General features: G+C 61.6%; 108 protein-coding genes and 1 tRNA gene (1 of these 109 only partly in view). 56 read left to right on the top strand and 53 right to left on the bottom strand.

All coding sequences use genetic code 11. The annotated features are described in order from the left end of the window. Positions 1-99, top strand: partial view of an anti-sigma factor gene (locus EDD52_RS00545; RefSeq protein ID WP_132241078.1) — the final stretch only. 588 nt of this gene lie to the left of the window's left edge; 99 of the gene's 687 nt are visible here — the last part of the coding sequence; the start codon falls outside the window, past its left edge; the stop codon is at positions 97-99. A gap of 19 nt (positions 100-118) precedes the next feature. Here the strand turns inward: EDD52_RS00545 and EDD52_RS00540 are convergent, their stop codons facing one another. The 7 genes from EDD52_RS00540 to EDD52_RS00510 all read right to left on the bottom strand — a co-directional run bounded on the left by EDD52_RS00540 (position 119) and on the right by EDD52_RS00510 (position 9096). After that, positions 119-934 carry a siderophore-interacting protein gene (locus EDD52_RS00540; RefSeq protein WP_243651795.1) on the bottom strand — a complete coding sequence of 272 codons (816 nt, stop codon included), beginning with the start codon at positions 932-934 and terminating at the stop codon, positions 119-121. A 259-nt stretch (positions 935-1193) separates the two neighbouring features. Next, positions 1194-1709: a bactofilin family protein gene (locus EDD52_RS00535; RefSeq protein WP_132241076.1), complete on the bottom strand. Its 516-nt coding sequence runs from the start codon at positions 1707-1709 to the stop codon at positions 1194-1196. Further along, positions 1699-3012 (bottom strand): M23 family metallopeptidase, encoded by a 1314-nt coding sequence (locus EDD52_RS00530; RefSeq protein WP_132241075.1) that lies wholly within the window; start codon positions 3010-3012, stop codon positions 1699-1701. The genes EDD52_RS00535 and EDD52_RS00530 overlap by 11 nt, the downstream gene beginning before the upstream one ends. A gap of 531 nt (positions 3013-3543) precedes the next feature. Next, positions 3544-4545, bottom strand: coding sequence for a LacI family DNA-binding transcriptional regulator (locus EDD52_RS00525; RefSeq protein WP_132241074.1), 1002 nt, complete (start codon positions 4543-4545; stop codon positions 3544-3546). Between the two features lie 145 nt (positions 4546-4690). Then, the gene (locus EDD52_RS00520) at positions 4691-5875 is read right to left on the bottom strand and encodes an acetate/propionate family kinase (protein WP_132241073.1); all 1185 of its coding nucleotides are present in this window, start codon (positions 5873-5875) and stop codon (positions 4691-4693) included. Further along, on the bottom strand, positions 5872-7314 hold the full coding sequence (locus EDD52_RS00515) for a bifunctional enoyl-CoA hydratase/phosphate acetyltransferase (RefSeq protein WP_243651794.1): 1443 nt from the start codon (positions 7312-7314) through the stop codon (positions 5872-5874). The genes EDD52_RS00520 and EDD52_RS00515 overlap by 4 nt, the downstream gene beginning before the upstream one ends. An 81-nt stretch (positions 7315-7395) precedes the next feature. Beyond that, positions 7396-9096 carry a PHA/PHB synthase family protein gene (locus EDD52_RS00510; RefSeq protein ID WP_481374235.1) on the bottom strand — a complete coding sequence of 567 codons (1701 nt, stop codon included), beginning with the start codon at positions 9094-9096 and terminating at the stop codon, positions 7396-7398. A gap of 460 nt (positions 9097-9556) precedes the next feature. On the opposite strand from EDD52_RS00510, the gene EDD52_RS00505 reads away from it, so the two are divergent. Then, complete coding sequence (locus EDD52_RS00505) at positions 9557-10180, top strand: LysE family translocator (RefSeq protein ID WP_132241071.1); 624 nt, start codon at positions 9557-9559, stop codon at positions 10178-10180. Between the two features lie 22 nt (positions 10181-10202). Here EDD52_RS00505 and EDD52_RS00500 read toward each other — a convergent pair whose 3' ends face one another. After that, on the bottom strand, positions 10203-10952 hold the full coding sequence (locus EDD52_RS00500; RefSeq protein ID WP_132241966.1) for a hypothetical protein: 750 nt from the start codon (positions 10950-10952) through the stop codon (positions 10203-10205). A 149-nt stretch (positions 10953-11101) separates the two neighbouring features. Between EDD52_RS00500 and EDD52_RS00495 the strand changes: the two genes are divergently transcribed. Continuing rightward, entirely contained in the window at positions 11102-11977 is an 876-nt protein-coding gene (locus tag EDD52_RS00495) for a glycosyltransferase family 2 protein (protein ID WP_132241070.1), read from the top strand. A gap of 54 nt (positions 11978-12031) precedes the next feature. Here EDD52_RS00495 and EDD52_RS00490 read toward each other — a convergent pair whose 3' ends face one another. Next, positions 12032-13411, bottom strand: coding sequence for a M20/M25/M40 family metallo-hydrolase (locus EDD52_RS00490; protein ID WP_132241069.1), 1380 nt, complete (start codon positions 13409-13411; stop codon positions 12032-12034). A gap of 66 nt (positions 13412-13477) precedes the next feature. Beyond that, entirely contained in the window at positions 13478-13810 is a 333-nt protein-coding gene (locus EDD52_RS00485) for a 5-aminolevulinate synthase (protein WP_132241068.1), read from the bottom strand. Between the two features lie 289 nt (positions 13811-14099). Here EDD52_RS00485 and hemA point away from each other — a divergent pair, with 289 nt between their 5' ends. The 3 genes from hemA to ispG all read left to right on the top strand — a co-directional run bounded on the left by hemA (position 14100) and on the right by ispG (position 17905). Continuing rightward, positions 14100-15323, top strand: a complete 1224-nt coding sequence (gene hemA, locus EDD52_RS00480) for a 5-aminolevulinate synthase (RefSeq protein ID WP_132241067.1) — start codon at positions 14100-14102, stop codon at positions 15321-15323. Between the two features lie 128 nt (positions 15324-15451). Beyond that, positions 15452-16690 (top strand): helix-turn-helix domain-containing protein, encoded by a 1239-nt coding sequence (locus EDD52_RS00475; protein WP_132241066.1) that lies wholly within the window; start codon positions 15452-15454, stop codon positions 16688-16690. 84 nt (positions 16691-16774) lie between these two features. Continuing rightward, positions 16775-17905 (top strand): flavodoxin-dependent (E)-4-hydroxy-3-methylbut-2-enyl-diphosphate synthase, encoded by a 1131-nt coding sequence (gene ispG / locus EDD52_RS00470; protein ID WP_132241065.1) that lies wholly within the window; start codon positions 16775-16777, stop codon positions 17903-17905. 124 nt (positions 17906-18029) lie between these two features. On the opposite strand, the gene EDD52_RS00465 is transcribed toward ispG, so the two are convergent. Genes EDD52_RS00465 through EDD52_RS00455 form a run of 3 tightly spaced genes read right to left on the bottom strand, consistent with a single transcriptional unit; the run spans position 18030 to position 20793 of the window. Continuing rightward, positions 18030-18692, bottom strand: a complete 663-nt coding sequence (locus EDD52_RS00465) for a thioredoxin domain-containing protein (RefSeq protein ID WP_132241064.1) — start codon at positions 18690-18692, stop codon at positions 18030-18032. Then, the gene (locus tag EDD52_RS00460) at positions 18685-19440 is read right to left on the bottom strand and encodes a DsbA family protein (RefSeq protein ID WP_132241063.1); all 756 of its coding nucleotides are present in this window, start codon (positions 19438-19440) and stop codon (positions 18685-18687) included. The genes EDD52_RS00465 and EDD52_RS00460 overlap by 8 nt, the downstream gene beginning before the upstream one ends. A gap of 33 nt (positions 19441-19473) precedes the next feature. Continuing rightward, positions 19474-20793, bottom strand: coding sequence for a M48 family metalloprotease (locus EDD52_RS00455; protein ID WP_132241062.1), 1320 nt, complete (start codon positions 20791-20793; stop codon positions 19474-19476). A 59-nt stretch (positions 20794-20852) separates the two neighbouring features. Here EDD52_RS00455 and EDD52_RS00450 point away from each other — a divergent pair, with 59 nt between their 5' ends. The 5 genes from EDD52_RS00450 to EDD52_RS00430 all read left to right on the top strand — a co-directional run bounded on the left by EDD52_RS00450 (position 20853) and on the right by EDD52_RS00430 (position 28213). Next, positions 20853-22004: a pyridoxal phosphate-dependent aminotransferase gene (locus EDD52_RS00450; RefSeq protein ID WP_132241061.1), complete on the top strand. Its 1152-nt coding sequence runs from the start codon at positions 20853-20855 to the stop codon at positions 22002-22004. A 105-nt stretch (positions 22005-22109) separates the two neighbouring features. Beyond that, on the top strand, positions 22110-23336 hold the full coding sequence (locus EDD52_RS00445; RefSeq protein ID WP_132241060.1) for an N-acetylmuramoyl-L-alanine amidase: 1227 nt from the start codon (positions 22110-22112) through the stop codon (positions 23334-23336). Between the two features lie 106 nt (positions 23337-23442). Next, the gene (locus EDD52_RS00440; protein WP_132241059.1) at positions 23443-25965 is read left to right on the top strand and encodes a penicillin-binding protein 1A; all 2523 of its coding nucleotides are present in this window, start codon (positions 23443-23445) and stop codon (positions 25963-25965) included. Positions 25966-26099: 134 nt separating this feature from the next. Continuing rightward, positions 26100-27224: a peptide chain release factor 2 gene (prfB, locus tag EDD52_RS00435; protein WP_132241058.1), complete on the top strand. Its 1125-nt coding sequence runs from the start codon at positions 26100-26102 to the stop codon at positions 27222-27224. Between the two features lie 176 nt (positions 27225-27400). Further along, entirely contained in the window at positions 27401-28213 is an 813-nt protein-coding gene (locus EDD52_RS00430) for a DUF2189 domain-containing protein (protein ID WP_132241057.1), read from the top strand. A gap of 38 nt (positions 28214-28251) precedes the next feature. Here EDD52_RS00430 and EDD52_RS00425 read toward each other — a convergent pair whose 3' ends face one another. After that, on the bottom strand, positions 28252-29013 hold the full coding sequence (locus EDD52_RS00425; protein ID WP_132241056.1) for a helix-turn-helix domain-containing protein: 762 nt from the start codon (positions 29011-29013) through the stop codon (positions 28252-28254). A gap of 160 nt (positions 29014-29173) precedes the next feature. Between EDD52_RS00425 and EDD52_RS00420 the strand changes: the two genes are divergently transcribed. Beyond that, positions 29174-29656 (top strand): hypothetical protein, encoded by a 483-nt coding sequence (locus EDD52_RS00420; protein ID WP_165907427.1) that lies wholly within the window; start codon positions 29174-29176, stop codon positions 29654-29656. A gap of 1 nt (position 29657) precedes the next feature. Here EDD52_RS00420 and ilvN read toward each other — a convergent pair whose 3' ends face one another. Together ilvN and EDD52_RS00410 are read right to left on the bottom strand one after the other, a co-directional pair. Further along, positions 29658-30218, bottom strand: coding sequence for an acetolactate synthase small subunit (ilvN, locus tag EDD52_RS00415; RefSeq protein ID WP_132241054.1), 561 nt, complete (start codon positions 30216-30218; stop codon positions 29658-29660). 87 nt (positions 30219-30305) lie between these two features. Next, the gene (locus tag EDD52_RS00410; protein ID WP_132241053.1) at positions 30306-32060 is read right to left on the bottom strand and encodes an acetolactate synthase 3 large subunit; all 1755 of its coding nucleotides are present in this window, start codon (positions 32058-32060) and stop codon (positions 30306-30308) included. Between the two features lie 335 nt (positions 32061-32395). On the opposite strand from EDD52_RS00410, the gene EDD52_RS00405 reads away from it, so the two are divergent. Then, the gene (locus tag EDD52_RS00405) at positions 32396-33397 is read left to right on the top strand and encodes a YihY/virulence factor BrkB family protein (protein ID WP_132241052.1); all 1002 of its coding nucleotides are present in this window, start codon (positions 32396-32398) and stop codon (positions 33395-33397) included. A 26-nt stretch (positions 33398-33423) separates the two neighbouring features. Here the strand turns inward: EDD52_RS00405 and EDD52_RS00400 are convergent, their stop codons facing one another. Next, entirely contained in the window at positions 33424-34065 is a 642-nt protein-coding gene (locus EDD52_RS00400) for a response regulator transcription factor (RefSeq protein WP_132241051.1), read from the bottom strand. Next, entirely contained in the window at positions 34062-35492 is a 1431-nt protein-coding gene (locus EDD52_RS00395; protein WP_132241050.1) for a cache domain-containing protein, read from the bottom strand. The genes EDD52_RS00400 and EDD52_RS00395 overlap by 4 nt, the downstream gene beginning before the upstream one ends. A gap of 250 nt (positions 35493-35742) precedes the next feature. Between EDD52_RS00395 and EDD52_RS00390 the strand changes: the two genes are divergently transcribed. The 3 genes from EDD52_RS00390 to EDD52_RS00380 all read left to right on the top strand — a co-directional run bounded on the left by EDD52_RS00390 (position 35743) and on the right by EDD52_RS00380 (position 40177). After that, the gene (locus EDD52_RS00390) at positions 35743-36825 is read left to right on the top strand and encodes a TRAP transporter substrate-binding protein (RefSeq protein ID WP_132241049.1); all 1083 of its coding nucleotides are present in this window, start codon (positions 35743-35745) and stop codon (positions 36823-36825) included. A gap of 84 nt (positions 36826-36909) precedes the next feature. Then, positions 36910-37809, top strand: a complete 900-nt coding sequence (locus EDD52_RS00385; protein ID WP_132241048.1) for a TRAP transporter small permease subunit — start codon at positions 36910-36912, stop codon at positions 37807-37809. Positions 37810-37822: 13 nt separating this feature from the next. Next, on the top strand, positions 37823-40177 hold the full coding sequence (locus EDD52_RS00380; protein ID WP_132241047.1) for a TRAP transporter large permease: 2355 nt from the start codon (positions 37823-37825) through the stop codon (positions 40175-40177). Between the two features lie 81 nt (positions 40178-40258). Here the strand turns inward: EDD52_RS00380 and EDD52_RS00375 are convergent, their stop codons facing one another. From EDD52_RS00375 to EDD52_RS00355, 5 genes are all read right to left on the bottom strand, one after another. Further along, positions 40259-40648: a VOC family protein gene (locus EDD52_RS00375; protein WP_132241046.1), complete on the bottom strand. Its 390-nt coding sequence runs from the start codon at positions 40646-40648 to the stop codon at positions 40259-40261. 8 nt (positions 40649-40656) lie between these two features. Beyond that, on the bottom strand, positions 40657-41475 hold the full coding sequence (locus tag EDD52_RS00370; RefSeq protein WP_132241045.1) for an arginyltransferase: 819 nt from the start codon (positions 41473-41475) through the stop codon (positions 40657-40659). A gap of 86 nt (positions 41476-41561) precedes the next feature. Continuing rightward, complete coding sequence (locus tag EDD52_RS00365; RefSeq protein WP_424449504.1) at positions 41562-42014, bottom strand: RDD family protein; 453 nt, start codon at positions 42012-42014, stop codon at positions 41562-41564. A 96-nt stretch (positions 42015-42110) separates the two neighbouring features. Continuing rightward, positions 42111-42548: a DUF2852 domain-containing protein gene (locus tag EDD52_RS00360; RefSeq protein ID WP_132241044.1), complete on the bottom strand. Its 438-nt coding sequence runs from the start codon at positions 42546-42548 to the stop codon at positions 42111-42113. Positions 42549-42740: 192 nt separating this feature from the next. After that, the gene (locus EDD52_RS00355; protein WP_132241962.1) at positions 42741-43211 is read right to left on the bottom strand and encodes a YbaK/EbsC family protein; all 471 of its coding nucleotides are present in this window, start codon (positions 43209-43211) and stop codon (positions 42741-42743) included. Between the two features lie 111 nt (positions 43212-43322). Between EDD52_RS00355 and EDD52_RS00350 the strand changes: the two genes are divergently transcribed. Together EDD52_RS00350 and EDD52_RS00345 are read left to right on the top strand one after the other, a co-directional pair. Next, complete coding sequence (locus EDD52_RS00350) at positions 43323-46130, top strand: [protein-PII] uridylyltransferase family protein (RefSeq protein WP_132241043.1); 2808 nt, start codon at positions 43323-43325, stop codon at positions 46128-46130. Next, the gene (locus tag EDD52_RS00345) at positions 46120-46389 is read left to right on the top strand and encodes a hypothetical protein (protein WP_132241042.1); all 270 of its coding nucleotides are present in this window, start codon (positions 46120-46122) and stop codon (positions 46387-46389) included. The genes EDD52_RS00350 and EDD52_RS00345 overlap by 11 nt, the downstream gene beginning before the upstream one ends. An 11-nt stretch (positions 46390-46400) precedes the next feature. Here the strand turns inward: EDD52_RS00345 and EDD52_RS00340 are convergent, their stop codons facing one another. The 3 genes from EDD52_RS00340 to edd form a co-directional block, all read right to left on the bottom strand. Continuing rightward, positions 46401-46829: a hypothetical protein gene (locus EDD52_RS00340; protein WP_132241041.1), complete on the bottom strand. Its 429-nt coding sequence runs from the start codon at positions 46827-46829 to the stop codon at positions 46401-46403. Between the two features lie 209 nt (positions 46830-47038). Then, positions 47039-47680 (bottom strand): bifunctional 4-hydroxy-2-oxoglutarate aldolase/2-dehydro-3-deoxy-phosphogluconate aldolase, encoded by a 642-nt coding sequence (gene eda, locus EDD52_RS00335; protein WP_132241960.1) that lies wholly within the window; start codon positions 47678-47680, stop codon positions 47039-47041. 159 nt (positions 47681-47839) lie between these two features. Further along, positions 47840-49645, bottom strand: coding sequence for a phosphogluconate dehydratase (gene edd / locus EDD52_RS00330; protein ID WP_132241040.1), 1806 nt, complete (start codon positions 49643-49645; stop codon positions 47840-47842). 510 nt (positions 49646-50155) lie between these two features. Here edd and EDD52_RS00325 point away from each other — a divergent pair. From EDD52_RS00325 to EDD52_RS00315, 3 genes are all read left to right on the top strand, one after another. Next, positions 50156-50401 (top strand): hypothetical protein, encoded by a 246-nt coding sequence (locus EDD52_RS00325; RefSeq protein ID WP_132241039.1) that lies wholly within the window; start codon positions 50156-50158, stop codon positions 50399-50401. Between the two features lie 272 nt (positions 50402-50673). Continuing rightward, positions 50674-51870 (top strand): RSP_2647 family RNA methyltransferase, encoded by a 1197-nt coding sequence (locus EDD52_RS00320; RefSeq protein ID WP_132241038.1) that lies wholly within the window; start codon positions 50674-50676, stop codon positions 51868-51870. Beyond that, positions 51867-52409 carry an RSP_2648 family PIN domain-containing protein gene (locus EDD52_RS00315; protein ID WP_132241037.1) on the top strand — a complete coding sequence of 181 codons (543 nt, stop codon included), beginning with the start codon at positions 51867-51869 and terminating at the stop codon, positions 52407-52409. The genes EDD52_RS00320 and EDD52_RS00315 overlap by 4 nt, the downstream gene beginning before the upstream one ends. A gap of 84 nt (positions 52410-52493) precedes the next feature. On the opposite strand, the gene EDD52_RS00310 is transcribed toward EDD52_RS00315, so the two are convergent. The 8 genes from EDD52_RS00310 to EDD52_RS00275 form a co-directional block, all read right to left on the bottom strand. Further along, positions 52494-53177 carry a M48 family metalloprotease gene (locus EDD52_RS00310; protein WP_132241036.1) on the bottom strand — a complete coding sequence of 228 codons (684 nt, stop codon included), beginning with the start codon at positions 53175-53177 and terminating at the stop codon, positions 52494-52496. Positions 53178-53239: 62 nt separating this feature from the next. Further along, entirely contained in the window at positions 53240-53668 is a 429-nt protein-coding gene (locus EDD52_RS00305) for an OsmC family protein (protein ID WP_132241035.1), read from the bottom strand. 82 nt (positions 53669-53750) lie between these two features. Next, complete coding sequence (locus tag EDD52_RS00300) at positions 53751-54935, bottom strand: vWA domain-containing protein (RefSeq protein ID WP_132241034.1); 1185 nt, start codon at positions 54933-54935, stop codon at positions 53751-53753. A 6-nt stretch (positions 54936-54941) separates the two neighbouring features. After that, positions 54942-55109, bottom strand: coding sequence for an apolipoprotein acyltransferase (locus EDD52_RS00295; RefSeq protein ID WP_132241033.1), 168 nt, complete (start codon positions 55107-55109; stop codon positions 54942-54944). Further along, positions 55106-56476, bottom strand: a complete 1371-nt coding sequence (locus EDD52_RS00290; RefSeq protein ID WP_243651793.1) for a DUF2927 domain-containing protein — start codon at positions 56474-56476, stop codon at positions 55106-55108. Before EDD52_RS00290 ends, EDD52_RS00295 begins: the two co-directional genes overlap by 4 nt. Continuing rightward, positions 56473-56928: a GNAT family N-acetyltransferase gene (locus EDD52_RS00285; protein ID WP_132241032.1), complete on the bottom strand. Its 456-nt coding sequence runs from the start codon at positions 56926-56928 to the stop codon at positions 56473-56475. Before EDD52_RS00285 ends, EDD52_RS00290 begins: the two co-directional genes overlap by 4 nt. 231 nt (positions 56929-57159) lie before the next feature. Then, the gene (locus EDD52_RS00280) at positions 57160-58053 is read right to left on the bottom strand and encodes an AEC family transporter (protein ID WP_132241031.1); all 894 of its coding nucleotides are present in this window, start codon (positions 58051-58053) and stop codon (positions 57160-57162) included. 109 nt (positions 58054-58162) lie between these two features. Next, positions 58163-59002, bottom strand: a complete 840-nt coding sequence (locus EDD52_RS00275; RefSeq protein ID WP_132241030.1) for an AAA family ATPase — start codon at positions 59000-59002, stop codon at positions 58163-58165. Positions 59003-59183: 181 nt separating this feature from the next. On the opposite strand from EDD52_RS00275, the gene dksA reads away from it, so the two are divergent. Both dksA and EDD52_RS00265 read left to right on the top strand, forming a co-directional pair. Then, positions 59184-59606 (top strand): RNA polymerase-binding protein DksA, encoded by a 423-nt coding sequence (dksA, locus tag EDD52_RS00270; protein ID WP_132241029.1) that lies wholly within the window; start codon positions 59184-59186, stop codon positions 59604-59606. 77 nt (positions 59607-59683) lie between these two features. Beyond that, positions 59684-60859, top strand: coding sequence for an FAD-dependent monooxygenase (locus EDD52_RS00265; RefSeq protein WP_132241028.1), 1176 nt, complete (start codon positions 59684-59686; stop codon positions 60857-60859). Positions 60860-60914: 55 nt separating this feature from the next. Here the strand turns inward: EDD52_RS00265 and xth are convergent, their stop codons facing one another. Then, entirely contained in the window at positions 60915-61694 is a 780-nt protein-coding gene (xth, locus tag EDD52_RS00260; RefSeq protein WP_132241027.1) for an exodeoxyribonuclease III, read from the bottom strand. Positions 61695-62080: 386 nt separating this feature from the next. Here xth and EDD52_RS00255 point away from each other — a divergent pair, with 386 nt between their 5' ends. Genes EDD52_RS00255 through EDD52_RS00245 form a run of 3 tightly spaced genes read left to right on the top strand, consistent with a single transcriptional unit; the run spans position 62081 to position 64914 of the window. Continuing rightward, positions 62081-62857: a DUF6749 family protein gene (locus EDD52_RS00255; protein ID WP_132241026.1), complete on the top strand. Its 777-nt coding sequence runs from the start codon at positions 62081-62083 to the stop codon at positions 62855-62857. 57 nt (positions 62858-62914) lie between these two features. After that, positions 62915-63997, top strand: a complete 1083-nt coding sequence (locus EDD52_RS00250; RefSeq protein ID WP_132241025.1) for a DUF6902 family protein — start codon at positions 62915-62917, stop codon at positions 63995-63997. Next, on the top strand, positions 63994-64914 hold the full coding sequence (locus EDD52_RS00245; RefSeq protein WP_243651792.1) for a DMT family transporter: 921 nt from the start codon (positions 63994-63996) through the stop codon (positions 64912-64914). Before EDD52_RS00250 ends, EDD52_RS00245 begins: the two co-directional genes overlap by 4 nt. On the opposite strand, the gene EDD52_RS00240 is transcribed toward EDD52_RS00245, so the two are convergent. After that, positions 64882-65205, bottom strand: a complete 324-nt coding sequence (locus EDD52_RS00240) for a HesB/IscA family protein (protein WP_132241024.1) — start codon at positions 65203-65205, stop codon at positions 64882-64884. The genes EDD52_RS00245 and EDD52_RS00240 overlap by 33 nt on opposite strands. Positions 65206-65282: 77 nt before the next feature. On the opposite strand from EDD52_RS00240, the gene EDD52_RS00235 reads away from it, so the two are divergent. The 8 genes from EDD52_RS00235 to EDD52_RS00200 all read left to right on the top strand — a co-directional run bounded on the left by EDD52_RS00235 (position 65283) and on the right by EDD52_RS00200 (position 73974). Then, complete coding sequence (locus EDD52_RS00235) at positions 65283-66446, top strand: deoxyguanosinetriphosphate triphosphohydrolase (RefSeq protein WP_132241023.1); 1164 nt, start codon at positions 65283-65285, stop codon at positions 66444-66446. Between the two features lie 108 nt (positions 66447-66554). Then, the gene (locus tag EDD52_RS00230; protein WP_132241022.1) at positions 66555-68405 is read left to right on the top strand and encodes a cation:proton antiporter; all 1851 of its coding nucleotides are present in this window, start codon (positions 66555-66557) and stop codon (positions 68403-68405) included. Positions 68406-68457: 52 nt separating this feature from the next. After that, the gene (gene argS, locus EDD52_RS00225) at positions 68458-70203 is read left to right on the top strand and encodes an arginine--tRNA ligase (protein ID WP_132241021.1); all 1746 of its coding nucleotides are present in this window, start codon (positions 68458-68460) and stop codon (positions 70201-70203) included. A gap of 78 nt (positions 70204-70281) precedes the next feature. Further along, complete coding sequence (locus EDD52_RS00220) at positions 70282-71232, top strand: SPOR domain-containing protein (protein ID WP_243651791.1); 951 nt, start codon at positions 70282-70284, stop codon at positions 71230-71232. After that, on the top strand, positions 71208-72242 hold the full coding sequence (locus EDD52_RS00215) for a glycoside hydrolase family 3 N-terminal domain-containing protein (RefSeq protein ID WP_132241020.1): 1035 nt from the start codon (positions 71208-71210) through the stop codon (positions 72240-72242). The genes EDD52_RS00220 and EDD52_RS00215 overlap by 25 nt, the downstream gene beginning before the upstream one ends. After that, positions 72242-73039: a segregation and condensation protein A gene (locus tag EDD52_RS00210; protein WP_132241019.1), complete on the top strand. Its 798-nt coding sequence runs from the start codon at positions 72242-72244 to the stop codon at positions 73037-73039. The genes EDD52_RS00215 and EDD52_RS00210 overlap by 1 nt, the downstream gene beginning before the upstream one ends. Then, positions 73036-73704 carry an SMC-Scp complex subunit ScpB gene (scpB, locus tag EDD52_RS00205; RefSeq protein ID WP_132241018.1) on the top strand — a complete coding sequence of 223 codons (669 nt, stop codon included), beginning with the start codon at positions 73036-73038 and terminating at the stop codon, positions 73702-73704. Before EDD52_RS00210 ends, scpB begins: the two co-directional genes overlap by 4 nt. A 54-nt stretch (positions 73705-73758) precedes the next feature. Further along, complete coding sequence (locus EDD52_RS00200) at positions 73759-73974, top strand: hypothetical protein (RefSeq protein ID WP_132241017.1); 216 nt, start codon at positions 73759-73761, stop codon at positions 73972-73974. A 170-nt stretch (positions 73975-74144) separates the two neighbouring features. Here the strand turns inward: EDD52_RS00200 and EDD52_RS00195 are convergent, their stop codons facing one another. From EDD52_RS00195 to EDD52_RS00160, 8 genes are all read right to left on the bottom strand, one after another. Continuing rightward, complete coding sequence (locus EDD52_RS00195; RefSeq protein ID WP_132241016.1) at positions 74145-75218, bottom strand: 2'-deoxycytidine 5'-triphosphate deaminase; 1074 nt, start codon at positions 75216-75218, stop codon at positions 74145-74147. 71 nt (positions 75219-75289) lie between these two features. Then, a tRNA-Pro gene (locus EDD52_RS00190) sits at positions 75290-75366 on the bottom strand. Between the two features lie 79 nt (positions 75367-75445). Further along, positions 75446-76411: a MerR family transcriptional regulator gene (locus EDD52_RS00185; protein ID WP_132241015.1), complete on the bottom strand. Its 966-nt coding sequence runs from the start codon at positions 76409-76411 to the stop codon at positions 75446-75448. A 10-nt stretch (positions 76412-76421) separates the two neighbouring features. Then, the gene (ihfA, locus tag EDD52_RS00180) at positions 76422-76724 is read right to left on the bottom strand and encodes an integration host factor subunit alpha (RefSeq protein ID WP_132241014.1); all 303 of its coding nucleotides are present in this window, start codon (positions 76722-76724) and stop codon (positions 76422-76424) included. An 83-nt stretch (positions 76725-76807) separates the two neighbouring features. Further along, positions 76808-77779: a beta-ketoacyl-ACP synthase III gene (locus tag EDD52_RS00175; RefSeq protein ID WP_132241013.1), complete on the bottom strand. Its 972-nt coding sequence runs from the start codon at positions 77777-77779 to the stop codon at positions 76808-76810. 1 nt (position 77780) lies between these two features. Next, complete coding sequence (gene plsX, locus EDD52_RS00170) at positions 77781-78881, bottom strand: phosphate acyltransferase PlsX (protein ID WP_132241012.1); 1101 nt, start codon at positions 78879-78881, stop codon at positions 77781-77783. 21 nt (positions 78882-78902) lie between these two features. Further along, on the bottom strand, positions 78903-79109 hold the full coding sequence (rpmF, locus tag EDD52_RS00165) for a 50S ribosomal protein L32 (RefSeq protein ID WP_084349852.1): 207 nt from the start codon (positions 79107-79109) through the stop codon (positions 78903-78905). Between the two features lie 170 nt (positions 79110-79279). Then, on the bottom strand, positions 79280-79837 hold the full coding sequence (locus tag EDD52_RS00160; protein WP_132241011.1) for a YceD family protein: 558 nt from the start codon (positions 79835-79837) through the stop codon (positions 79280-79282). Between the two features lie 86 nt (positions 79838-79923). Here EDD52_RS00160 and EDD52_RS00155 point away from each other — a divergent pair, with 86 nt between their 5' ends. From EDD52_RS00155 to EDD52_RS00145, 3 genes are all read left to right on the top strand, one after another. Next, positions 79924-80385: an outer membrane protein assembly factor BamE gene (locus EDD52_RS00155; protein WP_132241010.1), complete on the top strand. Its 462-nt coding sequence runs from the start codon at positions 79924-79926 to the stop codon at positions 80383-80385. A gap of 68 nt (positions 80386-80453) precedes the next feature. Next, positions 80454-81194 carry a GNAT family N-acetyltransferase gene (locus tag EDD52_RS00150; RefSeq protein WP_132241009.1) on the top strand — a complete coding sequence of 247 codons (741 nt, stop codon included), beginning with the start codon at positions 80454-80456 and terminating at the stop codon, positions 81192-81194. Positions 81195-81397: 203 nt separating this feature from the next. Next, positions 81398-83212: an ABC-F family ATP-binding cassette domain-containing protein gene (locus EDD52_RS00145; protein WP_132241008.1), complete on the top strand. Its 1815-nt coding sequence runs from the start codon at positions 81398-81400 to the stop codon at positions 83210-83212. Between the two features lie 47 nt (positions 83213-83259). On the opposite strand, the gene EDD52_RS00140 is transcribed toward EDD52_RS00145, so the two are convergent. Beyond that, positions 83260-84342 carry an AbrB family transcriptional regulator gene (locus EDD52_RS00140; RefSeq protein WP_132241007.1) on the bottom strand — a complete coding sequence of 361 codons (1083 nt, stop codon included), beginning with the start codon at positions 84340-84342 and terminating at the stop codon, positions 83260-83262. A 117-nt stretch (positions 84343-84459) separates the two neighbouring features. Between EDD52_RS00140 and EDD52_RS00135 the strand changes: the two genes are divergently transcribed. The 3 genes from EDD52_RS00135 (at position 84460) to EDD52_RS00125 (ending at position 87076) form a co-directional block, all read left to right on the top strand. Then, positions 84460-85578 carry an acetoin utilization protein AcuC gene (locus tag EDD52_RS00135; RefSeq protein WP_132241006.1) on the top strand — a complete coding sequence of 373 codons (1119 nt, stop codon included), beginning with the start codon at positions 84460-84462 and terminating at the stop codon, positions 85576-85578. A 371-nt stretch (positions 85579-85949) separates the two neighbouring features. Continuing rightward, on the top strand, positions 85950-86438 hold the full coding sequence (locus EDD52_RS00130; protein ID WP_132241005.1) for a peptidase associated/transthyretin-like domain-containing protein: 489 nt from the start codon (positions 85950-85952) through the stop codon (positions 86436-86438). A 5-nt stretch (positions 86439-86443) separates the two neighbouring features. Beyond that, positions 86444-87076 carry a ferric reductase-like transmembrane domain-containing protein gene (locus EDD52_RS00125; RefSeq protein ID WP_132241004.1) on the top strand — a complete coding sequence of 211 codons (633 nt, stop codon included), beginning with the start codon at positions 86444-86446 and terminating at the stop codon, positions 87074-87076. Between the two features lie 145 nt (positions 87077-87221). Here the strand turns inward: EDD52_RS00125 and EDD52_RS00120 are convergent, their stop codons facing one another. Then, positions 87222-88307: an FAD-binding oxidoreductase gene (locus tag EDD52_RS00120; RefSeq protein ID WP_132241003.1), complete on the bottom strand. Its 1086-nt coding sequence runs from the start codon at positions 88305-88307 to the stop codon at positions 87222-87224. 4 nt (positions 88308-88311) lie between these two features. Beyond that, positions 88312-89553, bottom strand: a complete 1242-nt coding sequence (locus EDD52_RS00115) for an aromatic ring-hydroxylating oxygenase subunit alpha (RefSeq protein ID WP_132241002.1) — start codon at positions 89551-89553, stop codon at positions 88312-88314. Between the two features lie 260 nt (positions 89554-89813). Here EDD52_RS00115 and EDD52_RS00110 point away from each other — a divergent pair, with 260 nt between their 5' ends. Together EDD52_RS00110 and EDD52_RS00105 are read left to right on the top strand one after the other, a co-directional pair. Continuing rightward, positions 89814-91910 carry a 4Fe-4S binding protein gene (locus EDD52_RS00110; protein ID WP_132241953.1) on the top strand — a complete coding sequence of 699 codons (2097 nt, stop codon included), beginning with the start codon at positions 89814-89816 and terminating at the stop codon, positions 91908-91910. Beyond that, positions 91907-92779: an FAD:protein FMN transferase gene (locus tag EDD52_RS00105; protein WP_132241001.1), complete on the top strand. Its 873-nt coding sequence runs from the start codon at positions 91907-91909 to the stop codon at positions 92777-92779. Before EDD52_RS00110 ends, EDD52_RS00105 begins: the two co-directional genes overlap by 4 nt. Before the next feature lie 14 nt (positions 92780-92793). On the opposite strand, the gene EDD52_RS00100 is transcribed toward EDD52_RS00105, so the two are convergent. Both EDD52_RS00100 and pedF read right to left on the bottom strand, forming a co-directional pair. Next, positions 92794-93696, bottom strand: coding sequence for a substrate-binding periplasmic protein (locus EDD52_RS00100; RefSeq protein WP_132241000.1), 903 nt, complete (start codon positions 93694-93696; stop codon positions 92794-92796). A 3-nt stretch (positions 93697-93699) separates the two neighbouring features. Further along, the gene (gene pedF, locus EDD52_RS00095; protein WP_132240999.1) at positions 93700-94398 is read right to left on the bottom strand and encodes a cytochrome c-550 PedF; all 699 of its coding nucleotides are present in this window, start codon (positions 94396-94398) and stop codon (positions 93700-93702) included. Between the two features lie 147 nt (positions 94399-94545). On the opposite strand from pedF, the gene EDD52_RS00090 reads away from it, so the two are divergent. The 4 genes from EDD52_RS00090 (at position 94546) to EDD52_RS00075 (ending at position 99425) form a co-directional block, all read left to right on the top strand. Beyond that, entirely contained in the window at positions 94546-95721 is a 1176-nt protein-coding gene (locus tag EDD52_RS00090; RefSeq protein WP_132240998.1) for an ABC transporter substrate-binding protein, read from the top strand. After that, positions 95718-96677, top strand: a complete 960-nt coding sequence (locus EDD52_RS00085; protein WP_132240997.1) for a YVTN family beta-propeller repeat protein — start codon at positions 95718-95720, stop codon at positions 96675-96677. Before EDD52_RS00090 ends, EDD52_RS00085 begins: the two co-directional genes overlap by 4 nt. 94 nt (positions 96678-96771) lie before the next feature. After that, the gene (locus EDD52_RS00080) at positions 96772-97308 is read left to right on the top strand and encodes a tetratricopeptide repeat protein (RefSeq protein ID WP_132240996.1); all 537 of its coding nucleotides are present in this window, start codon (positions 96772-96774) and stop codon (positions 97306-97308) included. Positions 97309-97649: 341 nt separating this feature from the next. After that, positions 97650-99425 carry a PQQ-dependent methanol/ethanol family dehydrogenase gene (locus tag EDD52_RS00075; RefSeq protein WP_132240995.1) on the top strand — a complete coding sequence of 592 codons (1776 nt, stop codon included), beginning with the start codon at positions 97650-97652 and terminating at the stop codon, positions 99423-99425. A gap of 342 nt (positions 99426-99767) precedes the next feature. Here the strand turns inward: EDD52_RS00075 and EDD52_RS00070 are convergent, their stop codons facing one another. Together EDD52_RS00070 and EDD52_RS00065 are read right to left on the bottom strand one after the other, a co-directional pair. Further along, positions 99768-101012, bottom strand: coding sequence for a ribulose-bisphosphate carboxylase large subunit family protein (locus EDD52_RS00070; RefSeq protein ID WP_132240994.1), 1245 nt, complete (start codon positions 101010-101012; stop codon positions 99768-99770). Beyond that, positions 101009-102370, bottom strand: a complete 1362-nt coding sequence (locus EDD52_RS00065; RefSeq protein WP_132240993.1) for a four-carbon acid sugar kinase family protein — start codon at positions 102368-102370, stop codon at positions 101009-101011. Before EDD52_RS00065 ends, EDD52_RS00070 begins: the two co-directional genes overlap by 4 nt. A gap of 133 nt (positions 102371-102503) precedes the next feature. Between EDD52_RS00065 and nanR the strand changes: the two genes are divergently transcribed. Next, positions 102504-103241, top strand: a complete 738-nt coding sequence (nanR, locus tag EDD52_RS00060) for a transcriptional regulator NanR (protein ID WP_132240992.1) — start codon at positions 102504-102506, stop codon at positions 103239-103241. 40 nt (positions 103242-103281) lie between these two features. Here the strand turns inward: nanR and EDD52_RS00055 are convergent, their stop codons facing one another. Continuing rightward, positions 103282-104205 carry an aldo/keto reductase gene (locus EDD52_RS00055; RefSeq protein WP_132240991.1) on the bottom strand — a complete coding sequence of 308 codons (924 nt, stop codon included), beginning with the start codon at positions 104203-104205 and terminating at the stop codon, positions 103282-103284. Between the two features lie 538 nt (positions 104206-104743). On the opposite strand from EDD52_RS00055, the gene folD reads away from it, so the two are divergent. Then, entirely contained in the window at positions 104744-105637 is an 894-nt protein-coding gene (gene folD / locus EDD52_RS00050) for a bifunctional methylenetetrahydrofolate dehydrogenase/methenyltetrahydrofolate cyclohydrolase FolD (RefSeq protein WP_132240990.1), read from the top strand. Between the two features lie 58 nt (positions 105638-105695). Continuing rightward, entirely contained in the window at positions 105696-106580 is an 885-nt protein-coding gene (purU, locus tag EDD52_RS00045; RefSeq protein ID WP_132240989.1) for a formyltetrahydrofolate deformylase, read from the top strand. Positions 106581-106646: 66 nt separating this feature from the next. Here the strand turns inward: purU and EDD52_RS00040 are convergent, their stop codons facing one another. Beyond that, on the bottom strand, positions 106647-107579 hold the full coding sequence (locus EDD52_RS00040) for a LysR family transcriptional regulator (RefSeq protein WP_132240988.1): 933 nt from the start codon (positions 107577-107579) through the stop codon (positions 106647-106649). 143 nt (positions 107580-107722) lie between these two features. Between EDD52_RS00040 and EDD52_RS00035 the strand changes: the two genes are divergently transcribed. The 7 genes from EDD52_RS00035 to EDD52_RS00005 form a co-directional block, all read left to right on the top strand. Continuing rightward, positions 107723-108742 (top strand): TRAP transporter substrate-binding protein, encoded by a 1020-nt coding sequence (locus tag EDD52_RS00035; RefSeq protein ID WP_132240987.1) that lies wholly within the window; start codon positions 107723-107725, stop codon positions 108740-108742. Positions 108743-108821: 79 nt separating this feature from the next. Continuing rightward, positions 108822-109367, top strand: coding sequence for a TRAP transporter small permease (locus tag EDD52_RS00030; RefSeq protein ID WP_132240986.1), 546 nt, complete (start codon positions 108822-108824; stop codon positions 109365-109367). Positions 109368-109370: 3 nt separating this feature from the next. Further along, complete coding sequence (locus EDD52_RS00025; protein ID WP_132240985.1) at positions 109371-110711, top strand: TRAP transporter large permease; 1341 nt, start codon at positions 109371-109373, stop codon at positions 110709-110711. Positions 110712-110726: 15 nt separating this feature from the next. Next, positions 110727-111236, top strand: coding sequence for a universal stress protein (locus EDD52_RS00020; RefSeq protein WP_132240984.1), 510 nt, complete (start codon positions 110727-110729; stop codon positions 111234-111236). Between the two features lie 11 nt (positions 111237-111247). Next, positions 111248-111649, top strand: coding sequence for a nuclear transport factor 2 family protein (locus EDD52_RS00015; RefSeq protein ID WP_132240983.1), 402 nt, complete (start codon positions 111248-111250; stop codon positions 111647-111649). 45 nt (positions 111650-111694) lie between these two features. Further along, positions 111695-113092: an NAD(P)/FAD-dependent oxidoreductase gene (locus EDD52_RS00010; RefSeq protein WP_132240982.1), complete on the top strand. Its 1398-nt coding sequence runs from the start codon at positions 111695-111697 to the stop codon at positions 113090-113092. Between the two features lie 27 nt (positions 113093-113119). Next, positions 113120-113478, top strand: a 359-nt coding sequence (locus tag EDD52_RS00005) for a thiamine pyrophosphate-binding protein (RefSeq protein WP_243651790.1), incomplete at its 3' end; no start/stop codon positions are given.

Raw genomic sequence — 113478 nt, 5'->3', positions numbered from 1 at the left:
GCAACACTCGCAATCTCCGCAGAGGCGGAAGACAGTGCGGCATCAGACGTGCCAACCGAGCCTTTCCTTGCGTCAGGGCGGCTCAGTCTCGGCCCATGAGGGGCCGGGCAGCTGCACGTCACGCTTCAATGCGCTTGATCGCCTGATGTTCGTCCTCCACAAGGCCGATTTTCCAATAGCCCGAGATATACGTGACCTGGCGCGGCAAGCCCTTTTCCTGATGCAGAAAACTGCGCAAGGAACGGATCACGCCGGATTCTCCCGCGATACAGGTCTGGACCTTGCCATCGGGCCAGTCGAGCCCACGGATGAAGGCTTCCTGCTGCGTCGAAGGTGAGTTTGGGTCGGGATGGACCAGCCAATGTACCGCGACGCCGTCCGGTGACCTGATATCCTGCTTGTCGTCTTCCGAGGTTACCTCGAAAACGGCGACGCCCCTGGCATCTCGCGGCATCGTCTCCAACGTCACGGCTGCAACCGGGATTGCCGAAGGATCGGCTGCCAGAAGATACCAGTCCGCGTCAAAGCGCTGGATTTTGGCGGGGCTGGGACCGGCGAAACCAAGGAAATCCCCGGGTTGCGCATGCGCCGCCCAGCGTGACGCTGGACCGTTATCGCCATGTGCGACAAAGTCGATGTCGATTTCGCGCATATCTGGGCGATGATGGCGCACTGTATAGGTGCGCCGGGCGGGGCGGGGACCATTGCGCAGACGTTCGGCGAAACTCTTCCGCACCTCCCCCGGATCTGGCAGCATGAGCTTGCAGTTGCCGCCTTCGCGGCCTTCCGGGAAGCCATCCAGTTCCGGCCCGGCGAAGGTGACGCGGATCATGTTGGGTGTCAGCCTCCATGCGCGCTTTACCGTCAGGATGCGCGGTTCCGGTCGTGCAGGCCGTATGCTTTCAACGGAGGGTGTGGGGGCCAGGTTAACCAATTTGCGTCTCCGATATCCAATTCTGATTATTATAGTCAGAAATAGACCAATTCGGCCAAAGCACAAGGCGGCGCAGGGTTTGCCACCTGCACAGCCCCTCTGCCCAAACGCACAGACGCGGCAGGCATAAGGTTTCGCCGGAAGGCGCCCGTGGGCGGACATGCGTATACTAGGGGTGCCAAAACGAAAAAACCCGCGAGAGTGATCTCACGGGTTTCGAAATGTTTGCGGGGCGATCATCTCGCCGGGCGGGGCGGGCTTAGCCCTTTTGCGGCGCCGGTTGTTGTGGGGCGGCCGGACGCGGGGCAGCCGCAGCTCCTTTGGTCGACAGCGGATCGTCCTGACGCTGAACAGAGCCTTCGAAATGCGCACCGCTTTCGATCGCAATGGTCTTGTGGATGATGTCGCCTTCGACACGGGCAGTCGCCGTCAGGCGGACTTTCAAACCACGGACGCGGCCAACGATGCGGCCGTTGATGACCACGTCATCGGCCATGACTTCGCCCTTGACGGTGGCGCTTTCGCCGATGGTCAGCAGATGTGCGCGAATGTCGCCTTCGACAGTGCCCTCGATCTGGATGTCACCGGTGGTCTTCACGTTGCCTGTGATGTGCAGGTCAGGGCTCAGCACCGACGCCGGCGGCTTTGCCTTGGGCGGGGAGGCCTTGAAATCCGATTGCGGACGAGGAGCGGAGGACGAGGCATCGGCAGCCGCCGATTTCGGCGCGTCGTCGGCCTTGGGCCCGGGCTCGTTGATCTTGCTCTTAGAAAACATCGTTTGCAGCCTTGATATAGGTCATGGGATTGACAGCGTTGCCGCCGACTCGGACCTCATAATGTAGATGGGTGCCGGTCGAGCGTCCAGTATTGCCCATATCACCAATGCGGCTTCCGCGCGAGACCCTTTGCCCCTTCTTGACCCGAATCTTGGACATATGCGCGTAACGCGTTTCGATGCCGAATTCGTGTTGGATCTTGACCAGGTTGCCGTAGCCGGATTGCCAGCCCGCATGGATCACGACGCCATCAGCCGTTGCGTAGATGGGCGTGCCGTGCGGCGCGGCGAAATCGGTGCCTGCATGCAGGCGACCCCAGCGATAGCCGAAACCGCTCGTGAAGCGGAAGGAATCCTTCAGCGGGCTGGCGAAGGGGGCCTTTTGTGCCGCGATGCGGTAAAGGTTCAGCCTGTCCATCTGGCTGAGGATGCCATTGGCGCGCATCATGTCGCCAGAGGGGCCTTCGCCGCGAGTCGACAGGCTGAGCGGGGTAAGGGGGCCGCCCCGGCCGGAATAGCCCTTGCGGACCTGTGAAATGATGCGGTCAGGATCCATGCCCGCCGCCGAAAACATCTTGTCGAGAGGTTTGACCGATACGGTCATCGCTTCTTCAAGCTGGCGGAAGATACGGTCATTCGCGTCTTCCATCTGGCGGATTTCGGTGGCCATTTCGTCGGCCCGGATCAGCGCATGCTGCGCGTCGGACAGGATCTGGTCACGCTCTGTCGCCGTGCGTTCCAGCGCCGTGGCGAGGAAATCGACTGTGTCGTCTGCGACGCTCGCTCCATGTGCCAGCTGCGTGCCATCCTCGGCCATTTGGCCTTCGATTGCGGCCAGCTTGGAGGCGATCTCCTTGCGCTGGGTCATGGTGTCGCGCAGCGTCGCCTGAATGACCTCGATGCCGGCCTCAAGCTCGCTGCGGCGCGTTTCGGATTCAAGCAATTGCGACTGCATGACGGAAACCTGCGCCAGCGCGGTATTGAACCGTTCCTGCGCGGCAAGGGCCTCTTCGGCGCGGTTGTCGCGTTCGGAAGAAAGCGCGTTCAGGCGCTGCTGATAGGTGATCTGGTCCCGAAGGGCCTGTTCGCGGAAGTTGCCCGCACCGATGGAATCCATCAGCAAGATCGCAGTGGCGATGATGGCCCAGCCTACGATCACGGCGCTGCCGGTAAAGGCCAGCGCCTGTGTGCCCGGTTTGAGACGGATGAATCGGGTGTCAGTCTCGGACCTTAGAAAGAGCCGACGTTCCGGAAAGAAACGCTCCAAAAGCGCATGTGTTTTGATCGCGAGTCGCGTTCTCACCTGTCCACCCTTATCCAACCCCCAATTCGGCGCTGCGGAAAACGGACCCCGCGCCTTGCATAGGTGCTTATCCAGCGGTTGTTACTTTCGCAACAATTTTGGGCTTTGCGATTCGTCGCAGGGTGCAAATCAGGCAAAAACGGCAGAAAACCGCCGACCCACAACGGTTTGGGTCTACGGATTTGCGCTGAACGTTAACGCATCCGCTGGTTGGAAGGCGGTAGTGGCCCGCCGTTTGTAGGTTTTTTCGTCTAGGCGTGCGGCGTCTTCGGGCCGTGAGAAAGCGTGTCGCATCGGCATATGGCCTGCTCATTCGCATCTCTGTGCAGGGCCGAAACTGCTTGCGCGTGCCATGCGGCGAAGTAGGGAATTTCTATCTTTCGATGATGGCGTGGTTCTCCACTCAGCAGAGCAAAACCGTCGCAGAAAGAGCGTGTTATACCACAGTGTTGAACGACAGGTTCAACTCAGAACCTCATTGGACGAATGGGGCGAAGGCTGATTGCAGGGCGGACGGAGGCGCGCGACCGGTCAGTTTGCGAGGGGTCGCAATGTACCGCGCTCGATGATCTCGCAGGGGAAAATACGGTCCTCGGGCGTAAGGTCCGGATTGCTCAGCATGCCGACGATCAGTTCGATCGAGGCGGAGACGATCTTTTGAATGGGCTGGCGGATCGTGGTCAGGTTGATGTTCTGCCAGCCGGCCATTTCCATATCGTTCAGACCGATGATGCCGATGTCTTTCGGGGTAGACAGCCCGCTCTCTGCAATGGCTGAGAGCGCGCCGATAGACAGCACATCATCGCCACAGAAATAGGCCTCTGCCGGGGAGCCCTGAAGGAGGCGCTGCATCTCTTCGCGGCCCGCACGAAAGGAATAGGCGGCGGCGAAGGAATGGCTGCTGCGGATCTCCGGGTGGCGCGCGAGTTCTGACGCGAACCCGGCCAGACGGTCCTGGGTGGAGGTTGCGCTTTCCGGTCCGCCCATGAAGCCCACATTGTGGTAGCCGCGCTCAATCAGGCTGCGCGCCGCCATGCGCCCGCATGCGCGGTTGTCGATGCCGACGACATGGACCTCTGGCTTACGGGACGGTCGCCCGAACGCATGCACGACCGGTACGCCCACATCCCGGAACGCCCGCGCAAAGCCCGGCGGCAGGGTGGAGGAGGCCACAACGACGCCATCCACGGAATACTGGCGCAGCATCCGCACCGAGGATTCCGGGTCGGTTTCATCGGTAAGGTTGACGAGCAACGGGCGCAGCCCCTGATCCTGTATCTCGCGGGTGAACAGATCGAACACTTCCAGAAAGATGGGGTTGCTGAAGTTGTTGGACACCAGCCCGATCATCTTCGTGCGCCCGGTGGTCAGGCTGGAGGCAAGCGCATTGGGGCTATAACCCAGCTCCTCCGCCGCCTTTTCGACGCGTTCGCGCATCTTGGCCGAGACGGACGCGCCATCCGTGAAGGTGCGCGAAACGGCAGAGCGTGACACGCCCGCGCGTTCTGCGACGTCTTTCAGTGTCGGCGACATGGTCCGCGTCTCTCCCGGTTGGTCTTGTATCACATCTTAAATGGCGCAAGTGACATTGCAACCGGATGCAAGCAAGGTGACGCATGGTCGCCCGGGCGTTTGTGGCGCTTTGGCATCGTTAAGGCCGTTGGCCTGACTGCGCGGATCAGACCGCCAGAAGAGTGCGGCAGGCTGTGGCCACCACGGCCTCTTCGTTGGTGGGAAGAACGAAGACGCCGACCGAAGAGTCCGGCGCGCTGATCCGGATCTCATTGGCGGCGTTCCGGTCCTCAGATATCCGGACGCCCAGCCAGTCCAGCCTTTCGCAGATTGCCTTGCGTACGGGCGGGGCGTTTTCCCCGATCCCGGCCGTGAAAACCAGCGCGTCAAGCCCGCCAATGCCGGGGATCAGCCCCGCCAGAACAGAGGCTGCACGATAGCAGAAAAGATCAACGGCTTCCTTCGCATTGGGGGCGGGGCTGTTCAGAAGGACTTCCATGTTGTTGCTGACCCCCGAAACGCCGTAAAGGCCGGACTCGTTGTAAAGGAGGTGTTCGATCTCGTCTGCTGCCATCCCATTTTCCCGCATCAGATGCAGTACCACGCCCGGATCGAGCGCACCGCACCGGCGCCCCATCACCAAGCCATCGAGTGCGGTGAAGCCCATGCTCGTCGCCACGCTTTTGCCGTTCTTCATGGCGCAAAGGCTGGCACCATTGCCCAGATGTGCGACGATGACGCGGCCCGTGGCTGCTGGTCCTAGGTGTGCGGGCAGGATGCTGGCGATGTAGTCATAGGACAGGCCGTGGAACCCGTAGCGCAGGATTCCTTCCTCTGTCAGGGCGCGGGGCAGGGCAAAGAGCTTTGCCAACCGGTCCTGCGTCTGGTGAAAGCCGGTATCGAAACAGGCCACCTGCGGTAAATCCGCGTGCCATCCCGCCACCGCGCGGATGGCTGCAAGGTTGACCGGTTGGTGAAGCGGGGCGAGCGACACCAGCGTGTCGAGCTCTGCCAGGACCTTTGGCGTGATCCGGGTGGGAGCGGAGTAGCTGCGACCGCCGTGCACGACGCGATGGCCGACCGCAACAAGCTCCCGGTCACCCAACTGCCGGTCAATCCAGGGCAGGAGTTCTGCGATAATCGCCGCATGATCGGCGTCAGACGGCAGGGCCGCCAACGCACCCGCATCCAGCGGAGCACCCGCCGCGTCCTTCGCCTTGAATGCGGGTTGACGGCCGATGCCCGCGATATTTCCCACGAATTCTGGCCCGGCACCGGGATCGGACCACGCAAAAACCGCAAATTTCAGGCTGGAAGAGCCTGCGTTCAGTGTCAGGATCGCACCAGTCATGGCATCGCTCGTTTGGGTTGCTGGTGGACGAACAGCTGCGCAATGGCAGTCGAGGCCAGACGGGACATCACGCCATCCGCGCGGCTGGTCAGCACAATCGGAATACGTGCGCCCAGAACGACGCCTGCCGCATCGGCCCCGGCAAGATAGATCAGTTGTTTGGCGATCATGTTGCCCGCCTCCAGATCCGGCACGATCAGGATGTCGGCCTCTCCGGCGACGTCTGACACGATCCCCTTGGCTTTGGCGGCGCTTGGCGAGATCGCATTGTCAAATGCCAGCGGTCCGTCCAGCAGCCCGCCCGTGATCTGGCCGCGACCGGCCATCTTGCACAAGGCTGCGGCATCAAGGGTCGAGGGGATGCTGGGCGTGACCGTCTCAACCGCCGACAGCAACGCCACCTTGGGCAAGGCGATGCCCAAGGCCTTCGCCAGATCAATGGCGTTCTGCACGATATCGCGCTTGGCCGAGAGGTCTGGAAAGATGTTGATCGCCGCATCGCTGATGAACAGCGGCTTGGGGTAATGGGGCACGTCGAGCGCGAAGATATGGCTCATCCGGCGTTCTGTGCGCAGACCGGTGGCCTTGTCCACGACTGGCGCAAGCAACTCGTCCGTGTGCAGCTTACCCTTCATCAGCATCCCGACCTTGCCCGCGCGCGCCATCGAAACGGCCATCTCGGCTGCGGCGTGGCTGTGCGGGACATCGACGATTTCAACATCCGCCAGATCTCGGTCAATCTCTTTCGCGGCAGCTTCGATCTTTGCGCGCGGGCCAATCAGGATCGGCACGATCATGTCCTTAGCTGCGGCATCCAGCGCCCCTTGCAAGGACACACCATCACAGGGATGCACGACGGCGGTGGGGACGGCGGGCAAGGGCGCTGTTGCAGCCATCAGCTCTTCGAACCTTGCGCCGCGTGTGTGCAGATGGACTTCGGGCAACGCGACACGCGGGCGACGCACTTTCTCGTCCGGGGCCACCACGACTGCCTTGCCGTCGATAACCGTCTCGCCGTGCTGGTTGGTGCATTTGCAATCAAGCGTCACGTGCCGGTCCTCGGCGGATTTGGCCACCACAGTGACGCGCACCGTGACCGTATCCCCAAGCCCAACCGGATTTCGGAAGCTGAGGCTTTGATCCAGATAGATCGTTCCCGGCCCCGGCAGTTCGGTTCCAAGAACGGCCGAGATCAGCGCGCCGCCCCACATGCCATGCGCGATGACACGATGGAACATGTCGGACTGCGCGAAATCGGCATCCATATGGGTGGGGTTCACATCCCCTGACATGACCGCAAAAAGTTCGATATCGCCCGCCTGCAATACGCGCGACAACTCGGCCGTGTCGCCCACGCGGATTTCGTCGAACGTGTGGTTCTCGATGAATTGCATCGGTTCGGGCGGTCGGGTTTGCGCCTTCGCGTTGTGATCTTCCATGCCGTGCTGGGGCTCCGTTCCTGTGTCGATTCTGCGCCGCTCGGGCTTTGTTTCTATCCTGACTGTGCTGGCCGGGACGCGCTACTGTTGAAAGACATATGTGCCCGGCGCGTCGCAAAGCGGTGCGAGCCCTTTGGACTTTGCGCCCATCTTCGGCGGCGCGACAGGCTTTGCCGATTTTTGGGAAAGCCATTCCGCAAGGGCCGGCCACCAGGATCCGTCTTGGGGTGGCGTCTGGTCATACCATGTGTCGGGATCGGTGTAGGTCGCGCTTAGATGCGCGGTGTCCTGACGGAAATGACGATGTGGATGGCCCGGTTCGGAAACGATCCCGGCATTATGCCCGCCGCTTGTCAGCACGAAGGTCACCTCCGTATCGCTGAGCAGGTTGAATTTATAGACCGATTTCCAAGGCGCGACGTGATCATGTACTGTCCCCACCAGGAAGACCGGCGAGCGAATGTCAGAGATCACGATGGGCCGGTCGTCCACGAAATACCGACCCTCTGCCAGATCGTTGTTCAGAAAGAGCCGTCGCAGATATTCCGAATGCATCCGGTATGGCATCCGCGTGGCATCCGCGTTCCACGCCATCAGGTCGATCATCGGGGTCCGTTCGCCAATCAGGTAATCATGCACCATCCGCGACCAGATCAGGTCATTCGACCGCAAGAGCTGAAACGCGCCCGCCATCTGCTTGGCGTCAAGGTAACCCTTGTCCCACATCATGTCCTCCAGATAGGTCAGCTGGCTGTCATTGATGAAGAGCGTCAGTTCTCCCGCTTCGGTGAAATCTGTCTGTGTGGCCAGCAGTGTGAGCGTCTTGATCCGGTCGTCCTCGTCCCGGGCCATCTTGGCCGCGGCAATGGACAGCAGCGTTCCGCCCAGACAATAGCCGATCGCGTGCAACTGGTCCGCGCCGCAGATTGTGCTCGTGGCATCGACCGCTTCCATCACGCCAAGGGTGCGGTACTCCTCCATCCCCAGATCGCGGTCATCGGCGTCGGGGTTCTTCCACGAAATCATGAACACCGTGAACCCCTGTGAGGTCAGGTATTTCACCAGCGAATTCTGCGCGCTGAGGTCCAGAATGTAGTATTTCATGATCCAGGCCGGCACGATCAGGATCGGCTCCGGGCGGACGGTGTTGGTGGTGGGCGCGTATTGGATAAGTTCGATCAGTCGGTTGCGGAAGACGACCTTGCCGGGTGACACGGCAAGATTTACGCCGACCTCGAAGGCTTCCGCCCCGACGGGTTTGTCGCCATTGGCCTGTCTAGAGGCATCCTCGATGAAATTCATCCAGCCGTTGACGAGGTTCATTCCGCCCGTCGCAGCCGTTTTCGCCAGCACTTCGGGGTTCGTTGCGATGAAATTCGTCGGCGAGAAGACGTCCAGGATCTGGCGCGCCGCGAAGGACACAACGTTTTCATGCTGCTGGGTGACGCCTTCGACATCCGTGGTAGCATTGTACCACCATTGCTGATTGAGCAGAAACGCCTGATGGATCAGGTTGAACGGCCATTTCTGCCATGCGGCGTCCCTGAAGCGACGGTCCTGCGGGAGCGGGGTGATGCACCGTTCCGTCACACCATGCGTCGCGCAGGAGGCCGCATATCGCGACAGCCGCGCCGATTTGTCCATCGCCTTTCGCGCAAGTTGAAGCTGCTTGCCGGGAGCCGAGGAGAGATGCAAAGCCCAATCCGACCATGCCGTGCCAAGCGCGATGGGGGACAGCCCGCCTGTATACCGCGATTGTGCCGCCTTCAGGGTCTTGTCCAAGGCCTCTTCAAAGCCCGGGTGACCAGGGACCGAGGAACTTCGCTGTGGTGCAAAGGTCGGCAGGTGGGGCTGTTTCCCGACCGCTTTCGGTTTTGGTTGCTTGTTGCCAAGGGTGGGGGCGTTCGGCATTTCAGGACCCTTTGTAAACGTCACATTCTTTGCGCAGGTATAGGGGCATCGCAGGCCAAGCGATTTGATCCGCATCAATTCATTGGTGACTGGCTTGATATCCGGGCGGGCGGACGGTTCGATCGGGGTCAGACCGGTGCAGAGCGCCCACGTAACGGGGACTGCAGAAGAAAGGTGCCGAAGCCCGGCCACGCGCCTGCATTCCGCCCTTCATTTATCCATACTCCCGGCAGATTTTGCCGCTTTCCCCAGCGTCGCAATCCTGTTAACTCGCGCCATCGTTCCGGCATATTTTGACATGCGGAGCGGCGATCTGGTGATGGGTGCGACTATGGATTTCACGACGGCACTTCTGGGCTTTGCTGCCGCGGCAGCGCTGGTGACGGTGACGCCGGGGCTGGACACTGCGCTGGTCCTGCGTACGGCGACTGTCGAGGGGGCGAAGCGCGCCCTGATGGCGAGTTTTGGGATCGTCACTGGCCTGATGGTCTGGGGATTGGCCGTGGCGCTTGGGCTGGGGGCGCTGATTGCCGTATCGGAACTGGCCTATCGGGTTGTGCAGGTGGCGGGAGCGATCTACCTGATCTGGCTGGGTGGCCAGATGCTATGGGCGGCGCGGAAACCCGCTGCGGTGAAAGCGCGCCGGATCGACCGCGTTCCCAACTGGTTCCTGCGCGGGTTCCTCACGAACCTGCTCAACCCCAAGATCGGGGTGTTTTACGTGAGCTTCCTGCCTCAATTCGTGCCCGCAGGCGCCCCGGTCGCAGGGTTCACCATGTTGCTGGCCGCGATGCATGTCGGGATGAGCCTTCTTTGGTTCGGCGGGCTGACGCTTGCCACGCGCCCTTTCGCACGCGCCCTGCAAGGCCCGGTGGTCCCGCGTATCCTTGATGCCGCAACCGGCACTGTGCTGATCGGTCTGGCGGCGAAATTGCTGCTGGAAAAACGGGCCTGACGCGCCGGGCTTGACCCGTGAGCTAGGCGTAATCGTATCCCAGTGCCGCCTCTGTCCTGAGATCGAGGCTGGCGCGCATGAAGCTGCGATCCTCGGTGCTGATCGTCGCCGGAAGATCCCGCCGACTGGGGACCGAAGGTTTGAAGCGGGAGCCAAGCCGTTTGACGACAGGCCGGAAGGGGCTGTGCGGGGCAGGTATTCGCAGGCCATCGCTCAAATCCTGCAGAAAGCTCTCGGGCGCGGCCTGTGCCGCTTCCAGCCGGACGAAGGTCACGCAGCAATCGCGCATCGCAAAACCAAGTAGGCCCAGGAGTTTATGCTGACGAAGGTCGAAGATGTTGGAAAAGCGCCGCCCGGTCAGCGGGTGCCGGTCAAGCTGTAGCGGGGCACCCGCACCGCCAAGCGTTTCGATTTGGGGGAAATAGCGCGGGCGGTCGGCGATCGTGTCCCATTCGGCGCGGATGAAGTCAGAAAAGGGCATCTCCTGCATCGCCGGGGGGCAATGCCAGGGTTTGGAGAACATCGATTGCACCCAATCTTCGGCGTTCCGCACAACACAGATCACGGCGACGTCGCGCGGAATGGCTGTCATATGCGGAAAGCCGTGTTTCCAGCCCAGCTCTTCCATCGGGGTCAGGCCGGTGTTTCGCCCGATCAGCCGCTTGACGAAATTCGTGCCCGAGGACCGCTCGCCAAACACCTGATAGCGTGTGATGGGCGCGCCTGCGCCGATGGTCTGCCAGCCTATCTGCCGAAAACTGTCGTCGATCACTGCCACTCGCCCCGTTTTACACGCGCCTTGTTCGTTTGCGCCAAGATAGCGGGGCCAAAGGGAATTTGCGATTCTCTTATGCGACACGATCCGTTAGCTTTGGCAAAAAGAACGCCCCTTTCGGGCAGTCAGCGCAGGGCAGAGCGAAAATGCAGACAGTGGCAGCCGCAGTGACAATGGTCCGCGACGACGCGTTCTTCCTGAAGGCGTGGTTGCGCCATTACGGAGAAACGCTTGGGCGGGAAAACTGCTACATCGTCAATCACGGGCGCGGGACCGAGGTGGCAGAGCTCGCAGCGGGATGCAACGTCATCGGCATCCCCGGGAACCCTCACAAGAACTTCGACATGAAGCGGTGGCGGCTGCTCAACAATCTGGTCCACGGGCTGCGCAGCTATTACGATCACGTCATCGTTGGGGATGTCGACGAACTGGTCATTGTCGATCCGGCAGCGGGGCAGGGGCTGCTGGCCTTCCTCGAAGACCAACCAATCCGGCGCGTGCTGACGCCGGTGGGTCTTGAGGTGATCCACCGGATCGATGTCGAGGAAGAGCCTGTGACGGATCGGATCATCGGGCCGCGCCGCCACGTCCGGCTGGCCCCGCATTATTCAAAACCGTGCGTCGTCAGTCTGGGCACCAAGATTGCGCGGGGCGGGCATTTCACGCAGGCCAGCAAGCTCTTCACGCCCGAACCGCTTTACCTTCTGCATTTGAAATTCTGCGATTTCAGCAACTACGTGGCCACGATGAACGCCCGTAACGATGTGACGGCACAGACGGGGGCGAGCGTGCAGGAAGCCTCGATCGGGCGGCATTGGTTCGCCGAAGCCCGCGGCGAGGATCGCGCCGTGTTCGAGGCTTTTGCGAGGCTTCCGATGCAGGAGGGCTTTGATCTGGACTGGGTGCGCAAACGCATGCACCGGACGTGGAAACAGCGGGGCGAGACGGGCTACTGGCAATTCGACCGGCCTGAATACGATACGCAGTACCAGCTACCGGAACGGTTCAACGGCGTGATCTGAGGGCGCGTCGCCAATGGACAGAGGGGGCGCCGTGGCGCCCCCAGCAACTGCCGGTTACCCCTTGCGGGCAATCGCATCAAGAATCCGCGCCCAGCTGCGCGTGCCCTTGTGAAAGCTCTCCATGTCGTATTTCTCGTTCGGCGAGTGGATCTGGTCATTGTCCTTGGCAAACCCGATCAGCATCGCGTCCATCCCAAGGATCTGTTTGAAATAGCCCGCGATGGGAATTGATCCGCCACAACCGGTATAGGCAGCATCCTCGGGCCATTCATCGGACAATGCGCCGCGCGCAGCCTCGAACGCCGGATGGTCAGTGGACATCTGCGAGGCGGGCGAGGCACCGTGTTCGTGGAAATCAGCCGTGCAATCTGCGGGCAACTGCGACTGAACATAGGCGCGGAAATTCTTGCGGATGGCATGCGGGTCCTGCGTGCCGACCAGACGGAAACTGATCTTGGCAGAGGCCTGCGACGGCAGCACCGTCTTGAACCCGTCCCCGGTATAGCCGCCGATGATGCCGTTGACTTCGCAGGTCGGGCGCGACCAGATCATCTCCAGCGCGCTGCGATCCTGCTCGCCTGCCGGGTGTGACAGGCCAACATCCCCAAGAAAACCCGCATGGTCGAAGTTGAGCCCACGCCACTGTTCCATGATCTCGTCCGGAAGGTCCGGAACACCGTCATAGAAGTCCGGCACGGTGACACGGCCATTCTCGTCGTGCAGCCCCGAGATGATACGCGCCAACACCCGGACAGGGTTGATCGCGGCACCGCCATACATGCCGGAATGCAGGTCCTTGTCGGGGCCGGTGATGGTGACCTCTTCGCCCAGAAGCCCGCGCAGCATGGTCACGATAGAGGGTGTTTTGGACTGAAAGAGACCGGTATCGCAGATGAGGGCCACGTCAGCTTTCAGCTCGTCCGCATTCTCTTTCATGAAGGGCACGAGGCTGGGAGAGCCGGATTCCTCTTCGCCTTCAAAAAAGAAGGTGATGCGGCAGGGCATCTTTCCGTTCACGTCGCGGTAGGCGCGGCAGGCCTCGACGAAGGTCATCAACTGGCCCTTGTCATCCGACGCGCCGCGGCCCCGGATCACCTTGCCAGCGGGCGTTTCCTCGATGGCAGGATCGAACGGGTCGCGGTCCCATAGGTTCAGCGGATCTACCGGCTGCACATCGTAATGGCCGTAGAACAGCACATGCGGCCCGTCGCCCTCGACATGCCCCACAACCATCGGGTGGCCCGGTGTGGCGCGCTTTTCAGCCTTCACCCCGATAGAGGCAAGATCGGCCACAAGCCAGTCTGCTGCGCGGTCGCAGTCGGCCTTGTAGGCCGGATCGGTCGAGATCGACGGGATTCGCAGCAAATCTAGCAGGCGGCCCGTGGCGGCATCGAGATCGGCGTCAATGCGGGCCAGGACATCATCAAGGGACATGGGCTTCGCTCCGTTCTGGTGTAATTTTGCCGCAACGTATCAGCGGCATGCCCACTGTCCAGAGCGTCAGAGCGAAATAGCGACCAACCCGCTGAGAACGAGTGCTGCGCCAAAGCCTTGCCGAAGGTTCAGCCCTTCGCCGATCCAGCCAGCATAAGCGAGCACCATCAATGTCTCGGCCGCGACGATGATGATGTAGATCACCGACAGATCCGCGCGGCGCAGCAGCACGATTTCGGACAGGAAAGCGGCAGAAAAACCGATAACTCCCAGCAGGATACCGGCTATCATGAAACCGTCGGAAGACGCTTTCATACCGGCAGTGGCAACCGCATATCCAAGTGCGGCGCCTATCACCAGAATGGTCGCGGTCAACGGGTGAGCAAGAATTTGGGACATATGAAAAGTCCTTGTGGAATAACCGGAAAGTCCCGGTTCTAAAATGAAATGGATGTCGTCAAAATGCCCGAGGATCATACCACGATTGGAGAACGTTCGACAGTATAGGAAACCTTGCCTTCGCCCTGATCCACAAAATGCTTGATTTAGATCAAGGCTGCGACACCGGGTCATGGGCGAAAAGGTTGTCAGATGGGCGCGCGATCTATATCCATTCGTTAAATTGAATGCGGAGCCTCTCTGCAAGCCATGACGCTGACTGCGCCAGCGATGAATGAAGGAGGAGCCGGTGGACTACACCGCGAAGCTAGACGAAGCCCTTACCCGCCTGCACGATGAGGGCCGTTACCGAACCTTCATCGACATCGAACGAAAGAACGGCCAGTTCCCCCACGCCACATGGCGCAAGCCTGATGGATCGGAAACTCCGGTAACGGTTTGGTGCGGAAACGACTATCTGGGCATGGGTCAGCATCCGGCTGTTCTGTCGGCGATGCACGAGGCACTGGATGCGACCGGTGCAGGGTCTGGCGGGACGCGGAACATTTCCGGCACGACGGTTTACCACAAGGCGTTGGAAGCAGAGCTTGCGGACCTGCATGGCAAAGAATCAGCGCTGCTGTTCACCTCTGCCTACATCGCAAATGACGCAACGTTATCAACGCTGCCGAAGCTGTTTCCGGGGCTTATCATCTATTCCGACGCCCTGAACCACGCCTCCATGATCGAAGGCGTGCGTCGCAATGGTGGGGCGAAACGCATCTTCCGGCACAACGATGTCGAACATCTGCGCGAGCTTATGGCCGCCGATGATCCCGATGTGCCAAAGCTGATCGCATTCGAATCGATTTACTCCATGGATGGCGATTTTGGTCCGATCGAAGAGATCTGCGACCTTGCCGACGAATTCGGCGCCTTGACCTATATCGACGAGGTCCATGCGGTGGGTATGTACGGGCCGCGCGGGGCCGGGGTGGCCGAGCGCGACCGGCTGATGCACCGGCTTGATATCATCAACGGCACGCTGGCCAAGGCCTATGGCGTGATGGGTGGCTATATTGCCGCGTCTCATAAAATGTGTGACGCCATAAGGTCTTATGCGCCGGGCTTCATCTTCACGACCTCTCTGCCGCCCGCCGTGGCCGCGGGGGCTGCCGCCTCTGTTGCGCATCTCAAGCGGAACCCGGAGCTGCGTGAAAAGCACCAGACACAGGCAAAGATCCTCAAGACCCGGCTGAAGGCGATGGGGCTGCCAATCATCGATCACGGAAGCCACATCGTGCCGGTGATCGTTGGCGACCCTGTCCATACGAAAAAGCTGTCGGACATGCTGCTGGAAGGGTACGGGATCTACGTCCAGCCAATCAATTTCCCGACCGTTCCGCGCGGGACAGAGCGTTTGCGCTTCACCCCGTCGCCGGTGCACGGGCCGCGCGAGATGGACGCGCTTGTGTCCGCGATGGATGCGCTTTGGTCGCATTGTGCGCTGAATCGTGCCGAGCTGAGTGCCTGAAGGCTTCTTCGATGCAAATTAACTTGCGGTATGTTACGCTGCCCTGAATAAAGCGCGCGAGTCGAATCGAGCAGAGACGCGCTATTTCTTTGAGACAGCCACGTAAGGTGGAGTTTGGGGCAGCTGGCATGATCGGACGGAAAGCACCGCCGCAACCACAGCCGGTAGAGACGGGTCCGCGCGGTTTCGATGACTTCGAGCTGCGTCTGGGTGATATCATGCGCGGTGAACGCGCGACGCTCGGCAAATCTCTTCTGGACGTTCAGCGCGAGCTTCGGATCAAGGCAAGCTATATCGCCGCGATCGAGAATTGCGATCCTTCTGCCTTTGACACCCCCGGATTTATTGCAGGATATGTGCGCTCTTATGCGCGTTACCTGAACATGGACCCCGACGAGACGTTTGCGGCATTCTGTGCCGAAAGCGGTTTCGTGACTGCGCATGGCATGTCCGATCGTGCCTCCAGCATCAAGAAAGTGGAGAAAGAGCCGCGCATCGGGAAGGACCCCTTCACAGAGCCCGCGATGCCTTTCGCCCCCGTCGGCGATTCTGTCCTGTCGCAGATTGAACCTCGTGCTATCGGGTCGACCTTTGTGCTTTTGGCCTTGGTGAGTGGCATCGGCTACGGCGCCTGGAGCGTTCTTCAAGAGGTGCAGCGCGTTCAGCTTGCTCCTGTCGAACAAACCCCCGTTGTGCTGTCGGATCTTGATCCGATCACTGCCGCAAACCCGCCGCGTGAAAGCGAGGTGCCGGATGGGATCGTCGTTGCAGGCGTGTTCGACCCGCCGCGCAATGAAGCGCTGGATCGGCTCTACCGTCCGGAAGCGCTGGACGTTCCGGTGCTGGTTGCACGCGATGCCCCGATCTCGACGCTTGATCCGTCCACGGTCGGCTCCTATGCGCATCAGCTTCACAAGGACGAAATCGCGCTGCGCGAGCAGGTGCAGATCGCAACTGCAGAGCCCGACCCGGTCGTCGGCCCAACTGTGCCCAAAGTGCTTGAGGATGCCGCGCCCGGCGTTGTCATGGTCGCGGTCCGGCCCGCTTGGGTCCGGGTGCGCGCGGCTGACGGCTCAGTCATATTCGAAGGCATCATGAACGGCGGCGACACTTACGAAGTGCCCATGACCCAGGACCCTGCGACCTTGCGTGTGGGTGAATCCGGGGCCGTCTACTTTGCGGTCAACGGCCAGACCTATGGTCCGGCGGGTCCGCGTGGATCAGTGACCTCGAAACTGGCGCTGTCAGTCGATCACCTGACCCAGACCTACGCCCTGGCGGAACCCACCGCGGATGAAGACCTTGCCCGCGTCGTGGCAGAGCTCAATTCCGCCGAGGTTGCCGCCCCATCACCTACGTCCGAGTGACGCAGCCGCCCGCAAGGGTGGCAAATCCGTCGGCGGGGGATTAAGTAGGCGCGAGGACCGTCCACAATCCGGAAAAGAAGTGACATGAGCCTCAACCATATCCGCCCGTGGCGCAATATCTACCGTCGCAAGTCCCGTCAGATCATGGTTGGTGATGTCGCCATTGGGGGCGATGCGCCGATCTCTGTCCAGACCATGACGAATACGGACACTTCGGATGTCGCCGCCACGGTGGCCCAGGTGCAGGCGGCAGCAGAGGCCGGGGCGGACATCGTGCGCATCTCTGTCCCTGACGAGGCATCGTCAAAGGCCCTGCACGAGATCATTCCCGAAGTTTCCGTGCCGATCGTTGCGGATATCCATTTCCACTATAAACGCGGGATTGAATCCGCCATCGCAGGCGCGGCCTGTCTGCGCATCAATCCCGGAAATATCGGTAGCGCCGACCGCGTAAGAGAGGTCATCGCCGCTGCGCGCGACAATGGCTGCTCGATCCGCATTGGCGTGAACGCAGGCAGCCTTGAGAAACACCTGCTTGAGAAATACGGGGAACCTTGCCCCGATGCGATGGTGGAATCGGCTCTCGAACATATCCGCATCCTTGAGGACAACGATTTTCAGAACTACAAGATCAGCGCGAAGGCGAGCGATGTGTTCATGGCCGCCGCCGCCTATCAGGGCATTGCCGAAGCGACCGACGCGCCGATCCATCTTGGCATCACCGAGGCAGGGGGCCTCGTCTCCGGTACGATCAAATCCGCAATCGGTCTGGGCAATCTGCTGTGGATGGGCATCGGCGATACGATCCGCGTGTCGCTCTCTGCCGATCCGGTCGAAGAGGTGAAAGTCGGCTATGAGATCCTGAAATCTCTGGGCCTTCGCCATCGCGGCGTGAATATCATCTCTTGCCCCAGCTGCGCGCGTCAGGGCTTTGACGTCATTGCCACGGTTGCCGAGCTCGAGAAGCGACTTGAGCACATCAAGACACCGATGAGCCTGTCGATCATCGGGTGCGTGGTGAACGGTCCGGGGGAAGCGCTCATGACCGATGTGGGGTTCACCGGTGGCGGGAACGGAGCAGGGATGGTCTATCTTGCAGGCAAGCAGAGCCACAAGCTTTCGAATGCCGAAATGATCGATCATATCGTTGAACAGGTCGAAGCCCGTGCAAAAGTGCTGGAGGCTGTGGAGGCCGGGCCGCAAGCGGCGGAATAACCTTCGGCAGGAATGCACCGGTAACATGCGAGGTCGGCCGTCCTTCCTGGCATCCACCGTGAAAGGCGCGTGAGCGTCCGGCCAGATCAGCCACGCGCGATGCCCGGCTGTGTGCTCGCGCGTTTCATCTGTCGATATAGCGCTCCAGCACGAAGCCGGGCATCTCTCCCCGGATCAGCATGTCGGGCAGCACGTAGCTAGGGGTCGTGTCCAGCCCCAGACGGTCGAACATTGCCTGATTGGTCGCGCCGGTCGTGGTGTCGGAGCCGCGCGGGGCTGCACCCTCGGCCCCGCCGTGCAGCACACCGTCCAGCACTTTCAGAACCGCAGCATCGCCCTGCGTTGCGGCAGCTTTCAGCAAGCCCGGACGTGTGTCGGCGGGATCGGTGGGCAGCAGAAAGACCGACACGCGCAGATCATGTACCCGCACGAGCGATTGCAGCCCCCTGACGGCATCTGCGCATTCACCACAGTCAGGTCGCACGAAAATGGCCCAGATGGCAGCAGCGTCGGGGTTCCCAAAACCGGGGGCGTCCGGCGCAAACAGCCGTGCGGCCTCCGACGTGATCGCAGCAAGGTCCGCCGCTTTCTCATCGGCATAGGGGTCTTCTGTCGGCTGCGGGATCAACGCGTTTTCGATGATCCCGGGCTCTGCTGCGAACAGCGCGCGCAACTCCGCGCCAAGCGCGTCTTGTTTCGCGTGCGTGTCAAACAAACGCTCCCCTGCGCCAGCCGGACCCGTCAGGCCCAGCAGAACCGCAAATGCCGCGAGTTGCTTTTCAGCCATTCTCGCGGACAGCGCCCACGACCTGTCGCATGCTGTCCAGCGGGACGTAGCCGCGCAGCATCTCGTCCTCCATCACGAAAGTGGGCGTGCCGTTGATCTGCAACCGCTGTGCCAATTCGCGCGTCTGCTGAATCACCTGGTTGACCTCGTCAGTGTCCATGCGTTCAAGGATTGGATCGACCTCCAGCCCCAGCGTGTCACCAATGCGGCGCAGGGCGGTTTCTGTCACTTCTCCGTTGAAATTCATCAGCGTGTCATAGACCGAGGCATAGGCCTCGTCGCCCGCGATCTGCTTCGTGGCGATGGCAAAGCGGGAAGATGTCAGCGAATCCTGCCCCAGAATCGGGAATTCTTTGACGATGTAGCGAATATTGCCGTCGCTCTCGACCAGTTCCTTGACCTCTTCATGCGCTTTGCGGCAGTAGCCACAGCGATAGTCGAGGAATTCCACCAGCGTCACGTCGCCGTCAGGATTGCCGCCCACCCAGGAAAAACCGTCATCGAACAGGGCCTTGGCGTTCACCTCGACCATGGAGCGGTCATCCAGTGCAGCTTGTTCGGCCTGGCGGGCCTCCAGCGTGTTGACGGCCTCGATGATGATTTCGGGGTTTTCCATGAGATAATCGCGCACTTCCTTGCGGAAGGCGTCACGTTCTGCGCCCGTCATCGATGTCAGGTCAAAGGCCTGCGCCGGGGCGGCGAGCCCGATCGCGAGGGCGATGGCGGATGCAGCAAGGGGTCGTTTCATTTCGTTCTCCGATCGGTGTCTCTGGGGCCGGGCCTAGCGTCTGGCGGCGCGTTCAGCGGTCAATAGCACATCCTGCGCGCGTTGCCACGGGCCGGAACCGCTCGGCAACAGCGCCATCGCGCGATCTGCATGCAATGCGGCATCTTTCATCCGCCCCTGAAGCGCATAGCGTTCGGCCGTGACGACAGAGGCCATCCCGTTGCTGCCGGTCTTGGCATAGGCCACGGCAAGATCGCGCAGCACGCGGGCATCGCGAAAGTCCCGGTCGCGGGCCTTTTCCAGCACGGACAGCGCGTCGCGCGGCCGGTCGGCGGCAAGCAGGGCGCGGCCCAACCCGCCAAGGATCAATGCGTTGCGCGGCGCCAGGTTGGAAGCCTGTGAATAGGCGCTGACAGCAGCCCCCGCCTGACGGCTTTCCAGCAGGATCTGCGCCTTGAGATCCATGTAGAACGGATCTTTCGGCCGCAGTTTCAGCGCGTCATCAATGGCGGCAAGCGCGCGCTTGAGGTCGGACTGGCGGTGATAGGCCGCAGCCTGCCGCATCAGGGCGATGTCCTGTGTCGCGCTGTCCTTGGCGCGGCGCAGTGTCCAGCCGGGCGCGCGGGTGAAGGCAGACAGCTTCCCCTGCGCCCGCGCGAACCAGTAGTTCGCGGCGTTGTTGTCGGGCAGATCCTTGCCATAGGCGGCGACAAACCCTTGCATGGCGCGCATCCGGTCGCGATTGAGCGGGTGCGACAGCATATAGGGATCCTGCCTGCTGACGCTCAGCGCCTCCTGACCTTTGAACATCTCATGCACCTCGACGGCGCCTTGCGGGTTCACCCCGGCCCGGACCATGTAGCGGACAGAGCTTTGATCGGCGGATGCTTCCTCGGCCCTCGTGTGGCCCAGAAACACGCGCAGAGCCGAGGATTGCGCCCCGATGGCAATGCCGGGCGCTGCCTTGCCGCCGCCAGCCGCCGCCGCTGCCGCTGCCAGCACAAGCCCCAGCCCCGCCGCTGTGCGCGCGGAGGCGATGTTTCCCGCCCGGCTGGTGAGGTGCCCGTTGATAATGTGTGCGGCCTCATGCGCGATTACCGCCTGCAACGACCGCGCGTTCTGGAGTTTCAGCAGCAAGCCGCTGTGAATGAAGATATGCTGCGTATCCGTCACAAAAGCATTGAGCGAGGAGTCGTTGACCAACAGCACGCGAACCTGTGCCGGGCTCAGCCCCGCGGCGCGCAGGATCGGGTCAGCCAGTTCCGCCAAGGCATATTCAATATCGGCGTCCCGGATCAGGGATGCTGCCCGCGCTGGCACAGTGGCAAGGGCCATCAGGCCGATCGCAAGACATAGAGTTTTCAGCAGATGCATTGACGCCCCGGTGTTTCGCTCGAATAAAGCCATCTGACCGAGAGTTTAGGAATGATGCAATGCACAACTCAAGGCGTGGAGAGGTCGATCCCTTCATTGTGATGGACGTGATGGAGGCCGCGCGGGCGGCCGAGGCGTCCGGGCGCAGCATTATTCACATGGAAGTCGGGCAGCCCGGAACGCCTGCACCCGAAGGCGCGCGCAAGGCGCTGGCTGCGGCACTGGAAGAGGATGCGCTGGGGTACACGGTGGCGCTGGGGCTGCCTGCGCTTCGGTCCCGGATCGCGCAGCTTTACGGCGATTGGTACAATGTCGATCTTGATCCTGCGCGGGTCGTGGTCACACCCGGATCGTCCGGCGCCTTCCTTTTGGCCTTCACCGCTTTGTTCGATGCCGGGGACCGGGTGGCGCTTGGTAAGCCGGGATACCCGTCCTACCGGCAGATCCTGCGCGCGCTGGATCTTGAGGCGGTAGAGATCGAAACAGCGCCCGAGAACCGGTTGCAACCCGTCCCGGCAGAGCTGCGCGGCGCGGAATTCGACGGTTTGCTGGTTGCCTCGCCCGCCAATCCGACCGGCACGATGCTGAACCGGGAACAGATGGGCGCGCTGGTGGGGCTTTGTGCCGAGAAGGGCGCGGCCTTCATCTCGGACGAGATCTATCACGGCATCGAATATGAAGCGAAGGCGGTGACGGCGCTGGAACTGTCCGACGATGTGGTCGTGATCAACTCGTTTTCCAAGTATTTCAGCATGACCGGCTGGCGCGCCGGGTGGATGGTGGTGCCGCCCGCGCTGGTGCGGCAGGTCGAACGGCTGGCCCAGAACCTCTTTATCTGTGCGCCGCACGCCTCGCAGGTTGCGGCTTTGGCGGCGATGGATTGCGAGGATGAGCTGGAGGGCAATCTGTCCGTCTATGCCGCCAACCGCCAACTGATGCTGGAGGGCCTGCCGAAAGCCGGGTTCGACCGAATCGCGCCGCCGGACGGGGCGTTCTATATCTATGCGGATGTCGCCCATCTGACATCGGACAGCCGGGCCTTCGCGGCAGAGCTTCTGGAAGGTGCTGGTGTTGCGGTGACGCCGGGGCTCGACTTTGATCCTGATCGCGGCGCGACGACGCTGCGGTTTTCCTATGCACGCTCGACCGCCGACATCGCCGAAGGGCTGTCGCGCCTGCAAAGCTACATGGCCGGGCGCGACCGGGAGTGACCGCAGGCGCAGCGGATGAAGAGTTTGCAGGAAACCTGCGGCCATGCTGGGCAAGGCACGCGCGGCGCGTGTATCATGCCGGTTGAACCGGACGGAAAGTGACGGATGAGCGGATTGAGGATTTTGGGCGTCGCGCTGCTATGTGCAGTGCTTTCAGGCATGGGGCTCGCGCAGGAGCAGGCAGAACCTGCAACGCTCGACCCAGAGGCAAGCGTGATCGAGGACCGCATGTTCGGTGGGGCTGACATTGAGCTGTCGCTGAGCAGGGGTGTTCCGCATCAGGTCTACACCTTGAGCCAGCCGAACCGTCTGGTGTTGGATTTTCGCGATCTTGATACCGCAGGCATCGACCCCGAAGCATTGAGCCGGTCAGCACGGCTGAAATCCCTGCGATTTGGTCCGCTGCGTCCGGGCTGGTCCCGTCTCGTGGCCGAATTGGCCCGGCCGATGGTTGTGGCGCAAGCGGATATGGCAATCGACGAGGGGTCGGGCAGGGCGCGGCTGCGCATCCGGCTGGAAAACGCGTCGCAAGAGGATTTCGATTCGCGCGTCGGGACATTTCGCGATCCGGCCTGGGATCTGCCTGACACGACCGCCAGCACCGCAGATCGCGTGCAGGCAGGCCAGGGGCCGCTGCGCATCGTCCTAGACCCCGGCCACGGCGGGCTTGATCCCGGTGCAGAGGCAGATGGCACGACCGAGGCGCGTCTGATGCTGACGCTTGCGCGCGAAGTGAAGGACATGCTCGAACGGGCAGGGGGGTTCGAGGTCTTCCTGACCCGGGACGCCGATATCTTCGTGTCGCTGGAGGCGCGGGTGGCCAAGGCGCATGAAATCGGGGCGGATGTCTTCATCTCGCTGCACGCGGATGCGCTGGAGGAGGGGGTCGCGCGCGGTGCGTCGGTCTATACCCTGTCCGACAAAGCCTCTGACGCGGCGAGTGCGGCGCTGGCCGAACGTCATGATCGTGACGATCTTCTTTCGGGGCTGGACCTCACCGGGGCGGATGATCGGGTGGCAAACGTCCTGCTGGACCTTGCCCGGCTGGACAATTCACCCCGGTCAAAGGCGCTTTCCGGTCATCTTGTCCAAGGCATCAGGAACGCGGTGGGCGAGGTTTACAAGCACCCGCAGCGACAGGCCGGGTTCTCGGTGCTCAAGGCCGCTGACATCCCTTCCGTTCTGATCGAAGTGGCCTTTCTGTCCACGGCGGGAGAGCTGCGAAAGCTGCGCGACCCGGGCTGGCGCACGCGCATGGCAACGGGCATTCGCGACGGTTTGCAGGCATGGGCCGTCGAGGATGCCGCAACGTCACGGCTGCGCCGCAGGTGAGCGCCGCCAGTTTGGGTGGAAACGTGCGCATGATCAGCTTGATGTGTTTTGACCCTGTGCTGGACTGTGTGTAGACAGAGCGCACAAATACACAGGAATATGTTGCGTGCTCAGGTTCATCCTATCCTTCTTCGGTGCCATATTCAGCGTTCTGACGCTGGGGCTGATGATGCTCGCGCTAAGCTTGGGCGCGATTTTCTGGATTTACGGGCGCGATCTTCCCAGCCACGAATCCCTTGCGCAATACCGCCCGCCCACGATCAGCCGGATCTACTCGACCGAAGGCAGAATCATTGATGAATTCGCCGAAGAGCGTCGTCTCTTTGCGCCCGCCGAAGAGATCCCCGTCCTGATCAAGCAGGCCTTCATCTCTGCCGAGGACAAGCTTTTCTACGAGCATCAGGGCTATGACCCGCGCGGCATCGCTTCGGCGATCTATGACGCTGTGAAGTCGCGCGGTAAGAACGTTCGCGGTGCCTCGACCATTACCCAGCAGGTGATGAAAAACTTCCTTCTGTCCGGCGACCGGCAGCTGGAGCGAAAGATCAAGGAGATCATGCTCGCCACCCGGTTGGAGTCGACGCTGACGAAGGAAGAAATCCTCGAACTCTACCTGAACGAGATCTATCTTGGTGAGAATTCTTATGGCGTGGCCGCGGCGAGCCAGACCTATTTCAACAAGGCGCTCAGTGAGCTTGCACCGCATGAGGCGGCCTTTCTGGCCTCTCTGCCCAAGGCTCCGTCGGATTTCCACCCGGTGCGCCGCAAGGAACGCCTGACCGATCGCCGGAACTTCGTGTTGAAGGAAATGTTTGAAAACGGCTATCTGACGTCTGCCGTGTACGAGCAGGAATTGGCGCAGCCGCTGCGCTCTGTCCAGAATGGTGACTTCGAAAACTTCAGGGCGCAACTGCCACCACGCGACTATTTCACCGACGAAATTCGCAGGCAGTTGTCCGATGATTTCGGCGAAGGCGAATTCTTCTCGGGCGGTCTGACGATTCGCGCCACGCTCGACCCGGAAATGCAGGTTGAAGCGGCGAATGCGCTGCGCAGGCAGCTGGAACAGTATGATCGCGGGATCGGTCGCTGGCGCGGCACGGGCAAGAAGATCCCCGCTGACAAGCTGGGCAGCGAAGAAGCATGGCGTGCCGCCCTGTCCGAGGTCAAGGTCGCCCGTGATATTGATCTGGAGACAGAATGGTATCCGGCCGTCGTTCTTGCTGTCGAGGATCAGCGGCTGCGTATCGGCATCGAAGGCGTGCAGGAATCGGATGCCGAGCCCTTCGTGGTGCCGCGCAAGGATATCTCCTGGCTCAAGGGCAATTTCTTCGACAATTTCGAGGTCGGTGATGTGGTCCATGTCCGACGGATGGTCGAGGACGGATCGGGCAACTTCATCCGCTGGACCTTGCGGCAGGTACCGGAAGTGCAGGGCGGCTTCGTGGCGATGGACGTCAATACCGGGCGCGTTCTGGCGATGCAGGGGGGCTTCAGCTACCAGCATTCGGTGTTCAACCGTGCAACCCAGGCGCAGCGGCAGCCGGGCTCCAGCTTCAAACCTTTTGTCTACGCGGCGGCACTTGATTCCGGCTACACCCCGGCGACGATCGTCGTTGACGCGCCGATCGAGATCAACACCCCACAGGGTGTGTGGCGGCCCAGAAACTCGTCCAACAAGTTTTACGGTCCCACGCCGCTGCGCACAGGGATCGAAAACTCGCGTAACCTGATGACCATCCGCCTTGCACAAGAGGTGGGAATGGGTGTTGTTGCCGATTATGCCGAACGCTTCGGCGTCTATGACAGGCTGAACCACGTGCTTGCGAACGCGCTTGGCAGTCAGGAAACGACCCTGTTCCAGATGGTCGCGGCCTATGCGATGTTTGCCAATGGCGGCGAGCGGGTCGAACCGACCCTGGTGGACCGGGTGCAGGACCGCTATGGTGAGACGCTCTACCGGCATGACCAGCGCATCTGCGAGGATTGCGCCAATCCCGGCATTCCAAACAACCTTGGCCCACGCATCGTGTCCAACCGCGAACGGGTGATGGATCCGGTCACGGCCTATCAGCTGACCTCCATGATGGAGGGTGTGGTCAAGCGCGGTACGGCAAAGGGGCGGGTCAACCTGCCTGTTCCGACTGCGGGCAAGACCGGTACGACAAACGATGCCAAGGACGTATGGTTCGTGGGCTTCACCTCGAACATCGTGGCAGGCTGCTATATCGGCTACGACCAGCCGCGCAGCCTTGGTCGCAGCGCCTCTGGCGGTGGCTTCTGCGGTCCGGTGTTCCAGCGCTTCATGACGAAGGCAGTGGCCAAATATGGCGGCGGTCCATTCAAGGTGCCCCCGGCCTGTCAGTTCATCAAGATCGACCGCTTCACCGGTGCCCGCCTGTCCGACAGCGCAAGCGGCGACAATGTCGTGTCCGAATGTTTCCGCGAGGGGGAAGAGCCCTTCTTCGGTATCCAGCTTGATGGCGGGTTTGCGATGGGGTCTGATTTCGACCTGATCCGCCCGGCGGCCGACAGCAAGCCCCGCGAGGTCACGACATCAACCGGCAAGAAGGCCATCGTCGGCCCGAAGGCGACCTTCGGTTCCATGAGCTCTGGCGGTCTGTACTGATCCCGGTGGGGGCAGGCGAGGCGTCTATTCAGCAACCGCCCCGCGGCTCTGGCGGGCGGCCTGATCGGGCCGTCTTGTCCCGGCCCGCTACGCTTGCTATCACGCAGATCTGACAAGAACAGGCAGGACTCCTCATGCGCGCAGACGTTCAGAATACCGTCGAGAAGATCGAGAAATCGCTCGAACTCCTGCGCCAGAGGATGGATTGGGAAACCGCCCCGCATCGGCTCGAGGAATTCAACGCCCGGGTCGAGGATCCCGATCTGTGGAATGACCCGGATGCCGCGCAAAAGTTGATGCGCGAGCGTCAGATGCTGGTAGATGCGTTCGACACGCATAACGCCATTCAGCAGGAAATGCGCGACAATATCGAGCTGATCGAGCTTGGCGAGATGGAAGACGACGCGGAAGTCGTCAAGGATGCCGAAGAGGCCTTGCGGAGCCTTGAGACCCGCGCCGCGCAGAAAGAGCTGGAGGCGCTGCTGGACGGCGAGGCCGATGGCAACGACACCTTCCTGGAGATCAACGCAGGTGCCGGCGGAACAGAGTCCTGCGACTGGGCGTCGATGCTGGCGCGCATGTATGTCCGCTGGGCAGAAAAACACGGCTACAAGGTGGAGTTGCAGTCGGAATCCTCTGGCGACGAGGCCGGTATCAAATCCGCCGCCTACAAGATTTCCGGCCCCAACGCCTATGGCTGGCTGAAATCGGAATCGGGTGTCCACCGGCTGGTCCGGATCTCGCCCTTCGATTCCGCCGCGAAACGGCATACGTCTTTCAGCTCTGTCTGGGTCTATCCGGTGGTCGATGACAATATCGAGATCGAGGTGAACCCGTCGGATATCCGCATCGATACCTACCGATCTTCGGGTGCCGGCGGCCAGCACGTCAACACCACGGACTCTGCCGTGCGGATCACCCATGTTCCCACCGGGATCGTTGTGACAAGCTCTGAAAAGTCGCAGCACCAGAACCGCGATATCGCGATGAAGGCATTGAAATCGCGGCTTTACCAGATGGAGCTGGACCGGCGGAACGCTGCCATCAACGAGGCGCATGAAGCCAAGGGCGATGCGGGCTGGGGCAACCAGATCCGGTCCTATGTCCTGCAACCCTACCAGATGGTGAAGGATCTGCGGACGCAGGTAGAGACCTCAGACACCAAGGGGGTTCTGGACGGCGACCTTGATCAGTTCATGGCAGCGACACTGGCGCTGAAAGTATCGGGCAAGAGCCGCTCCGAAGCGCAGGGCGAGTGACCCTCGCCGATCTGCCCTTTGGGGCGCGTCGCTGACAGAGCACTCCGGTGAAAGAGAGGTGACGCGCGCCCTTGGCTAACCCGGGCTGCGTGCCGACCTTCATTCGCATCTTGATTGTTGCATGCTTTGGCGTTCCAATAAGCCTAGGAACCGCGCGGGTTCGGAACGGAGGAGATATGTCCGAAACACCACAACGTGGAGTCCCGCCCCTTGGCACGGTTGATTTTGCTCTGTTGAAAGAGGCCCTGCGGCGCGGATTTGCCGATATGAAACGTGCGCCGGGTTTCGCGCTGATCTTCGCCGGGGTCTATGTCCTGGGCGGCTTGGTCATGACATGGGTGACATGGCAGACCGGAACGACCTTCTGGCTCGTCCTCGCCACCATCGCCTTTCCCCTGCTTGGCCCCTTCGCCGCGGTCGGGTTCTATGATGTCAGTCGACGGCTGGAACAGGGCCGCCCGCTGGACTGGATGCAGATTTTCAGCGTCATCCTGCGCCAATCGGCGCGGCAATTGCCGTCAATCTGCGCCATCATCGTCATGGTATTCCTGTTCTGGTTCTTCCTGGCCCACATGATCTTTGCGCTCTTCCTCGGGCTGAGCACAATGACGAATATTTCAAGCTCAGGGGAGGTCTTCCTGACCGGAAACGGGCTTGCCATGCTGGGCGTGGGCACGCTGGTGGGGGCGGGCTTTGCGCTGCTGCTCTACATGATCACGGTTATTGCCTTGCCGCTGCTGCTTGACCGGGAAATAGACTTCGTGACCGCGATGATCACCAGCTTTCAACTCGTTCTTCATAACCCTGTCCCGATGCTGGCCTGGGGTGCGTTCATCGCGGCGCTGACATTCGTGGCGATGGTGCCGGCCTTTCTTGGGCTGCTGCTGGTGCTGCCATTGCTGGGGCATGCCACGTGGCATCTCTACCGGCTGCTGGTTGCGCGTGGCGCGGATGAAAAACAAGGGGCAGGCATCGTCGCATCGGCCTGACGGCTTCTGCGCGGTGGGCAGCCTGCCCCTTGCAGGCCTTAACGGAATGGCTCGTTCACGCGCAGATGGGTCCGGTGGTAGGTCAACAGATCTTCGGAGCGCACGAAGCCAGAGCCGCGCGCGGCCTTCAGCACATCGTCAAGATCATCGCCGAGATGTTCGTAGACCTGCCGGGCGACACGCCGCCCAGACATGGTTTCCCGGACGGTGCGCGTGGCGTAGCCGATCCAGAAATTGTTCTCGAACGAAGGCTCTCGTGCGAGAAAGTTGAACGAGAAGGTCAAAGAATTCCTGCGGCTGATGAGCGAGGCAACCCCGCCTTCCTGCGGGACCATGAAACCGCGGAACTCCCGCGTGCGCGCGTCGGTGCTCAGCCCTTGCTGGCGCATCGCTTCCTTGGCCTCGTAACCGCGGATGAAGGTGTAGTTGTCTTCGCGGTAGACGTAGACCAGCCCTTGCACGAACATCTCGTCATCGGTGAAGCTGCGGCGCGAGAAGCGGTAGAACCCGGATGGGAACATGTCTTCCGCGACCTGGTTGCTGCCGGCCCCCACGAAATCCGAAACCTCTGGGTGATGCAGCAGATCGTGTTTGACGGTACTGATGTTCGAAACAGGTTCCAGCAGGATCCGTGCGTCGACGTCAAAGAAGGTACAAATGCGATGCAGAACATCCGGGCGTGGAAAGCTTTCGCCCGTCAGGTAGCGGTTGAACTGCGTGCGGTTGATCCCGAGATCGCGGCACAGTCCAGAGATCGAGGCAGCGTCCTTCGTCAGTTGACGCAGATTGGCACCCAACATGTTGCGCAAGTCGGACGGACTCGGGGCTGCTTGTGCATTTCTCTTCAGCCTCGCCATTGGCAATTCACCCTCGAGTTGATTTTGTAGTTCTTAGTTTAACTATAAGTTTCGAACTACACACAGATTGATTACGACTTGATGCTATTTGGCGTCACGTCTGGTGCTATATGGCGACAACACTGCGATCAAACGACACAAATTGCAAGCCCGAGACGCTTGGAAAATCATGTGCAGCCGCATTGGAATGTCGGAAACTTATGAAAAGTTCGAAGGTATAGTAAAAATGAGCTGCAAAAGTATGTTTGGCGTAGTGTTGTGGAGTGACGCAAAGGACCGCAAGGCGGTGATCTGGTGCGAGGATCACGGGGACTTGGCGTATTACGTAGGTGCAGATCAAAGCGCCTTGGATGGCGTTTCCCTTGATGCGGGCGACCTGATCCAGTTCGATATGCGGCAAGACGCACATCTGCGTCTGGCGCGGAATCCGCAACTGGTGGTGGAACAGGAATATCCAGATTTGGCGAGCAAGTTGTCTGCGCCTGCAGCCCCCAGAACGCGGGCGCGGTCTTCAGATCATCTTGCAGCGAAGACGCCGAACGTTGTGTCGATCGACGCCTTCCGTGGCAACCTTGCGATTGCCTGAGTCAGATACCGCGTGACAGGGCAGCAACCCCTGTCCTTGCAACTTCCAAAAGACCCAACGGGCGCATGAGATCCGCGAAAGCGTCGATCTTTTCCGGTGCGCCTGTAAGCTGGAAAACAAAGCTTTCCAGTGTGCTGTCGACGACATTGGCCCGGAAGATATCCGCCAGCCTCAGTGCTTCGACGCGTTTCTCCCCATGACCTTCGACCTTGAACAACGCAAGCTCGCGTTCGACGAAAGGCCCCTCGACAGTGAGGTCATGCACCTCGTGCACCGGCACGATCCGCCCCAGCTGGGCCTTGATCTGCTCGATCACCTGGGGTGTTCCCGTCGTCACGATCGTGATGCGGCTTAGATGGCCCGTGTGGTCAACCTCTGCCACTGTCAGGCTTTCGATGTTGTAACCCCGTCCTGCGAATAGCCCGATCACGCGTGCTAGAACCCCGGCCTCGTTATCGACGAGGACAGCCAGGGTGTGCTTTTCGGTGACATCCGAGAAGTTGGGGCGCAGGTTATAGGCCGAATGCTTGTTCGAGCCCTTCTTGATGTGCAGTGCGGACATCTTGATTTCCTTTCCGGCCGGTGCCGCTGCGAAGGCTTTCTCAGAAAGCCCCGCGAAACGATTTTCTGGAAAACTACGCAGTGCCGGTCAAACCAGCACTGCACCTTTGGACCCGATGGCGTCCTTCAGCGAAACCTCGCCCAGAAGCATCTTGTTATGCGGCTCGCCCGAGGGAATCATCGGGAAGCAATTCTCGTGCTTCTCGACCAGGCAATCGAAGATGACCGGGCCATCATGGTCCAGCATCTCCATGATCGCATCGTCAAGATCTGCCGGATCCTTGCACAGGATGCCCTTGGCGCCGAACGCCTCGGCGAGCTTCACGAAATCGGGCAGCGCTTCGGACCAGCTGTGCGAATAGCGCTCGCCATGAAGCAGCTCTTGCCACTGGCGCACCATGCCCAGCCGTTCGTTGTTGAGGATGAACTGCTTGACCGGCAGGCGGTATTGCACCGCCGTGCCCATTTCCTGCATGTTCATCAACCACGAAGCCTCACCGGCAACGTTGATCACCAGCGAGTCCGGATGCGCGACCTGCACCCCGACAGAGGCCGGAAATCCGTAACCCATCGTCCCCAGTCCGCCAGAGGTCATCCAGCGGTTCGGATCTTCAAAGCCAAGATACTGGGCTGCCCACATCTGGTGCTGGCCAACCTCGGTACAGATATACCGATCACGATCCTTAGTCAGCGCCTCCAGCCGGGACAGCGCGTGCTGCGGCTTGATGCTGCCTTCGGACGGCGTGTATTTCAGGCAATCCACCTGTTTCCATTGCTCGATCTGGCGCCACCACTTGGTCAGACCTTCGGAATTCACCTTGCGCCCGCGGGCCTTCCAGACCTTCAGCACGTCTTCGAGAACATGGCCAATATCGCCGACGATGGGCATGTCGACATGGATCACCTTGTTGATCGAGGACGGATCGATGTCGATATGCGCCTTGCGCGATTTCGGGCTGAACGCGTCCAGACGTCCGGTGATCCGGTCGTCGAACCGTGCGCCGACATTGATCATCAGATCGCAACCATGCATGGCAAGATTGGCCTCGTAGAGCCCATGCATGCCCAGCATGCCCATCCAGGCCTTGCCCGAAGCAGGGTAGGCGCCCAGACCCATCAGGGTGGAGGTGATGGGAAAGCCTGTCGCATCGACCAGTTCGCGCAGCAATTGGCTGGCACCGGGGCCCGAATTGATCACCCCGCCGCCGGTATAGAAGATCGGGCGCTGCGCGGATTCAATTGCGGCCACCAGTTCGGTGATCGTTTCCATGTCGCCCTTGACCTGGGGCTGGTAGTGGCCAACAGGCGTCTTGGAGGGCTGTGTATATGTCCCGTTGGCAAACTGCACATCCTTGGGGATGTCGATAAGCACGGGGCCCGGGCGACCGGAGGTCGCGACGTGGAACGCCTCGTGGATGGTTGCCGAAAGACGCTCGGTGTCCTTGACCAGCCAGTTGTGCTTCGTGCAAGGGCGGGTGATGCCGACAGTGTCCGCTTCCTGAAAGGCGTCAGAGCCGATCATGAATGTCGGCACCTGTCCGGTCAGAACCACGATCGGAATGGAATCCATCAATGCATCTGTCAGGCCGGTCACCGCATTGGTGGCACCGGGTCCGGATGTCACCAGCACAACGCCGGGCTTGCCGGTCGAGCGGGCATAGCCTTCGGCAGCATGGACTGCGCCTTGTTCGTGGCGCACCAGAATGTGCCGGATCGCGTTCTGCTGGAACACCTCGTCATAGATCGGTAGCACGGCGCCACCGGGATATCCGAATACCGTATCCACACCCTGATCTATCAGGGCCTGAACCACCATTTTCGCTCCGGTCATCTCACGTGTCATTGCCTTGCTCCGTCTTGCAACGTGATCGTATTCATCTGCGCACAAAAAAGCCCCCGAGGATTATTCGGGGGCGCATGGGGTACCGTCTAGGTTGCCGTTACCGGCCCATGCGCCTTTTCTCTACAATTACGACTAGCGATTCCATAAAGTCGGTCCTTTTATGCGTGGGCGCGACTTATGCATCTGTAGAACCGGTCGTCAACAGTTGGCGTGGATAAAATGTCGCTGCGGACGTAATTTTCGCAACTTTCTTTCCATAATCGTCAAAGAGGGTCACAAGGGTCGGAACTGGCAGCGATGCGAAGCGTTCGTTTGCGAATGGAGAATTTGAGAGTATGACCAAAGGCCATGATGCACGGCACCCGATGCAAATTCCGCTGCGCGGTTGGTGGGAGATCCTCAAGAGGGTCTATAAATGCGTGTTGGAGGACAATCTGGGGCTGATCGCCGCCGGATGCGCCTTTTACGGGCTTCTGGCGATTTTTCCTGCGATCACGGCGATCATGGCGATTGCCGGTCTGGTGACGCAGCCCGAAATCGTGGTCGAGCAGCTGGACGCGATCACAGACGGACTGCCTGAAAATGCCGCGAGCATCGTCATAGATCAGGCGGCCGAAGTGGCGGGGGCCAGTTCGTCCGGCCTGACACTGGCGGTCTGGATCGGTTTCGCACTTGCGGTCTTTTCGGCATCGCTGGCGGTGCAGGCGTTGATGCAGGGGCTGAACGTGGCCTTCGGCGAGGCCGAGAAGAGATCCATCATCTGGATCTACGTGATGCGGGTTGTGCTGACCCTTGGGCTGATCTTCGGATTTCTGGTTGCCGTCGCGGCCGTGGTGGCGCTGCCGGTCGCGCTCAACTTCGTGGCGCTGGGGCCGGTTACCGACTGGCTGGCGCAGGTATTGCGCTGGCCGCTGCTGCTGGTCGCGGCCGCGTTCGGCATCGCGCTGCTGTATCGCTGGGGTCCGAGCCGCAAGCCCGCGCGGTGGCGCTGGATCACGCCGGGTGTGGTGCTCAGCTGTGTCCTGTGGGTCGCGGGCACGCTGGGCTTTTCGTACTACGTGCGCAATTTCGCCGGGTATAACGAGACATTTGGCGCCTTGTCCGGCGTGATCGTGCTGCTGATGTGGATGTGGGTTTCGGCCTTCATCATCCTTTTGGGGGCAGAGCTGGACGCCCAGACAGAGGCGCAGACCGGGCGGGACACAACTGTCGGCCCGCCGCGTCGCCGTGGCCGCAGGGGCGCGCGGGTTGCCAATCAGGTGGGCGGCAAGGACGTGGCTGAGGAGGCGCCGCCAGAACGGATCGGGCAGGTCATATCAGACCCCGTCGACAGCTGAACCGCGAGCATCGCGGGCCAACTGCCTTACAAGTCCACCCCGGTCCCTTGCAGAACACCGTGTTTCAGCGCGTATCGTGTCAGCCCGGCTGTGGAGGAAATGCCCAGCTTGGTCTTGATATTCTTGCGATGCGTCTCGACCGTGCGGACAGAGATATCCAGTGCTTCGGCCACCTCCCTGTTGGATTTGCCCTGAGCGAGTTGCAGCAGGATCGTCTGTTCGCGGGTGGTCAGAGCCTCGCGCTGGTCAGACGGGGAGGGTTCCAGCGACCCTTGCGCCCCGGTGCAGAGGTAACGTTCCCCCGCCATGACCGTATCAATGGCGCGTTTGATCTCTTCGGTCGGTACGTCTTTCAGCACGTAGCCAAGCGCGCCATGGCTGAGCGCCGTAGAGATATAGGCCGGTGTGTCATGCATAGACAGGACAAGGATGCGCGTTTCCGGGCGACGCTCCAGAATGATCTCCGTCGCCGTCAGGCCGCTGAGACCCGGCATATTCAGATCCATCAGGATGACATCGGGGGCCAGTTCGTCCAGCTGGTCAATGATCTGCTGGCCGTCCGACAGCGTCGCCAGGACGGAAATGTCAGGGTATCCGTCAAGAATGGCCTGGATACCCTCGGCCACCATCGGGTGATCGTCCACCACAACCACGGTCGTCTGTTTCATGCATGTGCCTTTCCGCTGGGGCTGGGTGGGGTGTTCTCGGGCGGCAGCATATGGGTCAGGGGGACCTGAGCCTCGATGATCGTTCCACTCCGGGACGACGTGACCCGCAAGGTGCCGCCCAGCTGATCCATCCGTTCCTGCATGTTGCGCAGGCCAAGCCCGCGATCGGCCCCGCTATCAGAGCTGGTGGCATCCATGCCGCGCCCATTGTCGGCAATATGCAAGGTGGCGCCCCGGGTGTGGCCGCGCACATCTATGGTAACGCGCGACGCGCCGGAATGGCGTTCGATATTCGTTAGCGCTTCTTGCGCGATGCGGTAGAGGGCGATCCGGCTGTCCTGATCCAGACGGTTGCGGAAGACGACCGTGCTGAAATTGGTCTGAATCCCGGTGCGAGTGTTGAAATCGTCGGCCAGTGCCTTGAGAGCCGGGCCAAGGCCAAGGTCATCCAGCACGCCGGGACGCAGGTCCCTGCTGATGCGGCGCACCTCGGAAATTGCGCCGGTCAGATGCGCGGACCCTTTGTCGAGCGTCTCTGCGGCCTTCGGGTCGCCCTGAGCCACACGCCGCTTGGCCAGATCGAGCGCGTATTTCACGCCGACAAGGATCTGGCTGATCCCGTCATGCAGCTCTCGGGCGACGCGGCCGCGTTCCTCTTCCTGCGCATCGAACACCCTTTGGGTCAGTTCTTTCAGCTTGGCATCGGCCAGCCGACGTTCGCGGATGTTCAGCACAAGCCCAGAGACAAAGACCATCAGAAGCGCCGACAGCGTGATCGCCCCGATATACAGAAACGTGCGCTGCACGCGCGCTTCCACCTCTGCCCGGGCGGCAGCGACAGAGGCCAGAACGTCATCGATATAGACGCCCGTCCCCACGGCCCAACGCCAGGAGGGGAAGGCGGTGACATAGGTGATCATGCGCGCGTCTTCCCCCGTAGAGGGTTTGGGCCACATATGTTCCAGATATCCAGCCCCGGATCGGGCGACACGGATGAATTCCTGAACCACCAAAGTGCCCTCACTGTCTGTCAGGTCAATCCAGTTGCGGTTGATCATTTCGGTCTGGCGTGGGCTGACAAGGTTTGTGCCGTCGTAATCGTAGACAAAGAAAAACCCTTCTTCGCCATAGATCATCGCGGCAAGGATCTGCATCACCTTGCGTTTAGCGTCTTCATCATCCGGGGGCGCGGCGCCGTAGATATAGAAGAATCCGTTGCGGGCTTGGGTGACGTAATTGCGAAGCTCCTGCTTCTTGGCCTCGATCAACTGCTTCTCAAGGCTGAGGATTTCGCGTTCCGACAGGGCGCGGGACTGATTTGCGACCAGAACAGAGATGGCGGCCGCCGACAGCACCAGCGGCACAGAGGCCAGCAGGAACAGCTTTTGCCGATAGCTGAGTCGGAAGCGGTTGAGCAGTCTGCGCATGGGCATCCTTGTTCGCGCAATATCCGGCGTGGCGCAAGCGTTCCGGGTGCGATGATCGCCGGGACAGCGGCGCGGTGTACGCTACGTCAACTTGTGCCTGCGTCAAAAAACAAGGCGGTCGCGCCGACATCTACGTAGTAATTGGTATTCCATCCCGTGGCCTCTTGTGGCTAGTCTGCCGCCACCGCAACGACCCGCCCCACGCGGGCAGAGGGGGTTGCGTGTCCAACATAGGGTAGGAGAAAACAATATGGATCGTCGTTCTTTTCTGAGAACTTCCGCACTGGGTGGCGGTGCCGCCGCCGCAACCACTCTGGCCGCTCCGGCGATTGCGCAGGGCAACACCACGCTGACCATGGTCACAACCTGGCCGCGCGGACTTGCCGGCGTATGGGATTCCGTCGAGCGCTTTTCGAACAACGTCAATGAAATGTCCGGTGGCACTCTGACCATCGATGCGAAGGCCGCGGGCGAGCTCGTCGGCGCGCTGGAAAGCTTTGACGCCGTGACCGCAGGTCAGGCCGATCTGTATCACGGTGCCGACTATTACTGGGTTGGCCAGCACCCGGCATGGGCGTTCTTCACCGCCGTGCCATTCGGCATGACCGCGCCCGAAATCATGGTTTGGTACTATGCACAGGACGGCATGGCGCTGCACCACGAGCTGGGCGAAGTGTTTGGCGTGAAACCCTTTATCGCTGGCCAGACCGCGGCGCAGGGTGGCGGCTGGTACCGCAAGGAGATCACCTCTGCCGATGATTTCAAGGGTCTGAAATTCCGCATGCCCGGCCTTGGCGGTCAGGCGCTGGCGAAACTGGGCGCTTCCGTCCAGAACATCCCCGGCGGCGAAATCTACCAGGCGCTGTCGACAGGTGCGCTGGACGGGACCGAGTGGATCGGCCCGTGGTCTGACGAACGCCTTGGTCTGCAGGAAGTCTGCGATCACTACTACCCTGCCGGCTTCCACGAGCCCGGTGCGGCCCTGTCGGTTGGCTGCAACCTCGAAGTGTTCAACAACCTGTCGCCCGCGCATCAGGCCATCATCGAGAAGGCCGCCGCTGATGCCCATCAGCACAACTACGCGCTCTTCATCGCCAATAACGGTCCGGCACTGTCGCGCCTGATCCAGGGCGGCTCGCAGATCCACGAATTCTCTGAAGATGTGTGGGATGCGTTCGGTGCGGCCTCCAAGGAAGTCCTTGACGGCTTCATGGATGACGAAATCTTCGCTAAGGTCCGGACGTCGGTCGAGGCTTCGATGGAAAACACCGCAGGCTGGGTGTCGCGTTCGGATGGCGAATATGTGCGCCAGCGGACCCGCGTCAACGGCTAAGGTCGCCCGGACCGAACTTGGGTCCGAACAACAACCGGCTGCGCATCTGTTGATGCGCGGCCTTGCGATATTGGGGGGTGGACGATGCTGGACGCGTTGATCTGGCTGGGAACGAATATCGGCCTCGGCTTCTATAATCTCATCTACGCAATCACCCATCCGGGTCTCTGGCTCGATTGGTCGAACAAGGAAAACCTGCTGCGCTTTGTCTATTACGGCGGCTCGGTGGAGTTCTTCTTTGTCGTCTTCGATCTGTTCCTGGTGGTGACGGTTGCGGGCCTTGTCTGGCGCAAGTTCATGTGGGGCTGCGTGCGCGTATTGGAAGGTTTTGCCAATGGCATCGGGCGTCTGGCCGCATGGGCCGGCCTGATCATGGTGCTTCAGCAAACCATGGTGGTCTTCCTGCAATCCATCTTCCGTCTCGGAGAGATCACGCTCACCCCCATAGGGTTGGGCATCGGGCTGACCTATTCCGTTGGCTGGTGGTCTGAGGGGCTGAAATTTTGGAACGCGGTCGTCATCGCGCTTTGCGTCAGCTACGCCTTTGTTCAGGGCAGCCATGTCCGGGTGGACCTGATCTATGCGCCGCTGAAACATCGCGGCAAGCGACTGGTCGACATGTTCGGGGCGCTTTTTCTGATGGTGCCTGCGGCAGTGCTGACATGGATGTATGCCTGGTTCTTCCTGTGGCGGCACCTGATCACACCCAAGGTTTCGGCCAGCGACAAGTTGGACCTGATGCTGCGCAAATCGAAAATCGTGAAATGGAATGTGGAAACGATCGCCTTCAGCCCGGACGGGTTCAACGCGTATTTCATGTTCAAAATACTGATGCTGTGCTTCGTGGCGCTGGTTCTTCTACAGGCGGTGGCCTTTTTCTACCGCTCCTTCCTCGAATTCGTCGAGGGTGAGGGATCGGCAGACAAATACCTCGACCGGGATACGCTCGGTGAAGGGGAAGAAGCCTATGAAGGCACGCATTGAGGGGTAGGGTCGGATGCTATTCGGACTAGACGGCGTCGAACTTGGGCTGATTATCGTTTTTCTCAGCCTCTTCGCGGGGATCCTTTCGGGATTTCCCGTGGCTTTTGCAATCTCCGGTGCGGGCATCTTCGCCTTTGCCATCATCGCGTTTCTCGACACTCAGGGTGTGCTGATCCACAATGTCGTGGACCCGTCGAGCCAGGCGTTTCGTGATCTTCTGGCGTCCGGGGTCAATCCCGAGACGATCTCGAAGTTTCGATATCCGGATCTGCCGGTAATCTCGACGCCGGTATTCGAACGCGGCTGGGAAGTGGCGATCGACCGGAACCTTTCGTTCATCGTGAACCGTATGAATGAACGCGTCTTTGCGGGGCAGTCTATCGAGACGCTTCTGGCCGTGCTGATGTTCGTCATGATGGGCATCACGCTGGAACGGTCCAAGATCGCCAATGACCTGCTGACCACGATGGCGCGGATCTTTGGCCCGCTGCCCGGTGGTCTTGCCGTCTCTGTCGTGGTGGTGGGAGCGTTTCTTGCGGCCTCCACGGGGATCGTCGGTGCGACTGTCGTGACGATGGGTCTGCTGAGCCTGCCCACGATGCTGCGCAACGGGTATTCGCCGGAACTGTCCACCGGGGTAATTGCGGCCTCGGGGACGCTGGGGCAGATCATTCCGCCCTCGATCGTCATCGTCCTGCTGGGGACGCTTGCGGGGGATCTGTATTCCACAGCGCAGGAATCGCGCGCCTTGGCGGCGGGGTGTAGTGACGCGCTGACGCTGCTGGGTGAACCGGCCGTCGTGTCGGTGGGCACGCTCTTTCAGGCAGCCCTTTTGCCGGGCATCCTTCTGGCCTTCCTCTACGCGGCCTATGCGTTCGGCTATGCGCTGCTGAACCCGTCCAAGGCCCCGCCGGTGGAGTTCGAAAGATCCGATGGCGAGGTCATTACACGCAACGAGGCGCTGACATGGTTCCTGGGTGTCCCGATCGCACTGATCGGCGGGGCGTTGATGCTGGGGCAGGTGGGGCTGATCGGCAGCCAGTCGGTCGTGGTTGGCAGCTTCACCGAAGTGGGCGAATCCGCATCTTTGCGCACAAACGTGTCCGAACAGTGCAAGGCATCGATGATCGAGCTTCACGGCCAAGAGGCCTGGGATGAGGCAGTGGCACAGCAACAGGGCATCGAAGCCGCTGGCGGTGCGCAACAAAGCGAGCGACTGACCGAAGAAGAGATCGCAGCCGCGGTCGAAGCCAAGGCGGCCGCTGCTGCGCCGATTGGCACGGGTGTCGCAATTCTCGCGATCATGCTGGCGCTTATTCTGACCACGGCGCGCGGTGTCGCACCGGGGGCGGATGCACGTCCGCTTGCCATCGGCCTGGGCGGGGTCGGGCTGATGTTGCTGGCCGACATCCTGTTTGTCGGGCCGCAAACCAGTTCCGGCGCGATGGTGCTGTGGCTGGCAATCCCGGCGCTGATCGCGCTTTGGGCCTGCCGTCATGCCGTCGTCCGCCTGGCACAGAACGAGCTGATCCGCGTGGTCTTTCCGCCGCTCGTTCTGATCGTGGCGGTGCTGGGCTCCATCCTTGGTGGCGTCACCAACCCGACCCCTGCCGCAGCACTCGGTGCAGCCGGGGCGATCATGCTAGCGGCCTATCGCAAGCTGCGCGAGGAAGAAAAATCCGGCAAGATCATCATCTACTCCACCTTCTCGGTGATGCTGATGATCCTGATCGGGGCCAATTTCGACCTGCGCATGAATCAGGAAACGGTGGCCTTCGAAAGCTGGGTTGCGTTCATCATCTCTTACGCCGCTTATCTTTATGCCGCGTTCGGGCTGCTTTACGGCTGTTGGGTGTTGTTGCGCACAAAAGTGCTTAGCCCGGTCGTACGCGAAACGGCCAAGGTGACCAGTATGGTCTTTACCATCCTGATCGGCTCGCAGCTGCTGAACCTGGTGGTGATCTCCTTCGGCGGGGAACACTATATCCAGCAATTCCTGCGCAGCTTTGACAGCGAATTCAAGGTCTTCCTGATCGTGATGCTGGTGCTGTTCGTGCTGGGCTTCGTGCTGGATTTTCTGGAGATCATCTACATCGTCATCCCGATCGTGGGCCCCGTCATCTATGGCGGCTCCTTCGATCCGAAATGGGTGACGATCATGATCGCGGTGAACCTTCAGACCTCGTTCCTGACGCCGCCGTTCGGGTTTGCGTTGTTTTACCTGCGCGGGGTGGCGCCGCCCAGTGTCACGACGGGCCATATCTATCGCGGGATCATACCGTTTGTGCTGATCCAGGTGTTGGGTCTGGCGATCCTGTGGTTCTTCCCTGCCATCGTCACTATCGTTCCGGCGCTGATCCCGAACTGACGACAACGTACATAAAAAATCATACGGCCGCCCGGAAAGGCGGCCGTTTTGCATTGGCGGAGCATCCGCGCTGCAGGGCGTTCACGTAAACTGTACAAGATCCCAGCGATTGCCGAATGGATCGCGCCACACGGCCACGGACCCGTAGGGCTCGTGTCTCGGCGCCTCTTCGAACGCGACCCCCTTGTCGCGCAGGGCGAGGTAGTCTCTCTCGAAATCATCGGTTTCAAGGAAAAATCCGACCCGTCCGCCGGTTTGATTGCCAATGGCGGCCCGTTGGGACGCATCCACGGCACGGGCAAGCAGCAACGACCCGCAGGCGGCGCCCGGCGGGGAAACGCGGACCCAGCGCTTTACGCCGCCGAGATCCTCATCCTGATCAAGCGAAAAGCCCAGCGTTCCGACGTAAAATGAAATCGCCTCGTCATAGTCCGGCACGACCAGAGCGACTGCAAAGAGGCGCTGTACCATCCCGAAAGCTAGCCCTTGGCCGGACGGATGCCGGGCAGAGAGATATTGGCCACCTGTTCGGCAATCGGATCGGTCGAAAGCGGGTGAGTGTCAGCCTCGACCTCCTCTGGGTCAGGGACTTGCTGCCAGCGGTTTTTCCGGAACACTTCCAGCCCCGAAAACCGCGATTTGTAACCCATCTTGGCACTGCCTGGCACCCAGTAGCCAAGGTAGACATATGGCAGCCCAGCCTCGCGCGCGATCTCGATATGATCGAGAATCATATAGGTGCCAAAACTCCGCCAGGCCTGATCGGGCTGATAGAAGGAGTAGACCATGCTGACGCCGTCATCAAGAACGTCCGTCAGGCACACGGCCGCCAAGGCATCTTGGTCGTCGGTATATTCCACCACGCGCGAACGGATCGGCGTTTCCTCGATCATGGCGGCGAATTCGAACACATCCATGTCTGCCATGCCGCCATCCGCATGCCGCGCATCCAGATAGGTGCGGAACAGATCATATTGCTGTTCGGTGGCCCAGGGGGATGTCGCGCGCCGTTCAAGATCGGCGTTTCGCTTTGTCGTCCGGCGCTGGCTTTTGGACGGGCGGAAGGACGCAACATCAATCCGGGCGGACAGGCAGGCGGCACAATCGGCGCAGGAGGGGCGGTAAAGCACGTTCTGAGATCGCCGGAACCCCTGTTTGGACAGGGAGTTGTTCAGCGCCTCTGCGGTTTCGCCCTGAAGCGCGGTGAACAGCTTTCTCTCCATCCGCCCTTCGAGGTAAGGGCAGGGTTGCGGAGCCGTCACGTAGAATTGCGGGGCGAGAGGAAGAGAATGGCGCATGGGTGAAACTTCATATGTATGTCACGAAGACTAACAACAGACGTTTCACCCGCCAAGCCCCAGAAATCACAGTTATGCGAACCGTGTCACAGCCCCCGGCGATTGATCGCGACCGACCCCATGAAGATATCCGTCAGTCCCTGTGCGCGCTCGGTCGTCAGCATAAGGACGATGGAGACAAGTTGCGCGGGCATGAAGGCCCAGGACAGCGTGTAGCCAAGCGTGTGCAGGAAAGCCTGCCCAAAATCGAACCGGGCACCATGCTGGTCGCGCAGTTCCATGGACATCATGCGCATCCCCAAAGTGGCAGAGCCACCGGTCAGCGTGGCAACCCGGTAAAGGAAGCCCACGAAGAGGTAGAGCAGAGGCAGGAAGAACAGCCCCGTCAGGAAGGTCATCAGCAGGGCGGGCACCATCAGTGCAATGATAACGATGGTGTCAATCACCCAGGCCAGCAAACGCTTTGTCGGTATGCCGGCATAGAATTCCGGCTGGAATGCCGGGTCGGGTTGGATGTATCGCGGTTGGGTCGTCATCATCGCCTTGCGGGGCCTCCTGTCAGGATGGGGTAGCAGATCCGGCATGGCCGGGAAAGGCCATGCCGGGAGGGGACGTTCAACACCTGAGGGGGGAGATCAGGCGTCTTCGTCCTCGGACTTGTGCGCCAGGTCAACGCGGCGCGACCGATCTTCCATGAACTGGTCGAATTCCGCCTTGTCCTTGGCTTCGCGCAGACGTTGCAGGAAGGCTTCGAACTGTTCCTGTTCCTCTTCCAGACGGCGCAGCGTGTCGCTCTTGTAGGCGTCGAACGCGGCGTTACCGCTGCTGCGGGCGGCTGTGAAGCCGTGGCTCATGCCATTGCTGCGAGAGAGGCGACAGGTTTTAGCGAACATTCGTTTGCTCCAGATCATGTATGCAAGAAGGGCGAGGCCGACGGGCCAGAAGAAGATAAAGCCGAGTACCATGGCGGCGATCCAGGCACCCTTGCCTTTGCTGTCGAGCCACGCCTCGCTTCGGGACAACCAGTTCCGACCGGTGCTGGCATAGGTTTCGTATGAGGCGGCGGTGTTCATGTGTGTCTCCGTTTGCGTGTCGATGTGAATTCCTTTCACATTACCTAGATTGGCATCACGGGCCTATCTTGCAAGGGTTTATGTGAATGGTTTTTACATTTTCTGCGTAAGCATCTGTAAGCATGCATTAATTAGGAGGTTTTTTTACCGGCCTCCGGGGGTGTTTAACGAAGAAAACAGGCAAAAAGGGCGTCAGGATGCGGTGAAATCCGCCGTTTCGGCCCCTGTAAGTCTCGGCAATTCTGCCGGATCGAGCGAAAAAACATGGCGCGGCGTGCCCGCTGCGGCCCAGATCCGGTCGAACTGCAAAAGACGCGGGTCAAGCCAACAGCGGATCGGTTGCAGGTGCCCAACCGGAGAGACGCCGCCAATGGCAAATCCGGTCCGCGCACGAATGAGCGCCGCATCGGCCTTGTCAAGCGGTTCCCCCGCGACGGCACTTGCCTGCGAAGGGTCAACGCGATTGCCGCCTGCGGTCAGGAATAACAGCACGTCGCCGCTGTCATGGCCGCGAAAGATGATCGACTTGGCGATCTGATCGAGCGTGCATCCAACGCCATCTGCCGCTTCCTGCGCGGTCCGGGCGTTTTCCAGTTCCTGAATGTCAGGGGTGATGCCGGCAGCCTCCAGCGCTGCGCGCACACGTTTCAGCGACTTCGACATATCCACCTCCGGCCCGGATTGATCTTCGGCAATCTGACCCAGCCGCGGGTGGTCGGCAAGCCCGCGCAAAGCTGCATTGACGTCTCTTCGCGCCCGGCGCATCGTGCCGCCATGAATTTCGCCGATCGCATCACCCGCTGCCCCATTCCGTTCGAACCTGACCGCGGCGAGGACGCGCTTGCCCTGACCCCTTGGGCCAAGGGCGATGTCGCGCGGCTGATCGAAGGGACAGCGGGGTGTGCGCCCTATCTCGCCGGTCTGATCGCCAAAGAGCCGGACTGGCTGCAAGCCGCGCTGGAGGATGTCGAAAGCGCCGCCGATGAAGAGATTGGTCGGCTCGCAGAGCTTGCACCGGATGTGCTGCAGACGGAACTTCGCCGCGCCAAGAGGCGTATCGCGCTGCTGACGGCGCTGGCCGATTTGGGCGGTGTCTGGCCGTTGGAAAAGGTGACCGGAACGCTGACCGACCTGGCCGATATGGCGTGCACCGCTGCCTTGCGCGCCACCGTGGGCGCAGAAATCCGGCGTGGCAAACTGCCCGGTCAGGGGGAGGATGACATCGCCAGCGCGGGCGGAATGACGGTGCTCGCCATGGGTAAGATGGGCGCCAGAGAGCTGAATTACTCGTCGGATATCGATCTGATCTGTCTGTTCGATGAAACCCGGTTTGATCCGGATGATTTCCACGACGCGCGTGCCAGCTTTGTTCGGGCCACGCGCAAGATGTCAGCGATGCTGAACGATCTGACGGGCGAGGGCTATGTCTTTCGCACGGATTTGCGACTGCGCCCGGACCCTGCCGTCACACCGGTCTGCATGGCGATGGAGGCGGCCGAGAGGTATTACGAGAGCCTGGGGCGCACATGGGAACGTGCGGCCTATATCAAGGCGCGGCCCTGCGCGGGCGATATCGTGGCGGGCAACCGATTTCTCGAAAGCCTGACCCCTTTCGTCTGGCGCAAACATCTTGATTTCGCGGCCATCCAGGACGCGCATGACATGCGGCTGCGCATTCGTGAACACAAAGGGCTGGGCGGGGCCATCACGCTGGAGGGGCATAATATGAAGCTCGGTCGCGGTGGCATCCGCGAGATCGAGTTCTTTACCCAGACCCGCCAGATCATCGCAGGCGGGCGCGATCCGGACCTGCGGGTGCGGGGGACGGTGCCGGGGCTTTCGGTGCTGGCGGACAAGGGCTGGCTGCCGCGGGACGTGGCCGACAGGCTCGCCGCGCATTACCGCAGCCACCGCGAGGTCGAACACCGCGTTCAGATGATTCAGGATGCCCAAACGCATCTTTTGCCCAACTCGGCCGAGGGCATTGCCCGGATCGCCGCGCTGATGGGGATGGACAAGGACGACCTGCGCAGCGGTTTGAAGGCGCGCCTGACCGAGGTGCATGAACTGACCGAGGGCTTCTTCGCGCCAGAAGGTGATACCGCGACGACCTGCGAGGCAAGCTTCAAGAACGAAGAGCAAATCACCTCTGCCTGGCCGCGCTACCCGGCCCTGCGCTCTGGCCGGGCGCTGGCGATTTTCGAACGCCTGCGCCCCGAGATCATGACGCAGCTTGCGCGCACGGGCCGCCCGGAAGAGGCGCTCGCCGCCTTTGACGGTTTCCTCAAGGGATTGCCCGCCGGGGTGCAGCTTTTTTCGCTGTTCGACGCCAATCCGCAGTTGATCGATCTACTGGTGGATATCGTGGGCACGGTCCCGGCGCTGGCGCGTCACCTGTCGCGAAATGCGGGTGTGTTCGACGCGGTGATCGGCGGCGATTTCTTCGCGGCATGGCCGGGCAAGGGGGCGTTGGTGCGGGATCTGCGCGACCTGCTGGCGCGGGAAGAGGATTACGAGCGCAAGCTTGATGCCACGCGCAGGTGGGGCAAGGAATGGCATTTCCGCATTGGTGTGCATCTTCTGCGCGGCATGACCGATCCGGAAGAGGCCGCGCTGCAATATGCCGATCTTGCTGAGGCATCGCTGTCGGGTCTTTACCCGGATGTCGTGGCGCATTTCGCCGCCAAACATGGCGACCCGCCGGGCCGTGGTGCGATGGTGCTGGGTATGGGATCCTTGGGCTCGGCGCGCCTTCACGCGTCTTCGGATCTGGACGTCATCGTCATTTACGACGCGGATGGGGTCGAAAGCTCTGACGGGCGTCGGCCGTTGAATTTCCGGACCTATTACGCGCGGCTTACCCAGGCGCTGATCACCGCGGTGACCGCCTCTACCGCCGAAGGCCGCCTATACGAGATGGACATGCGGCTGCGCCCCTCGGGCAAGCAGGGACCGGTGGCGACCAGCCTTGAAAGCTTCAAGACATACCAGACCCAGAACGCCTGGATCTGGGAACATCTGGCCCTGACCCGCGCGCGCGCGATCGCCGGGCCTAAGGAACTGTCACAGGATGTCGAGGCGTTTCGCCGGGAATTGTTGTCTGCGCCCCCGCCGCGTGACGTGGTGCTGGGTGAGCTGGCAAAGATGCGCGCCCGTATCGCCGCCGCGAAAGGCCCGGACGGTCTTTGGGACGCGAAAATCGGTGCCGGGCGGCTTCAGGATATCGAACTGGTGGCCCAGGCCGGGGCGCTTCTGGCGGGCAAGGCGCAACGCCGGGTGCGCGAGGGGCTAAGCGGCGCCGTGGCCGAGGGCTGGCTGACGGCCGAACAGGCAGAGACGCTGCGCGACGCCTATACGCTGTGCTGGTCGCTGCAACTCGCATCGCGCCTGCTGTCAGAGGCGCCGCTGGATGTGGACGAGCTGGGTGCGGGCGCATGCACGTTCCTGATGCGCCTGACAGAGGCTGACAGTGTTGCAGCATTGCGGGAAAAACTGGAAACGTTGACGGGGGAGGCGGCGCGGATCATAGATGCGGTCCTGCCTGCAATAGAGGCCGAGGAAGGGCAAGGCGATGAAGGGTGACGCAATCGACCCAAAAGGGCTGATACATGAATCCTACCGGATTGATGGCATCACCATCGAGGAATGCCGCTCGATCTTCATGGATTGGGCGCTTGCCGTACCGGTGGACACGGACACGAGCGCGAATATCCGGCTGCTGCTGGACCGGTTCGGGTCCGGCCGTGCGGATCACCCGATGACACGTGTTTTGTTGGAAGGTCTGGAAGGGGGCACAAAAGCCCGGCGACGCGGAGGGTGGCGCGGGCGACGCGGCGGCTGAAGGCAAGCGCGTCAGCCGGGACGCTCGATATGGTGTTTGAGACTGGCCACAAAACTACGCACATCTGTCGGCAGTGGTCCGGAGAGTATGCCTTCTATCCATGAAATGCTCCATTCCTCGGAAGGCGTGCAGGCCGTCAGAAGCTCCAGACGCGCCGCATTTTCTGCCTCGGACAGCGGAAACCGTGCGGCGGCGGTCAGCATCGCACGCAATGACTGCACTTCGCGGGCCTTGCGAAACGCGTCCATCATCGGGGCGAATTGCGCCGGGTTCTCCCGCCAGCCAATGCCGCGATACAGCTCTTGCGTCACGATCTGGCCGGCCCCAAGGCAATCATAGCGGACACAACCCGAAAAGCCTTTCTCGGCCAGACTGTCATGGATGCGGCACTTGTAGTCTTGTCGCAGATTGGGGCAGGGCACATCTACGGGCTTGTCCAAGGCAAAATCCTCGGATTTATCAAACGGAAATGCTACGCAGCACAAGCCTGCACAGCGCGTGCAATCCGCACGAAAATCATCAACAGTCAACACTTCACACACCTTTCGACCGCCTCGAAACCCGAATGGGGCGGTCAACTCTTACCCCTTGGTTCTTGCAATGTTCTTGCAATTGAATCAGAGGCGGTCAAGAGATGTGCGAGAATTAGTTAACGTGTTAATGCGGCGGCTTCGCGCGCCAGAGCTTCGATTCCGGCCCAGTCACGTGCTGCGATCAGGTCTTTCGGCGCAACCCAGCTGCCGCCGACACATAGCGTGTTGGACAGGCCAAGATAGTCGGGAGCATTCTTCAGCGAGACGCCACCGGTCGGGCAGAATTTGACCTGCGGGATCGGCGCGCCAATCGCCTTGAGGGCCGGAACGCCGCCATTGGCCTCTGCGGGAAAGAACTTTTGGACGGTGTAGCCGCGTTCCAGCAGGCGCATCGCTTCGGATGCGGTGGCCGCGCCGGGCAGGGTGGGCAGGTTCGCCGCCTCGACCGCGTCCAGGATCCTGTCTGTCGCGCCGGGCGAAACGCCGAAACGCGCCCCGGCCTCGATGGCGGCAGCAACGTCTTCGGGGGTCAGCAGGGTGCCGACACCGACATGGGCGCCGTCAACCTTGGCCATCTCGCGGATCGCGTCCAGCGCCGCGGGGGTCCGCAGCGTGACCTCCAGCGCGGGCAGGCCGCCGGCGACCAATGCCTCTGCCAGTGGGCGGGCGATGCTGACATCCTCCACCACAAGAACGGGCACGACGGGGGCGAGGTTGCAGACCTCTTCGGTAAGTTTGCTGGCTTCCTGAGGAGTCATCATGAATCTAACCTGTTTGTAATGTGACAGTGACCGAATACCGCGTTTTTCGACGAAGTGCACGGGGCGATCTGGAGACGCCACCATGCATGAGTTTTTACAATGCGCCAGCCGGGATGCCCTTTGCAGGGCAGATCCCTGATCATCTGGCGCGGGGCGTCAGACCACGACGCCTGCGCCGGTTGCGGCGATGCCTGCATTCTTGCGGAACACTTCGAACAATTCGCGTCCGACGCCATGACCATTGCCGGTCAGATCGGCCGTGACGGGCGTCCGGTCATCGAAATCGGGTGCCAGACATTCGATCTTGCCGTTGGTTGCATCGACGCGGATCAGGTCGCCGTCGCGCACTTTGGCGAGCGGCCCGCCCGCTGCGGCTTCGGGGCTGATATGGATGGCTGACGGCACCTTGCCAGAGGCACCCGACATGCGGCCGTCGGTCACCAAGGCGACTTTCAGACCACGATCCTGAAGCACCGCCAGGGTCGGTGTCAGCCCGTGCAGTTCCGGCATGCCATTGGCCTGCGGCCCTTGAAAGCGCACAACGACCACTGTGTCAGAGGAGAATTCCCCAGCCTTGAACGCCGCTTTCACGCTGTCCTGATCGTGGAAGACGCGCGCTGGCGCCTCGATAACATGGCGTTCGGGCGCAACGGCAGAGACTTTCATCATTCCGTGGCCAAGGTTGCCGTACATCTGCGCCAGACCGCCGGATGGCTGGAACGGATCCGTCACCGGGCGCAGGATCCGGTCGTTCTGAGTTTCTCGCGAACCGGGTTCCCAGACTACACGACCGTCCTTCAGCTTTGGTTCCTGTGCGTAAAGCGCCAGACCGTCGCCCGCGACCGTCTTGGTGTCGGGATGTAGAAGCCCGGCATCCAGCAATTCGCCGATCATGTAGCCCAAACCGCCCGCGGCGTGGAAATGGTTCACATCCGCCAGCCCGTTGGGGTAGACCTTGGCCATCAATGGCGTGACCGAGGAAAGCTCGTCGAAATCTTCCAGCGCCAGGTGGATACCTGCGGCACGCGCCATTGCGGGCAAGTGCAGAACAAGGTTCGTCGACCCGCCGGTTGCCATCAAGCCCACGATGCCGTTCACAAAGGCCTTTTCGTCCAGAACATCACAGACCGGGCGATAGTCATTGCCAAGCGCGGTGATTTCCAGCGCGCGTTCGGCGCCGGCAACCGTCAGGGCATCCCGCAGCGGCGTGCCGGGGTTGACGAAGGAGGCACCGGGCAGGTGGAGCCCCATGAACTCCATCAGCATCTGGTTGGAATTGGCCGTGCCGTAGAAGGTGCAGGTGCCGGGAGAGTGGTAACTGGCCATCTCGGCCTTCATCAGCGCGTCCCGTCCAACCTCGCCCGTGGCGAATTTCTGGCGGACCTTGGCCTTTTCATCATTGGGCAGACCCGAAGGCATCGGCCCGGCGGGCAGGAAGATGCCCGGAATGTAGCCAAAGGTTGCGGCGGCGATGACAAGGCCGGGCACGATCTTGTCGCAAACGCCAAGATACACCGCCGAATCGAACACATTGTGAGAGAGCGCTACACCTGCGGCCAGTGCGATCACGTCGCGCGAGAACAGCGACAGCTCCATGCCGACCTGGCCTTGGGTGACACCATCACACATTGCGGGGACGCCACCGGCCACCTGTGCTGTGCCTCCGATGGCGCGGGCGGCATCCTTGATCAGTGCAGGATAGCTTTCGAACGGCTGGTGCGCCGACAGCATGTCATTGTAGGACGTCACAATCCCGAGGTTCGGGGAGCGGCCCGCAGCCAATGCATCCTGATCACCAAGGGCGGCGGCAAAGGCATGGGCCTGGTTGCCGCAGGTCAGGTGCGCCCGGCGCGGGCCTTCCTCGGCCGCACGGCGCATCTTTTCCATATAGGCAGTACGAAGTTCGGCAGATCTTTGTTCGATCCGCTGGGTGACACGGGATACAGTCGCGTTGAGGCTCATGATCCGACTCCATTGGCTGGACGCTTCGCTTCTCCCTTACTCAAGTTAGCGCTAACAGTAAACCCCGGAGCGGCATGTTTATCGGCCTGATGCAGAGGTTCGGACCTTTTATCGCGGGTCGCGGCATTGGCGTTAACGGTTTGCTTGTGCCTTGGTTGTTAGGATGGCTGCACAGAGAGGGCGGCGCGCTTGCCTGCCGGGCGTTGAGGTCCTAGTCTTTGGCAAGCGGCGCCTGTTCGGCAGCATGTCGGGAGGATCTTTGCGAGCGCGAGCAGGCGGCGGTGGAATGAAAGCGCTGGTCAGAACCTGAAAAACCGGCCAGATCTTCGCTATGCTGCCGATCTTGGTGGTGCCTGCGCCACGGCCTGACCACATTGGCCCCCATGCGCCAATCGAAACTTGACAATTGCCCATCGCAAAGCATTTTCCTGACAGGTGACGCAGTGGCGCGAAAATGTAAAATCCAACGGGAAGCCTTAAGCTTCCGGCAGACTAATGAGTGAGAGACGTATGAAAAATCTGACCAAACCGGCACTGATGCTCTTGGGTGCGATTACCTTGGCGGCATGCAGTTCCCCCGAAGCCTTCGAAACAGAGCCCGTTCAGGTGCAGACCTCGCAGGGCATCGTGACCTGCCAGCTTTACACGCCGGGGCTGCTGGATTGGGATCGCTCGATCAGCCGTCCGAATTCCATGTCGGTCGAAGCGGCGGATCAGGTCTGCAAGGCCGAAGGCGCTGCGCGCAAGGACGCATGAGGATCTTTCGACCTCAGGCAGGGTGAACCGGTGGTGCGCGGGCAGCGGCGCATCCCATTTCACTGCCCCGCCCACATGACTTGAGCCTCCGGCACGCCCGGTGGCAGACGGCACTGCATGCAAGTGGTTGGCTCAAATTCGCCCTTGGTCGATCCGTTGCACATAATTTTGGGCGCGGGGCGGGCTGGCACAGTTCAACTCTTTCGCAGACAGTCCCAAGCGGGTTGCGAGTTTGTCTTTCCCCCGTGCAGAGACGCGCGTAAGAGAGCGGCATGACAACGCCCTCATTGCCCATCATCCGCCTTCGTCCCAATGCCAACGCCCGCGCCATCCGTCGCGGCGCGCCTTGGGTGTTTTCCAACGAACTTGTGCTCGACCGCAGAACAAAGGCGCTCGCTCCCGGCAGCATCGCCATACTGGAGGATGCAGAACGCACCCCGCTTGCACTGGTTACCGTCAACCCGGAGTCGAAAATCATCGCACGGGTCCTCGGGCCCGCAGACGGGCCACGGCCGGATGTCGAATGGTTCGCGGCGCGCCTGTCACGGGCGCTTGAACTGCGCGAGCGGTTGTTCACGTCACCATACTATCGCCTTGTTCATGCCGAGGCTGATGGTCTGCCCGGCGTCATTATCGACCGTTTCGGCGATGCCTGCGTGATCCAGCCCAACGCCGCCTGGGCCGATCTTTTGCTGGACGAGCTGGCCGAAGCCTTGGCCCGCGTCACGGGCGTGACCTCTATCCTGAAGAATTCCGGCGGGCGGGGCCGTCAGTTGGAAGGTCTGGACGACGTCGATATGGTTTTGCGGGGAACGGCGCCGGACGCGCCTGTGCCGGTAGAGATGAACGATGCCATCTACATGGCCGACCTGACAGGTGGCCAGAAGACCGGCCTTTTCTATGACCAGCGGCCCAACCATGCGTTTGCAGCGCGGCTATGCCGTGACGCAAAGGTTCTTGACGTATTCAGCCATGTTGGCGGGTTCGCCCTCGCCGGGCTGGCCGGGGGGGCTGCATCTGCGCTGGCGGTGGATGCCTCGGCCCCGGCGCTGGACCTGGCGGCGCAGGGGGCTGAACGGATGGGCGCCTCGGCCCGGTTTGCCACGCGGCAGGGCGACGCCTTTGATACATTGGCTGCGCTGGCGTCAGAAGACGCGCGCTTTGATGTGGTGATTTGCGATCCGCCCGCCTTTGCCCCCAACAAGCCCGCGCTCGAAAAGGGTCTGCGGGCCTATGAACGCATCGCGCGGCTGTCGGCCAGTCTGGTGGAAGAGGGGGGTTACCTTGTTCTGTGCTCCTGTTCGCACGCCGCCGATCTGGAAAAATTCACCGGTGCATGTTTGCGCGGCATCGGGCGCGCGGGCAGGCGGGCTGTTCTGCTGCATACAGGCTTTGCCGGGCCGGACCATCCGCTTATGCCGCAGCTGGCCGAAAGCGGCTATCTCAAGGCGCTGGTTTTCCGGCTGTGAGAGTGCTGATCGACGCTTGCGTGCTCTTCCCGACGGTGATGCGGGAAATGGTCATGGGCGTCGCGGCCACCGGCGCGTTCGAGCCACAATGGTCGGCGCGATTGCTGGAGGAATGGGCGCTGGCGGCACGCAAGCTGGGCCCGGAAGGCGAAGCACAGGCGCGCGGTGAAATCGCGTTGCTGCAGGCCGCCTGGCCACGGTCTGAAATCCGGGTGCATGACGGGGTGTCAAAGCGCCTGTGGCTTCCCGATCCCAATGACATACATGTGCTGGCGGCGGCCATTGCCGGGTCTGCCGACCTGATCCTGACCATGAATGCCAAGGATTTCCCGCGCGGTCTTCTGGCAGAGGAGGGCCTGTCCAGAGCAGACCCTGACGCCTTCCTGCTGGGCTGTTTCGAGGCGGACCCGGACCGCGTGCGGCCCGTGGCCGATGCGGTCCTGGCCGAGGCGCGCAGGCTTTCGGGGGAGGACTGGACCATGCGGGCATTGATGAAGAAGGCCCGGCTGCCGCGTCTGGGCAAGGCACTGACCGTCTGACCTCAGCCGGGTCGGGATGGTCGCAGAGAGGCCGGAGCCCCGCCTGATTGTCGCATATCGCGTTCGCAGATGAAGGTTATGGTTTCAGGCCTGCCAGCGATCGGACAGGGTTTGAATGGCCGCTATACGCTCGTTGGTCTTTGGATGGCTCATCAACCAGGCAGGTGCGGCACCCGAACGCGCCTTGGTTAGCGCATCGAGTTTCTCGAAAAGGGAAATCTGCGGGGCAGTGCCGATTCCCACCTTCGTGAGCAGAGCCGCCGCGTAGGCGTCGGCCTCGTATTCATCGCCGCGGCTGAGCCGGGCTGCGAGAAGGCTGGTCAACGCATTCGCGATCAGGACGCCGATCCCGGGCAGAAACCGGCTAAGAAGCATGGCCAGCGCGGTGCGCAATGCGTTCTGGCCGGAGAAATCGATCATCCGGCGCCGGGTGTGGCCAAGCGCGACATGGCCAAGCTCATGCGCGATGACAGAGGCGATCTCCTCGGCCGTGACCTCGCCCGTCTGGTATTTGCGATAAAACCCGCGGGTTATGAAAATCCGGCCGTCCGGCGCGGCAAGCCCGTTGACCGGGTCGATCTCGTAGATATGCACCCGAATGCGGGGCAGATCGAGCGCAGAGGCCAGGCGATCCGTGACCGCCTTGAGCTGCGGATCGGCCAGTTCGGTGGATTTATCGTCCAGTTCCTTGCGGGTGCGCCACGCGGAAAAATGGTAAAGCGCGAACGCGTATAGCAGGGCGAGGAGGATGGGCGTGAACTTCAGCATCCCTCAGATATGGGGCGCGCGCATGCTCAGGGCAAGCCACAACAGGCGCGCGCCCGATATTGTCAGAGCAGCTTGGCGTCCAGCGTGATCTCAGCACCCTTGAAGAGTTTTGACACCGGGCAGCCCTCTTTCGCGGCATTGGCAGCAGTCTGGAACGCCGCCTCGTCAAGGTCAGGGATGCGGGCCGAGAGGTCCAGATGTACCTTCTTGACCGCGAACCCGTCGCCTTCCTTGTCGAGCGAGACGGTGGCTGTGGTGTTGATCTCATCCGCTGTGGCGCCGTAGTCAGCCAGCACCAGCGACAGCGCCATGGAGAAACAGCTGGCATGCGCGGCGCCCAGCAATTCCTCGGGGTTGGTTCCGGCCTGGCCTTCGAACCGGGTGTTGAAGCCGTAAGGCTGGTCGGCAAGCGCGCCGGATTCGGTGGAGACATGGCCCTTGCCGGACTTCAGGTCACCGGTCCACTTGGCGGACCCTTGCTTGTTGATCATCGGATACTCCTCTTCGCGAGTTCAGGAAGGTCGAGACCAACGCAGGCCGGGGGGCAAACGTTCCGGGGATGACAGGGAAATCTCAGCGCGTGAGGTTGCGCATTCCGCGCTCCAGCCCTTCGAGCGTCATCGGCACCATGTTGTCGTCGAAAATCTCCCGGATCATCGAGATCGAATGGGTGTAGTCCCAATGCGCCTCGGGCACCGGGTTCAGCCACAGGTTCGACGGCCATTGTTCACGCGCACGCGTCAGCCAGGTCTGGCCGGATTCGGCGTTCCAATGTTCGTTCGCGCCGCCGGGATAAGCGATCTCGTAGGGCGACATGGAGGCGTCACCGACAAAGATGCATTTGTAATCGGACCCGTAGGTGCGCAAGACGTCAAGCGTTGGCGTCTGCGCGTTCCAGCGCCGACGGTTGTCGCGCCACACGCCTTCGTAGAGGCAATTGTGGAAGTAGTAATATTCCAGATGTTTGAATTCGGCGCGGGCGGCGCTGAACAGCTCTTCCACGACGCGGATATGCGCATCCATGCTGCCACCCACGTCAAGAAACAGCAGCACTTTGACCGCATTTCGCCGTTCGGGGCGCGTTTGCACGTCCAGATAGCCATGTTCAGCGGTGGAGCGGATCGTGCCGTCCAGGTCCAGCTCGTCAGCAGCGCCGTCACGGGCCCATCGACGCAGCCGTTTCAGCGCAACCTTGATGTTGCGCGTGCCCAGTTCGATGGAATCGTCGAGATTGCGGAATTCGCGCTTATCCCAGACCTTTACGGCGCGTTGATGGCGGGATTTCTCCTGACCGATGCGCACCCCTTCGGGGTTGTAGCCATGTGCGCCGAAGGGCGAGGTGCCGCCGGTGCCGATCCATTTGTTGCCTCCCTGATGCCGGCCCTGCTGTTCCTTCAAGCGCTCGCGGAGCGTTTCCATCAGCTTGTCAAAGCCACCCAAAGCCTCGATCTCGGCACGTTCTTCGGCGGTCAGGTGTTTTTCTGCGCGTTTTTCCAGCCAGTCGGCAGGAAGATCGACAGCCTCCAGCACGTGATCAAGAGAGATGCTTTCCAGCCCTTCAAAGGCTGCGGCAAAGGCGCGGTCGAACTTGTCGATATTGCGCTCGTCCTTCACCATCGCGCTGCGGGCGAGATAGTAGAACCCTTCGACATCATAGGTCGCAAGGTCCGCTTTCATCGCCTCCAGAAACGTGAGGTATTCGCGCAGCGAAACCGGCACACCCGCGTCCCGCAACTTTTCGAAGAAGGGAACGAACATGGCGGATCAGATGAAGAAGCGGTCGAGCAACACCGTGATGACCAGCCCCAGCAGGGCAAAGGCGATGCCATAGGCCGCAGCATATTGCGCGATATCCGCACGCGCGCCTTTGCGCTTTTTCGCTGTAAACCCGCCAACCACCGCGCCGATGATGCCCAGAACGATATAGATCATGATCCGCCCGTATTCTTGTGCTGCGGATTGAGCGCGCTGATTTCGTGCATCTTGGCGAAGACGGCCCAATCCTCTCCGAACCCGTAGCGCGCCCAGCCCAGACTGTCCAGAAGCAGCGCCTCGGCCTCGGTCCTGCGGCCCACAAGCTCCAGCGCCTCGACGCGCAGCAGCATGAGCGTTGCAAGCAATGCCGCGTTCTCATGGCGTGCCGCCGTATCAAGATGCGGACGGAGCAAATTCAGCGCCTCTGCGCCGTTGCCCTGCGCGATGGCATGGGCTGCAAGCTGCGACGCGACATAGGCGCGGTGCAGTTTGGTTTGCGGGCTTTTGGCATAGAACCGGTCTGCGCGCAGGATTTCGAGTTGCGCCGCGTCCGGATCAGTTCCCCGCAACAGGCGCCCCATGGCGAAATGCGAAAAGGCGCGGCGGTGGTCGGTCCAGCCAAGTTCGGTGGCAATCCGGACGGCCTCTTTGCCCGCTTGCATGCGTTCCGTTTCAGATGCGCCGGGGCCAAGCGCGGTTTCGATCGCGTGGATCCACGCACGGGGCGTTTCCTGCAGCGGGCGCGAGGCACGGCCTTCGCCCTCGGGGTTGAGGCTGGCCAGAATGGCGGGAAGGCGCGCGGTAACCTCGTCCCGGGTCATGCCGTTGCGCAGGGACGGGTGGTTATAGGTGCGCAGGAGAAGCATGTCATAGCCGGTGAGGACGGTATGCATGTTATCATCGTTGAACACCGAATCCGGCAGGCGATAAAGGTCATTCAACGGCCCGATCGCCTGTGCCAGTTCTTCATGCAGGCAGTCACGAATTTCCTGTGGGCTGACATCGTTGGGGACAAAGATGGCAAGGTGCTTGCGGCGTTGCAGGCGGCTCCAGGTGATGGAGTTGCTGCGTTGCAGGCGGCGATATTCTGTCAGGGAGGTGACATTGGGCACCACGAAACAGGCTGCTGTGGGCAGGACACGCTGGATGTTGCGGCGCGACACAGCCTGGATGGTGATCTCGGCCGTGCTGCTGCTGGTGGTCGCGATGTCGAGGCCCGCCTCGTCGCGCAGCCGCAGGAGGAGCCTGTCGAGATCCCCGCGAAGCGTGGGCGGCGGCGCACCGGTAACACGCACGCGTATCGGCCCCTCGAACCGGGTGAGGATCGGCAGGTCGCGCCCGGATTCCAGCCGGAAGCTGAGATCAAGGAAGTCGCGCGCGATATCGGTGTTGGACCCGGAAGGCGGGCTTGGACGCGGTGATGCAAAAGTGACCATCGGCGGTAGCGCATCAGGTTCGACGGCTGCGGAGGCGGGGTTTTTGCCGGGCAATGGCGTGCAGCCGGTCAGCGCGACCACGAGGCACAGGATGAGGCTGCGTTTCACGAGCGCTGGTACTTCACGAAAGGTGTCAGTTCGCCCACCCGGTCATAAAGCTTGCGGGCAGTCTGGTTGAAATCCTGTGTCAGCCAGTAGACGGAAGGGGCGTCTGCGGCATCTGCCTTGGTATAGACCGCCTCGATCAGGGCGCGACCTACACCTGCGCCGCGAACCGCGGGGTCGGCATACAGATCCTGAAGGTAGCAGACATTCTGCGTTTTCCAGCCGTGGCGATGAAAGAGGTAATGTGCAAGGCCGACCGGGGCGTCGTCAATTTCGGCAATCAGCCCGTTGAAGTCCTGTGGATCGTCGCCAATCAGGCGGGAAAAGCTGCTTTGATAGATGTCTTCGGGCAGTTTGGTTTCGTAATAATCCAGATAGCCCGTCCAGAGACGGCGCCATTCCGCTTCATCTGAGAGCCGCAACGGGCGCACCGTCACCTTTGCTTTTTCGACCATGCCCGCCTGCCTGCTCGCCCGGATGTTTTTATGTCACCCATGGTTGGATCGTTGCTGTCTGCATTACTATAGGGCAAGTGACACGCTTCTGCACAGGCTTACGGCAGCATTTTGCGGATTTTGCAGGAATTTCGCGGGAATTGGCGGGTTCTGGCCAAAATGTGATGGTTTTTGCGTCATCCCCAAAGCGCCGGGGGCAGGGTGGCGGGCTGCCCTCATCTGCGCCGCGGCCTAGGCCAGCCAGGAAAGCGAGATCAGAGACAGGATGCTTGTCCAGATGACGACCGGGGCGATCGCATCCGTCCGGATGCCGTGCAGCATGGCGAGAGAAAAGGCCATGGCGCCGGACGGGCCGGCTGCGGCCAGCACGAAAAGGGGCTGCCACGTGCCTTCGGGCTGCGTAATGCCCAGCATGAGCCAGACCAGCGCGGGGAATCCCAGAACCTTCAGGGCGGTCATGCCCGCGATGACCGGGGAGGGCATCAAAGCGTGCCGTGACAGGATGACGCCCAAGGCAAACAGCGTCAGCGGTGCTGCACCCGCCCCAGCAAATTTCGCGGCGGTGAGGACAGGCTCTGGCACCGGCAGGGCTGCAAGATTGACGGCGATGCCCAGCAGGATGGCGATCAACACCGGGTTCATCGCGACGCGTCGCATGGCGCCCTGTGACTGGCCAGCCATGACGTCCGTTGTGATTATGAAGAAGGCGAATGAGAAGGCCGTGTCCCATGCGACGATGGCGGTGATGGGAAGGGAGGCGGCCTCTCCGTAGATCAGGAAGGAGATCGGCCATATATAAAGCAGCGTGTTCACGAAGACGACGGACATCGCCAGCAGCCAGGATTCGAGGCGGTCGCGCCGGAAGACCCGCCTTGCCAGAATGTAGGACAGGGTGAATCCGAAAGCCTGGCAGAGGGCGTATGTGGCAAGGGCCAGGACATCGAATTGCGCGATATCGACCTGGGCCACCAGCGGGAAAATCAGTCCGGGCTGGAGGATCAGAAAGGCAACACGGTTGACGGTGCGTGCTTCGTCAAAGCTGATCGTCCCTGCGCGGCCCAAGGAAAAGCCCAGGGCCAGCATGAAGAAGACCGGCAGGATGTTGTGGGTCAGGATGTGGAACACTCTAGGCCTCGCCGTGCTTTCGGTCGCCCCGACTGCCTGCGGCAGCGGCCCGCCCTCCAGCCACGCCGAGCAGCGACGCAGCGAGAGGGCTGGATGAAAGGAAGTGACGTTATCGTTGTCCGCGCGCCATGAAGGCCAGCCGTTCGAAGAGATGCACGTCCTGTTCGTTTTTCAGCAGCGCGCCATGCAGGCGCGGAAGCGCGTTGGTCCCGTCTCGTTTAAGATCGTCAGGGCCCAGATCTTCGGCCAGCAGAAGTTTCAGCCAGTCAAGCACTTCGGAGGTCGAGGGCTTTTTCTTCAGGCCGGGCTGTTCGCGCAACTCGTAAAACTGGGTCAGCGCCGTTGTCAGAAGCGCGTCCTTGATGGAGGGGTGGTGCACCTCGACGATCTTGCGCAGCGTTTCGGGGTCGGGGAAGCGGATGTAATGAAAAAAGCAGCGCCGGAGGAACGCGTCTGGCAATTCTTTTTCGTTGTTCGAGGTGATGATCACGATGGGGCGGTGCCGGGCGCGGATGGTTTCCCCGGTTTCGTAGACGTGGAATTCCATCCGGTCGAGCTCTTGCAGAAGATCGTTGGGGAATTCGATATCCGCCTTGTCGACCTCGTCGATCAGCAGCACCACTTTCTGATCCGCGTCGAAGGCCTGCCAGAGCTTGCCCTTGCGGATGTAATTGGCCACGTCATGCACGCGCTCTTCGCCCAGTTGGCTGTCGCGCAGGCGGCTGACGGCATCGTATTCGTAAAGGCCCTGCTGCGCCTTGGTGGTCGATTTGATGTTCCATTCAATGATCTCAAGACCCAGCGCATCAGCCACCTGCCGGGCCAGTTCGGTCTTGCCGGTGCCGGGTTCGCCCTTGACCAGAAGGGGGCGTTCCAGCGTGACGGCGGCATTCACCGCCATGGTCAGATCATCGGTTGCGACATAGTCGCGTGTGCCTTCGAATTTCATCGGTTTCCGCCTCTCGGGCCTGCGTTTCCCGCGCACCCTAGCGCGGCCATAATTTCACCGCAACGCGATGCTATTGTGTAGTGACAACCCCTTAGGGTTGGGGTAAGTGCTGCGCGCAGAGGGGTGCCAGATGTCTGAAAATGTTGACTACTCAGATCATGGCCAGCATGAGGGGACGAAAATGAAAGTTGAAACCTTTCTTCCCGACGATTATCAGCCGGCCGAAGATGAACCATTCATGAACGAGCGCCAGCTCGAGTATTTTCGACGCAAATTGCTGAGCTGGAAAAATGACCTGCTTGCCGATACCCGCGATACGATCGAGGGATTGCAGGACAGCACGCGAAACATTCCCGACGTGGCCGATCGCGCCAGCGAGGAGACCGACCGTGCGCTTGAACTGCGCACACGGGATCGTCAGCGCAAGCTGGTCGCCAAGATCGACTCGGCGCTTCGCCGTATCGACGAGGGCGAGTACGGGTATTGTGAAGTGACGGGCGAGCCTATCAGCCTGAAACGGCTTGATGCCCGGCCCATCGCGACAATGAGCCTGGAAGCGCAGGAGCGTCACGAGCGGCGCGAGAAAGTTCATCGCGACGACTGATCGCGAAACGCTAAAATTTGTCGGATTGAAGACGCCGGGGCTTTTGCTCCGGCGTTTTTTCATTGAAAGCTTGGCGCATGACGATTCGGGGCAACAAGATCGCCATCGTTGGCGGGGGCATAGGCGGCTTGGCGGCCGCGCTTGCCCTGCGCGCGAGGGGGGCAGAGGTCAGCGTGCTGGAACAGGCCGATGCGCTAAGCGAGGTCGGTGCCGGTCTGCAGGTTTCTCCCAACGGGATGCGCGTGCTCGAAGCTTTGGGCGTCGCCGACAGCCTGACCCGGATTTCGATGCGCGCCCGCGCCATCGCGCTTCGGGATTTTCGTCGTGGGAAAGAGGTGCTGAGAATTGATCTCAAGACACTTCCCCAGGATCAGGGCTACTGGTTCGTGCATCGCGCGGACCTGATCCAAACCTTCGCCCATGCCGCCCAAGCGGCCGGGGTGGAGATCCGCACCGGGCAAAAGGTGACCGGCGTGCGCCATGACAATGGCCCGGTTCTGCAGCTCGGCGATGCGGAAGCACGAGGGTTCGACATCGTGGTTGGGGCGGACGGGATCAGATCCGTGATGCGGCCGCTCCTGAATGGCGTCTCGGCGCCGTTTTTCACGGGGCAGGTGGCCTGGCGGGCGATTGTAGGCAACGCAATGTGCCATCCGCCACATGCGCGCGTGCATATGGGGCCGGGTCGGCACGTTGTCACCTATCCGCTCCGCGACGGCAAAAGCCTTAACGTCGTTGCCGTGCAGGAGCGACGGGAATGGGCCGAGGAAGGCTGGAACCATCCTGACGATCCGGCCAATCTGCGACGCGCCTTTGCCGGGTTCGACGCGGAGGTGCACCAGATCCTTGCGCAGGCCAAGGCGCCGATGCTGTGGGGGCTGTTTCGTCATCCTGTCGCAAAAATCTGGGCCAGGGATGGCGTGGTCCTGCTGGGAGACGCCGCCCATCCGACGCTGCCGTTTCTCGCGCAGGGTGCCAACATGGCGCTGGAAGATGCGTGGGTTCTGGCGGATGCGCTTGATGCGCCCGGCTCTGTCGCGGCGCGGCTGCAGCGTTATCAGGATCGTCGTATGGCGCGCGTGACGCGCGTGGTTGAGGCTGCGAACGCAAATGCGCGCAATTATCATCTCCGGCCGGGGCCGGTGCGCGCTGTCGCTCATCTGGGCCTGCGCACGCTGGGTCAGCTTCAGCCCGATTTCATGTTGCGGCGTTTCGATTGGCTCTATCGCCATGACGTGACGAAATCCGCATAGACCTGTTCGGCTTTGCGGCAGCCGTCCCGTCGATTTTCGGGATTGTGCAGCGGCGTCAGTTGTCCAGTTCGACCCAGACAGGCACATGGTCGGAGGGTTTCTCGCGACCGCGCACCTCTTTTTCGATCCAGCATGCCGTCATCAGGTCGGCACATGCGGGGGACAGCAGGAAGTGGTCGATCCGGATGCCATCATTCCGGTTCCACGCACCGGCCTGATAATCCCAGAAACTGTAATGCCCCGGTCCTTGGGTCGTGGCGCGGAACGCCTCGGTAAACCCAAGGTTTAACACGCGGCGGAACGCCTCGCGGGTTTCGGGCAGGTAGAGCGCATCTTTTTCCCAGGCGGCAGGGCGGGCGGCATCCTCGGCTTGCGGGATCACGTTGTAATCGCCCGCCATCAGGGCCGGCATCTCGTCATCCAGCAGGGCTTGCGCACGCTGCCGCAACCGTTCCATCCAATTGAGTTTGTAGTCATATTTGGGGCCCGGCACCGGGTTGCCATTGGGCAGGTAAAGTCCACAGAGCCGGACGGCAGTCTTGCCAACCACAGTTGCCTCGATCCAGCGCGCCTGTTCGTCGCTATCGTCGCCGGGCAGGCCGCGGCTGATGTCTTCCAAGGGGAGTTTCGACAGGATCGCGACGCCGTTGAATCCCTTCTGCCCATGCGTCTCTACCTGATAGCCACGGTCTTCCAGCGGTTCGCGGGGGAAGGCCTCGTCAACGGATTTGATCTCTTGCAGCAGGGCGACATCGGGTTGCGCCTCGTCCAGCCAGTCAGTCAACGCAGCCATGCGCGCCTTGATGCCGTTGATGTTGAATGTGGCAATTTTCATGGCGCGATCTCCTCGGGAATGCTTCCTCTATCCCGCAACCCGACAGGCTGCGCAAGCGCTGTCGCTAATTGGCGTCAGATTTGTGGCGAAAGAAAATCAGTCTCGTGCGATAGTGAGTCGGATGTCGAAATTTTCTTCTCAATTCCGGGCGATTCGCGATGCGATTCGCGCAGAAAACCGCTCAGATTCATAAAAAAATTCATCATCGAGAAAAAAATTTGAGACAGTCGGGGCCAGAGTTTTCCGGATTTGTATCAGAATTCTACCCATGGGAGTTAATGTGGATAAGTCTGTGGATATGCAAGCATAGCAAGAAAAGGGGCTATGCAGTTCAATTCCGCCGTGCAAGCGTTAAGGGGCAAATAATGCTCAAACGGAGACACACAATGACTGCACAAGCAAAACTCAACACCATCCAAGCTGCTGAAATCAAAAAAGGTTTTGAGGCAAGCATCCATGATGGTGAGGCGACTGCCCTGTTCACTTCCGGCTCTGCCCCGGCTGGTGCTGATGCACTTCTTGGTGACGCGACCGAAATGTTCACATCCGGCTCCGCTCCCGTCGCATCCGAGGCGTTTTCCGGTGAAGCGACTGGGCTTTTCACTTCCGGCTCCGCTCCGTCCACTGCTTCCCGTGCACTGATCGGCGACGCGGTCGAGATGTTCACCTCCGGCTCGGCTCCTGTGTCCAGCGATGCGACCATCGGCGACGCGGTCGAAATGTTCACTTCCGGCTCTGCCCCCGTGACAAGCGATGCGACCACCGGCGACGCGGTCGAAATGTTCACCTCCGGTTCCGCCCCCGTGACCAGCGATGCGACCACCGGCGACGCGGTTGAGATGTTCACCTCCGGTTCCGCCCCCGTGACCAGCGATGCGACCACCGGCGACGCGGTTGAGATGTTCACTTCCGGCTCCGCCCCCGTGACCAGCGATGCGACCACCGGCGACGCGGTTGAAATGTTCACCTCTGGCTCCGCCCCCGTGACCAGCGATGCGACCACCGGCGACGCGGTCGAGATGTTCACCTCCGGCTCTGCTCCCGTGACCAGCGATGCGACCACCGGCGATGCGGTTGAAATGTTCACCTCCGGCTCGGCTCCGGTCAGCAAGGCCCGCACGACAGACGGCGAAGCAACCGCACTGTTCACTTCCGGCTCCTAAGGCCACCTCACAACCGGGACGGAGCGCCAGCGGGCGCACAGACAAAGGAGAAAAACCATGTCCAATGTTGTTCATCTGCGCGCTTCGTCCCAGTTTCAGCCTCAGGAGGCGCGGCACGCCGCGCTCCTGGCCTGCTTCGCCGAGCACCGCCGTTTTGGCGACGACGTGTTCTGGCTGAAGGAGAACGCGGAAATTCTTAACATTTTGGAAACTTCTGGCGCCAAGGTTGGAAACGGCGCTTTTGAGGCCCATGAAGATTTCTATGAGACAGTCGAAAAACGTCTGGGTTTCTTCCCGCAATACTACCGCTTCCTGCTGTCGATCACGCTTGATCTTGAAGCGCTTGGGATGCAGGGCGACAAGGCCGAGCGGCTTGTGAAATGGGCCGATGACCAAGGGCTGGCGCAGGCGGAACTGTCAGATCTGCAACGGCTTGAAGCGCGCCGGTTGATGATGCGTCGCGGCGTTGATCCGCTGCCGCAGGACGAAACGCTTGAACAGCGCTCGCGCGCCTTTACGGAACGGGCGGCCACTTTTGCGCTGCCCAACAAGAAGGCCGCCTATGAGCTGACCCATATCATCTTCTATCTCAGCGAATATGGTCGCAAGGATCCGCAGCTCGCGCCTGAAACGCTGACCAGTCTGCACTATGCCGGGCTTTTGGCCTTCATCGATCAGAATGCCGACCTGTTGGCAGAGGTTTGCGTGGCAATGCGATTTGCCGGGCAGGAACCCCCGTCGGTCTGGGAAACATGGCTGGACCGCGAGACCAATCTTTACGGCCTGACGGGCGGCGAGGACGTGTCCATAGCGGATGACTATCACGAATTCCTGGTCTGCAACTGGCATCAGGCATTTGCCGGGGGCAGGGCGTTCAACAAGCCTGTCGAACATGGCCGGATGCGGTTTGACCGCGGAACCCATCGTGCCGGACCGTTGCGAGAGCTGTCGGAATGCATGTTCCGGCTCGACGATCAGCGCTCGGGTGACTGGCATGTGATGCGCGATCTGGTCAATGACACGCTGTCGGAAGATGCGCGCGGCGTGCTGGAGGCGGCCGAGACCTCCTCGGACCAGTTCGAAGGTTTCTTCGAAGGCTTTGCCCGCGCAGGCATTGCCAGCAGCGGAGTAGCCCTGTGAAGGGGGGCTCCGTCGCGATCGGGGCAGGGCTTGTCGCCTTATACACGCTGATGATCTCGTCTGCAGACGGGATCACCAAGCTGATCGCGGGCAGCTATGCGGCCCCGCAGCTTTTTGTCCTGTCCTCGATGATCGTGATGGCGCTGTCCATCGGCTTCACCCGGTTGACTACCGGGCGGGGCCGTTTGCGCGAAGGGCTGGTGACATCCGCGCCGCGCGCGATGGCCGTGCGCTCCGGGCTGACGGTGCTGGCCTGTATTGCCTTCTTCAATGCCTTCCGCGATTTGCCCTTCGCCGATGTCTTCCTGTTCATCGGATTGATGCCAATCATCGCTGGGCTGCTTAGCGGGCCTGTCCTGGGCGAATCGGTCCGCCCGCAGATCTGGGCCGCGCTTGTGGCAGGGGTTATCGGCATGATCTGCCTGATGCCGGGCGGCATTCAGGGCGCAAGCATCGGCCATCTCTGGGCCATGATCGCGGCCGTTTCGGGGACCGGATCGATGGTCGCCGCGCGCTATATCGGCCGGTACGAGACCAATGCCCTGGCGCAGGTCTTCTATCCCAATCTGGCCATTTTCGTGGCGATGTCGCTGGCGCTGCCCTTCGTCATCGCCCCGATGGCGCTTGCGGATATCGGCTGGGCGGCGACCTATGCGGTGTTCCTCTTTGCGGCGCGCTGGGTTGTGGTGGTCGCACTGCGCCTTTTGCCTGCCTATGTGGCCACGCCGCTGATGAACCTGCAATTCGTCTGGATGGTCATCATCGGTGCTGCGTTTTTCGGCGAGGTGCCAAGCATGGGCACGCTTCTGGGCGTCGGGATCGTGATCACTTCGGGTGTCTGGCTGCTTTATGACCAGATGACGGTGACGGCCAAAGCGGCCGCCTCACATGGAGAAGCTCGTCCCGCATCCGCATGAGCTTGTGGCGTTCGGATTGTCGACGACAAACCGGGCGCCGATCAGCTCTTCGGTGAAATCGATCACCGCATTGCTGAGGAACGGCAGGGATACGGAATCCACCACGACGCGCTCGCCGTTGCGCTCCAGCACAAGGTCGTCATCGGCCGGGGCGTCCAGCTTGATTTCATACTGAAACCCCGAACAGCCGCCACCTTCGACAGCAACGCGCAGGGCCTGACCCTGTTCTGCCGCACCGATTTCCGACAGGCGTTCAAATGCGCGGTCCGTGACTTTGGGGGGCAGTTGCATGGTGACCTCGACGTTTCCCTTTTCGCGTGAGCCTGTATATATGGACGACAACGACAGGCGACAAGGATAACAGGCAGATGCGTGCGCCATATGCCTCTAATCCGGCGAACAGCAAGGGACGGCTGTACCCGGAGGAGGAAAGCACTTTCCGGTCATGCTTTCAGCGTGATCGCGACAGGATCATTCATTCCAGCGCGTTTCGGCGTCTGAAGCACAAAACCCAGGTGTTCGTGGAGCATGAGGGCGATTTCTATCGCACCCGGCTGACCCATTCGATCGAGGTTGCGCAGGTCGCACGGACGATTGCGGGCGTGCTGAACCTCAACAGCGAACTGACCGAAGCGGTGGCGCTGGCGCATGACCTTGGCCATACGCCGTTCGGCCATACGGGCGAGGACGCGTTGTCGGACATGATGGCACCCTATGGCGGGTTCGACCACAACGCGCAGGCCATCCGTATCGTTACCGCGCTGGAACGGCATTATGCCGAGTTTGATGGGTTGAACCTCACCTGGGAAGCCCTTGAAGGCATTGCAAAACACAATGGTCCGGTGGCCGAGATGGGCCCGGACGGAAAGCTGGTGGGAGAGATCCCATATGCGCTGGCCGCCTATAACGCGCGCCACGATCTGGAACTGCACACCCATGCCAGCGCAGAGGCGCAGGTTGCCGCGCTCGCAGACGATATTGCCTATAATAACCACGACTTGCACGACGGTCTTCGTGCAGAGCTTTTCTCGACCGACGAACTGGCCGAATTGCCGATCCTGCAGGATTGTTTTGCGGCGGTGGACGCCAAATACCCCGGTCTCAACTACTATCGCCGCCGTCACGAGGCGCTGCGCCGGTTCTTTGGCATTCTGGTCGAGGATGTGATCGGCGTCGCCAATGTCAACCTGGCAGAGCTGGAACCGCAGTCGGTGGACGATATTCGCGGGGCGGGCCGGATGATGATACGCTTTACCCCGGCCATCTGGGCGGATCTCAAGGTGACGCGTGAATTCCTGTTTCACCGCATGTACCGCGCCCCCGCAGTGATCGAGATGCGAAAGGAGGTTACGCAGGTCGTGCGCGATCTCTTCCCGCTTTTCATGTCACGCCCGGAGCTTTTGCCAAAGCAATGGCGCAAGGACGTGGCCGAGGCGCAGGACGAAACGACCTTGGCGCGGCTGGTGTCGGACTATATTGCTGGAATGACCGACAGGTTCGCCTTGCAAGAGCATGAGCGGCTGATCGGTTAGAGTGCCAGCAAGGGCGCGGCAAAAGCGCCCGAAGGCTGGGGGTATAGTGATTTAGTCGCCATTCGTGGTCCTTCGGGTCACTTTTACAGGCGGACGAAGGGACGAATGATGGCGACACCTGTTGATGGCGCTTTGACGCCGGTGACGGCCTTTGCACTGGTAGGGGCGCTTGGCGTGGGCTCGCAATGGTTGGCCTGGAAGCTGCGCCTTCCCGCGATTGTGCTGATGCTGGCCGCCGGTCTGCTGGTCGGGCCGGTGCTTGGTGTGTTTGACCCGGTGCGCGATATCGGGCCGCTCATGACGCCCATGATCTCTATCGCGGTGGCGATCATCCTGTTCGAAGGCGGCATGACGCTGAATTTCCATTCGCTGGTCGGCGCTGCCGAAGGGGTGCGGCGGCTGGTGGTGCTGGGCGCACCGCTTGGCTGGCTGACGTCGACACTGGCGCTGCATTACGTGGCCGGGCTGGGCTGGGGCAGCGCGGCGGTATTCGGCGGTATCCTGATCGTCACCGGCCCCACGGTGATTGCGCCGCTTTTGCGGACCGCGCGGCTGCAACGCCGCCCTTCGGCCTTGCTGCAATGGGAGGCGATCGTAAACGACCCCGTTGGCGCATTGGCCGCTGTTCTGGCGTTCGAGGTGCTGGTTGTCACGCAAAGCAACCTTGAACTTGGCCATGCTGCCTGGGAGCTGGTGCGCGGCATCGGCTTTGCAACGCTGATCGGGGTCGCGGCGGGTTGGGGAGTCGCGCAGGCGTTCAAGCGTGGAAAAGTCGCCGAATACATGAAGGTACCGGTGCTGTTTTCCGTGCTTCTGGGCGCATTCGCCCTGTCGGATGCGATGCTTCACGAATCCGGCTTGCTGGCCGTGACGATCATGGGCATCTGGATCGCCAATGCCGATCTGCCATCCTATGCCGAGATGCGGCGCTTCAAGGAACATGCGACGATCCTGCTGGTGTCGGGCGTCTTCATCCTGCTGGCAGCCAGCATGAACCTCGAAACTCTTTCGGTTCTCAACTGGCGCTCGCTGGCCTTCGTGGTGGTGATCATCGCTGTTGCGCGGCCGGTTTCCGTTCTGCTGGCGCTGGCCTTCACCAAAGTGCCGTTGAAAGAGCGCCTGCTCGTTGCCTTCACGGGCCCGCGCGGCGTTGTGCTCGTTGCCGTTGCCGGCCTTTTTGGCGAGCGTATCACCGCACTTGGGCTGGAGGATGGCGCCATCATCGCGCCGCTGGCCTTTGCGATTGTCACCGCAACCGTGGTGCTGCACGGGTTCACACTTGCGCCGCTTGCGCGCTTCCTGGGGCTGACGGCTGCGGGGCAACCCGGTGTCGTGATCGTGGGCGGATCGCCTTTCGCCACCGCCCTGGCCGAAGTACTGGGCAAGCTGGAAGTGCCGGTGCTGATTTCGGACGCGAACCTTGTCCGGCTGCGCGGCGCGCGCAATGCCGGGCTAAAGACGTTCTATGGCGATATCCTGTCGGAAACGGCAGAATTCGGGCTGGATCTGATCGGCTATGAAAAGGTCATCGCGGCGACCGAAAACGACGCTTACAATACGCTGGTCACCACCGATCTTGCACCGGAATATGGCCGCGAGAACGTGTTTCAGCTGCGCCGCGACAATCCTGAATCCGGCCGCCACAATCTGCCCTCGACCCTTGGGGGCAAACGTTTTGCCGGCGGGCTGACCTATTCGGAATTGCAACAGAAGATCCGCGAGGGTTGGCAACTGCGCAGCACCCGCCTGAGCGAAGAATTCACGGTGGACAATTTCCGCGAGCGCAATCCCGATGGAATCCTGATCGGTGAATTGCAGGACCGGAACGGGCTGCGGTTCTTTGAATTCCATCCCGATCAGACCCCAAAGCCCAGCAAAGAGGCGCGCCTGATCCATCTGTCGCCGAAATCCGAGACGCCCTCTCAGCCAAGCGCGGACGCAGGTGCCGCACAGGATTGACGTTGGTTGCAAAGATGCTAGACCCACGCCGCCCCGATAAAGAAAGTTGGTCATGAACCTGTTTGCCGATCTTCGCGCCCTTGTCATCGAGACGCTCACCACAATGACCGCCGAGGGCACGCTGCCCGAGGGGCTTGAATTTGCCAATGTCACGGTAGAGCCGCCGCGTGATCCGGCCCATGGCGACATGGCCACCAATGCCGCGATGGTGCTGGCAAAGCCTGCGCGTCTGAAGCCGCGCGATATCGCCGAGGCTCTGGCCGCCAAACTGGCGGACGATGCGCGCATCACCTCTGCCGAAGTGGCGGGGCCGGGCTTTTTGAACCTGCGCCTGGATGTGTCGGTCTGGCAGGCGCTGCCGCTTGCGATCCTGAACGCGGGCACCGCTTACGGCCGCTCTGACATGGGGCAGGGGCAGAAGGTCAATGTGGAATATGTCAGCGCCAACCCGACCGGTCCGCTGCATGTGGGCCACACCCGCGGGGCGGTCTTTGGCGATGCGCTGGCAAGCCTGCTTGCCTATGCGGGCCATGACGTGACGCGCGAATACTATATCAACGACGGCGGCGCGCAGGTCGATGTCCTGGCGCGCTCTGTCTACCTGCGTTACCTCGAAGCACATGGCCAGGAGGTGGAGTTTCCTGACGGGACCTATCCCGGTGACTATCTGGTCGCCGTTGGCGAGGCGCTGAAGGACAAGGTCGGCGATGCATATCTCGACAAAGGCGAGCAATTCTGGCTGGCCGAAATTCGTGACTTTGCCACCGAGGCAATGATGGATCTGATCCGGGCCGACCTGAAAATGCTTGGCGTCGAGATGGATAGCTTCTTTTCGGAAAAGTCGCTCTATGGCACGGGGCTGATCGAGGCGGCGATTGCCGATCTGGACGCCAAGGGGCTGATCTATCGCGGCACGCTAGAGCCGCCGAAAGGCAAGGTGCCCGAAGATTGGGAGCCGCGCGAGCAGACGTTGTTCCGGTCTACGGCGCATGGGGACGATGTCGACCGTCCCATCCAGAAATCGGACGGCGGCTGGACCTATTTCGCGCCCGACATCGCCTACCATTATAACAAGGTTACCAGAGGCTTCGACGCGCTTATTGATGTGTTCGGCGCCGACCATGGCGGCTATGTCAAGCGCATGAAGGCGGCGGTTTCTGCCCTGTCTGACGGGAAGGTGCCGCTGGATGTAAAGCTGACCCAGCTGGTGAAGCTTTACAAGAATGGCGAGCCGTTCAAGATGTCGAAACGGGCAGGGACATTCGTGACCTTGCGCGATGTGGTTGAACAGGTCGGCCCAGACGTTACCCGCTTTGTCATGCTGACCCGCAAGAATGACGCAACGCTGGATTTCGACTTTGACAAGGTGTTGGAGCAAAGCCGCGAAAACCCGGTTTTCTATGTGCAATACGCCCATGCGCGTGTCTGTTCGGTCCTGCGCAAGGCAGCGCAGGCCGGTATCGCCGTGGATGACGCCACGCTGTCTGCGGCGGACCTGTCCGGTCTGACCCACGCGTCAGAGCTTGCCGTGGCAAAGAAGCTGGCGGAATGGCCCAGACTGGTCGAGATTGCCGCGCGCACGCATGAGCCGCACCGGGTTGCCTTCTATCTTTACGATCTGGCCTCTGACCTGCATGCGCTGTGGAACAGGGGCAATGACGAGCCGTCTTTGCGCTTTCTGCAAGAGGGTGACGTCGCCGCAAGCCAATCGAAAATCGCGCTGGCGCGGGCCGTTACGGTTGTTATTTCCGCCGGTCTTGGTATCTTGGGTGTAAGTCCGGCCGAAGAGATGCGGTAAGAAAATCGCGCCATGGCCGGGTGAGGCAGTGCAAGCAAACCTTCGGATCGCGCGGCGATCCGGGGCAGAAAGGCAGACATGGCGGAAATTCCGATGAACGGGCACGGTGGCGTGCCCCAATCCTCCAGCGGTTTTGCAACCATGGCCAATTGGGCCGGGGCGGTGGTGTCCATGGCATTGTTGGTTGGTGTTGGTGTGTGGGGTTACAAACTGATCATGCGCGATGTCAGCGGTGTGCCGGTCGTGCGCGCGGCAGAAGGTCCGATGCGCGTGGCACCCGACAATCCGGGTGGCAGTGCTGCGGAACATCAGGGGCTTGCCGTCAACCAGGTGGCGGGCACGGGGACTGCTGCACCGCCGCCGGACCAGTTGACGCTGGCACCCAGACCACTTGACCTGACGCAAGAGGACGCGCCGCAACCGACATTGTCGGCAAGGGCGGCAAAGGAAGACGAGGCGGAGGCAGGTGGCCTCCCTTTCCTGTCTTCCGCCGGAAATGATGATTTTACCGTCACAGATGATGCGGCAACAAAGTCTGAAGGCACCGTTGACAGCGACGCGTTCCTGAAATCCGTATTGGCCGAGGCAGCCGAAGAAGACGTTGATCCAGCGGTTCTGGAAGGCGAGTTGGAAGAGCAGGAGACCGCAACGCGGTTTCCCGGAACGCTGGGCCAGTCGCTGCGCCCGCGCATCCGGCCGGGCGGGCTTCGGACCGCGGCGCTTGCGGTGACACCTGTCGCCAAGACGACCGAGGAAATCGCATCGACAAACATCCCCGCGGGCACCCCGGTTGTCCAGCTTGGCGCTTTTGACAGTGTTGCGGTCGCACGTTCCGAATGGGACAGGCTGAACGGGCGGTTCACCGATTTTCTTGCCGACAAATCGCGGGTCATTCAGAAAGCGAGCTCTGGCGGGCGGACGTTCTACCGTCTGCGCGCCCACGGGTTTGATGACATCAATGACGCGCGCAGGCTTTGCGCCGCGCTTCAGGCGGGGAAGGCAGAATGCATCCCCGTATCTACCCGGTGAGTTCTGCATCGATCGGCAAGGGGGCCGCGATCCTCGGCTGCGCAGGGACAGAGCTGGGCGCCGAAGAGCGCAGTTTCTTTGCAAAGGCCGACCCGTTCGGCTTTATCCTGTTTTCGCGCAACCTCGAGACGCCGGATCAAGTCCGGCGTTTGTGCCGCGACCTGAGAGAGGCTGTGGGTCGGGAGGCGCCGATCCTGATCGATCAGGAAGGTGGTCGCGTGCAGCGCCTGCGCCCGCCGCTGGCAACCCAATGGACACCGCCGCTTGAATTTGTTGCCGCCGCGGGCCCCCGGGCCGAAGAGGCGATGCGCCTGCGTTATGCCATCATTGCGGCAGAGCTTCGCGGTCTTGGGATCGACAGCAACTGCGCCCCGATGCTGGATATTGCACGGCCCCAGACCCACGCCTTTCTGCGCAACCGCTGCTATGGTGACACGCTGGAGGCAGTTGTGCGGCTTGGGCGCGCCGTTGCAGACGGGACGCTTGCAGGCGGGTGCCTTCCCGTGGTCAAGCACATCCCCGGGCACGGGCTCGCGCAAATGGACAGCCACCTTGACCTGCCGCGCATCTCGGCCGACCGCGACTCGCTCGTCGCGCATGATTTCGCGGCCTTCCGGGCGCTGAACGATTTGCCGATGGGGATGACCGCACATCTGGTCTACGAGGCGTTCGACACCGTCCCTGCAACGATTTCGCCGCTGATGATGGCCCTGATCCGGGGCGAGATCGGATTTGGCGGGCTGATCATGACGGATGACATTTCGATGCAGGCGCTGTTCGGCAGCGTGGCCGAACGCGGCGTCGCGGCGCAATACGCAGGTTGCGATGTGGTGCTGCATTGCAATGGTGATCTTGAAGAGATGCGCAGCCTGATGGCCGCGCTCTTGCCGCTCACAGGCCTGGCAGAGAGCCGCGCAGGTGACGCGCTGGCAGCGCGCCCTGACAGCTCCACAGTTGACATCGACGCCCTGAGCGCGAAGCTGGACGCGCTGTTCAGGGATGTCGCTTGATGACAGAAGAAGATCGCGAAACCACGACAGAGCACCTGAGTGTCGCCGAAAGGCTGGCATCCGAGGCGCTGATTGTCGATGTGGACGGGTTTGAAGGCCCGCTTGATCTTCTGCTGACCTTGAGCCGGACGCAGAAGGTGGATCTGCGCAAGATCTCTGTTCTCGAACTTGCGCGGCAATACCTGACCTTCGTCGAACAGGCGAAGGCGCTGCGGATCGAGCTGGCGGCTGACTATCTGGTGATGGCTGCCTGGCTGGCTTTCCTGAAGTCGCGTCTGCTGCTGCCGCCTGATCCGGCGGAAGAGGGCCCTTCGGGCGAAGAACTGGCCGCACATCTGGCGTTCCAGCTTGAACGGCTTCAGGCGATGCGCGATGCCGCCGCGCAGCTCATGGCGCGCGATCAGTTGGGGCGCGACATCTTCGTGCGCGGGTTGCCCGAAACGGTCGAACGGGTCCGCAAGGTGCATTACACCGCGACGCTTCTGGACCTGATGCAGGGCTATGCCCGCATCCGCACGCGCGACGAATTCCGCCCCTTTGTCATGGACCGTGACCATGTCTTCACGATGGAGCAGGCATTGGAAAGAATGCGCGGGCTGATCGGCTTTGCCGGGGACTGGACGGATATTTCCGGCTATATGCCCGAAGGCTGGGGCGACGATCCGATCCGGCGCCGTTCTGCCACCGCTGCCACCTTTGCCGCCTCGCTGGAGCTTGCAAAGGAAGGCAAGGTCGAGATCCGCCAGTCGGAGAGCTTTGCGCCGATCCAGCTGCGCAGAAGGGACCCGCGGGAATGAGCGACGAGGCGCAACAGCCCGAGGCGGAAAAGACGCTTTTTGAAGCGCCTCCCATGGCGGAGCAAGAACGTATGGTCGAGGCCATCCTCTTTGCCACGGCGGAACCCGTGACCGTCCGGGAGCTTGAGGCGCGCATGCCGCATGGCTGTGACCCTGCCGAAGCCCTGGCGCATCTGCGCAAGCGCTATGAAGGGCGGGGCGTGCGTGTCGTGCGGGTGGGCGATGCCTGGGCGGTCCGGACAGCGCCGGATCTTGGCTTTCTGATGCAGAAGGAAACGGTCGAGACGCGAAAACTGTCGCGCGCCGCTGTCGAAACGCTTGCCATTATCGCCTATCACCAGCCCGTCACCCGTGCCGAAATCGAAGAGATCCGCGGCGTTTCCGTCAGTCGCGGCACCGTCGATCAGCTGCTGGAGATGGAATGGATCCGTTTCGGGCGACGGAAAATGACGCCCGGACGCCCGGTGACCTTTGTCGTGACGCAGGATTTTCTCGATCATTTCGGGCTGGAATCCGCGCGAGACCTGCCCGGCCTGAAAGAGCTGCGCTCTGCCGGGCTGCTTGAAAATCGTCCGCCCCCCGGAGCCATGCCGCAAACGGGCGAGGGCGATGTGGATGCTGACGAGGAAACCTCGGAAGGGCAAAGCGAGTTGTTCGAGGACTAGCACCCCGCTTTGTGCTACACAGGCGCAAGCAGGTCGACACCACAGGAGAGCGACATGAATGCCAATCGGATGCTGCAAATGATCTTTCGCATGGTGACGCGTCGGCTGATCGGACGTGGTGTGAACGCAGGGATCAACAAGGCGCTGGGGCCAGACAAGCCGCAATCCGAATTGACGCCAGAGGAACGCCGCCAGCGCCGAAAGACCCGCCAGCAGACCAAACAGGCCAAGCAGGCCATGCGTATCACCCGTCGTATGGGGAAATTCTAAGCCTCTCGGACGGGCGGTTGCGCATCGCGACGTCCACACTTGCCGCAATTTGCACTGCTTAACCGTGTCGCCGCTGCGAGCAACGGTGAGTGACCGGTCGCCTCATCCGCTTGGCCGAAATCGCGGCTCGCCTATAGCTGCGACGAGAGCCTCGCATTGGCCGCACCCGGTCAGCTGCGAAAATGCTTCGCGAGCTTCAGCCCCTGTCCCTGATAATTCGACTTGATCCCCTGACCGTAAAGCTGCTCTGGCACTTCGGCCATCTTTTCGTAGACCAGCCGCCCGACGATCTGGCCGTGTTCCAGCACGAAGGGGGCTTCGTGGCAGCGCACCTCCAGCACGCCGCGCGCGCCCGCACCGCCTGCCAAAGCATGGCCGAAACCGGGATCGAAGAAGCCGGCGTAATGCACCCGGAATTCGCCAACCATCGCCAGATAGGGGGCCATTTCAGCAGCATGGCTGGGCGGGATCGTCACCGCTTCGCGACTGACAAGGATATAAAAGGCGCCGGGGTCCAGAATGATCTGGCCATTCTTGCTTCGCACATCCTCCCAGAATTCGGCCGGGTCATAATGCCCGATCAGATCAAGGTCGATCACGCCGGTATGAGGTTTTGCGCGATATCCCACCAGATCGCCCTGCGCAGGTTCCAGATCGACGGAAAAGCCCAGCCCTTCGTCGATAACCGGTTCGCAATCGACAAGCGGGGCAGTGTCATGCAGCGCCCGCAAATCCTCGTCATCCAGTACCGCATGACCCGTCCGGAAGCGGATCTGGTTGAGCCGCATGCCCGGGCGCACGAGGACAGAGAAACTGCGCGGGCAGATCTCTGCATATAGCGGTCCATTGTAGCCGCCGGGGATCCGGTCGAACTCTGTCCCGCCATCAGTGATGGCGCGGGTCAGCAGATCCAGCCTGCCGGTGGAGCTTTTGGCATTGGCAACAGCCTGCACGTGATCGGGCAGGGCGAGGCGTTCCATCAGGGGGACGACGTAGACACAGCCCTTTTCCAGAACGGCACCGCCGCTCAGGTCAATCTCGTGCATCTTGAATTCGTCGATCCGGTCGGTGACGGCCCGGCCCTGACCGGCAAGGAAAGAGGCACGGACCCGGTAGGCGACATTGCCAAGCCGCAAATCAAGGCTTGCAGGCTGCACCTGTCCTTCGACGAAATCTGACTCTGCCGCAATCTCGGCCTTTCCAATCATCGCCTGTATCTGCTGGCTTGAAAGAACGCCGGTCATGTGCATCTCCGAGGTAGGGTCCGGGTCATATGAAAAACGCCCGGGCCCAGAAGGCCGCGGGCGATTTCGATTGGTCGGGCTAGCAGGACTCGAACCTGCGACCTTCCGTCCCCCAGACGGACGCGCTACCAGGCTGCGCTATAGCCCGACGTAGGGCGCTTCTTACTGTTTCTGACGGCGTGAGCAAGCCCAAAATCCCAACTTCGCGAAAATCCATTGCCCAGCCGTCAGTCAGAGGTCAGGCGGGCGTTGAGCGCGCGCAGTTGTTCGGCCGCTGCGACAATTCTGGCCGCGTCTTCTCGGGTCAACTGGCGGATCTGGGCAAGATGGCTTAGCGCGCCCGGTTCTGCCGCGATTTCCGCGTCCTGCGGGACCGGGGCCAGTTCGGGGCGGTCAAGCACGGCCCGCCGCGCCTCAGCCAATGCCGCCTCGTCCGCGTCGTCGGGCAGCTCTGCTTCCTCAACAGTTGCTTGCGCCACTTGGGCGGGCGCGGCCTCGCTACCCTGCTCAGGAAAGCTGGGCGTGGTGAGGAATTCAGGCAGGTCGGATCCGTCCCCTTGGGCCGCGTTTGCCTGCCGCGTGTCTTCGGGCGCTTCAGGCGGAACCGGGATGTGGTCGGGCACCTCCAGCGGAAAGGCTTCCATGCCGAGCGATTCAGGCGTTTCGGCCGTGACCTCTTGAACCGGAGCCTCTGTCACCTCTTCCGCGACAGGCTCTGGCGACGCTTCGGCCTCAGCCCCCGTTTCAGGCGCCACATCCGAGGCTACTGGCACCTGCGGCATCTCGGGGAAGTCCATCTGCGCCGCGCTGGTCGAATCGGCTTCTTCCGCACGGGCAGAGCCAAAGGAGACCACGGTATCCTCCGCCTCGACCATTTCCTGGAAGGGGGCCGCCTCGACGATATCTTCGGACGCCCCATCGACCGGCTGAGACAGCTGGGAGACCTTGCGAACGCCTTGCTCACGCAGCATCTTCTGCACGCCCTTGATGGTCATGCCATCGTCGTGCAGCAGCTTCTTGATGCCACCGATCAGCTCCATGTCGGCGGGGCGGTAATACCTGCGCCCGCCGGCACGCTTGACCGGTTTTACCTGTGTGAACTTGCTTTCCCAGAACCGCAGAACATGGGCGGGCGTATCCAACCATTCGGCAACTTCGCTGATCGTGCGAAACGCATCAGGCGATTTGCTCATTGCAAACGCCTCAGCTCTTGTTGCCTGCGGCGACGCGATCTTTCATCAGATGCGACGGTCTGAAAGTCAGCACGCGCCGCGGCTGAATCGGAACCTCTTCGCCGGTTTTCGGGTTGCGGCCAATGCGGGCGGCCTTGCCGCGCACGCTGAACGTCCCGAAAGAGGAAATTTTCACCTGCTCTCCCTCGACCAGCGCATCCGAGATATGACCCAGAACACTTTCGACAAGTTCGGCGGATTCATTGCGTGACAGGCCCACTTCGCGGAAAACCGCTTCGCTCAGGTCCATCCTCGTTAACGTTTTTTCACTCATGCCATCCCTCCGGTTTCATCAGAGAATGCGGCACCGCAATTTACGAGTCAATATCAATGGGTTGGGGAAGGGCGTTTAAGCGTCTACCAGCGCAGGACAACCGCGCCCCAGGCCAGGCCACCACCGATCGCTTCGGTGACCAGAAGATCGCCTTGCTTGATCTGGCCGCGCGCCTTTCCCACCGACAGTGCCAGCGGAATCGACGCGGCCGAGGTGTTGCCATGATCCTGCACGGTGACCACGACATTATCCATCGACAGGCCCATTTTGCGCGCCGTGCCCTGGATGATGCGGATATTGGCCTGATGCGGGACGATCCAGTCAACCTCGCTGCTGTCCATGCCGATCTTGTCCAGCGCGGTCGTGGCGGTCGCGGCGAGTTTTTCGACAGCATGGCGGAAGACTTCCTTGCCTTCCATCCGCAGATAGCCGGTCGTCTGCGTTGAAACGCCACCATCGACGTAGAGAATATCGCGGAACTGGCCGTCCGAATGCAGATCGACCGACAGGATGCCGCGATCGGAGTTGTCGTTCTTGCCTTCTTGCGCCTCGAGGATCAGCGCGCCCGCGCCATCCCCGAAGAGAACGCAGGTTGAACGGTCATTCCAGTCCATGATCCGGCTGAACGTCTCTGCGCCGATCACCATGACACGATTGACCTGGCCTGAAAGGATCAGGGCATTGGCATTGGCAAGCGCAAAGACGAACCCCGCGCAGACGGCCTGCACGTCGAAGGCAAAGCCCCCGGTCATGCCCAACTGCGCCTGTACCATTGTCGCGGCGGATGGAAATGTCAGATCGGCGGTGGAGGTGGCAACGATCAGCGCGTCGAGATCCGAAGCCTCCAGCCCGGCATCCTCCAGCGCGGCCTTGGCTGCGCGCGTGGCCAGGTCGGATGTCGTCTGCCCCTCGGCGGCGAAATGCCGACGCTCGATCCCTGAGCGTGACCTTATCCAGTCATCTGAGGTGTCGAGCGATTTTTCGAATTCCGAGTTAGGTACGACCCGGTCCGGCAGGTAGTGGCCGATTCCGGCCACTACGGCGCGCTTAGTCATGTTATGTGTCCGTTTCTTCGTCGACTGGTGTCGCATCCTGCGGCTGTAGGGCCGTAGATGCAACCCGTGCGGCCAGTTTGCCGGTAAACCCAGTCTGGGCAAGCTGCTCGGCAAGCTTCAGCGCTGCGGCGACTCCGGTCGCGTCGGCAGAGCCATGAGACTTCACGACCGTGCCATTCAGGCCCAGGAAAACGCCCCCGTTCACGCGGCGCGGATCAATCCGCTTGCTCAGCCGCTTGAGAGAGCTGACAGCGAGCAGGGACGCCAGACGCGACAGGAAGGAATAGTTGAAAGCGTCCTTCAGATGCTGGCGGATCAGGCTGGCGGTGCCTTCGCCGGTCTTCAGCGCCACATTGCCGGTGAACCCGTCTGTGACGATCACATCGGCCACGTCGCCGGGAAGGTCGCTGCCCTCGACGAAACCCACGAATTCGAAACGCGCCTCTGCTGCACGGGCGCCGATCAGGTCATGCGCTTCCTTGAGCTCGGCCCGGCCCTTGTGTTCCTCGGTTCCGACATTCAGCAGGCCAACGCGGGGGTGATCGATTCCCATCCCGTTGCGGGCATAGGACGTCCCCATCAGAGCGTATTGCAGCAGGTCATGCGCGTCGGCGCGGATATCGGCGCCAACATCCAGCATCACGTTGAAGCCAGACGGGCTGCGGGAAGGCCAGAGTATGGCGATGGCAGGGCGGTTCACGCCCGGCAGCTTGCGCAGGCGCACCATCGACAGCGCCATGAGCGCACCGGTATTGCCGCAACTGACGCAGACTGTCGCTTCGCCGTTGCGCACTGATTCCAGCGCCGACCACATGGACGTGTTCTTGCCGTTGCGCATCACCTGAGAAGGCTTGTCCTCCATCCGGACAACACCTGCAGCGTCGCGAATCTCGCAACGCTGTTTTAGCTGCTTGTGGCGCGCAACAAGTTTTTCCAGCTCGGCCGCAGAGCCGTGCAGGATAAACCGGAGATCAGGACTCTTGGTCGCGGCTCGGTCAAGCCCGGCGACAACAACCGCAGGGCCCAGGTCGCCGCCCATGGCGTCGACCGAAAGAACCGTTGGCCCGGACATATCTCCGGTCTTGTCTTGCAAACCGGTCATGAAGGGCCGCGGTTCCTGAAGTTAAGCTGCGTCGTCTTCCAGGTCGATCTCGTCGGCCTGAGCAATCACTTCGCGTTCCGCGTAGTGGCCACAAGCAGGGCAGACGTGGTGCGGACGCTTGAGTTCGCCGCAGTTGTCGCACTCGTTCGGGTTGGCTGCAACCAGCGAGTCATGCGCGCGACGGTTGTTGCGGCGCGATTTGGATACTTTGTTCTGTTGGACGGCCATGTCTCAACCTCGGTTAGCTTTCGGGGGCATGGCGGTCATGCCCGGTGTCATTCAACTGTGCCGCGCCTCATAGTGCGGAAGCGGTATCTGGCACAAGCCCTCAATTCGGGTGAAGGCGCGAAAATACAGCGAAACCTGCCCTGTGCAAGAGATAAGTTCCGCCGCGGCGATTATTCCTCGCCCTTGAGCTTGTCGCGCAGCCCTGCAAGCCCGGCGAAAGGTTTGACATCCTCATCCGACATGGGTGCGACCCCCGGTTCTGCAAAGGCCGCGCGCTCCAGTTCGGCGTCGGGGACGCGCGGATAGGCGGGCAGGGCCAGCGCCAGTGCTTCGGCCATCACGGCGGATGCGTTGATCGTCTCTCCCAGGGGCTCGATCGTGTCGTCCTCGGGCATTTCGGTTTCAGACCCGGCTTCGGGCGCGTCTTTTTCCGATATCGGTTCGAATCGCCGGTCGATAGATTCGTCGATCCGCGTGGTCACCGGCGCGAGGGTCACGACGCAGGACTGCACGACAGTCGCGCCCAGCTTTGCCTCCAGCCGCCACCCCCTGCGCCCGACGGGAACAAGGGTGCCCGCAAAGCTCAGCTTGCGGATGCCCTCGATGCCGAGTTCCCTTGCCAGACGGGCGCGCGCATCCCCATCGGGGCTGAGCGAAAACGACGTCGGGTGCTTGGTCGAGAGGGCCGCGGTGCGAAATATCCCTGCGTCTTCCGGATGATCTGCCATGAAAGCGTGTGCTTCCTTTCTTGAACGGGGTGCATTCCTTATGTAATCGAGATAGAAGGGCAAACGGGCCAAGGCAAGAGGACAGAATGCAAGGCAGGATAATCGGGCTGAAAGCGGCACTATGCGGCACAGCACTTCTGTTTCTCGGCGCCTGTGTCGCCCAGTATCGCAGTCATGGCTATGTGCCGACGGAGGATATTCTGTCGGAGATCGTCGTCGGCGTCGACACGCGCGGCACGGTCGAGGACGTCGTTGGCGTGCCGTCGACCGCAGGCGTGCAGAATGAAAGCGGGTTCTACTACGTCGAAAGCGAGATCCGGCATTTCGCGTACAAGGCGCCAGAGGTGGTCGACCGTTCCGTGCTTGCCATCAGCTTTGACGAGGCGGGCGTTGTCACGAATATCGAACGCTACGGGCTCGAGGATGGCCAGGTTGTGCCATTGGCCCGGCGTATCACCCGCACCAATGACGGTGACCTGAGCTTCATCCGCAAGCTCTTTGGCAATATCGGTCGGCTTTCGGCCGCGGATTTGCTGGGCGACGGCTAGGCGAAGGCGATGGTCCGGTCGGCGTGCTGTCGCAGGGTCGGAACTGGCTTGGCGCGCAGGGCCGCGCCATGAAACCCATCCGCCGAGGGCGATATCAGGCGCGGCTTGCCGAAACGGCGGATGATCTTCGCGCGGCGCTGCATCTGCGTCAGATCGCCTTTCGGGGTGGGCTGGGCGACCGGATGGAAGACGCCGACTGTCACGACCTTGATTTCGCACATATGCTTGTCGAAGACCGGGCCACGGACGAGCTTGTTTGCTGCTACCGTTTTCTGCTGCTGGACGACGAGAGTAAGACGGAACGCAGCTATGCCGCGCGCTTTTATGATCTGTCTGCCCTTGCGCGCCTGCCCGGACCCAAGGTCGAGCTTGGCCGCTTTTGCAGCCGCCCCGGCCTGCGCGACCCGGATGTGCTGCGGCTGGCCTGGGCGGCGATGACACGATTCGTGGATGCGAGGGGCGCGGTCTTGCTCTTTGGCTGCGCGTCCTTTCCCGGCGCGAATCCTGCGCCGCATGAGGAGAGCCTTGCGCTGTTGGGCGCGCGCCACGTTGCGCCAGACAGCTGGCGACCGGGTGAGAGGGCGGCGGACGTGGTGCCGCTGCCCCGCGATGATACGCGCCCGACCGACGAAAGATCGGCGATGCAGAAGATGCCAGGCCTCTTACGGTCCTATCTGCAACTGGGTGGCCGGGTCAGCGATCACGCGGTGATCGACCGCGACATCGACACGCTTCACGTCTTTATCGGGGTAGAGCCCGCGCTGATTCCCCCCGCGCGCAAGCGGTTGTTGCGGGCGCTTGTGGACTAAGCCATCGCAGAACGTCCTGCGTGGGCGGGACAGACGGTGCTGCCGCCCGCAGGCAACGGGCATCTCTCTGGCCCGTGCGCTGGGAGGCGTTCGAAGCAACAAACTGCCGTCATGCCCTGAAGGTCCCCGCTGCCTGGGCGTTGATGGCCGCATCCGGCGCGGGCGGTCTTGACCTTTCGCCGCTTCGGGCCTAGCGGGGCGGGATGGCACAAGCTCCTCTTTTACAACTCTCCGATATCTCGCTGACCTTCGGCGGCGATCCGGTATTCGACGATCTGTCCCTTGTTGTTCAGCCCGGCGACCGCGTGGCGCTGGTGGGACGAAACGGTTCCGGCAAATCGACCTTGATGAAAGTCATGGCAGGGCTCGTCGAACCAGATGTCGGGGCGTGTGTGGTCCGTCCCGGCGTCAGCGTCGGCTACATGGAACAGGACCCGGACCTTTCCGGCTTTGCCACCTTGGGGGATTACGCGGCCCACGGGCTGGAGCCGGGACAGATGTACATGGTTGAGCGCGCAGGCGAGGGCCTGAAATTCGACCCGGATCGCCCGGTAAGCTCTGCCTCGGGTGGCGAGCGGCGGCGCGCTGCGCTGGCGCGGCTGATGGCAGACACGCCAGAGCTGATGCTGCTGGACGAGCCCACCAACCACCTTGATATCGAGGCCATCGGCTGGCTGGAGGCGGAGCTGAAATCCACCCGCGCCGCCTTTGTCCTGATCTCGCATGACCGTCGGTTCCTGACAGAACTGACCCGCGCCACGCTGTGGATTGATCGCGGCAAGGTGCGGCGGCAAGAAACAGGCTTTGCCGGGTTCGAGGCATGGCGCGACAAGACCTGGGAAGAAGAAGACCAGAGCCGCCACAAACTGAACCGCAAGATCAAGGCCGAAGCGCGTTGGGCGGTCGAGGGCATCAGCGCCCGGCGCAAGCGCAATCAGGGCCGCGTCCGGGCGTTGCAGGACTTGCGGGCGGAACGCGCGGGCATGATCCGGCGGCAGGGCACCGCGGCCATGGAACTGGCGGCAGGTCCGCAATCGGGCAAGAAGGTGATCGAGGCAGAGGGCATCACCAAATCCTTTGGCGACAAGCCGATCCTGCGCGCCTTTGATCTGAAGGTGCAGCGCGGCGACCGTGTCGCCTTTGTCGGGCCGAACGGCGTGGGCAAGACCACGCTGATCCGCATGCTCACCGGAGAGATTGCGCCGGATCAGGGCAAGGTGAGCCTTGGCACCAACCTTGCGATGGCGGTGTTTGACCAGACCCGCGCGCAGTTGGATCCGAACATGAGCCTGTGGGACAGCCTGACCGGCGATCCGGACATGCGGGTCAGCGGCAAGGCGGACCAGATCATGGTGCGCGGCCAGCCCAAACATGTCGTGGGCTACCTCAAGGAATTCCTGTTCGACGATGCGCAGGCGCGCGCGCCCGTGCGTTCGCTGTCGGGCGGTGAGAAAGCACGCCTGCTGCTGGCCAAGATCATGGCGCGGGAATCGAACCTTTTGGTGCTGGACGAACCGACCAATGATCTGGATGTCGAAACGCTGGACCTGTTGCAGGACCTTCTGGGCGAGTATCCCGGCACGGTTCTGCTGGTCAGCCACGACCGCGATTTCATTGACCGGGTCGCCACGACGACCGTGGCGATGGAAGGCGACGGGCGTGCCACCATCTATGCCGGCGGGTGGAGCGATTATCAGGCGCAACGGGCAGAGGGGATGTCGGACCCTGCCGCTGAAAAGCCGAAGGCGAAGCCTGCGAAATCCGTATCATCGCCTGCGAAGGGGGCACCGACGGGGCTGAGCTTTACCGAAAAGCATCGGCTGGAGGCGCTGCCCAAGGTGCTGGAGCGTCTGGAAGCAGAGATCGCGAAGCTGGAAGAATTTCTGGCGGCACCTGACCTGTTCACCAAAGAGCCGTTGAAGTTCAAGAAAGCGACCGAGGCTCTGGTGGAACGTCAGCAGTCTCTGGCAGCGGCCGAAGAAGAATGGCTCGATCTGGCGGAGCGGTCCGAAGGGTGATTTTCGCCTGATATCAAATAATTGTGCGACAGTTCTTAAGTTGTGCCTTAACGTCCGGGCCTTGTGCCAAGGTCAAGCCGGCCAGACAGGAATGTCAGCTCCACCACCGTCAGCAGGATGCGGATCAAGTGGTGAATGCTGACAAGTGCCGGGTTCGCCGAAAGGCTGAGCGCAACCAGCGACATCTCTGTCACCCCGCCGGGTGCAAAGCTGATCAGCATATGTTCGAACGGGATGCCGGTTGCGATGTGGAGCGCAAAGGCGAAGGATGCGCCGACAGCCAGCATCCATGTCACCGAAAGCAGGCTGAGCCCGATTGACCGGCGGAGCATCCGCCCCGTCACGCCGACGAAACGCATGCCAAGCCCCACGCCGACGACCACTTGTGCAACGGCGATGACCCAGCCGGGAAGGTGCAGCGGCAGCAGCCCGGTCAGCGTGGCTAGCCCCGTCAGCACAAGAGGTCCGGTCAGCTGTCCGGCAGGCAGGCGGATGCGCCGCCCGATGGCCTGACCAAGGACAACAAGTGCTGCAAGCGCCAGCAACGCCCCCCAGAGCGGCAGCTCGCCCGGAATGGAGCCGACCGGGGACACCCCCGCCGCGCTGCCCACGGGGGCGCCATTCCAGATCGAGAATCCCAGCGGCAGCAGCGTCACCACAAGGATGATCCGCAGGAATTGCTGGATCGTCAGCACCCGGATATCTGCGCCCGAAGCCTCTCCCATGGTGATGCTTTCCATCAGCCCGCCGGGTGAGCCGCTGAAAAAGGCAGTGGGGCGGTCCATGCCGGCAAGGCGCCGGAAAATCAGGAAGTTCCCCGCATGTGCGATCAGCACGAAAAGGGTCAGCGCGATCAGGCTGAGCGGGAGCATCCCCAATTGCGAGATCATCGCGGGAGAGACCTGCGTCCCGATCATGACGCCGATCACCCCGACAAAGGTTTCGCGCATGCGCGGCGGAAAGACATAGCCCGAAAGCACCCTGTCCGGCGCCGTGCCGACCAGTGCCGCAATTGCGGCAAGGCTGCCCAGCATCCATGGCATGGGCAGATGCAGCGCGGCGGCAAGGCATCCGCCGATCGTCCCGGCCAGAAGCATCGTCGCGGTGAGAAGAAGAAATCGCGGGGTCATGCCTCGGCCCGATCAGTGGTCATGCAAGCCGCTTACCGTAGGGTCAGTGGGCATGCAATCGTCGCATTTCCCGCTCCGGGCTTGGCAAGGGGGTATGGGGCGCTACTCTGGCAGGCCATGCAGGCGCCCTTGTTCATCGGATCGAATATCTATCGCGGGTCCAGCTACGGCCGGATGCATCCGCTCTCCATCCCGCGTGTGCCGACGGTGATTGACCTGTCGCGCGCGCTCGGCTGGCTGCCGCAGGCGCAGTACCGCACCTCTCCGCGCGCGAAGGCAGCCGGGCTCACCGGGTTTCACACCCCCGCCTATGTCGCAGCCCTGATGGCGGCAGAGGCGGACCAGTCGGTCGACGAGGCAACCCGAGAGCGCCACGGGCTGGGCACCTTGTCCAACCCGGTCTTTGCAGAGATGTTCCGCAGACCGGCCACGGCGGCGGGCGGCTCTCTTCTGGCGGCTGAGCTGCTGGTTTCAGGTGGGGTGGTCTATAACCCCGGCGGCGGCACCCATCACGGGATGGCCGATCGTGCGGCCGGGTTCTGCTATCTCAACGATCCGGTTCTTGCGATCCAGCGGCTTCTGGCGCTTGGCTGTGGCCCGGTCGCCTATGTCGATATTGATGCCCATCACTGCGACGGGGTGGCGAGCGCCTTTGAAGGGGCCGAAGATGTCCGCATGATCTCTGTCCATGAAGGCGCGCGCTGGCCCTTTACCGGCGGGCTGGAGGATGACGGTGGAGGGGCGGCACTGAACCTACCGGTGCCGCGCGGCTTCAATGACAGCGAATTTGCGCTCGTGCTGGACAAGGTGATCCTGCCCGCCGTCGCTGCCTTTCGCCCCGGCGCCATCGTGTTGCAATGCGGGGCTGACGCAGTCACCGAAGATCCGTTGTCACGGCTGGCGCTGTCCAACAACGCCCATTGGCAAACGGTCCAGAGGTTGCGGGATCTTGCGCCGCGTCTGCTGGTACTTGGCGGTGGCGGCTACAATCCATGGTCGGTCGGGCGCTTGTGGACCGGGGTTTGGGGGGTGCTGAACGGCCATGAAATTCCCGACCGGTTGCCAGCGGAGGCCGAGGCGCTGCTGCACGGGCTGACATGGTCGCGCGGGGCGGGGCGAAATCCGCCAGAGCATTGGTTCACGACGCTGCGTGACGCCCCGCGCGATGGCCCGATCGGGTCCGATCTGCGCGCCGATGTGCAGCATCTGGCGGGGCGGCTCTTGGCCAAGGTCTGACCCGGCGGCCGCGCGGTATGTCTCAATTTGGCAGGTATTGCGGGCGGATTCCGATGTGTCGAATAGCATTTGCCCAAGGCAAAATCTGAAGTTGATGCGAGTCGCGGTTTCAAATTTTCGGGCAAGAATGGCGGCCGGGTTGAGATTTGTGGCGTTCGCACAGCCTTTGGGCAAGTTTGTTGGCTGCCTGAATGAATGCGCTGTTTTGCGTCGCTGCGGGCGGGCGTGAGCACTACGATGCTCGCGCGGGCGTGAGAAGTATTTATCTGTGCGCCCGCGACGAAGGCTCGGAAATGGCCGAAAAACGCGCTATATTCTGTGTGCTGCCCACGCAAGCCAAGCGACGGGCGCGCTCGCAAAGAGGAACTCAGATGGCTGATCTTGTCACCACCCGTCGTAGATTTCTGACCTCGACTGGTGCCCTCATGGCCGTGGGGCTGGGCGGCCTTACTGAGCCCGCGCGTGCGCAAGGCGTGGCGCCGACGCCCTCCATGCGGGGTGGGGCCAACAACTATCGTCCCGGCGCGCCCATCGTGAAACGTATCGGCGGGGGCGGCTTTTGGATGACGGGAACAGTTCGGCGCGCCGGGGATGGTGTGCCGCTGCCGGGTCAACGCATTCAGATCTGGGCGCATACGACCGAAGGGCACGAGCGTGACGCGCGCAGCCATGGCGCAACCCTGACGGACGAAAACGGAGAGTTCCGGCTGGAAATGCCGCAAATCGTTCCGGCATTCGGACAGGCGCACGGGCATCTCGCCTATGACAGCGAGGAGTTCGAGAGCGTCTTTCTTCGCCCGGTGATGCGCCGTTCCAGCGATACCAGCCTGTCTGCGGATTTCGTCCTGCGCCCGGCTTGACGGCAATGCGTGGCATCGGGGCCGGGCCAGTCGTGAAAGCCCTCGTCTGGGTATTGGTGACCGCCGCGATGATTGCGCCTGTGATTGCAGCCGCGAACAGCCCGCTTCTGGCCTGGCGCGACCCGATCTATATCGCGGCCGGGTTTGCAGGCATCCTTGGCCTGAGCCTGATGCTGCTTCAGCCCTTGCTTGCCGGTGGCGACCTGCCGGGCCTGTCGGGAATGCGCGGGCGGCGGGTTCACCGCATTGTCGGAGGGTTGTTGCTGGTCGCGGTGATCTTCCATGTTGCTGGGCTGTGGGTGACAAGCCCTCCGGATGTCGTCGATGCGCTGCTCTTCGTGTCACCGACGCCCTTTTCTGCCTGGGGTGTTATCGCGATGTGGGCGGTGATCGCCTCGGGCGTGTTCGCGGCGCTTCGGCGCAGGATGCGCGTGCCGCCACGCGTTTGGCGGCGTTTTCACACCGCGCTGGCAGTGGTGATCGTCATGGGGACGGTCGTTCACGCGGTGCAGATCGAAGGCACGATCGAGACGGTTACGAAACTGGGTCTTTGCGCGCTTGTCATCGCCGCCACAATACGGACGGTGGTCAAATTGCAGGTGCTGGCAAAGCGCCCGCGTCGACAGCCAGACGCCTGACGGACAGGCGGTGGCGCCGTGGACGCCGTTTTTCACCGCGAGGCGGACTGGCAGTAACGGTGATCACGCGCCTGAATCCGGCGGAGGCGTGGCGTCTGCCCGCAAGAAAGCGGGCATCCGGACGCGTGATGCGTCGGGGGTTGGGTCAGACATCCACCTCGACGGTGCCGATCGGCTTGGAACAGCAGGCGAGGATGAACCCTGCCTCGATGTCGTCCTCTGAAATCCCTCCGTTATGCACCATATGAACCTCACCGGACGTTTTCCGGATCTTGCACGTGCCGCAGACGCCGAAAGTGCACCCCGAGGGGATGACGATCCCGGCCGCTCTGGCGACGGCCAGCACCGTATCGGTCTCGTGGCAGTCTGCTGATACGTCCGAGCGGGCAAAGGACACGGTTGCTGTGGCGTCATTGTCAGGCACAACGTCGTCATGTTCGGGGATCTGCGCTTCGGTCTTGACCGGTGCGCCAAAGCTTTCCTGATGATAGCGGTCCATGTCGTAACCAAGCGCAATCAGCATTTCGCGAACGGCATCCATGAACGGTTCCGGCCCGCAGCAGTAGATCTCCCGCTCCAGATAGTCGCCGGCGATGAGGCCGATCACCAACTGGTTGAGCCGCCCGCGCAACCCGGTCCAGACCTGATAGGGGTCGTCTTCCTCGACGATGAAGAACAGCTTGATCGACGGCACGCGAGAGGCCATTTGCTCCAGCCGCTGACGCGCGATGATGTCCTGGGGGCGTTGGGCGCAATTCACGAACACCACGTCGACATCCGTGCCACGGTCGTAAAGATAGGTGGTCATCGCCAGCGAAGGCGTGATCCCCGAACCGGCCGACAGGAACAGGTATTTGTTGCGCGCCTTCCGCGGCAGGGTGAAAATGCCCGCCGGACCCGTCGCCTTGATCCGTGCGCCGGGGCGCAGATGGTCCAGCATCCAGCGTGTTCCTATACTGCCCGGCTGCGCCTTGACAGTCACCGAGATCGTCAGGGGCCGCGATGGCGACGACGAGATCGTGTAGGTTTTCCAGACGGTTCCGCCGGGCAATGGCAGCTCCAGCGTCAGGAACTGGCCGGGCTCGTAGCGAAATTGCGCGCCGCTGGGCGACACGAAGCTGAACGTTGCCGTGTTGGGGGCCTCCGGCACGACGGCGCAGCATTCCAGCGGTTCGGCATCGGTCCAGATCCCGGCATCGTCTGAAACGGTCAGATCGGTCTGCATCCTCATCCCCTTACTCCGCCGCCATGGCTTCGGCCCGGCCGGTGATGGCGCGGATCAGGGTGGAGGCGTACCAATCCACGAACTGGATGTTGCCGCCTTCATGCGTCGGTGAATAGGGGCCCGGCTGATAAGCGGGGGACAGGATGCCGCGCTGGTTATTCTCGACCACCTCGCGGTCTTCGTCATTGGTCGCGATCCAAACCTCTGTCAGGCGTTTGAGGTCGTAATCCTGTCCCTCGACAGCATCCTTGTGGACCAGCCATTTGGTGCAGACTTCGGTTTCCATCGGGCCAATCGGCGTCACGCGGAAGAGGATCGAATGGTCGGACAGGAAGTGGTTCCAGCTGCCGGGATATTTGAATTTCAACAAGGCGCCGGCATCGCGGAAGGGCAGGGTGGAGTTTGGCTTTGTTACCGCCACCTTGCCATCCATGGTATAGCTTTCCGCCTTATCAAGCAGCGGTGTGCGCACGAAACGCCAATCCCCAAGCGCCGAAATCTTGTGTGCAAAGGGCGCGCCTGCGGCGTCGCAGCGTTGCCGGTGCTCCTTTTGAAGGCTGTCCAGTTCGCCGCTCTGATCACTGCTGATCAGACGGGGGTCTTCGGGAAAGGTGCGGCAAAGCGAGGGATGATTGCCCGCGCAGTGATAGCATTCGCGGTTGTTTTCCCAGACCAGCTTCCAGTTGCCCTTTTCGATGATCGTGCTTTCATAGGCGAGCTTGGAATTCTCAAGATCATGCGGCGCGAGGTATCGGGTGACCTCTGAGGCGAATTCATCAATCGGCGGCGCAGTGTCGGCAAGGCAGATATAGACCATCCCGCTGACATTGTGGCAATGCACCTGCTTCAGCCCGTGCTGTGAGGCGTCGAAATCCGGCCCCATGTCGCGCGCCCAGAGAAGTCGGCCGTCAAGCTCGTAGGTCCATTGGTGATAGGGGCAGACGAGCCTTGGCCCGGTGCCCTTCTTGGCTTTGCACAGGATTGACCCCCGATGACGGCAGGAGTTGTGGAAGGCGCGGATTTCACCGTCACTGCCCCGCACGATGATCACCGAATAGGTGCCGACATCGTGGACAACATAATTGCCGGTCTTGGGAATTTCGCAGGCGGCAATCGCGAAGAGCCATTCGCGATACCAGATCCTGTCCAGATCGACCTGAAACACGCCCGGATCACAGTAGAGGGACTGCGCAAGCGAATGATCGGGCTTGCGGCGCATCAGCGTTGTGACGACATCGGATTCTAAGAGCATGGGCACTTCCTTGGGTTGTTTTTGCCCGGGCGCGCGGGATCAATTCGTTGCGGTAAAGTTGACACAGACCAGCAAGCAGGCGGGCCTGACTCGCTCTCTTGTGATCGACCTTTGCACACGGTGCGGATGAGCAGAGCGAATTTTGCGACACAGACAATCTTGAATGCGACCAGCCAGGAATAACACGCGCGACGGGGCGCTTTGCGGCTCATACCTTGGTCCAATAGGGCGAAGCCCGGGACGGTCCTAGTTTGTCGGACATGTTAAGATGCAGATCCTGCGCGGCGTTGGTTCTGGCTGTCACGCTTTGGTGCGCGATGGCCCTGAGCGGTGCCGCCCAGCCACTGGGACGCGAGGTTCTGGAGCCCTATATCGTTCCCCCGATGAGCCTTGGCGAAAAGCTGAACGACAAGGGCGTGTGGCAGTTGCTCAATTCCGGCGGGGCAGAGGCCGGTTATGTTTTCGAGACAGAGCCCATGGCCCCGCTGCCGGGTTTTTCCGGTGCGGCGATCAACATGCTGGTCGTGCTCGACCTCGACGGTCGGTTCCTCGACGTGCAGCTTTTGTCCCATAACGAGCCGATCTTCGTGTCCGGGCTGCCTGAAAAGCTGTTCTACGACTTTTTCAAACAGTATCGCGGTCATTCGATTTCGGACACACTGGTTGTGGGCTCTCCCTACGGGGCCGGAGGGGAAGGGTCGGCGCTGGTTTATCTTGACGGTGTGACAAAGGGTACGGCCTCTGTCCGGATCGCGCATGAAAGCATTCTGGCCGCAGCGCTTCAGGTCGCACGCGAGAAAATGAGCGGTATTTCCACCGGCCCGCCCGCCCATCCGGATCCCGCCTATACAGAAGATCTGAGCTGGGACGATCTGGTGGCCCAGAGCATCGTCACCCGCAAAACCATCCTCAACAGCGAGCTCGATGCCGCCTTTGCCGGCACCTTGTGGGAGGATGACGACCCAGAGGCCAGCGCGACCCCCGATGCGCCCTATCTTGACCTGTGGGTCGTGGACCTTGGCCCACCCTCCATTGCCAGCGCGGTTCTGAGCGAGGGCAGTTACGACGAATTGCAGGACCTGATGGCGATTTCCACCACGGATGAGCCGGTCCTTCTGATCGATACGGGGCGCCATGGGCTGATCACCGATGAATTCGTGCGCAACACCGCGCCGGACCTGATCAGCGCCGAACAGGGTGGTTTTCCGATCGCGTTTCGCGATGCGGATATCTACATCGAATTGAACGACGACCTGCCAGAGGCGTTGCAGGACGGCGCGGCGCTGATCCTGCGCACCGATCGCAGGCTGGGGTTTGACCCCACTGCGGAATGGACCGTCCAGATCAAGGCGCTGCGCTCGCACGGGTCCTTTCAGCCGGAGCTGGGCAGCGTGACGCTAAAGGTCGCCCATCAAACACCAGAGCGGTTCTTCCTTCGGCCCGAAACCGTGACACCCCGTGCGCCCTGGGTCGACGCCCTGTGGAACCGGCAGGGGGACCTGATCGTGCTGGGTGTCTTTCTTGCGGGGCTTCTGTTGGCGCTCGGGCGGGGGATGAACCGTCTGGCAGCGCATCCCTACTTCACGCCGATCCGGCTGGGTGTTCTGGCATTTGTGACCGTTTTCATCGGGTGGTGGGGGCAGGGGCAGTTGTCCGTCGCCACGCCGCTGGCCGTTGCGCGTACGGCGCTGGATGGTGGCAGCTTCGCCTTTCTTCTCTACGATCCGTTCTCGCTGATGGTCTGGGGCGCGGCGATTCTGGGCTTCGTCCTTTGGGGGCGGGGGCTTTTTTGCGGCTGGCTTTGTCCGTTTGGTGCGTTGCAGGAATTTGCCCACCACCTTGGCCGCATCCTCCGCCTGCCGCAGATCGAACCGACACCGCGCTGGGATACGCGGTTGAAGGCGCTCAAATATGTCGTACTGGCCAGCCTTGTTGCACTGCTCTTCGCGGCGCCCGGCATGCTTGACAAGGCGATCGAAGTGGAGCCTTTCAAGACGGCGATCACCACGTTTTTCATCCGCGAATGGTATTATGTCGCCTATGCGGCAGGGTTGCTGCTGTTCTCAATGGTGATGTTCAAGGGCTTTTGTCGCTACCTGTGCCCGCTGGGGGCCGTGATGGCGATTGGCGGGTTGCTGCGGGGCCGGGACTGGATTGCAAGGCGCGCCGAATGTGGGTCGCCATGCCAGCTGTGCCGCGTGAAATGCAGCTATGGCGCCATCCGCAAGACGGGCGAGATCAACTTTTCGGAGTGTTTCCAATGCCTCGACTGCGTGACCATCCATGAGGATGGGGCACAATGCGTCCCGTTGATCCTTGCCGCAAAGGGCCGCAAGCTGGGGGTTGCCGCAGAATGACACTCAGCCGCCGCCGTTTTCTGACCATCGTCGCGGGGTTCGCAGCCAGCCCTGCCGCGGCCCTCAGCCATAGCTGGCAAGGCCGCGCGTTCGGGGCGCATGTCAGCATCACGCTGCACGGCCGCAAGGAAATGACGCGGCCCGCGCTGCAGCACGCGCAGCGGCTGATTTCCGAGGTGGAGAGCCTGTTCAGCCTTTACGCGCCGACATCCGATCTGGTTCGGCTCAACCGTGCCGGATGGATCGCGCCGGAGAAGCGATTCCTTGCGTTGATGCGGTCGGCAGACGCGGCGCATCGCCTGACTGGAGGCCTTTTCGATCCAAGCGTACAGCCCCTGTGGCGCGCGCTCAGCGAGGGCGGGGATGTTGAGCGCGCGAAGGCTCTGATCGGTTGGGATCGCGTCCGTTTTGATGCCAATCGCGTCACGCTCGCACCGGGACAGGCGCTGACCTTCAATGGCATCGCGCAGGGCTTCGCCACGGATCTGGTGGCGCAGGCGTTAAAGGCCCACGGGGCCGAACGGACCCTCGTCAATATCGGCGAGTATCGCGGATCGGGGGAGGGCTGGCACCTTGGGGTGGAAGACCCGCAATTCGGCCGGCTTGCGGCGCTTACCCTCAGCGATGGGGCCGTCGCCAGCTCCAGCCCGGCCGCAACACCGCTTGGGGCCGGGGGGCATATCCTGCATTCCCGCGCCGCACCGCGATGGTCCACGGTTCTGGTAGAGGCGGAAACGGCAACATTGGCGGATGCGCTGTCAACTGCGATGGTTTTGGCGCCGCTCGAACAGGTGCATCAGCTGCGCTGGGCCGCAGGGGTTCGCAGGATCATGCTGGTGGACAAGGCCGGTGATCTGATCAGCCTCTGACTGGGGCTTTGGCTTCAGCGCTCCGGCATCTGGTGGGTCAGCCCGTAGGCCTCGAAAATCTGGGCGATCCGCCCGTCCTGCAGCGCATAGTTGATCGCGTCATCCACCGCATATGACAGCGGGCGGTAGCGGAAATTGACCGCAACGCCGACCGTCCACTTGCTGATGGCAAATCCTGCAAGCGGCGGCTGATGCACGTCAGAGCTGTCTGACAGCCCGTATTCCAGCTGACCCAGCGGCCCGGTGACGGCCATCACTTCGCCCGCGTTGAGCGCCTGCATCGCAAGGACCATGTCAGGATAGCGCCGGATATTGCCGTGCAATTGCCCCCCCGCAAGACCGGACAAGTAGAAATCCGAAATGGAGTCGTTTTCGACGCCGACCGTATCAAACCGGAAATAGGCGGGCAGGGGCTTTTCTTCCGGATAGCTTGCCTTGTCATAGGCGATGGCGATGCTTTCGGTGCTGTATTGCCCGGTGAACACCACCTGTTCAACGCGGCATTTGAAGCTGCTGTCATAGGGGATGCGCATCATCACATTGGCCACACGGCCACCTATGAGCGCGCCTTTCCAGATATTGTTGCGCAGATCCGCTTCGAGGTTTTCGCCCGCCGCGACAAAGTTGAACCGCGCCTCGACGCCCAGATCCTCGGCAATCAGGCGCGCGATATCGACGTCCACGCCGCGCGGCGTGCTGCCCTCCTCCCAGCTATAGGGCGGGTAGTCCTCGTAGACGGCAAAGAGCATGTGGCCCTGCTGCTGGATCTCGTCCAGCTCTTTGCCCACGACATCATGTCCGACATTCTGCGGCTTGGGTTGAGGGACATAATCCGCGCAGGGGTCAGCAGCCCGGACCTGCCCCGCAAAGGACAGGCCCAGAACTACCAGGGGGAGGAAGAGAAATCCGCGCGCCATGTGTCAGTGGGCGGCAGACAGACCGATGGTGAGCGTCTCTGCCGCGGTTTTGAACGCCTCGGGCGAACCGTCGATCAGGTTGGCCGCGCGGTAGGCGACGCTGTCGGCCACGGGAGCACCCGAGAGCGTCTCGATCTGGGTGGCAATCTCGCCCAGACGTGATTTCAGCGCATCGGTATCGGCCCCGCCCGCATCGGTGGCATATGTGGCCAGCTCGTCTCGCAGCGCCTTCAGCTCGTCGGAATATTCTTCCATCTGATCGCTGTCGGGGCGCGTTTCGACATAGGTCCGGATCGCCCAGGCCGCGTCCTGCCCCAGAAGTTCGCCGAAGGCGGGCATCTTGGTGGTGCCGTTCTGGGTGTAGCCTTCGCGGAACCGCTCAATGTACCATTCGTCGCCGTATTCCTCGGCCTCAAGGAAGCGCAGGTCGGGGGCAAGCCCGCCTGACACGACTTCGAGCCCGTGGCAGCGCGCGCAGTTCTGGTTGTAACCCGAGGCACCGATCTCGACCGCTTTCAGCCAAACCTCTTCGCCAGCGGTTTCCGCGCGATACGGGTTTTCGGTCAGCCATTCCTCGCCATTCTCCGGCAATCCGGTCGTGTCCACGGCTTGCGGGGCGACGTCGCCATGCGCATGCGTCAGCGTGGTGGTGGCAAGCAGGCAGCCTAGTGCCAAGAGCCCTTTGAGCGATGTCGAGTTCATAGTTGTCCTCCCGAAACTTCTGCAATCCGTTTGCAGTGAAGTATGCCAGCGCATCCGGGGTGGGGTATTGGACTTTGGTTGCGATTCACCCTGAACAGGACCAAAGTCGCATTCCTGCCGCATCATTGGCCTTGATAGCGTCAGCCCATGAAACGCAACAGCCTTCACCGACTTCTGTCCACCTGTGCGGCGATGCTTTGGGCGTCTTTCGCGACGGCCGAGGTCACGTTGAACATCGGTTATCTTGCCGTTGAACAGCCGCGCGCGGCCGTGCTGTCGAACCTTGATCCGATCCCCGATGACGATGGCCTTGCCGGGGCGCGGACCGCGCTTCAGGACAACCTTGTGACGGGCAGGTTCCTTGGCCATGGATACGAGATGACAGAGGCTGTCGTGCCAGAGGGCGATGACCCGCTTGCCACGGCAAAGGCGCTTCTGGCGGCAACGCGGTTTCTGGTGGTCGACGCCCCGGCAGAGGTGCTGGTGCAGATCGCGGACCTGCCAGAGGCGCAGGGCGCGATGATCTTCAATACTTCCTCTGGCGACGTGGCCCTGCGGGACAATGCCTGCCGCGCGAACCTGTTTCACACATCGCCGTCTGATGCGATGCGGACAGATGCGCTCGCGCAGGTTCTGGTGCAGAAACGCTGGACGGATCTGGTGATGATCGCGGGCACGCGTCCGCAGGATCAGGCCTATGCGTCCGCTTTGCGGCACAGTCTAACCAAGTTCGGGCTGCGCCTGTCTGCCGAAAAGGAATGGGCATTCGATGCAGACATGCGGCGCAGCGCCGCCCAGGAGATCCCGCTATTCACGCAGGAATTGGGCGATTATGACGCGTTGATCGTTGCTGACGAGCTGCATGATTTCGGACGTTACGTGCTTTACAACACGTGGCAGGCCCGTCCCGTTGTGGGGTCGGAGGGGCTGAGCGCCGTGGGCTGGTCGCCGGTGATCGAACAGTGGGGGGCTGCACAGCTTCAGTCGCGGTTCGAAGAGATGCACGGGCGCGAGATGACATCGCAGGACTACGCCGCCTGGGCGGCCTTGCGCACATTGGGCGAAGCAGTGACGCGCACGAATGCGTCGGACCCGCAGACGCTGCGCAGCTATATCCTGTCCGATGAATTCGAGCTGGCCGGGTTCAAGGGGCGCCCGCTGACGTTCCGCGACTGGAACGGCCAGATGCGACAGCCCATTGCCATCGCACATCCCCGCGCACTTGTGGCGCAGGCCCCGCTTGAAGGGTTCCTGCACCAGAACAACGAGCTTGACAGCCTGGGGCTCGACCGCCCCGAAAGCAAATGCGAGGCCTTTGAATGATCCGAGTTGCAACAGCCTGCCTGATGTTCGCCCAGCCCGTCCTTGCCGACGAAATCTGGGTGACCAATGAAAAGGACAACACCGTTTCCGTCATCTCGACTGAAACGCTGGAGGTGGTCCAGACCTACGAGACCGGCGAGCGGCCGCGTGGCATCACCTTTTCCCGGGATTTCTCGCGCGCCTATATCTGTGCATCCGACAGCAACGCCGTGCAGGTGATGGATCCCGCCACCGGCAAGATCCTGCATGACCTGCCCTCGGGCGCCGACCCCGAACAATTCGTGCTGCACCCCGATGACCGGCATCTTTACATCGCCAACGAGGACGACGCGATCACAACCGTGGTCGATACCGAAACCCGCAAGGTCGTGGCGCAGATTGATGTTGGCATTGAACCCGAAGGCATGGCGGTGTCCCCCGATGGCAGGATCGCGATCACCACGTCCGAAACCACCAATATGGCGCATTGGATCGATACCGAAACGCAGCAGCTCTTTGCCAATACGCTTGTCGACAGCCGCCCCCGCCATGCCGAATTCGTCAAGGACGGAGCAGAGCTGTGGGTGAGCTCGGAAATCGGCGGCACGATCACGGTGTTCGACACCGAAACGCAGGCCGAAAAGGCGAAGTTCGGCTTCGAGGTACAGGGCGTGCATCCTGACCGCGTGCAGCCTGTCGGCTTTGAATTTGCCGAAGGGGACACGCATGCTTTCGTCGCACTTGGACCGTCCAACCATGTTGCCGTCGTCAATGCCGATACCTACGAGGTTGAGGATTACATTCTGGTCGGGCGGCGTGTCTGGCACATGGCCTTCAACAGGGATCGCACGCAGCTGTTTACCACCAATGGCGTCTCCGGCGATGTCACGGTGATTGATGTGGCCGCGCGCAAGGCTGTCAAATCCATCAAGGTCGGGCGTTTCCCCTGGGGCGCAGCCTTCCGCCCGACGGAGTAGGGGCACTTCGGTTTCCATGGCGGAAGCGGTGCAGGCACCTCTACGACCACAAGCCGGGTACAAATTTCCGACAGTTTGCCGTATGCTCCTTTGCATGAAAAAGCTCGCCATCATCGCTACCGTCCTTGCCACGCCCGTTTTTGCGGAGACTGCCGCAGAGCTGGGCACGCTCAATCCTGACGAGATGACATGGCAATCCTTCACCGACCGCGCCGAAAGGGGCGAGACCGGGATGGTGCTGTGTTCCATGGGCTATGCGCTGACGAAATCGGGCGATCATACCTCGGCGCGAACCCTTTTCCAGAACTGCGCAGAGGCGGGGTATACGGGTGCCATGACATGGATGAGCCAGCTGGATAATAACGGGCTGGGCGCAGATTACGATCCCGATGCCGCAGCCGAATGGGACAGGCGCGCGGCCCAACTTGGCGATACGGTGGGGAAATTCAACTATGGTCTGGATCTGCTGCGCGGGCACGGCGTGGCGGGGAACGAAACGCTGGGGCGGCAATATATCGATGATGCGGCGCGCGACGGTCTGGCGGTCGCTCAACGCCTGCAGGCCGCAGGCTACGACCCGGACGAAGTGACGCCTGACGCGGATAACTGGAAATACGCCCCCTTGTTCTGAAGATGCACCGTTGAACCTCGTGTGTCGCGGCCCCAGTCCTTTGCTTTGTGAGCCATTGGCCGTTTGAACGCCACCTTGCACGGCCTGCGAAAGCCGCAAATCCCTGCCTGACACTCTGCAGAACGTCCGACTGTCGCGTCTGGGCGCTGCTGACTGTCGGCAGGGTTTCTGGGCGCGGCAGACGGGCCATCCTGTCTGTCAAGCCGCAAATGGTCTTACGACCAATATCCAATATCTCGATCGCCTGTTTGCGCGAATAGTACGTGCAGGAACGTGCCGCCCAAAGGGCACTGCCCGCCAAATAGGCCCCGAGCGTCGGGGTTCCGGGAGGAGATCTAGACATGAACAAGTTTTTAATCGCCGTCACCGCAGGTTTGCTGGCCACGTCCGCGCTTGCCGAAGGCCATGGTGCCGGCGTCACGGAAGAGATGCTGGCCAATGACACGGCCTCGACGGGCGACGTGCTGACCAACGGGATGGGGCGTCATCTGCAACGCCACTCGCCGCTCGAAATTCTCAACAAGGACAATGTGAAGAACCTCGTGCCGGCCTGGGCATTCTCGCTTGGTGGTGAAAAGCAGCGCGGGCAGGAAACCCAGCCGCTGGTGCATGACGGGATCATGTATATCACCGGGTCCTATTCCAGACTGTATGCGATCGATGTGAAAACCGGCGAAGAGATTTGGCAGTATGACGCGCGTTTGCCCGAAGGCATTCTGCCGTGCTGTGACGTGGTCAATCGCGGTGCCGCGATCTATGGCGAGAACATCTATTTCGGCACGCTAGATGCCCGCATTGTGGCGCTGAATGCGAAAACCGGGGATACGGTCTGGAACAAGAAGATCGCCGATTACAAGGCGGGCTACAGCTATACGGCAGCACCGTTGATCGTGAACGGCCTGATTGTCACCGGCAATTCGGGCGGCGAATTCGGCATCGTCGGCTCCGTTCAGGCGCGTGACGCTGAAACCGGCGATCTGGTCTGGGAACGCCCGGTGATCGAAGGCCATATGGGCATGCTGAACGGCGAAGAAAGCACCATGACGGGCACGCTCAACGCGACTTGGCCGGGGGATATGTGGAAAACCGGTGGCGGGGCGACCTGGCTGGGCGGGTCGTATGATGCCGACACCGATACGCTGGTCTTTGGCACGGGGAACCCGGCGCCTTGGAACAGCCACCTGCGCAACGCTGGCACCCCGGTAGAGGGCAATGCCGGTGACAACCTTTATGCGGCGTCACGTCTGGGCATCGATCCGGCAACCGGCGAGATCAAGTGGCATTTCCAGACCACCCCGCGCGAAGGCTGGGACTATGACGGCGTGAACGAAGTGGTGGCCTATACCGACCGCGACGGCAACAAGCGTTTCGCCACTGCTGACCGCAACGGGTTCTTCTACGTGCTCAACCGCGAAGACGGTGCGTTCGTTTCGGCCGTGCCCTTCGTCAAGGACATCACCTGGGCCGACGGCATCGACGACACCGGCCGTCCCATTTTCAACGAGCCCAACCGCCCCGGCGATCCGTCCGCCGCTGCCGATGGCAAGAAGGGTGAGGTGGTCTTTTCCTCGCCATCCTTCCTTGGTGGCAAGAACTGGATGCCGATGGCGCATTCGCCCACGACGGGCCTGTTCTACGTGCCTTCGAACGAATGGGGCATGGACATCTGGAACGAGCCGATCACCTACAAGAAGGGCGCGGCCTATCTTGGGTCCGGTTTCACCATCAAGCCCAACTACGAAGACCACATTGGCAGCCTGAAGGCGATCGACCCCGATAGCGGCGAGATCAAGTGGGAATACAAGAACGACGCGCCGCTTTGGGCAGGTGTCATGACCACCGCTGGCGGTCTGGTCTTCACCGGCACGCCCGAGGGCAAGTTCATCGCCTTTGATGACGAAACGGGCGAGGTGCTTTGGTCCTTCCAGACTGGCTCTGGCATCGTCGGTCAGCCCATCACCTGGGAACAGGATGGCGAGCAATATGTGACCGTGATCTCCGGCTGGGGCGGGGCGGTTCCGCTCTGGGGTGGCGAAGTTGCCAAGAAGGTCAACTACCTCAACCAAGGTGGCATGCTCTGGACGTTCCGCTTGCCTGAACAACTGGCCTCCAAATAACTCCTCTTGAAGGCCAGTGCAGCGCCCCCGGTTCATCCGGGGGCGCTTTTTCGTGGCCTATCGCCTTGGTAAGGGTCGTGGAGCGGAGCGGGCTGCGGAAGAACGGCTTGTAGGGCGGCGGTGAATGCCGCCACCCGTCCAACCTGCGGCAGGTCCGGTGATCGACAGAACCTGTCGTGTCGAATTGGGCTGGGGGCGCAGCCCAACGCCGTCCTGGGCAGCAACCCCTGTCGGTGACAGAGGGCGCCAGAATTGCGCGACGCCGCCTTGTCGGGAGGTCTGACGCAGCCATCTGCGAAGGCCGTCGCTCACCGGGATATTGTACCGTTCGGCCTCAATTTCTCAGCGAAACGCCTTCAGCGCCTCGGCAAGTTGCGGGTGGTCTTTGGCGTAATCTTCTACCGGAATACCGGCCCGTGCGGCATCGGCGGATTGGCGCAGTGAGGTGACGCCCGCACCGGGGCCGCCCGGATGGCTCATGATCCCGCCGCCGGCACAGTAAAGAAAATCCTGATTTCCAAGGAAGGCCGCACTTGGCCCCATCTGCCAGACCGTCTGGCCCGAGGAAAACACCGGAAGGGCGGTGCGCTTGGTGCCGGGAAGCTCTGACTGCACGGCGCGGGCAGCCTCCATCACCACTTCGTCGGGTTCGGTGAATTTGTTGTCGAGCCCGTTCACATGCAGATGGTCCGCCCCGGCCATGCGCCAGATTTTCTGCTGCACGGTATAGCTCATCCCGATATCGGGAGAACGCGACATCAGCCCCCAGCCGTTTCTGTGCCCGTGAATGGGAAGCGCGGTGCGTTCCCGCAGAAAACGGATACCGCTAAGCCCGACCCAGTTCAGCGAGATCATCGCGCAGGTGGCACCCAGCCGCTCCAACAGTTCCACCTGGCGGGCCATCTCATCAATCTCGCCGGTGATGTTGAAGGCATACATGACCTTCTTGCCGGTGGCGTCTGCGTCGCGGTTAAGGACATCCATCACCGCGCGGGCCCGGTCTTCCAGCGGATTGCCCGGCCCGTTGGCCTGCAATTCGTCATCCTTGATGAAATCGACGCGCGCCTGCGCCAACGTGCCGACGAGGCTGGCGGTATCTTCGACGCTCAACCCGATGCTCGGTTTGATGATCGTGCCAATCATGGGACCTTCGGGCACGCCCATCAGCGCGCGGGTCCCCGCGATGCCATGGGCCGGTCCCGGCATTGCGCGGGCAAAGCTTTCGGGCAGAACAAGGTCGATCAGGCGGATCGCAGAGGTCTCTGCCAGTTCAAACAGGTTGCCCGCGATGGTTGCCATCAGGTTGGGCAGGGACGGGCCGATATTGTCCATGGGCCAGCTAAGCCGGACGATGCCACGTTCATAGCTCTCGCCGGTCTTGCGGCAGGGCAGCGACGGGTGCGCAGAGATGCGCGTGACCCTGATCTCCTCCACCCGTGCTGCGGAACGCGCCCGCAGATCGTCGGTCTCGGATGCGAGCCGCACGAAGGTGCCGGTGGACTGTTCCCCGGCAATGACGGCGGCGGCGCGCTCCAGCCCGACGGGGCTTTCGATTTCATAGGTCGCTTCAAACCGTTTTGACGTCATTGCCGTGCTCCTCCTCCGTCACGCACCCAGCCGAAATAATCGGGCGAGCCCATCTGACCGCCTTTCAACGCAATTTCCAGCCCGTCCATCGGGCCATTGGCACGCGCCCGGCAGATCGCGGCGCCGGGGATGGTGGGGGCCGCGGCGTCCAGCGCGTAAATCCCCAGCGCTTCGCAGACCCGGCCGGACGTGTCGCCGCCCGACACGGCAATGCGCCGCAGCCCCAGATCATCGACAAGGCCGCGCATGATCCGGCCAAGCGCGCGCCCGATGACATCGTTCGCCCGGTCCATATCGCCGCCCGACGCATTGCGCACTTCGTCCAGCGCCGGATCGTCCGGCCCCTCGGCGGAAAAGATGATGGGCGGGGTGCCTTGCGCCAGTGCCGCATGTGCCGCGGCCGCAGCACTGTCCAGCGCGTCGCTGGCCGCGTTGCCCCCACGGCAAAGGCTGGCAGCATCAAGCCTGACAGTGGCAAAGCCGTTCTGGCGCGCCCATGCGATCTGTGCGGCGGTTATGGGCGAGACCGAGCCTGAAACCACGGCAAACCGGTCGATCCGGCCCAGCCCTTTCGGTTCGGGGACCTCCTCCAGCAGGCCACAACCGCGCAGGTGAGAGACCAGAGCATATTCGATGCCTTGCGATCCCACGACAAAGCGGCGGTTCTTGCGACCGGTCCACAGCAGCGCGCCGACCTCTGCCTGCTGCGCCTCTGACACCAGATCCACTGTCCAGATGTTGGCCGCCGCCGCCATCTTCGCTTCTGCGCGCCCCTGCGCGATATCCTCAAGATCGATGCAGCCCGTGGGGATGTCGGTCTGGGCCGAAAGGTGGCGGGCCACGTCCGCCTCTGTCATCGGTGTGACGGGGTGATGCGCCATGACGGGATGCCGGTCGAGCCGGTGCACCTTGTCAGCCGCCGAACAAAAGAGCGAACCGAAGCATTGGTAGCGCCGCAGCGGGGGCGCGGCGGTCACCACCGGCACCGGCGCCTGTCCGAAATGCCGCAGCCCAAGCTCTGTCGCCTTGCCGATTGACCCGACCGTGGGCGAGGAATCAAGCGTCGAGCAGATCTTGTAATGGATCAGTTCCGCACCCGTCGCATCCAGCGACGCATAATGCTGCGGAAGCCTGTCCTCCATCCATGCGTGCGATTGCGACCGCGCCAGCGTGGCAATCCCGATGCCTGCCAGACCCTGCGTGTCAGCCAAGACCGCTGGCCCAGGGTCGGAGAGATAGAGGATCGACGGCAGGCCTGAGAAGGTCAGAACCTCCATCACCGCGGCGGCACCGGTGAAATCATCGCCCAGCCAGGCGACCAGCGGGCGTTCGAAAGGACTGGCAGACGGCGCGGTCATTGCATATATCACCTCATCATACCAGTTTGATCTAAAGCCGATTGACCGGGCCGTCAACGGATTGAAACGGCAACTGCGTTGACATGGCCTGCCAAAGTCTGGGAATTGGTCGCAAAAAGAGGGACGGTGAAGAATGCCTGCAGACACGCCTTCGGGGTCATCGGAAAAGATCGTGCGGCTGAAACTTTCGGAGCAGGTGCTGGAGCGTTTGCGAGAGATGATCAGAAGCGGCGAACTGGGGCCGGGCGACTACATGCCCTCCGAACGTGCGCTGATGGAACGGTTCAGTGTCGGGCGGCCCGCCGTGCGCGAGGCGTTGCAGGCGCTGCATACCCAAGGGTTGATCACGATCAGCCACGGCGAACGCAGCCGCGTGAACGAGTTGTCGGCCAATCTGGTTCTCGACCAAAGCGACAACATAGCCAATATCCTGCTGGATGCCGTGCCCGCCAATCTGGAGCACCTCAAAGAGGCCCGCCGGATGTTCGAGCTGGGAATCGTAAGCGCCGCGGCAAAGAAGGCAACCGCAGAGGATGTCCGAACCCTTCGTTCCCTTCTGGCGGAACAAGAGGCCCACCTGACCGACGATCTGGAAGTCCGAAGCTTCATCGAGGCGGACATGGCCTTTCACACCGGCATTGCGAATCTTCTTGGGAATCCGGTCATTACAGCCGCGTCACGTGCAATGCTGCGGTGGCTTCAGGAATACCACACCGCCTTGCTGCATTGGTCGGGGTTCGAGCAGGCCACGCTGGAAGAACACGCCCGTATTATCGAACGTATCGCCGCCAATGATGCCGAAGGGGCCGTGGCCGAGATGGAGAACCATCTGGACCGGTCGCGTTCGATGTTCGCCCCCCGGCAGGGATAGTTGCGGCCTCAGACTTCTGGGGCATCTCCGGCGCGCTACGTCAGGCCTCCTCCAGCCTGTCCGTTGCCGGTGGCGGGGCAGGGGAAAGTGCACTGATTTCTGAATAGAGCGCGTCATCCATTTCGAAGGTGATGGCCGCGATGGAAGGTTCCAACTGCTCGGGCGACCGGGCCGAGATGATCGGGCCGAAAAGTCCGGGATGGCGTGCGGCCCATGCCACGGCAAGTGTTGCAGGCGACACGCCGATCTGCGCCGCCAGATCCGTCAGCCCCTGTGCAGTGCGGTGCATCCAGCCCTGCGCATAGCGCGCCTTGTACATGTCGTTTTCGACCAGACGGCCGCCCGCATCCGCGCCGTATTTCCCGGTCAGAAGCCCGCCGCCCAGCGGTGAGTAGGAACACACGGCAAAGCCTTCGGAAAGGGCCATCGGCAGGATTTCAACCTCGACCTGCCGTTTCACCAGATTGTACATCGGCTGGAGGACCGAGATTTCGATGCCGCATTTCCGCGCTACTTCCCGCGCCTTCATCGTCTGCCAGGCCGCGAAATTCGACACGCCGACATGGCGCACGCGATTTTGCTCTACCAACTCGGCAAGGGTTTCGAAGGTCTCGTCAAGGTTTCCTTCGCTATCCCATTGGTGCAGGTAAAGAAGGTCGACCATGTCCTGATCAAGGCGTCTGCGGCTTTGGTCAAATTGGTCGAGGATATTTTTGCGGCCCCACCCGTCACCTGCGCATTTCGTGGCCAGGAAGATCTGGTCGCGCTCATGCGCCAGCAGTTGCCCAAGGATCGTTTCAGAGCGCCCATCGGTATAGACAAAGGCCGTATCGAAGAAATTGATCCCTGCGTCGCGGCACATGGCGTACATCGCGGCGCTTTGACGGTCATCTGCCTTTCCGCCGAACTGCATCGTGCCGAAACTATAGGCGCTGGCCGGGGTGCCTGAGAGCGTCTTGATCATACTGTCGGTCCCTTTGTCGTTGGAGGCGGTCGCGTCATGTCCGGGTCGCCTATGCGGGCGGAATAGATGGGGTGATCAGGATGTCCGCCTGTCTGAATGTGAAAGCGGCCACGATCTCGCGCGCCATGGTGTTCAAATCTGGGCCCATCATGCGACTGTCATGACGGGCAGGTCAAACAGGTCGTGTGCGGACTGATTATCCCAACCGCGTCTTTGGGCGCGCTCCGGTGGACGGCGCCATGCGGCCCAAGGTTGCGTCGCCGCCTTTCAGCGCGACCGCACAGGGCGAAAGCCGCGTTGCCTTCCAGATTTCGACCACTAAAGGAACCATGAACCCCGTATTGGAAAAGCTGGGCGAGTTTGGGCTGTCGATTCAGGGGCATGGCTGTGCATTTCGGACTGGCGTCCAAGGCCAAGGCATGCTCGTTCTGCTGTGGAGTGACAGCGACGCACGGATTCTGACTATGCGGTCAGCAGCCCGGTGAGCATGGCACGCTTTGATAACCGCGCCCCCCCGGGGCGCAGCAGGAGAAGAGACATGACCGCCAGGATTATCGATGGCAAGGCCTTTGCCGCCAAGGTGCGTGCCCAGGTGGCCCTGCAAGTGGCCACACTTACCCAAGAGCACGGAATTACCCCCGGTCTGGCTGTTGTGTTGGTGGGCGAAGACCCGGCAAGCCAGGTCTATGTACGCAACAAGGGCAAACAGACGAAGGAATGCGGCATGGCCTCCTTCGAGCACAAGCTTGATGCGGACACGTCCGAAGAGGCTCTGCTGTCGCTGATCGCCCGGCTGAACGCCGACCCGGCGGTGCATGGCATCCTTGTGCAGCTGCCGCTGCCGGGCCATCTGAACGAAGACCTCGTGATAAATGCCATCGCGCCTGAAAAAGATGTGGACGGGTTTCACATCTCGAATGTCGGCCTTCTGGCAACCGGGCAAAAGGCGATGGTGCCCTGCACGCCGCTGGGATGCCTGATGATGCTGCGCGAAGAGCTTGGCTCGCTTGCCGGGCTGAACGCGGTGGTGGTGGGCCGGTCCAATATCGTGGGCAAACCGATGGCGCAACTTCTGCTGCGCGACAGCTGCACCGTGACAATTGCCCATTCGCGCACGCGCGACATCGAAGCGGTTTGCCGTGAGGCCGATATCCTTGTCGCCGCCGTGGGGCGCCCGCAGATGGTGACGGGCGACTGGGTCAAACCGGGGGCGACGGTCATCGATGTGGGCATCAACCGGATCGAAAAGGACGGCGGTGGCACCCGGCTGGTGGGCGATGTTGATTTCGCCTCGGCTGCCGAGGTGGCGGGGGCGATCACGCCAGTGCCAGGCGGGGTGGGGCCGATGACGATCGCCTGCCTTCTCGCCAACACGCTGACCGCGTGCTGTCGCGTCAACACCCTGCCCGAACCCAAAGGGCTGACGGCCTGATCTTTCCCGAAACGCGGCGCTCAGACGCCCTGCACAGATGTCCAACCCGGAGACTGACATGAGCAAGTATGCCCTGACCGTAACCTGCAAATCGACCCGTGGCATTGTGGCCGCCATCGCCACCCATATGGTCGATAACGGGTGCAACATCACCGACAGCGCCCAGTTCGACGATCTGGAGACCGGCAATTTCTTCATGCGCGTCAGCTTTACCAGCGAAGAAGGCGTTGATCTGGAAAAACTGCGCGACGGGTTTGTCGACACCGCCCGGAAGTTCGACATGTCTTACGATTTTCATGATGAGGCCACGAAGATGAAGGTCATCATCATGGTGTCGCGCTTTGGGCATTGCCTGAACGACCTGCTGTATCGCTGGCGGATCGGCGCCTTGCCCATCGATATCGTCGCCGTGATCTCCAACCACATGGATTATCAGAAAGTCGTGGTGAATCACGACATTCCCTTCCATTGCATCAAGGTGACGAAAGAGAACAAGCCAACGGCCGAAGCCGCGATCATGCAAGTGGTCGAGGATACCGAGGCCGACCTGATCGTTCTGGCGCGCTATATGCAGATCCTGTCGGACGAGATGTGCCGCAAGATGTCCGGTCGGATCATCAACATCCACCATTCCTTCCTGCCATCTTTCAAAGGGGCCAATCCCTACAAGCAAGCGTTCCAGCGCGGGGTAAAGCTGATCGGGGCGACATCCCATTACGTGACGGCCGATCTGGACGAAGGCCCGATCATCGAACAGGACATCGTGCGCATTACACATGCGCAATCGGCCGATGACTATGTGTCCCTGGGGCGCGATGTCGAAAGCCAGGTGCTGGCGCGCGCGATCCATGCCCATGCCCATCACCGGGTGTTTCAAAACGGCAACAAGACAGTGGTCTTCCCGGCATCGCCCGGCAGCTATTCCAGCGAACGCATGGGCTGAGACCGCCTCGCGGTGCGATCCGGGCGGGCGTAAGGGCCCGTCCATATCGTGCCCTCAAGGCAGGTGTCAGCCTGCTGGCACGTCCCCGGCATAGACCTTTTTCAGAACCTCCAGAAACACGCGGGTCACCCGGTTCGGCTCTGGCGCGCGGCGTGTCGCGGCCGCAAAGGATGTGCGATAGTAGATCTGCTCGGGCAGGATGCGGCGCATCTTGTCGGTCTCTTCGAAATGGCGGGCCATATGCGCAGGGATGAAGCCGATATATTGGCCTGACAGCACCAGCATGGCGAGCATCATCTCGTTCTGGACCACGGCCCGCGACCGCATGTTCAGCGTCTGGCCGACCTGAAGATTTGGCGAGTTGAACGAGATGCCCGCATATTTCGCCCGCCGCACCTCTTCAATATCCAGCATTTCCGGTTCGTCAAAGAAAGCATGGCCGCGACCGCAATACAGATACATGTCTTCGCCATGCACCGGCAGGTAGTCGAGGCCGGGCAGGGGGTGGTGCTGGGCGATGACGCCGATATCCAGATGGCCCTCTTGCAGGCGCGCCTCGATGATATTGGGCTGCAGCAGCGACAGATCGAGATCGACATCAGGCGCGATTTCCGAAAACGCGCGCAACGCATGGCTTAGCCGTGCCTCGGGGTTGGAGATGCACTGATCGAAGGCGGCAATCCGCAGCGTGCCCACCAGTTTCTGGCGCACTTCGTTGACTTGCGTGCGGAAATCACGCACCGAATCCAGCAAGGCATCGGTCGCGCGAAGCACCTGCGCGCCTTCATCGGTCAGAAAGAACCCGGCGGGCCCCCGGTTGCACAGGCGGAACCCGAACCGGGTTTCGAGATCGGAGAGCTGTTTCGATATGGTTGAGCGACCGGTGTTCAGCTCGCCTTCCGCTGCGGAAACACCGCCACACTCTGCCACCGTTTTGAAAACGCGCAGCAATTTCAGATCGGTATTCCCGATCTGCGGGATAAGCATACGGCGAGGCATCGGGCCTATGTTTCCTGTTTATGAAACCTTGCTTTCAAATTGGCACATTTTTTCACTCTTATCCACCGCCTATACCAAGGTCCAACGCGGTCGGGGACAAGCGCCCCCGACGCGGAAAAATTCAAAACAGACGGGAGATTGGGATGACATTCATCGGAAGACTTGCACGGTTCGGATCGGCTGTCTCGGTGGCAGCACTTCTTGCGGCAGCGCCGGCCTCGGCCACCAATTTCAAGATTGCCGTTGGCGACGGGGCCGGGGGTACGCAAGAGGCGCTTGGCAAGGCGTTCGTCGAGGCGCTGGAGGCCAATACCGGCGGCGCACATACGGCGACGCTTTTCCCGAACAGCCAGCTGGGTTCCGAGCAGGACACCGTCAACGATGCCGCGATGGGTCTGCTGGATTTCTCGATCGTTGCGATCAACAACATCACGCCGTTTTCGCCCAGCGTCGGTGTGCTCACGCTGCCTTACATGATGCTCAGCCTGGAGGATGCCGAGGCGCTGACGCAAGGCGAGGTGGGGCAGGAGCTGGTCGAAAACACCATCCGCGATGCCGGTGTGCGCATCATCGGATGGGCCTATTCCGGTTTTCGCGTACTGACCAATTCCAAGAAACCCGTCACCACGGTTGCCGATCTTCAGGACCTGGTGATCCGTGTGCCCAAGAACGAGATCATGATCGCCACGTACAAGGCCTGGGGGGTCAATCCGACCCCGATGGCCTGGTCGGAAACCTTTGCGGCGCTCCAGACCAAGGTCGTGGATGGTCAGGACAATCCCTATATCACCGTCTATTCGATGAAGTTCGACGAGGTTCAAAGCCACGTCACCAACCTGCGTTACCTGTTCTCGATTGAGCCGCTGATCGTGTCCGAAGCGGTCTTTCAGGGCCTGTCGGAAGACGAACAAAAGGCCGTGCTGGACGCAGGCAGGGCGGCGACCGATTTCTCTGCCCGGTTCCTGCGCGAACAGGAAGAGCAGATCAAATCCGTGCTGGCCGAGCGCGGCATGCAGATCAGCGATCCGGCAGATGGAGAGCAGGAGTTCATCGATCTGGCCACCACTGCCGTCTGGCCGCAATTCTATGAAACGATCGGCGGCATCGAGAAGCTGAACACAGCGCTTGCCGCAATCGGCCGCGATCCGGTCGCTACACACTAAACCGGTTTTCCCTCCCCGTACCGGACGCCCGGACCGGGGGAGCGCACAGGCGCTTCCCCGAACAGGACAGGAGTGCCCAATGCTGGTCCGCATCTTCAACAATATCGAAAGCATCATCTGCCGGACGCTGCTCAGCGGTTTTGTCCTGCTGCTTTTCGTCCAGATCGTTTCGCGTGAAGTGTTCGGTTATTCGTTCTCGTGGATCGAGGAATTGTCGGTCTACATGTTCGTCTGGTTTGTCTTCTTCGGCGCCAGCTATGCCGCGCTGAAGGGCGCCCATAACCGCGTCACATTCCAGTTCCGCTTTCTCCCGCATCGCCATGTGAAATGGGTCGAGGCCTTTGCCGATCTGTTCTGGGTGGCGTTCAACATCACCTTCATCTGGCTGTCTTACGACTTCGTCTTCAACAAGATGAACAAGTTCTGGAAAAGCCAGACGCTCGGCATCGAGATGAAGTGGATCTATGTCGTGCTGCCCGTTGCCTTCACGCTGATGACGGTCCGCATCCTTCAGGTCAATTACATCAAGCTGGTGCGCGGCGAACAGATCGCGGACCCCGACCAGATCGATCTTGACGCCATCAAATCCGAAACCTCGGGCCACAGCGCCCTGCAGGAGGTCTGAGCGATGGAAACCGAAATCACCACGCTTCTCTTCGGGTCTTTCCTGCTGCTTCTGGTCATCGGGGCACCGATCACGGTGGCGCTCGGCGTGTCGTCGATGGTGTCGTTCATCGTGCTGGGCGACAACCCGATCAAGTTCGTTCAGATTGCCTTTACCTCCGTGGGGTCTTTCCCGCTGATGGCGCTGCCGGCCTTCATCCTGGCGGGCGCGTTGATGGAGGCTGCCGGGATTTCCAAGCGGCTGATCAACGTCGCCGAAAGCTTCGCGGGCCCCTTCACCGGCGGCATTTCCGCGGCAACCGTCATGGCCTGCCTGTTCTTCGGTGCGATTTCCGGCTCCGGTCCTGCCACCACGGCCGCGGTGGGCATGCTGATGATCCCGGCGATGATCCACCGCGGCTATGACCGTGGCTATGCCTCTGCCGTCACGGCGTCTTCGGGCGGGCTTGGCATCGTCATCCCGCCGTCGATCCCCATGGTCATCTTCGGCATCGCAGCGCTTGGCATGGTGCCCCCGCCAGAGGCCGTGGCCGAGCACGGAACCTTCCAGTCGGTATCGATTTCAAAGCTCTTCATCGCGGGGTTCGTGCCGGCTTTCCTGATCGCGTCGTCGCTGCTGCTGATGAACTTCCTTCTGGCCCGCAACCGCGGCTATTCCGGCAATGCCGAGGGCTGGTCGATGAACCTTATCACGACGCAGATCTACAAGGGGTTCTGGTCGCTCATGGCGCCGCTTGTGATCCTGGGCGGTATCTACACGGGCTTCTTCACCCCGACAGAAGCCGCCATCGTCGCCATCGCCTACACGCTGATCGTGGGGGCTGTGATCTACCGCGAACTTACCTGGAAGTCCCTGTTCCAGTCGCTGGAAGCCACGACATGGCTGACGGGCCGGGTTCTGCTGATCCTGTTCACCGCCACAGTCTTTGGCCGACTTCTGGTCGAGAACCAGATCCCCGCGATGATCGCCGCGGCGATGCTGGACCTGACCTCGAACCTTTATGTCATCTGGGCGCTGATCATCTTCTTCCTGCTCTTCGTGGGCATGTTCATGGAGACGCTGGCGACGATCCTGATCCTCGTGCCGGTGATGCTGCCGGTGGCCTATTCGGTGGGCATCGACCCGATCCATTTCGGCGTGGTCATGGTCTGCGCGCTGGGGATCGGTTTTCAGACACCGCCCCTGGGCGAGAACCTCTTCATCGCGTCGGGGATCTCGAACATCTCGATCGAAGAGATCTCGCTCCGGGCGCTGCCCTTCGCCGCGATCAATACGGTCGCAATCTTCATCATCGCCTATGTGCCAGAGCTGTCCCTGTGGCTGCCGCGGCTCCTGGGCTACTGAGCGGGGGCAGGGGCCATGACGCCGATGATCACCCACATCCTTTTCGCCACAAACCTGTCGCGCAATTCGACCTACGCGCTGCGCCACACGGCCAGCCTGGCACAGGCCATCGGCGCGAAGATCCACGTGCTGCACGTCAACGAGCCGGTGTCAGAGGATGCGCGCATCACGTTTGAGCTTTTCGTGCTGAACGAAGACAGCCGCAAGTCCGCCACCATGGCCCGGCACGAGATGGTGCGCAAGCTACTGGCCGAACGTCAGGCCCGCTTCTGGGCGGCGCTGGACGAGGAGGACCGCAAGGCGCGCGATCTCGTGACCTCGGTCGAGGTGACGGATGGATACCCGGCAGATGTGATCCTGCGCCGGTCAAAAGAACTGGGCTGCGACCTCATCGTCATGGGCACGCATGACCACGGGTTGTCGCAGACCTTCCTCGGCACGGTCGCCAAACGCGTGCTGCGCCGCTCTGCCATCCCCACGCTGATCATTCCCTTCCGGGATGACGCTGAAATCTCTGCCACGTGAAAGGACACGACATGACCACCCAAACCCTTGAAAAGACGCTGACCGCTCAGGATCTGGCCGATACGTTCGACGCTTTCAACCGTCACGACATCGACGGCGTCATGACCCATTTCGCGCAGGACTGCGTGTTCTACACGGTGGGCGGCGACGAAAAATTCGGCATAAAGATCGGAGGCGCCGACGCGATCGCCAAGGCTTTCTCTGCCGTCTGGGCCGGAATGAAGGATGCCCATTGGGATCACCATTCGCATTTCGTGCAAGGCAATCGCGCGGTGTCTGAATGGACCTTCTCGGGGACCGATGCCAACGGCATGCGGATCGAAGCCGAAGGTGCCGACCTCTTCACACTGAAAGACGGCAAGATCGTCGTCAAACAAGCGCTGCGCAAATCGCGCCCGGCCTTCAGGGCCTGACCCTTTCACATCCCGCCCCACTGACATTTCAGGAGGTTGTTCCAAATGCCCGACGGTTCGATCCCTCTTTGCTGGCCGAAAGCCAGTTATGATCCGAAATATGATCCCATTGTTGACGCGGGTCCCGGTCACAACCGCGACTTTGCGCCGACCTATTGGATCGGCACGGCCGGTCCCTCGCCCGAAGATGACGGCCCGATCATTGCCGATTGCGAAGCCGATGTGGTGGTGATCGGGTCCGGCTATACAGGCCTGTCTACGGCCATTCACCTTGCCAGGGATCACGGGCGCCAGCCTGTGGTGCTGGAGGCGAATTCGGTCGCATGGGGTTGTTCGACCCGCAATGGCGGGCAGGCGCAGATCTCTTCGGGGCGGCTTAAACGGTCGCAATGGATCAAGCGCTGGGGCGTGGACGTGGCGCGCGCCATGCATGCAGAAGTGGCCGAAGCGTTCGACGTCTTCGAGGCACTGATTGCGGAGGATGACATCGAATGCGATCCGCAGCCCGGCGGACATTACTACATTGCCCATCGCGACAAGGTAATGGCGGGGCTGCGCAAGGAATGCGATCTGCTGAACAAGACCTTCGGCTACGGCGCGAAGATGCTCAGCCGCGAAGAACTGCACGAAGACCATGTGCGCGACCGCGAGGCCGCAGGCGCCATGTGGGAACCGGACGGCACCTGCATTCACGCTGCAAAGCTGGCCTTCGGCTATGTCCGCATGGCGCGCAGGCTGGGCGCGAAGGTCCATACCGGATCGCCCGTCATGGGCTGGAAACAGGTTGGCGAGTGGCATTTTCTGCGCACGCCCGGCGGGGTGGTGAAGACCAGGACCGTCGCCGTCGCTACTGCGGGCTACACCCCTGTCGGGCTGCACAAACGCACCAAGCACCGGCTGATGCCGATCCTGTCGAATTCGATGGTGACCCGCCCGCTGACATCAAGTGAGCTGCGGGACTGCGGCATCCAGGTGACCTCGCCGCTGACCGATACGCGGACGCTGCGACACTACTATCGCCTGCTGCCTGATAACCGGGTGCAGATCGGCTCTCGCAGTGCCGTCACTGGGCGCGACGCGGAGAACGAAAAGCACCTTGCCATGCTGCGCAAAGGCCTGGCGCGCAAGTTCCCGGCGCTCGAAGGGATCGGGCTCGATTATTCCTGGTGGGGGTGGGTTGATGTCAGCCATGACATGATGCCCCGCATTTGCCAGCCCGACGCTTCTGCGCGGATCTTCTATGCCATGGGCTATGGCGGCAACGGGGTGATGTATTCCGCTCAGGCCGGTCGCCGCATGGCGCAGATGATCGCCGGGCAGAAAATCCCGGACCTGCCGATTTTCGGGTCGCAGCTGCCCTCGCACGGGTTGCTGACCCCGTTCCGCCGCCTTGGCCAGCGCATGGCCTACGGCTGGTACTACCTCAAGGATGAAATTCTCTGATCCACCGTTTCCAAAGGAGGGACGACGATGAAGATGACGACGGAAGAGGCGTTTGTTAAGGTGCTTCAGTTGCATGGGATTGAGCATGCGTTTGGGATTATCGGGTCAGCGATGATGCCGATTTCGGATTTGTTTCCGCAGGCCGGGATCACGTTCTGGGACTGTGCGCATGAATGCACGGCGGGCATGATGGCGGATGGTTTCACGCGGGCGACGGGCGAGATGTCGATGATGATCGCGCAGAACGGCCCCGGGATCACCAATTTCGTGACGGCGGTGAAGACGGCCTATTGGAACCACACGCCGCTGCTTTTGGTGACGCCCCAGGCGGCCAACAAGACGATCGGGCAGGGGGGCTTTCAGGAAGTCGAGCAGATGAAGCTGTT

The organism is Primorskyibacter sedentarius, from assembly GCF_004342065.1.
Classification (GTDB): Bacteria; Pseudomonadota; Alphaproteobacteria; order Rhodobacterales; family Rhodobacteraceae; genus Primorskyibacter; species Primorskyibacter sedentarius.
Note: the sequence above shows the minus strand (reverse complement) of the source record. Positions and strands in the feature narration are given on the sequence as shown.

Bases quoted from the DNA above. Each gene is read 5' to 3' on its own strand.
- EDD52_RS00535 (WP_132241076.1), bottom strand. From the start codon at position 1,709: ATGTTTTCTAAGAGCAAGATCAACGAGCCCGGGCCCAAGGCCGACGAC.
- EDD52_RS00525 (WP_132241074.1), bottom strand. From the start codon at position 4,545: ATGTCGCCGACACTGAAAGACGTCGCAGAACGCGCGGGCGTGTCACGC.
- EDD52_RS00520 (WP_132241073.1), bottom strand. From the start codon at position 5,875: ATGACTGGTGCGATCCTGACACTGAACGCAGGCTCTTCCAGCCTGAAA.
- EDD52_RS00515 (WP_243651794.1), bottom strand. From the start codon at position 7,314: ATGGAAGATCACAACGCGAAGGCGCAAACCCGACCGCCCGAACCGATG.
- EDD52_RS00505 (WP_132241071.1), top strand. From the start codon at position 9,557: ATGGATTTCACGACGGCACTTCTGGGCTTTGCTGCCGCGGCAGCGCTG.
- EDD52_RS00495 (WP_132241070.1), top strand. From the start codon at position 11,102: ATGCAGACAGTGGCAGCCGCAGTGACAATGGTCCGCGACGACGCGTTC.
- EDD52_RS00490 (WP_132241069.1), bottom strand. From the start codon at position 13,411: ATGTCCCTTGATGATGTCCTGGCCCGCATTGACGCCGATCTCGATGCC.
- EDD52_RS00485 (WP_132241068.1), bottom strand. From the start codon at position 13,810: ATGTCCCAAATTCTTGCTCACCCGTTGACCGCGACCATTCTGGTGATA.
- EDD52_RS00475 (WP_132241066.1), top strand. From the start codon at position 15,452: ATGATCGGACGGAAAGCACCGCCGCAACCACAGCCGGTAGAGACGGGT.
- ispG (WP_132241065.1), top strand. From the start codon at position 16,775: ATGAGCCTCAACCATATCCGCCCGTGGCGCAATATCTACCGTCGCAAG.
- EDD52_RS00465 (WP_132241064.1), bottom strand. From the start codon at position 18,692: ATGGCTGAAAAGCAACTCGCGGCATTTGCGGTTCTGCTGGGCCTGACG.
- EDD52_RS00460 (WP_132241063.1), bottom strand. From the start codon at position 19,440: ATGAAACGACCCCTTGCTGCATCCGCCATCGCCCTCGCGATCGGGCTC.
- EDD52_RS00455 (WP_132241062.1), bottom strand. From the start codon at position 20,793: ATGCATCTGCTGAAAACTCTATGTCTTGCGATCGGCCTGATGGCCCTT.
- EDD52_RS00450 (WP_132241061.1), top strand. From the start codon at position 20,853: ATGCACAACTCAAGGCGTGGAGAGGTCGATCCCTTCATTGTGATGGAC.
- EDD52_RS00445 (WP_132241060.1), top strand. From the start codon at position 22,110: ATGAGCGGATTGAGGATTTTGGGCGTCGCGCTGCTATGTGCAGTGCTT.
- prfB (WP_132241058.1), top strand. From the start codon at position 26,100: ATGCGCGCAGACGTTCAGAATACCGTCGAGAAGATCGAGAAATCGCTC.
- EDD52_RS00430 (WP_132241057.1), top strand. From the start codon at position 27,401: ATGTCCGAAACACCACAACGTGGAGTCCCGCCCCTTGGCACGGTTGAT.
- EDD52_RS00425 (WP_132241056.1), bottom strand. From the start codon at position 29,013: ATGTTGGGTGCCAATCTGCGTCAACTGACGAAGGACGCTGCCTCGATC.
- ilvN (WP_132241054.1), bottom strand. From the start codon at position 30,218: ATGTCCGCACTGCACATCAAGAAGGGCTCGAACAAGCATTCGGCCTAT.
- EDD52_RS00410 (WP_132241053.1), bottom strand. From the start codon at position 32,060: ATGACACGTGAGATGACCGGAGCGAAAATGGTGGTTCAGGCCCTGATA.
- EDD52_RS00405 (WP_132241052.1), top strand. From the start codon at position 32,396: ATGACCAAAGGCCATGATGCACGGCACCCGATGCAAATTCCGCTGCGC.
- EDD52_RS00400 (WP_132241051.1), bottom strand. From the start codon at position 34,065: ATGAAACAGACGACCGTGGTTGTGGTGGACGATCACCCGATGGTGGCC.
- EDD52_RS00395 (WP_132241050.1), bottom strand. From the start codon at position 35,492: ATGCGCAGACTGCTCAACCGCTTCCGACTCAGCTATCGGCAAAAGCTG.
- EDD52_RS00390 (WP_132241049.1), top strand. From the start codon at position 35,743: ATGGATCGTCGTTCTTTTCTGAGAACTTCCGCACTGGGTGGCGGTGCC.
- EDD52_RS00385 (WP_132241048.1), top strand. From the start codon at position 36,910: ATGCTGGACGCGTTGATCTGGCTGGGAACGAATATCGGCCTCGGCTTC.
- EDD52_RS00380 (WP_132241047.1), top strand. From the start codon at position 37,823: ATGCTATTCGGACTAGACGGCGTCGAACTTGGGCTGATTATCGTTTTT.
- EDD52_RS00375 (WP_132241046.1), bottom strand. From the start codon at position 40,648: ATGGTACAGCGCCTCTTTGCAGTCGCTCTGGTCGTGCCGGACTATGAC.
- EDD52_RS00370 (WP_132241045.1), bottom strand. From the start codon at position 41,475: ATGCGCCATTCTCTTCCTCTCGCCCCGCAATTCTACGTGACGGCTCCG.
- EDD52_RS00365 (WP_424449504.1), bottom strand. From the start codon at position 42,014: ATGATGACGACCCAACCGCGATACATCCAACCCGACCCGGCATTCCAG.
- EDD52_RS00360 (WP_132241044.1), bottom strand. From the start codon at position 42,548: ATGAACACCGCCGCCTCATACGAAACCTATGCCAGCACCGGTCGGAAC.
- EDD52_RS00355 (WP_132241962.1), bottom strand. From the start codon at position 43,211: ATGTCGAAGTCGCTGAAACGTGTGCGCGCAGCGCTGGAGGCTGCCGGC.
- EDD52_RS00350 (WP_132241043.1), top strand. From the start codon at position 43,323: ATGAATTTCGCCGATCGCATCACCCGCTGCCCCATTCCGTTCGAACCT.
- EDD52_RS00345 (WP_132241042.1), top strand. From the start codon at position 46,120: ATGAAGGGTGACGCAATCGACCCAAAAGGGCTGATACATGAATCCTAC.
- eda (WP_132241960.1), bottom strand. From the start codon at position 47,680: ATGACTCCTCAGGAAGCCAGCAAACTTACCGAAGAGGTCTGCAACCTC.
- edd (WP_132241040.1), bottom strand. From the start codon at position 49,645: ATGAGCCTCAACGCGACTGTATCCCGTGTCACCCAGCGGATCGAACAA.
- EDD52_RS00325 (WP_132241039.1), top strand. From the start codon at position 50,156: ATGAAAAATCTGACCAAACCGGCACTGATGCTCTTGGGTGCGATTACC.
- EDD52_RS00320 (WP_132241038.1), top strand. From the start codon at position 50,674: ATGACAACGCCCTCATTGCCCATCATCCGCCTTCGTCCCAATGCCAAC.
- EDD52_RS00310 (WP_132241036.1), bottom strand. From the start codon at position 53,177: ATGCTGAAGTTCACGCCCATCCTCCTCGCCCTGCTATACGCGTTCGCG.
- EDD52_RS00305 (WP_132241035.1), bottom strand. From the start codon at position 53,668: ATGATCAACAAGCAAGGGTCCGCCAAGTGGACCGGTGACCTGAAGTCC.
- EDD52_RS00300 (WP_132241034.1), bottom strand. From the start codon at position 54,935: ATGTTCGTTCCCTTCTTCGAAAAGTTGCGGGACGCGGGTGTGCCGGTT.
- EDD52_RS00295 (WP_132241033.1), bottom strand. From the start codon at position 55,109: ATGATCTATATCGTTCTGGGCATCATCGGCGCGGTGGTTGGCGGGTTT.
- EDD52_RS00285 (WP_132241032.1), bottom strand. From the start codon at position 56,928: ATGGTCGAAAAAGCAAAGGTGACGGTGCGCCCGTTGCGGCTCTCAGAT.
- EDD52_RS00275 (WP_132241030.1), bottom strand. From the start codon at position 59,002: ATGAAATTCGAAGGCACACGCGACTATGTCGCAACCGATGATCTGACC.
- dksA (WP_132241029.1), top strand. From the start codon at position 59,184: ATGAAAGTTGAAACCTTTCTTCCCGACGATTATCAGCCGGCCGAAGAT.
- EDD52_RS00265 (WP_132241028.1), top strand. From the start codon at position 59,684: ATGACGATTCGGGGCAACAAGATCGCCATCGTTGGCGGGGGCATAGGC.
- xth (WP_132241027.1), bottom strand. From the start codon at position 61,694: ATGAAAATTGCCACATTCAACATCAACGGCATCAAGGCGCGCATGGCT.
- EDD52_RS00255 (WP_132241026.1), top strand. From the start codon at position 62,081: ATGACTGCACAAGCAAAACTCAACACCATCCAAGCTGCTGAAATCAAA.
- EDD52_RS00250 (WP_132241025.1), top strand. From the start codon at position 62,915: ATGTCCAATGTTGTTCATCTGCGCGCTTCGTCCCAGTTTCAGCCTCAG.
- EDD52_RS00240 (WP_132241024.1), bottom strand. From the start codon at position 65,205: ATGCAACTGCCCCCCAAAGTCACGGACCGCGCATTTGAACGCCTGTCG.
- EDD52_RS00235 (WP_132241023.1), top strand. From the start codon at position 65,283: ATGCGTGCGCCATATGCCTCTAATCCGGCGAACAGCAAGGGACGGCTG.
- EDD52_RS00230 (WP_132241022.1), top strand. From the start codon at position 66,555: ATGGCGACACCTGTTGATGGCGCTTTGACGCCGGTGACGGCCTTTGCA.
- argS (WP_132241021.1), top strand. From the start codon at position 68,458: ATGAACCTGTTTGCCGATCTTCGCGCCCTTGTCATCGAGACGCTCACC.
- EDD52_RS00220 (WP_243651791.1), top strand. From the start codon at position 70,282: ATGGCGGAAATTCCGATGAACGGGCACGGTGGCGTGCCCCAATCCTCC.
- EDD52_RS00215 (WP_132241020.1), top strand. From the start codon at position 71,208: ATGCATCCCCGTATCTACCCGGTGAGTTCTGCATCGATCGGCAAGGGG.
- EDD52_RS00210 (WP_132241019.1), top strand. From the start codon at position 72,242: ATGACAGAAGAAGATCGCGAAACCACGACAGAGCACCTGAGTGTCGCC.
- scpB (WP_132241018.1), top strand. From the start codon at position 73,036: ATGAGCGACGAGGCGCAACAGCCCGAGGCGGAAAAGACGCTTTTTGAA.
- EDD52_RS00200 (WP_132241017.1), top strand. From the start codon at position 73,759: ATGAATGCCAATCGGATGCTGCAAATGATCTTTCGCATGGTGACGCGT.
- EDD52_RS00195 (WP_132241016.1), bottom strand. From the start codon at position 75,218: ATGACCGGCGTTCTTTCAAGCCAGCAGATACAGGCGATGATTGGAAAG.
- EDD52_RS00185 (WP_132241015.1), bottom strand. From the start codon at position 76,411: ATGAGCAAATCGCCTGATGCGTTTCGCACGATCAGCGAAGTTGCCGAA.
- ihfA (WP_132241014.1), bottom strand. From the start codon at position 76,724: ATGAGTGAAAAAACGTTAACGAGGATGGACCTGAGCGAAGCGGTTTTC.
- EDD52_RS00175 (WP_132241013.1), bottom strand. From the start codon at position 77,779: ATGACTAAGCGCGCCGTAGTGGCCGGAATCGGCCACTACCTGCCGGAC.
- plsX (WP_132241012.1), bottom strand. From the start codon at position 78,881: ATGACCGGTTTGCAAGACAAGACCGGAGATATGTCCGGGCCAACGGTT.
- rpmF (WP_084349852.1), bottom strand. From the start codon at position 79,109: ATGGCCGTCCAACAGAACAAAGTATCCAAATCGCGCCGCAACAACCGT.
- EDD52_RS00160 (WP_132241011.1), bottom strand. From the start codon at position 79,837: ATGGCAGATCATCCGGAAGACGCAGGGATATTTCGCACCGCGGCCCTC.
- EDD52_RS00155 (WP_132241010.1), top strand. From the start codon at position 79,924: ATGCAAGGCAGGATAATCGGGCTGAAAGCGGCACTATGCGGCACAGCA.
- EDD52_RS00150 (WP_132241009.1), top strand. From the start codon at position 80,454: ATGAAACCCATCCGCCGAGGGCGATATCAGGCGCGGCTTGCCGAAACG.
- EDD52_RS00145 (WP_132241008.1), top strand. From the start codon at position 81,398: ATGGCACAAGCTCCTCTTTTACAACTCTCCGATATCTCGCTGACCTTC.
- EDD52_RS00140 (WP_132241007.1), bottom strand. From the start codon at position 84,342: ATGACCCCGCGATTTCTTCTTCTCACCGCGACGATGCTTCTGGCCGGG.
- EDD52_RS00135 (WP_132241006.1), top strand. From the start codon at position 84,460: ATGCAGGCGCCCTTGTTCATCGGATCGAATATCTATCGCGGGTCCAGC.
- EDD52_RS00130 (WP_132241005.1), top strand. From the start codon at position 85,950: ATGGCTGATCTTGTCACCACCCGTCGTAGATTTCTGACCTCGACTGGT.
- EDD52_RS00125 (WP_132241004.1), top strand. From the start codon at position 86,444: ATGCGTGGCATCGGGGCCGGGCCAGTCGTGAAAGCCCTCGTCTGGGTA.
- EDD52_RS00120 (WP_132241003.1), bottom strand. From the start codon at position 88,307: ATGAGGATGCAGACCGATCTGACCGTTTCAGACGATGCCGGGATCTGG.
- EDD52_RS00115 (WP_132241002.1), bottom strand. From the start codon at position 89,553: ATGCTCTTAGAATCCGATGTCGTCACAACGCTGATGCGCCGCAAGCCC.
- EDD52_RS00110 (WP_132241953.1), top strand. From the start codon at position 89,814: ATGTTAAGATGCAGATCCTGCGCGGCGTTGGTTCTGGCTGTCACGCTT.
- EDD52_RS00105 (WP_132241001.1), top strand. From the start codon at position 91,907: ATGACACTCAGCCGCCGCCGTTTTCTGACCATCGTCGCGGGGTTCGCA.
- EDD52_RS00100 (WP_132241000.1), bottom strand. From the start codon at position 93,696: ATGGCGCGCGGATTTCTCTTCCTCCCCCTGGTAGTTCTGGGCCTGTCC.
- pedF (WP_132240999.1), bottom strand. From the start codon at position 94,398: ATGAACTCGACATCGCTCAAAGGGCTCTTGGCACTAGGCTGCCTGCTT.
- EDD52_RS00090 (WP_132240998.1), top strand. From the start codon at position 94,546: ATGAAACGCAACAGCCTTCACCGACTTCTGTCCACCTGTGCGGCGATG.
- EDD52_RS00085 (WP_132240997.1), top strand. From the start codon at position 95,718: ATGATCCGAGTTGCAACAGCCTGCCTGATGTTCGCCCAGCCCGTCCTT.
- EDD52_RS00080 (WP_132240996.1), top strand. From the start codon at position 96,772: ATGAAAAAGCTCGCCATCATCGCTACCGTCCTTGCCACGCCCGTTTTT.
- EDD52_RS00075 (WP_132240995.1), top strand. From the start codon at position 97,650: ATGAACAAGTTTTTAATCGCCGTCACCGCAGGTTTGCTGGCCACGTCC.
- EDD52_RS00070 (WP_132240994.1), bottom strand. From the start codon at position 101,012: ATGACGTCAAAACGGTTTGAAGCGACCTATGAAATCGAAAGCCCCGTC.
- EDD52_RS00065 (WP_132240993.1), bottom strand. From the start codon at position 102,370: ATGACCGCGCCGTCTGCCAGTCCTTTCGAACGCCCGCTGGTCGCCTGG.
- nanR (WP_132240992.1), top strand. From the start codon at position 102,504: ATGCCTGCAGACACGCCTTCGGGGTCATCGGAAAAGATCGTGCGGCTG.
- EDD52_RS00055 (WP_132240991.1), bottom strand. From the start codon at position 104,205: ATGATCAAGACGCTCTCAGGCACCCCGGCCAGCGCCTATAGTTTCGGC.
- folD (WP_132240990.1), top strand. From the start codon at position 104,744: ATGACCGCCAGGATTATCGATGGCAAGGCCTTTGCCGCCAAGGTGCGT.
- purU (WP_132240989.1), top strand. From the start codon at position 105,696: ATGAGCAAGTATGCCCTGACCGTAACCTGCAAATCGACCCGTGGCATT.
- EDD52_RS00040 (WP_132240988.1), bottom strand. From the start codon at position 107,579: ATGCCTCGCCGTATGCTTATCCCGCAGATCGGGAATACCGATCTGAAA.
- EDD52_RS00035 (WP_132240987.1), top strand. From the start codon at position 107,723: ATGACATTCATCGGAAGACTTGCACGGTTCGGATCGGCTGTCTCGGTG.
- EDD52_RS00030 (WP_132240986.1), top strand. From the start codon at position 108,822: ATGCTGGTCCGCATCTTCAACAATATCGAAAGCATCATCTGCCGGACG.
- EDD52_RS00025 (WP_132240985.1), top strand. From the start codon at position 109,371: ATGGAAACCGAAATCACCACGCTTCTCTTCGGGTCTTTCCTGCTGCTT.
- EDD52_RS00020 (WP_132240984.1), top strand. From the start codon at position 110,727: ATGACGCCGATGATCACCCACATCCTTTTCGCCACAAACCTGTCGCGC.
- EDD52_RS00015 (WP_132240983.1), top strand. From the start codon at position 111,248: ATGACCACCCAAACCCTTGAAAAGACGCTGACCGCTCAGGATCTGGCC.
- EDD52_RS00010 (WP_132240982.1), top strand. From the start codon at position 111,695: ATGCCCGACGGTTCGATCCCTCTTTGCTGGCCGAAAGCCAGTTATGAT.